At 61.3% G+C, this 114,021-nt stretch carries 109 protein-coding genes, 3 tRNA genes and 1 riboswitch (2 of these 113 cut by a window edge); of the genes, 43 read left to right on the forward strand and 69 right to left on the reverse strand.

All coding sequences use genetic code 11. From position 1 onward, the window contains the following. The 4 genes in view from tilS to cysS are tightly spaced (at most 30 nt apart) and all read right to left on the reverse strand, a layout consistent with a single transcriptional unit that may run on beyond the window. Positions 1-604, reverse strand: partial view of a tRNA lysidine(34) synthetase TilS gene (tilS, locus tag AC097A_RS00805; protein WP_479619400.1) — the 5' portion only. The gene continues 362 nt to the left of window position 1, outside the view; 604 of the gene's 966 nt are visible here — the first part of the coding sequence; it begins with the start codon at positions 602-604; its stop codon lies off the left edge, out of view. Positions 605-634: 30 nt separating this feature from the next. Then, on the reverse strand, positions 635-1,612 hold the full coding sequence (locus tag AC097A_RS00810; protein ID WP_105259504.1) for an acetyl-CoA carboxylase carboxyltransferase subunit alpha: 978 nt from the start codon (positions 1,610-1,612) through the stop codon (positions 635-637). A gap of 14 nt (positions 1,613-1,626) precedes the next feature. After that, positions 1,627-2,289, reverse strand: coding sequence for a DNA-3-methyladenine glycosylase family protein (locus AC097A_RS00815; protein WP_105259505.1), 663 nt, complete (start codon positions 2,287-2,289; stop codon positions 1,627-1,629). Beyond that, positions 2,289-3,665 (reverse strand): cysteine--tRNA ligase, encoded by a 1,377-nt coding sequence (gene cysS / locus AC097A_RS00820; RefSeq protein ID WP_479619401.1) that lies wholly within the window; start codon positions 3,663-3,665, stop codon positions 2,289-2,291. The genes AC097A_RS00815 and cysS overlap by 1 nt, the downstream gene beginning before the upstream one ends. A gap of 186 nt (positions 3,666-3,851) precedes the next feature. On the opposite strand from cysS, the gene AC097A_RS00825 reads away from it, so the two are divergent. Genes AC097A_RS00825 through AC097A_RS00845 form a run of 5 tightly spaced genes read left to right on the forward strand, consistent with a single transcriptional unit; the run spans position 3,852 to position 8,293 of the window. Further along, entirely contained in the window at positions 3,852-4,970 is a 1,119-nt protein-coding gene (locus AC097A_RS00825) for a nuclear transport factor 2 family protein (RefSeq protein WP_479619402.1), read from the forward strand. Positions 4,971-4,998: 28 nt separating this feature from the next. Next, complete coding sequence (locus tag AC097A_RS00830) at positions 4,999-6,282, forward strand: L,D-transpeptidase family protein (protein ID WP_479619403.1); 1,284 nt, start codon at positions 4,999-5,001, stop codon at positions 6,280-6,282. Continuing rightward, complete coding sequence (locus AC097A_RS00835; RefSeq protein ID WP_479619404.1) at positions 6,282-6,962, forward strand: peptidylprolyl isomerase; 681 nt, start codon at positions 6,282-6,284, stop codon at positions 6,960-6,962. Before AC097A_RS00830 ends, AC097A_RS00835 begins: the two co-directional genes overlap by 1 nt. 3 nt (positions 6,963-6,965) lie before the next feature. Beyond that, positions 6,966-7,472, forward strand: coding sequence for a peptidylprolyl isomerase (locus tag AC097A_RS00840; RefSeq protein WP_315478265.1), 507 nt, complete (start codon positions 6,966-6,968; stop codon positions 7,470-7,472). A gap of 17 nt (positions 7,473-7,489) precedes the next feature. Further along, on the forward strand, positions 7,490-8,293 hold the full coding sequence (locus tag AC097A_RS00845; protein ID WP_479619405.1) for a UDP-2,3-diacylglucosamine diphosphatase: 804 nt from the start codon (positions 7,490-7,492) through the stop codon (positions 8,291-8,293). On the opposite strand, the gene AC097A_RS00850 is transcribed toward AC097A_RS00845, so the two are convergent. Next, positions 8,268-9,890, reverse strand: a complete 1,623-nt coding sequence (locus tag AC097A_RS00850; RefSeq protein ID WP_479619406.1) for an HD domain-containing phosphohydrolase — start codon at positions 9,888-9,890, stop codon at positions 8,268-8,270. The genes AC097A_RS00845 and AC097A_RS00850 overlap by 26 nt on opposite strands. Positions 9,891-9,975: 85 nt before the next feature. Beyond that, entirely contained in the window at positions 9,976-12,705 is a 2,730-nt protein-coding gene (locus AC097A_RS00855) for a DUF349 domain-containing protein (RefSeq protein WP_479619407.1), read from the reverse strand. Positions 12,706-13,621: 916 nt separating this feature from the next. On the opposite strand from AC097A_RS00855, the gene AC097A_RS00860 reads away from it, so the two are divergent. The 11 genes from AC097A_RS00860 (at position 13,622) to AC097A_RS00910 (ending at position 25,441) form a co-directional block, all read left to right on the forward strand. Then, positions 13,622-14,446 (forward strand): transglycosylase SLT domain-containing protein, encoded by an 825-nt coding sequence (locus tag AC097A_RS00860; RefSeq protein WP_315496120.1) that lies wholly within the window; start codon positions 13,622-13,624, stop codon positions 14,444-14,446. A gap of 18 nt (positions 14,447-14,464) precedes the next feature. Beyond that, positions 14,465-14,593, forward strand: a riboswitch (ZMP/ZTP riboswitch). A 41-nt stretch (positions 14,594-14,634) separates the two neighbouring features. Then, a complete protein-coding gene (glyA, locus tag AC097A_RS00865) occupies positions 14,635-15,879 on the forward strand; it encodes a serine hydroxymethyltransferase (RefSeq protein WP_105259514.1) in 1,245 nt (414 codons plus the stop codon). A gap of 100 nt (positions 15,880-15,979) precedes the next feature. Then, a complete protein-coding gene (gene nrdR / locus AC097A_RS00870; protein ID WP_105259515.1) occupies positions 15,980-16,429 on the forward strand; it encodes a transcriptional regulator NrdR in 450 nt (149 codons plus the stop codon). Between the two features lie 128 nt (positions 16,430-16,557). Continuing rightward, a complete protein-coding gene (locus AC097A_RS00875; protein WP_479619408.1) occupies positions 16,558-17,172 on the forward strand; it encodes a GspH/FimT family pseudopilin in 615 nt (204 codons plus the stop codon). Beyond that, the gene (gene pilV, locus AC097A_RS00880) at positions 17,166-17,756 is read left to right on the forward strand and encodes a type IV pilus modification protein PilV (protein ID WP_479619409.1); all 591 of its coding nucleotides are present in this window, start codon (positions 17,166-17,168) and stop codon (positions 17,754-17,756) included. Before AC097A_RS00875 ends, pilV begins: the two co-directional genes overlap by 7 nt. Then, positions 17,753-18,712, forward strand: a complete 960-nt coding sequence (locus AC097A_RS00885; protein WP_479619410.1) for a PilW family protein — start codon at positions 17,753-17,755, stop codon at positions 18,710-18,712. The genes pilV and AC097A_RS00885 overlap by 4 nt, the downstream gene beginning before the upstream one ends. After that, a complete protein-coding gene (locus AC097A_RS00890) occupies positions 18,705-19,289 on the forward strand; it encodes a pilus assembly PilX family protein (RefSeq protein ID WP_479619411.1) in 585 nt (194 codons plus the stop codon). Before AC097A_RS00885 ends, AC097A_RS00890 begins: the two co-directional genes overlap by 8 nt. Before the next feature lie 20 nt (positions 19,290-19,309). Further along, a complete protein-coding gene (locus AC097A_RS00895) occupies positions 19,310-23,032 on the forward strand; it encodes a pilus assembly protein (protein WP_479619412.1) in 3,723 nt (1,240 codons plus the stop codon). A gap of 18 nt (positions 23,033-23,050) precedes the next feature. Continuing rightward, positions 23,051-23,557, forward strand: a complete 507-nt coding sequence (locus AC097A_RS00900; RefSeq protein WP_479619413.1) for a type IV pilin protein — start codon at positions 23,051-23,053, stop codon at positions 23,555-23,557. 81 nt (positions 23,558-23,638) lie between these two features. Continuing rightward, on the forward strand, positions 23,639-24,757 hold the full coding sequence (gene ribD, locus AC097A_RS00905; RefSeq protein WP_479619414.1) for a bifunctional diaminohydroxyphosphoribosylaminopyrimidine deaminase/5-amino-6-(5-phosphoribosylamino)uracil reductase RibD: 1,119 nt from the start codon (positions 23,639-23,641) through the stop codon (positions 24,755-24,757). A 54-nt stretch (positions 24,758-24,811) separates the two neighbouring features. Then, positions 24,812-25,441, forward strand: coding sequence for a riboflavin synthase (locus tag AC097A_RS00910; protein WP_479619415.1), 630 nt, complete (start codon positions 24,812-24,814; stop codon positions 25,439-25,441). A 40-nt stretch (positions 25,442-25,481) separates the two neighbouring features. Here AC097A_RS00910 and AC097A_RS00915 read toward each other — a convergent pair whose 3' ends face one another. Further along, positions 25,482-26,141, reverse strand: coding sequence for a trimeric intracellular cation channel family protein (locus tag AC097A_RS00915; protein ID WP_479619416.1), 660 nt, complete (start codon positions 26,139-26,141; stop codon positions 25,482-25,484). A gap of 28 nt (positions 26,142-26,169) precedes the next feature. Continuing rightward, positions 26,170-26,856, reverse strand: coding sequence for a ribose-5-phosphate isomerase RpiA (gene rpiA, locus AC097A_RS00920; RefSeq protein WP_479619417.1), 687 nt, complete (start codon positions 26,854-26,856; stop codon positions 26,170-26,172). Positions 26,857-26,901: 45 nt separating this feature from the next. On the opposite strand from rpiA, the gene AC097A_RS00925 reads away from it, so the two are divergent. Then, positions 26,902-28,011: a quinone-dependent dihydroorotate dehydrogenase gene (locus tag AC097A_RS00925; RefSeq protein WP_479619418.1), complete on the forward strand. Its 1,110-nt coding sequence runs from the start codon at positions 26,902-26,904 to the stop codon at positions 28,009-28,011. A gap of 50 nt (positions 28,012-28,061) precedes the next feature. Here the strand turns inward: AC097A_RS00925 and AC097A_RS00930 are convergent, their stop codons facing one another. From AC097A_RS00930 to AC097A_RS00940, 3 genes are read right to left on the reverse strand one after another with little or no spacing between them, the layout of a single operon-like run. Next, positions 28,062-28,931 (reverse strand): DUF4394 domain-containing protein, encoded by an 870-nt coding sequence (locus AC097A_RS00930; RefSeq protein WP_479619419.1) that lies wholly within the window; start codon positions 28,929-28,931, stop codon positions 28,062-28,064. A gap of 33 nt (positions 28,932-28,964) precedes the next feature. Beyond that, entirely contained in the window at positions 28,965-30,065 is a 1,101-nt protein-coding gene (locus AC097A_RS00935; RefSeq protein WP_479619420.1) for an NAD(P)/FAD-dependent oxidoreductase, read from the reverse strand. Between the two features lie 8 nt (positions 30,066-30,073). Then, a complete protein-coding gene (locus tag AC097A_RS00940) occupies positions 30,074-30,520 on the reverse strand; it encodes a hypothetical protein (protein ID WP_105259525.1) in 447 nt (148 codons plus the stop codon). Between the two features lie 146 nt (positions 30,521-30,666). Between AC097A_RS00940 and AC097A_RS00945 the strand changes: the two genes are divergently transcribed. Beyond that, on the forward strand, positions 30,667-31,698 hold the full coding sequence (locus AC097A_RS00945; RefSeq protein ID WP_479619421.1) for an alpha/beta hydrolase: 1,032 nt from the start codon (positions 30,667-30,669) through the stop codon (positions 31,696-31,698). A 15-nt stretch (positions 31,699-31,713) separates the two neighbouring features. Further along, on the forward strand, positions 31,714-32,382 hold the full coding sequence (locus AC097A_RS00950) for a PilZ domain-containing protein (RefSeq protein ID WP_105259527.1): 669 nt from the start codon (positions 31,714-31,716) through the stop codon (positions 32,380-32,382). Between the two features lie 53 nt (positions 32,383-32,435). Here AC097A_RS00950 and AC097A_RS00955 read toward each other — a convergent pair. The 10 genes from AC097A_RS00955 to uvrB form a co-directional block, all read right to left on the reverse strand. Continuing rightward, positions 32,436-32,510: transfer RNA gene (locus tag AC097A_RS00955), tRNA-Val, on the reverse strand. 41 nt (positions 32,511-32,551) lie between these two features. Continuing rightward, positions 32,552-33,262, reverse strand: a complete 711-nt coding sequence (dnaQ, locus tag AC097A_RS00960) for a DNA polymerase III subunit epsilon (protein ID WP_315478285.1) — start codon at positions 33,260-33,262, stop codon at positions 32,552-32,554. A gap of 98 nt (positions 33,263-33,360) precedes the next feature. After that, positions 33,361-33,699: an ISC system 2Fe-2S type ferredoxin gene (gene fdx / locus AC097A_RS00965; RefSeq protein ID WP_094478765.1), complete on the reverse strand. Its 339-nt coding sequence runs from the start codon at positions 33,697-33,699 to the stop codon at positions 33,361-33,363. 21 nt (positions 33,700-33,720) lie between these two features. Beyond that, a complete protein-coding gene (hscA, locus tag AC097A_RS00970; protein ID WP_479619422.1) occupies positions 33,721-35,577 on the reverse strand; it encodes a Fe-S protein assembly chaperone HscA in 1,857 nt (618 codons plus the stop codon). Positions 35,578-35,585: 8 nt separating this feature from the next. Beyond that, on the reverse strand, positions 35,586-36,101 hold the full coding sequence (gene hscB / locus AC097A_RS00975; RefSeq protein WP_315478286.1) for a Fe-S protein assembly co-chaperone HscB: 516 nt from the start codon (positions 36,099-36,101) through the stop codon (positions 35,586-35,588). Continuing rightward, positions 36,098-36,421 (reverse strand): iron-sulfur cluster assembly protein IscA, encoded by a 324-nt coding sequence (iscA, locus tag AC097A_RS00980; protein WP_105259531.1) that lies wholly within the window; start codon positions 36,419-36,421, stop codon positions 36,098-36,100. The genes hscB and iscA overlap by 4 nt, the downstream gene beginning before the upstream one ends. Positions 36,422-36,468: 47 nt before the next feature. Continuing rightward, positions 36,469-36,855: a Fe-S cluster assembly scaffold IscU gene (gene iscU / locus AC097A_RS00985; protein WP_105259532.1), complete on the reverse strand. Its 387-nt coding sequence runs from the start codon at positions 36,853-36,855 to the stop codon at positions 36,469-36,471. A 30-nt stretch (positions 36,856-36,885) separates the two neighbouring features. Then, the gene (locus AC097A_RS00990; RefSeq protein ID WP_479619423.1) at positions 36,886-38,106 is read right to left on the reverse strand and encodes an IscS subfamily cysteine desulfurase; all 1,221 of its coding nucleotides are present in this window, start codon (positions 38,104-38,106) and stop codon (positions 36,886-36,888) included. A gap of 66 nt (positions 38,107-38,172) precedes the next feature. Continuing rightward, on the reverse strand, positions 38,173-38,709 hold the full coding sequence (gene iscR / locus AC097A_RS00995) for a Fe-S cluster assembly transcriptional regulator IscR (RefSeq protein ID WP_105259534.1): 537 nt from the start codon (positions 38,707-38,709) through the stop codon (positions 38,173-38,175). Between the two features lie 118 nt (positions 38,710-38,827). Next, on the reverse strand, positions 38,828-40,939 hold the full coding sequence (gene uvrB, locus AC097A_RS01000; protein WP_315848348.1) for an excinuclease ABC subunit UvrB: 2,112 nt from the start codon (positions 40,937-40,939) through the stop codon (positions 38,828-38,830). Positions 40,940-41,005: 66 nt separating this feature from the next. Between uvrB and AC097A_RS01005 the strand changes: the two genes are divergently transcribed. The 5 genes from AC097A_RS01005 (at position 41,006) to rsxB (ending at position 46,929) form a co-directional block, all read left to right on the forward strand. Continuing rightward, positions 41,006-42,049, forward strand: a complete 1,044-nt coding sequence (locus AC097A_RS01005) for an NAD(P)H-dependent flavin oxidoreductase (protein WP_479619424.1) — start codon at positions 41,006-41,008, stop codon at positions 42,047-42,049. A gap of 105 nt (positions 42,050-42,154) precedes the next feature. Continuing rightward, positions 42,155-43,363 (forward strand): amino acid aminotransferase, encoded by a 1,209-nt coding sequence (locus tag AC097A_RS01010; protein ID WP_479619425.1) that lies wholly within the window; start codon positions 42,155-42,157, stop codon positions 43,361-43,363. A gap of 53 nt (positions 43,364-43,416) precedes the next feature. Then, entirely contained in the window at positions 43,417-44,772 is a 1,356-nt protein-coding gene (locus AC097A_RS01015) for a hypothetical protein (protein ID WP_479619426.1), read from the forward strand. Between the two features lie 46 nt (positions 44,773-44,818). After that, a complete protein-coding gene (phaZ, locus tag AC097A_RS01020; RefSeq protein WP_479619427.1) occupies positions 44,819-46,246 on the forward strand; it encodes a polyhydroxyalkanoate depolymerase in 1,428 nt (475 codons plus the stop codon). Further along, positions 46,243-46,929 (forward strand): electron transport complex subunit RsxB, encoded by a 687-nt coding sequence (gene rsxB / locus AC097A_RS01025; RefSeq protein WP_479619428.1) that lies wholly within the window; start codon positions 46,243-46,245, stop codon positions 46,927-46,929. Before phaZ ends, rsxB begins: the two co-directional genes overlap by 4 nt. A 33-nt stretch (positions 46,930-46,962) precedes the next feature. Here the strand turns inward: rsxB and AC097A_RS01030 are convergent, their stop codons facing one another. The 6 genes from AC097A_RS01030 to scpA form a co-directional block, all read right to left on the reverse strand. Continuing rightward, a complete protein-coding gene (locus AC097A_RS01030; protein WP_315478294.1) occupies positions 46,963-49,290 on the reverse strand; it encodes a methyl-accepting chemotaxis protein in 2,328 nt (775 codons plus the stop codon). 171 nt (positions 49,291-49,461) lie between these two features. Beyond that, positions 49,462-49,938, reverse strand: a complete 477-nt coding sequence (locus AC097A_RS01035; RefSeq protein ID WP_479619429.1) for a VOC family protein — start codon at positions 49,936-49,938, stop codon at positions 49,462-49,464. Next, positions 49,935-51,983, reverse strand: coding sequence for an acetyl-CoA carboxylase biotin carboxylase subunit (locus AC097A_RS01040; protein WP_479619430.1), 2,049 nt, complete (start codon positions 51,981-51,983; stop codon positions 49,935-49,937). Before AC097A_RS01040 ends, AC097A_RS01035 begins: the two co-directional genes overlap by 4 nt. Positions 51,984-52,016: 33 nt before the next feature. Beyond that, complete coding sequence (locus AC097A_RS01045) at positions 52,017-53,549, reverse strand: acyl-CoA carboxylase subunit beta (protein ID WP_479619431.1); 1,533 nt, start codon at positions 53,547-53,549, stop codon at positions 52,017-52,019. Positions 53,550-53,586: 37 nt separating this feature from the next. After that, a complete protein-coding gene (meaB, locus tag AC097A_RS01050; RefSeq protein WP_479619432.1) occupies positions 53,587-54,612 on the reverse strand; it encodes a methylmalonyl Co-A mutase-associated GTPase MeaB in 1,026 nt (341 codons plus the stop codon). Continuing rightward, positions 54,609-56,780, reverse strand: a complete 2,172-nt coding sequence (gene scpA / locus AC097A_RS01055; RefSeq protein ID WP_479619433.1) for a methylmalonyl-CoA mutase — start codon at positions 56,778-56,780, stop codon at positions 54,609-54,611. The genes meaB and scpA overlap by 4 nt, the downstream gene beginning before the upstream one ends. A gap of 166 nt (positions 56,781-56,946) precedes the next feature. Between scpA and AC097A_RS01060 the strand changes: the two genes are divergently transcribed. Continuing rightward, positions 56,947-57,618, forward strand: a complete 672-nt coding sequence (locus AC097A_RS01060; RefSeq protein ID WP_479619434.1) for a GntR family transcriptional regulator — start codon at positions 56,947-56,949, stop codon at positions 57,616-57,618. Positions 57,619-57,832: 214 nt separating this feature from the next. Continuing rightward, positions 57,833-58,165, forward strand: a complete 333-nt coding sequence (locus AC097A_RS01065; protein ID WP_479619435.1) for a hypothetical protein — start codon at positions 57,833-57,835, stop codon at positions 58,163-58,165. A gap of 54 nt (positions 58,166-58,219) precedes the next feature. Here the strand turns inward: AC097A_RS01065 and AC097A_RS01070 are convergent, their stop codons facing one another. From AC097A_RS01070 to AC097A_RS01085, 4 genes are all read right to left on the reverse strand, one after another. After that, entirely contained in the window at positions 58,220-58,744 is a 525-nt protein-coding gene (locus AC097A_RS01070) for a hypothetical protein (RefSeq protein ID WP_479619436.1), read from the reverse strand. Beyond that, on the reverse strand, positions 58,741-58,977 hold the full coding sequence (locus AC097A_RS01075) for a hypothetical protein (RefSeq protein ID WP_479619437.1): 237 nt from the start codon (positions 58,975-58,977) through the stop codon (positions 58,741-58,743). The genes AC097A_RS01070 and AC097A_RS01075 overlap by 4 nt, the downstream gene beginning before the upstream one ends. A 291-nt stretch (positions 58,978-59,268) precedes the next feature. Continuing rightward, positions 59,269-59,604, reverse strand: a complete 336-nt coding sequence (locus AC097A_RS01080) for a hypothetical protein (protein ID WP_479619438.1) — start codon at positions 59,602-59,604, stop codon at positions 59,269-59,271. A gap of 46 nt (positions 59,605-59,650) precedes the next feature. Further along, a complete protein-coding gene (locus AC097A_RS01085) occupies positions 59,651-60,217 on the reverse strand; it encodes a TetR/AcrR family transcriptional regulator (RefSeq protein ID WP_479619439.1) in 567 nt (188 codons plus the stop codon). A 135-nt stretch (positions 60,218-60,352) separates the two neighbouring features. On the opposite strand from AC097A_RS01085, the gene AC097A_RS01090 reads away from it, so the two are divergent. Both AC097A_RS01090 and AC097A_RS01095 read left to right on the forward strand, forming a co-directional pair. Continuing rightward, complete coding sequence (locus tag AC097A_RS01090; protein WP_479619440.1) at positions 60,353-61,246, forward strand: SDR family NAD(P)-dependent oxidoreductase; 894 nt, start codon at positions 60,353-60,355, stop codon at positions 61,244-61,246. 112 nt (positions 61,247-61,358) lie between these two features. Next, entirely contained in the window at positions 61,359-61,979 is a 621-nt protein-coding gene (locus AC097A_RS01095; RefSeq protein ID WP_479619441.1) for an outer membrane beta-barrel protein, read from the forward strand. 27 nt (positions 61,980-62,006) lie between these two features. Here the strand turns inward: AC097A_RS01095 and AC097A_RS01100 are convergent, their stop codons facing one another. The 8 genes from AC097A_RS01100 to hemN all read right to left on the reverse strand — a co-directional run bounded on the left by AC097A_RS01100 (position 62,007) and on the right by hemN (position 69,237). Continuing rightward, a complete protein-coding gene (locus tag AC097A_RS01100) occupies positions 62,007-62,834 on the reverse strand; it encodes a thioesterase family protein (protein WP_479619442.1) in 828 nt (275 codons plus the stop codon). Positions 62,835-62,932: 98 nt separating this feature from the next. After that, entirely contained in the window at positions 62,933-63,652 is a 720-nt protein-coding gene (locus AC097A_RS01105) for a hypothetical protein (protein ID WP_479619443.1), read from the reverse strand. A 108-nt stretch (positions 63,653-63,760) separates the two neighbouring features. After that, on the reverse strand, positions 63,761-64,087 hold the full coding sequence (locus AC097A_RS01110) for a hypothetical protein (RefSeq protein ID WP_479619444.1): 327 nt from the start codon (positions 64,085-64,087) through the stop codon (positions 63,761-63,763). Between the two features lie 27 nt (positions 64,088-64,114). Continuing rightward, positions 64,115-65,005 carry a DMT family transporter gene (locus AC097A_RS01115; RefSeq protein ID WP_236635172.1) on the reverse strand — a complete coding sequence of 297 codons (891 nt, stop codon included), beginning with the start codon at positions 65,003-65,005 and terminating at the stop codon, positions 64,115-64,117. Then, a complete protein-coding gene (gene dusA / locus AC097A_RS01120) occupies positions 64,992-66,008 on the reverse strand; it encodes a tRNA dihydrouridine(20/20a) synthase DusA (RefSeq protein ID WP_479619445.1) in 1,017 nt (338 codons plus the stop codon). The genes AC097A_RS01115 and dusA overlap by 14 nt, the downstream gene beginning before the upstream one ends. 25 nt (positions 66,009-66,033) lie before the next feature. After that, complete coding sequence (locus AC097A_RS01125) at positions 66,034-67,104, reverse strand: GGDEF domain-containing protein (RefSeq protein ID WP_479619446.1); 1,071 nt, start codon at positions 67,102-67,104, stop codon at positions 66,034-66,036. Between the two features lie 39 nt (positions 67,105-67,143). Beyond that, positions 67,144-67,827 carry a sulfite exporter TauE/SafE family protein gene (locus AC097A_RS01130; RefSeq protein ID WP_479619447.1) on the reverse strand — a complete coding sequence of 228 codons (684 nt, stop codon included), beginning with the start codon at positions 67,825-67,827 and terminating at the stop codon, positions 67,144-67,146. Positions 67,828-67,836: 9 nt separating this feature from the next. Next, positions 67,837-69,237, reverse strand: coding sequence for an oxygen-independent coproporphyrinogen III oxidase (hemN, locus tag AC097A_RS01135; protein ID WP_479619448.1), 1,401 nt, complete (start codon positions 69,235-69,237; stop codon positions 67,837-67,839). 190 nt (positions 69,238-69,427) lie between these two features. On the opposite strand from hemN, the gene fnr reads away from it, so the two are divergent. Next, entirely contained in the window at positions 69,428-70,147 is a 720-nt protein-coding gene (gene fnr / locus AC097A_RS01140) for a fumarate/nitrate reduction transcriptional regulator Fnr (protein ID WP_479620182.1), read from the forward strand. Between the two features lie 15 nt (positions 70,148-70,162). Here the strand turns inward: fnr and AC097A_RS01145 are convergent, their stop codons facing one another. The 8 genes from AC097A_RS01145 to AC097A_RS01180 all read right to left on the reverse strand — a co-directional run bounded on the left by AC097A_RS01145 (position 70,163) and on the right by AC097A_RS01180 (position 77,668). Further along, the gene (locus AC097A_RS01145; protein ID WP_479619449.1) at positions 70,163-70,441 is read right to left on the reverse strand and encodes a FixH family protein; all 279 of its coding nucleotides are present in this window, start codon (positions 70,439-70,441) and stop codon (positions 70,163-70,165) included. 8 nt (positions 70,442-70,449) lie between these two features. Beyond that, positions 70,450-71,919 (reverse strand): cytochrome c oxidase accessory protein CcoG, encoded by a 1,470-nt coding sequence (gene ccoG / locus AC097A_RS01150; RefSeq protein ID WP_479619450.1) that lies wholly within the window; start codon positions 71,917-71,919, stop codon positions 70,450-70,452. 24 nt (positions 71,920-71,943) lie between these two features. Next, positions 71,944-72,858, reverse strand: coding sequence for a cytochrome-c oxidase, cbb3-type subunit III (gene ccoP / locus AC097A_RS01155; RefSeq protein ID WP_479619451.1), 915 nt, complete (start codon positions 72,856-72,858; stop codon positions 71,944-71,946). 19 nt (positions 72,859-72,877) lie between these two features. Further along, positions 72,878-73,015: a cbb3-type cytochrome oxidase subunit 3 gene (locus AC097A_RS01160; protein ID WP_105259607.1), complete on the reverse strand. Its 138-nt coding sequence runs from the start codon at positions 73,013-73,015 to the stop codon at positions 72,878-72,880. Positions 73,016-73,033: 18 nt separating this feature from the next. Then, the gene (ccoO, locus tag AC097A_RS01165) at positions 73,034-73,660 is read right to left on the reverse strand and encodes a cytochrome-c oxidase, cbb3-type subunit II (protein WP_105260361.1); all 627 of its coding nucleotides are present in this window, start codon (positions 73,658-73,660) and stop codon (positions 73,034-73,036) included. A 13-nt stretch (positions 73,661-73,673) separates the two neighbouring features. Further along, positions 73,674-75,110 carry a cytochrome-c oxidase, cbb3-type subunit I gene (gene ccoN, locus AC097A_RS01170; RefSeq protein ID WP_105259608.1) on the reverse strand — a complete coding sequence of 479 codons (1,437 nt, stop codon included), beginning with the start codon at positions 75,108-75,110 and terminating at the stop codon, positions 73,674-73,676. 96 nt (positions 75,111-75,206) lie between these two features. Further along, positions 75,207-75,344: a cbb3-type cytochrome oxidase assembly protein CcoS gene (gene ccoS, locus AC097A_RS01175; RefSeq protein WP_094478692.1), complete on the reverse strand. Its 138-nt coding sequence runs from the start codon at positions 75,342-75,344 to the stop codon at positions 75,207-75,209. Beyond that, complete coding sequence (locus tag AC097A_RS01180) at positions 75,344-77,668, reverse strand: heavy metal translocating P-type ATPase (RefSeq protein ID WP_479619452.1); 2,325 nt, start codon at positions 77,666-77,668, stop codon at positions 75,344-75,346. The genes ccoS and AC097A_RS01180 overlap by 1 nt, the downstream gene beginning before the upstream one ends. 104 nt (positions 77,669-77,772) lie before the next feature. On the opposite strand from AC097A_RS01180, the gene AC097A_RS01185 reads away from it, so the two are divergent. Then, positions 77,773-78,216 (forward strand): universal stress protein, encoded by a 444-nt coding sequence (locus AC097A_RS01185; RefSeq protein ID WP_105259611.1) that lies wholly within the window; start codon positions 77,773-77,775, stop codon positions 78,214-78,216. Positions 78,217-78,252: 36 nt separating this feature from the next. On the opposite strand, the gene AC097A_RS01190 is transcribed toward AC097A_RS01185, so the two are convergent. The 8 genes from AC097A_RS01190 to AC097A_RS01225 all read right to left on the reverse strand — a co-directional run bounded on the left by AC097A_RS01190 (position 78,253) and on the right by AC097A_RS01225 (position 86,869). Beyond that, positions 78,253-79,317: an HD domain-containing phosphohydrolase gene (locus AC097A_RS01190; RefSeq protein WP_315478317.1), complete on the reverse strand. Its 1,065-nt coding sequence runs from the start codon at positions 79,315-79,317 to the stop codon at positions 78,253-78,255. Between the two features lie 54 nt (positions 79,318-79,371). Continuing rightward, positions 79,372-80,904, reverse strand: a complete 1,533-nt coding sequence (locus AC097A_RS01195; protein WP_479619453.1) for a malonate--CoA ligase — start codon at positions 80,902-80,904, stop codon at positions 79,372-79,374. Positions 80,905-80,926: 22 nt separating this feature from the next. Further along, entirely contained in the window at positions 80,927-81,748 is an 822-nt protein-coding gene (locus tag AC097A_RS01200) for an enoyl-CoA hydratase/isomerase family protein (protein ID WP_479619454.1), read from the reverse strand. Between the two features lie 33 nt (positions 81,749-81,781). Continuing rightward, positions 81,782-82,789, reverse strand: coding sequence for a Bug family tripartite tricarboxylate transporter substrate binding protein (locus AC097A_RS01205; protein ID WP_479619455.1), 1,008 nt, complete (start codon positions 82,787-82,789; stop codon positions 81,782-81,784). A 56-nt stretch (positions 82,790-82,845) separates the two neighbouring features. Further along, positions 82,846-84,345, reverse strand: a complete 1,500-nt coding sequence (locus tag AC097A_RS01210) for a malonyl-CoA decarboxylase domain-containing protein (protein ID WP_479619456.1) — start codon at positions 84,343-84,345, stop codon at positions 82,846-82,848. Further along, positions 84,342-85,010 (reverse strand): GntR family transcriptional regulator, encoded by a 669-nt coding sequence (locus AC097A_RS01215; protein WP_479619457.1) that lies wholly within the window; start codon positions 85,008-85,010, stop codon positions 84,342-84,344. Before AC097A_RS01215 ends, AC097A_RS01210 begins: the two co-directional genes overlap by 4 nt. A 115-nt stretch (positions 85,011-85,125) precedes the next feature. Continuing rightward, positions 85,126-85,938 carry a prolipoprotein diacylglyceryl transferase gene (gene lgt, locus AC097A_RS01220; protein WP_479619458.1) on the reverse strand — a complete coding sequence of 271 codons (813 nt, stop codon included), beginning with the start codon at positions 85,936-85,938 and terminating at the stop codon, positions 85,126-85,128. Further along, positions 85,916-86,869, reverse strand: coding sequence for a LysR family transcriptional regulator (locus AC097A_RS01225; RefSeq protein WP_479619459.1), 954 nt, complete (start codon positions 86,867-86,869; stop codon positions 85,916-85,918). Before AC097A_RS01225 ends, lgt begins: the two co-directional genes overlap by 23 nt. A gap of 113 nt (positions 86,870-86,982) precedes the next feature. Here AC097A_RS01225 and ilvD point away from each other — a divergent pair, with 113 nt between their 5' ends. Continuing rightward, the gene (ilvD, locus tag AC097A_RS01230; RefSeq protein WP_315494840.1) at positions 86,983-88,677 is read left to right on the forward strand and encodes a dihydroxy-acid dehydratase; all 1,695 of its coding nucleotides are present in this window, start codon (positions 86,983-86,985) and stop codon (positions 88,675-88,677) included. Positions 88,678-88,761: 84 nt separating this feature from the next. On the opposite strand, the gene AC097A_RS01235 is transcribed toward ilvD, so the two are convergent. Further along, the gene (locus AC097A_RS01235) at positions 88,762-89,007 is read right to left on the reverse strand and encodes a TIGR04438 family Trp-rich protein (RefSeq protein WP_105259619.1); all 246 of its coding nucleotides are present in this window, start codon (positions 89,005-89,007) and stop codon (positions 88,762-88,764) included. 96 nt (positions 89,008-89,103) lie between these two features. Here AC097A_RS01235 and AC097A_RS01240 point away from each other — a divergent pair, with 96 nt between their 5' ends. Next, positions 89,104-89,418: a c-type cytochrome gene (locus AC097A_RS01240; protein WP_105259620.1), complete on the forward strand. Its 315-nt coding sequence runs from the start codon at positions 89,104-89,106 to the stop codon at positions 89,416-89,418. Positions 89,419-89,532: 114 nt separating this feature from the next. Here the strand turns inward: AC097A_RS01240 and acs are convergent, their stop codons facing one another. Together acs and fumC are read right to left on the reverse strand one after the other, a co-directional pair. After that, on the reverse strand, positions 89,533-91,530 hold the full coding sequence (acs, locus tag AC097A_RS01245) for an acetate--CoA ligase (RefSeq protein ID WP_479619460.1): 1,998 nt from the start codon (positions 91,528-91,530) through the stop codon (positions 89,533-89,535). A 201-nt stretch (positions 91,531-91,731) separates the two neighbouring features. Continuing rightward, positions 91,732-93,129, reverse strand: coding sequence for a class II fumarate hydratase (gene fumC, locus AC097A_RS01250; RefSeq protein WP_479619461.1), 1,398 nt, complete (start codon positions 93,127-93,129; stop codon positions 91,732-91,734). A gap of 111 nt (positions 93,130-93,240) precedes the next feature. Between fumC and AC097A_RS01255 the strand changes: the two genes are divergently transcribed. Together AC097A_RS01255 and murI are read left to right on the forward strand one after the other, a co-directional pair. After that, positions 93,241-94,794, forward strand: a complete 1,554-nt coding sequence (locus AC097A_RS01255) for a fumarate hydratase (protein WP_479619462.1) — start codon at positions 93,241-93,243, stop codon at positions 94,792-94,794. Positions 94,795-94,828: 34 nt separating this feature from the next. Then, a complete protein-coding gene (gene murI, locus AC097A_RS01260; protein ID WP_479619463.1) occupies positions 94,829-95,650 on the forward strand; it encodes a glutamate racemase in 822 nt (273 codons plus the stop codon). Positions 95,651-95,696: 46 nt separating this feature from the next. Here the strand turns inward: murI and AC097A_RS01265 are convergent. Together AC097A_RS01265 and AC097A_RS01270 are read right to left on the reverse strand one after the other, a co-directional pair. Then, a tRNA-Arg gene (locus tag AC097A_RS01265) sits at positions 95,697-95,773 on the reverse strand. A gap of 53 nt (positions 95,774-95,826) precedes the next feature. After that, positions 95,827-95,903: transfer RNA gene (locus AC097A_RS01270), tRNA-Pro, on the reverse strand. Between the two features lie 71 nt (positions 95,904-95,974). Here AC097A_RS01270 and aat point away from each other — a divergent pair. The 3 genes from aat to AC097A_RS01285 are packed head-to-tail and all read left to right on the forward strand — an operon-like array spanning position 95,975 to position 98,349. Beyond that, positions 95,975-96,724 carry a leucyl/phenylalanyl-tRNA--protein transferase gene (aat, locus tag AC097A_RS01275; RefSeq protein ID WP_479619464.1) on the forward strand — a complete coding sequence of 250 codons (750 nt, stop codon included), beginning with the start codon at positions 95,975-95,977 and terminating at the stop codon, positions 96,722-96,724. 12 nt (positions 96,725-96,736) lie between these two features. Continuing rightward, on the forward strand, positions 96,737-97,543 hold the full coding sequence (locus AC097A_RS01280; RefSeq protein WP_479619465.1) for an arginyltransferase: 807 nt from the start codon (positions 96,737-96,739) through the stop codon (positions 97,541-97,543). Between the two features lie 20 nt (positions 97,544-97,563). Next, positions 97,564-98,349, forward strand: a complete 786-nt coding sequence (locus AC097A_RS01285; RefSeq protein ID WP_105259627.1) for an IclR family transcriptional regulator — start codon at positions 97,564-97,566, stop codon at positions 98,347-98,349. Between the two features lie 38 nt (positions 98,350-98,387). Here the strand turns inward: AC097A_RS01285 and pbpG are convergent, their stop codons facing one another. From pbpG to AC097A_RS01315, 6 genes are all read right to left on the reverse strand, one after another. Beyond that, positions 98,388-99,413, reverse strand: a complete 1,026-nt coding sequence (pbpG, locus tag AC097A_RS01290) for a D-alanyl-D-alanine endopeptidase (RefSeq protein WP_370446696.1) — start codon at positions 99,411-99,413, stop codon at positions 98,388-98,390. A gap of 150 nt (positions 99,414-99,563) precedes the next feature. Next, on the reverse strand, positions 99,564-101,102 hold the full coding sequence (locus AC097A_RS01295; RefSeq protein ID WP_315494833.1) for a 2-isopropylmalate synthase: 1,539 nt from the start codon (positions 101,100-101,102) through the stop codon (positions 99,564-99,566). A gap of 23 nt (positions 101,103-101,125) precedes the next feature. Further along, on the reverse strand, positions 101,126-101,971 hold the full coding sequence (gene pssA / locus AC097A_RS01300) for a CDP-diacylglycerol--serine O-phosphatidyltransferase (protein ID WP_105259630.1): 846 nt from the start codon (positions 101,969-101,971) through the stop codon (positions 101,126-101,128). A gap of 163 nt (positions 101,972-102,134) precedes the next feature. Next, on the reverse strand, positions 102,135-103,151 hold the full coding sequence (gene ilvC / locus AC097A_RS01305; protein ID WP_310345922.1) for a ketol-acid reductoisomerase: 1,017 nt from the start codon (positions 103,149-103,151) through the stop codon (positions 102,135-102,137). 135 nt (positions 103,152-103,286) lie between these two features. Continuing rightward, entirely contained in the window at positions 103,287-103,778 is a 492-nt protein-coding gene (gene ilvN / locus AC097A_RS01310; protein ID WP_105259632.1) for an acetolactate synthase small subunit, read from the reverse strand. 140 nt (positions 103,779-103,918) lie between these two features. Then, on the reverse strand, positions 103,919-105,712 hold the full coding sequence (locus AC097A_RS01315; protein ID WP_105259633.1) for an acetolactate synthase 3 catalytic subunit: 1,794 nt from the start codon (positions 105,710-105,712) through the stop codon (positions 103,919-103,921). 271 nt (positions 105,713-105,983) lie between these two features. On the opposite strand from AC097A_RS01315, the gene AC097A_RS01320 reads away from it, so the two are divergent. Genes AC097A_RS01320 through AC097A_RS01340 form a run of 5 tightly spaced genes read left to right on the forward strand, consistent with a single transcriptional unit; the run spans position 105,984 to position 108,644 of the window. Continuing rightward, entirely contained in the window at positions 105,984-106,550 is a 567-nt protein-coding gene (locus AC097A_RS01320; protein WP_105259634.1) for an RNA polymerase sigma factor, read from the forward strand. Beyond that, positions 106,547-106,981, forward strand: a complete 435-nt coding sequence (locus AC097A_RS01325; RefSeq protein ID WP_105259635.1) for a DUF3619 family protein — start codon at positions 106,547-106,549, stop codon at positions 106,979-106,981. The genes AC097A_RS01320 and AC097A_RS01325 overlap by 4 nt, the downstream gene beginning before the upstream one ends. A gap of 39 nt (positions 106,982-107,020) precedes the next feature. After that, positions 107,021-107,650: a DUF3106 domain-containing protein gene (locus tag AC097A_RS01330; protein WP_479619466.1), complete on the forward strand. Its 630-nt coding sequence runs from the start codon at positions 107,021-107,023 to the stop codon at positions 107,648-107,650. 49 nt (positions 107,651-107,699) lie between these two features. After that, entirely contained in the window at positions 107,700-108,227 is a 528-nt protein-coding gene (locus tag AC097A_RS01335; protein WP_479619467.1) for an RDD family protein, read from the forward strand. A gap of 12 nt (positions 108,228-108,239) precedes the next feature. Beyond that, on the forward strand, positions 108,240-108,644 hold the full coding sequence (locus tag AC097A_RS01340; protein ID WP_479619468.1) for a diacylglycerol kinase: 405 nt from the start codon (positions 108,240-108,242) through the stop codon (positions 108,642-108,644). 88 nt (positions 108,645-108,732) lie between these two features. Here the strand turns inward: AC097A_RS01340 and AC097A_RS01345 are convergent, their stop codons facing one another. Together AC097A_RS01345 and AC097A_RS01350 are read right to left on the reverse strand one after the other, a co-directional pair. After that, entirely contained in the window at positions 108,733-109,071 is a 339-nt protein-coding gene (locus AC097A_RS01345) for a P-II family nitrogen regulator (protein WP_094478505.1), read from the reverse strand. 42 nt (positions 109,072-109,113) lie between these two features. Continuing rightward, positions 109,114-110,790: an NAD+ synthase gene (locus AC097A_RS01350; RefSeq protein ID WP_479619469.1), complete on the reverse strand. Its 1,677-nt coding sequence runs from the start codon at positions 110,788-110,790 to the stop codon at positions 109,114-109,116. Between the two features lie 62 nt (positions 110,791-110,852). Here AC097A_RS01350 and AC097A_RS01355 point away from each other — a divergent pair, with 62 nt between their 5' ends. Continuing rightward, positions 110,853-112,049, forward strand: a complete 1,197-nt coding sequence (locus AC097A_RS01355) for a GNAT family N-acetyltransferase (protein ID WP_479619470.1) — start codon at positions 110,853-110,855, stop codon at positions 112,047-112,049. 16 nt (positions 112,050-112,065) lie between these two features. On the opposite strand, the gene AC097A_RS01360 is transcribed toward AC097A_RS01355, so the two are convergent. Continuing rightward, positions 112,066-114,021, reverse strand: the 3' portion of a protein-coding gene (locus tag AC097A_RS01360) for a methyl-accepting chemotaxis protein (protein WP_315494826.1). 132 nt of this gene lie beyond the right edge of the window; 1,956 of the gene's 2,088 nt are visible here — the last part of the coding sequence; its start codon lies off the right edge, out of view; it ends in the stop codon at positions 112,066-112,068.

Below are 114,021 nucleotides of genomic sequence, written 5' to 3' on the forward strand. Positions count from 1 at the left end.
GCAACAGATGGGCGCGAATGCGGTTGCGGGTGAAACGCTGGTCGGTGTTGGTCGGGTCTTCTACGAACCCCACACCCCGCGCGACCAACCACGCCCTAATGTCCGCGGCCGACACTTGCAGCAGAGGCCGGTAAAAGGTCAGGCCATCCCGCTGCCACTGTGCAGGCATGGCGCTCAGGCCACGCAGACCCGCACCGCGACTCAGCGCCAGCAATAAGGTCTCCACCTGGTCATCCGCATGCTGGGCAAGCGCTATGGATTTAATAGCTGCTTGCGCAGACTCCATATGGGCTAGAGCACTAAAAGCCTTATATCTGGCAATACGGGCGGCATCCTCGGGGCTTTGGCCGGGTGTATGCCCAGCATCCACCTTGAGCACCCGCAAGGGCACATTCAGCTGACCGCACAGCGCAACACAGTGGGCTTCGAAGTCGGCCGCCGCGGCCTGCAGGCCGTGGTTCACATGGAGGGCGACCACCTGCCCCGGCCAGCGCTCGGCACAGGCGATCAGCAAAGCGGTAGAGTCCGCGCCCCCACTGAAAGCCACCCCTAAAGGCAAAGCGGGCTGAAAAGCCCGCAGGGCCGCATCCAGTGACTGGGTCATGGCGTGCGGCAGGTCGCCGGCGTACCCGGCTTATTTGCCGGTGGCCTTGGTGTCGGTAAAGCGGCCGTAGCTTTGCAGGCGCTCGTAGCGGCGGTCCAGCAGCTCCTTGACCTTGAGGTCGCTGATCTGGCGGTAGGCATCGGCCAGCGCGCGCTTGAGGAAAGCCGCGGCCTGCTTGGTGTCGCGGTGCGCGCCACCCACAGGTTCATTCACGATCTTGTCTACCAGGCCCAGGGCCTTCAAGCGGTGGGCGGTGATGCCCAGAGCGTCGGCCGCGTCCTGCGCCTTGTCGGAGGTTTTCCACAAAATCGATGCGCAGCCTTCAGGGCTGATGACCGAGTAGATGGAGTACTGCAGCATGATGACCTGGTCGGCCACCGAAATAGCCAAGGCGCCGCCGGAGCCACCTTCACCAATGATGGTGGTGATGATGGGCACTTCGAGTTGCGCCATCTCGAAAATGTTGCGGCCAATGGCTTCGGATTGGCCGCGCTCTTCGGCGTCAATGCCGGGGTACGCGCCTGGCGTGTCCACAAAGGTGAACACCGGCAGCTTGAACTTCTCCGCCAGCTTCATCAGGCGCAGGGCCTTGCGGTAACCCTCGGGCTTGCTCATGCCGAAGTTGCGCAAACCACGCTCCTTGGTGTCGCGCCCTTTTTGCTGGCCCAGCACCATGCAAGGTGTACCGTTGAACCGGGCCAAGCCGCCCACAATGCTCAGGTCGTCGGCAAAGTGGCGGTCGCCATGCAGCTCCACAAAATGCGTGAAGATGTCATTGACATAGTCCAGCGTGTAGGGACGCTCGGCATGGCGCGCGATCTTGGTGATTTGCCAAGGGGTCAAATCACTGTAAATGTCTTTGGTGAGCTGCTGGCTCTTCTTGCTCAGCTGGTCGATCTCGGCGGAAATGTCCACCGCGGACTCGTTTTGCACATAACGCAACTCTTCGATCTTGCCTTCGAGCTCGGCAATAGGCTGCTCAAAATCGAGAAATGTCTTTTTAGCCAACGCTGTTTCTCCTTCTAGTACGCGACCGGTAGGGGGTCGAGAGAGCGCCAAATATACCAAGTTGCCACGCTGCAGTACGGCGCCCAGGCGGCAGCCACCTCGCGCGCGTCGCTGCGGCTCACCACATCGCCTGAAAAATAGTTTTGGCTGATGCCCTGGATCAGGCCATCGTCATCCAGCGGCAGCACATTGGGCCGCATCAGGTGAAAGATCAGGAACATCTCGGCCGTCCAGCGGCCGATGCCGCGGATCGCCACCAGTTCCGCGATGATTTCCTCATCGCCCATGCCGTCCCAGTCCTTGACGTGCAGGGCGCCGTTATCAAAGTGCAGGGCCAGGTCCACCAGGTATTCCACCTTGCGCGCACTCAGGCCAGCAGCGCGCATGTCATCCACCTTGAGCTTGAGCACATTGGCGGGTGTCATCTTGCGCGGTAGCAACACAAAGCGGTCCCACACGGTCTGGGCCGACTTAACCGAAATTTGCTGGCCCACAATGCTGCGCGCCAGGGTCACAAAAGCGTCGCCCCGGGTTTGCAGGCAGGCATCGCCAAACTGGGGGATCAGGCGCTTCATCACCCGGTCTTTTTTCACCAGATGCTTGCAAGCCTCCTCCCAAAAATAAGGGGTCGCGAGGACTGGGGCCTGCTCTTCGGCCTTTTTCGCGGAGGTAGCCATTACTGCACAGCTTCCCAGGTCGTGCCCGCTGGCGAATCCTTGAGCACAATGCCTTGGGCCAGCAAGTCCTTGCGGATGCTGTCGGCCAACGCAAAGTCCTTACCAGCCTTGGCGGCGGCGCGTTGGGAGATCCGGGACTGAATGGCGGCCTCGTCCAGACCGGCACCGGCCTGCAAAAAGGCTTTGGGGTCGCCTTGCAACAGCCCCAGACATGCCGCCAGGGCCTTGAGCAGACCGGCCAGGGCTGGCGATTTGCTGCGATTCACCTCAGAAGCCAGGTCGAACAACACGGCCACCGCCTCGGGGGTGCCAAAGTCTTCGTCCATGGCCGCCTTGAAGCGCATCGCGTAAGGGTTGGCCCAGTCCACGGTAGTCTCTGGTGGCGCAACCTGGTCCAGCGCGGTGTAAAGGCGCTTGAGGGACTGGCGTGCGTCGTCCAGGTGCGCATCGCTGTAGTTCAGGGCGCTGCGGTAGTGGGCGCGCACGATGAAAAAGCGCACGGTTTCTGCGTCGTACTGTTTCAGCACATCGCGGATGGTGAAGAAGTTGCCGAGCGACTTGCTCATCTTCTCGTTGTCCACACGCACAAAACCGTTGTGCACCCAGAAATGGGCCAGCGGCTTGCCCGTGGCGCCTTCGCTCTGGGCGATTTCGTTTTCGTGGTGGGGAAACTGCAGGTCGGCCCCGCCGCCGTGGATGTCAAAGGTTTCGCCCAGCGTGGAGCAGCTCATGGCCGAGCATTCAATGTGCCAGCCCGGACGGCCGGAGCCAAATTCACTGGCCCACTTGGCATCGGCCGGCTCTTCGGGCTTGGCCGATTTCCACAGCACAAAGTCCAGCGGGTCTTCCTTGCCATCCAGCACCGCCACACGCTCACCGGCACGCAGCTCGTCCAGCGACTTGCCCGACAACTTGCCGTAGCCGGCAAACTTGCGCACCGAGTAGTTCACATCGCCATTGCTGGCGCGGTAGGCCAGGCCCTTGCTTTCAAGCTGGCCAATCAGGGACAACATTTGCGGCACATATTCAGTGGCACGCGGCTCCAGCGAAGGTGGTTCAATGCCCAGCGCGCCGATGTCGGTATGCATCGCCGTGATCATTTCATCGGTGAGCTGGCGTATGGTGATGCCCCGCTCCAGCGCACGTTTGATGATCTTGTCGTCAATGTCGGTAATGTTGCGCACATAGGTCACGCGCAGGCCACTGGCCTTGAGCCAGCGCTGCACCACATCAAACGCCATCATCATCCGGGCGTGGCCAATGTGGCACAGGTCGTAAATGGTCATGCCGCACACATACATGCGCACGTGTCCGGGCTCTGCGGGTGAAAAGGGTTGCAACGAACGCGACAGCGTGTTGTAGATGCGCAAACTCATGGGTATCTCGAAACCAACTCACAAAAGCAGCGAGCCCATGGCAACCGAAGACTCGGTTACGGGGCTCGCTTGGTGTCCAATCAGGGTTTTGCCAAGGGGTTGGCAGGCACACCCCTCAGCTACAATGCAACGCAGTATAAGCCCCCTGAAGAGGGGTCCTCCGACGCGCTAGATTCCAAAGGCACTATGAAGCACGCCCCCTCATTTGTAAGCATGTCACTGCGTTTGGTGGCACTTGCGGCCGCCCTCGTCTTTTCTACCGCCCATGCGGATGACTACTCCGACGTTTCCCAGTTGGCACGCAACGGTAAATTCAATGAGGCACTCGCCAAGGCCGACCAGTACCTGGCGGGCAAACCCCGCGACCCGCAAATGCGTTTCATCAAAGGCGTGGTCCAGCGCGACTCCGGCAAAACCTCCGAGGCCATCGCCACCTTCAGCCGACTGACCGAAGACTACCCTGAGCTGCCTGAGCCCTATAACAACCTGGCTGTGCTTTACGCCGGTCAAAGCCAGTTTGACAAGGCCCGCACCGCGCTGGAAATGGCGATCCGCACCAACCCCAGCTACACCACCGCCCACGAAAACCTGGGCGATGTGTATGCCAAGCTGGCCAGCCAAGCCTATGGCAAGGCTTTGCAATTGGACGCGTCCAACACGGCGGTAGCACCCAAACTGGCCCTGATTCGCGAACTGTTCAACCCGGCACTGGCCAAGGGCCAGCGTCCGTCCAGTACGCCGGCCGTCACTGCACCGCCACAAGTGGTCGCCGCTGCAACGCCCCCCGCCAAGGCACCGCCAACGCTGACGCCACCCGCCGCCGTCAAACCCCCGCCCAACCTGCCCGCCGCAGCGCCCGCCCCTGCGGCAGCGCCTGCCGTAGCCGCCGCGACGGCTGCAGCCGCGCCAGCTGCAACGCCAACGCCGCCCAGTACGCCAGAACCGGCAGCCCCCAGCCAATCCGCCCAAGCCAGCAAAGACGCCGAAGCGGCCGTACGCGCATGGGCCCGTGCCTGGGCTGCCAAAGATGTGAAAGGCTATCTGGCTGCATATGGCAAAGAATTTGACCCACCCGGTAATGCCAGCCGCAGCGCCTGGGAAACGGAACGCCGCCAACGCATCGGTGGCAAGTCCAAAATTACCGTCAAACTCGACAACCTCAGCGTGAGCGTGAATGGCGACAAGGCCGTCGCCAAATTCCGCCAAGACTACAAGGCAGACGCACTCGCGGTCTCCAGCCGCAAGACCCTGGATCTGGCCAGATCCGGCGACCGCTGGTTGATTGTTCGCGAGTCGGTGAACTAACAGGCCCTTGCGGCCTCTACTGTTGCCAATGACCCGCCTTCGCGAGCCGGTGCGTCCCGGCCCCTTCCTGCGACGCTTTTGCAGCGTGCCTCTGTACCTGCTGGTACTGTGGGCGGGTGTCGCATCCGCACAAACCAACGCCAGCAAACGCCTGGACAAGGCCAACATCCAGCGCACCAGCGCAGCACCCAGCGCCTTGGCAGCCCAGGGCGTAGCCGAGGCACGCCTGATCGAGGTTTACAGCCTGATCGGCAAGGGTCAGAGCCGCGAAGCCCTGGGCAAAGCAGAACAGCTGGCACAAGAGCTGCCTCACTTTCAGCTCGCCCAGCTGGTCTATGGCGACTTGCTGGCAGCGCGCACACGCCCCCTGGCCAAGCTGGGCGACGTACCCGACACCATGGCCAAGGCCGCCCCCGCGGTGCTGAACGAGTTGCGCGAAGAGTCGCTGCGGCGCGTACGCGCCCTGCGTGAGCGCCCACCGGCAGACATGGTGCCCGCACAGTTTTTGCAACTGTCCCAGCGCACACGGCACGCCATTGCCGTGGATGCCTCCCGCTCGCGCCTGTACCTGTTTGCCAATACGCCAGCGGGATTGAGCCTGGTAGCGGACTACTACATATCTGTCGGCAAGGCTGGCACGGCCAAAGACGTGGAAGGTGACCAGCGCACGCCGCTGGGGGTGTACTACATCACCAGCAACCTGGACCCCAAGTCGCTCAAAGACTTTTATGGCTCCGGCGCCCTGCCCATCAACTACCCCAATGTGCTGGATGCCAAGCGCGGCAAAACTGGTAGCGGCATCTGGCTGCACGGCACGCCGCCCAACCAGTTCTCGCGCCCACCCCAGGCCACCGACGGCTGTGTGGTGCTGGCCAACCCGGACCTGGAACACATCATCCGCACGGTAGAAGTGCGTGCCACGCCCGTGCTGATTGCGCCGCAGCTGCGTTGGGTCAGCCCCAGCGCCTCGCGCACCGAAGCCAAACCTTTTGAGGACGCCCTGCTGGCCTGGCGCAATGCCAAGACTGCCGGTGATGTCAGTCAGGTGCTGTCTTTCTACACCGCAGACTTCAACAGCAATGGCAAAACCCTGGCGCAGTGGACCCCGACCCTGCGTTCTGAAATGCAAAAAACACAAGGCCGCACGATTCAACTCAAGGACGTGTCCTATCTGCGCTGGACCGACAGCGCCGACACCATGGTGGCCACCTTTGGCGAAGTGGCGGATGGGGTGCGCACCGGCCTGACCAAGCGGCAGTACTGGATACGCCAGGACAACCAATGGAAAATTTTCTACGAAGGAATTTTGTAATGCGACCCTGGATGGGAAAGCCGCTGCGCGGCCTGTGGTTGGTTTGCACATTGGCCTCGTTGAGCTGGACAGCGGCCGCACAAAACCCACACGTCAAGTTTCAAACAAGTGCGGGTGAATTCACGGTGGAACTGTATGCAGACAAGGCCCCCAAAACGGTGGAAAACTTCCTGCAGTACGTGAAAGACAAACACTACAACGGCACGATTTTTCACCGCGTCATTCCCAACTTTATGGTGCAGGGGGGCGGTTATGACAGCAAGTATGTGGAAAAACCCACACGGGCACCGGTGCCGCACGAAGGCCGGGAAGCCCTCTCCCGCGGTGGCCCGCGCAACACCGTGGGCACCCTGGCTATGGCCCGTACCAACGACCCGCAGTCCGCCAGCGCACAGTTTTTCATCAATGTGCAGGACAATGCGTTCCTCGACCCGGTGCTGATTCCGCCGGGTGACCCGGTGCCCAAGTTTGAATACCAGGGCCAGGTCTACAAGGACACGCCGCGTGCGGCGCTCCTGAATTCACCACAGCTGTTTGGCTACACCGTATTCGGCAAAGTCATCAGCGGTCTGGACGTGGTTACCAAAATCAAATCCACCCCCACCGGCGCAGGCGGCCCGTTCCGCAGCGACGTTCCCCAAACCCCTATCACCATCAACTCCGCCATAGTGGCGAAATAAACCATGAGCAATCCCCAAGTCGAACTCCACATTACCGGCTACGGCGTCATCACGCTGGAACTGGACGCAGACAAAGCACCCAAGTCCACCGCCAACTTCCTGGCCTATGTGAACAAGGGCCACTACAACGGCACTATCTTCCACCGTGTCATCCCCGGCTTCATGGTGCAAGGCGGCGGCATGGAACCCGGCATGGGCCAAAAATCCACCGATGCGCCCATTGAAAACGAAGCCAACAACGGCCTGAAAAACAATGTGTACACCGTGGCCATGGCGCGCACCGGCGACCCGCACTCTGCCACCGCCCAGTTCTTCATCAACATCGCCGACAACGGCTTCCTGAACCACACCGCGCCCTCCACCCAGGGTTGGGGCTACGCCGTGTTTGGCAAAGTGATTTCGGGCACTGAGGTGGTGGACAAGATCAAGGCCGTGAAAACGGGCCGCAAGGGCTTCCATGACGACGTGCCGAAAGAAGACGTCATCATCGAAAAAGCCGTCGCACTGTAAACCGCAAGGGCCGGGGGATGGAACTACACGCGCCATCCCACTGGCAACGCATCGACGTCATTTCTGACCTGCACCTGCAGGCCAGTGAACCGCAGACCTTCGAGGCTTGGCGCCAGTATCTGGGCCAGACCACGGCGGATGCGGTTTTTATTTTGGGCGACCTGTTTGAGGTGTGGGTGGGTGACGATGTGCTGACCCAAGCCTCCAGCTTCGAAGCCGAATGCAGCCGTGTACTGCAGCAAACGGCGCAACGCCTGCCGGTCTACCTCATGCACGGCAACCGCGACTTCCTGATGGGCGATGCCCTGATGCAGGCCTGCGGCGCCACCCTGCTCCCAGACCCCACTGTTTTACAAATGGGCGCGGAGCGCTGGTTGCTGAGCCATGGTGATGCCTTGTGTCTGGACGACACCGAGTACCAGGTTTTTCGCACCCAGGTGCGCAGCCCGGAATGGCAACGCACATTCCTGAGCCAAGCCCTGGCCACTCGGCAAGACATTGCCCGCAATCTACGCAGCCAGAGCGAAGCCAAAAAGCAGGTGGGAACCGAATACGCCGATGTCGACACTCCGGCTGCGCTGCAATGGCTGGGAGCTGGAAATACCCTGCACCTGCTGCACGGCCATACACACAAACCTGGTTTTCACACGCTCGATGCGACGCATGACCGAACCGTGCTCAGCGATTGGGATGTAGGTGCAACGCCGCCACGGGCGGAGGTGCTGCGCTTGTCGTGGCGCTCAGATGCAAAGTCAGGTGTGCAGGTCAGCCGCCTACGGCCGGACAGCCCCGAGATCAGTTCACCCAGGCTTGCGGATTAACGTCGTCAATCTGCCAGGGGTCCAGAAACTGCTCGGCGTAACGCAGGTAGACCTGCTCCTGCACAAAAATGTCGAACAGGTCAGGGTCGATATGGCCACCGGTGCGGAACTTGTGCATGATGCCCATGGCTTGGGATAACTTCATGCCCTGTTTGTAGGGGCGGTCGCGCGCGGTCAGCGCCTCAAAAATATCGGCAATACCCATCACCCGCGCCTGTACCGACATCTGCTCGCGTGTCAGCCCCTTGGGGTAACCCTTGCCGTCCATGCGTTCATGGTGCCCACCTGCGTACTCGGGCACATTCTTCAGGTGCTTGGGCCAGGGCAACTGCTCCAGCATCTTGATAGTGGCGACGATGTGGTAATTAATGGTGTCACGCTCACCTGCGGTCAGTGTGCCGGCGCGGATGGTCAGGTTTTCAATCTCGTCCGCCGTCAGAAAGTCGGACTCCACCCCATCGGTATTGCGCCACAACGTGCCGGTGCCTATCTGGCGCACCCGCTCGGTGTCAGCGTCTTTCATAAATTCACCACCCTGGTTGGCCTTGCGCAAGAATTCGCGGTCTGCGTCCAAGGCGTCAATCGCGGTACGCGCCCCTGCCATGATGTCCGCCTCGGCATCGGCTTCGCGCACTTCACGCAGCGCCAGCTGTTCGCGCAATGCCGCAATTTCCAGGTCGCGCTTGAGCACTTCAAAACGCGTGTCCACCAGTTGCATGCGGTCAAACAGGGTTTGGAGCTTGGTGGCCTTATCCACCACATGCACGGGTGTGGTGACCTTGCCGCAGTCGTGCAGCAGGCCGGCAATCTTGAGCTCGTAACGGTCGCGGTCGTCCATGGTGAAGTCCGCCAGCGGCCCGCCCTGCGTGGCATTCACGGCCTCGGCCAGCATCATGGTCAGCGCTGGCACGCGCTGGCAGTGGCCCCCGGTGTAGTGCGATTTTTCGTCGATAGCCAAGTTGATGAGGCTGATGAAAGACTCAAACAAGGCCTCCAACTGCGTCATCAGGTTGCGGTTGGTGATGGCAATGGCCGCTTGCGAGGCCAGGGACTCGGCCAGGCTTTGGTCGGCACTGGAGAAGGACACCACGGCACCAGTGTCCGGATGCTTGGCGTTGATCAACTGCAGCACCCCGATCACATCGCCCTCGTGGTCCTTCATGGGCACCGCCAGGAAAGACTGCGAGCGATAACCCGTGCGTTCATCAAACTGGCGGGTGCCCGAGAAATCGAAGTTGGGCTCGGTATAGGCGTCCGCGATGTTGACCGTCTGGTTGTGCAGCGCTGCGTAGGCGGCCACCAGCGAGTCGTTGGGCTGCCCCTGCGCATCATGCAGGGGCAGGTTGGGAAAATTAATCGGTTTGCCCGAAGTGCCGCCCATGGCGATATGCAGCGAATCGGTGCGCAGGATCTCGAAACGCAGCTCCTGCTGGTCATCGGTCACGCGGTAGAGCGTGCCGCCATCGGCATGGGTGATGGTCTTGGCAGCCACCAGAATGCTTTCCAGCAAGCGTGTGATGTCACGCTCTTTGGAAAGTGCCGAGCCAATCGCATTGAGTTGCTCCAGCCTGCGCAGCAGATCGTCCACTGAGTCCACGGTTTCCCCCTTGGTCAAAGCACCCGCCTGGGCACGGCCCATTGTTCCACAGGCCCCCCATTGCGCCTATACGGCGCCCGCCGTTTTAACGCTTGAGCAACACTTTGAGCACCGTCTGCAAGCGGCGTGCATCGGCCGCGTTGAACTCGCCCGACAACACGGCTGCAGCGTCCTGGCCCCAGGTCTGTGCGGGGGCGGGGTCGTTGCGGCGCGTGAGCAATTGCAGCTGCAGGCCACGGCGCGCATCCAGATGCTCGGCAGGCGTAGGCACTTCGGCCGCCATTTCCAGGCGCAACAAGGATTGCACCGCTTGTGGCTTGGCAGTGCCCTCCACGGCCTTCACCCAGACAGTGCGGTTTTGGGCTGCGGCACGGCTGCCCAGCTCCTGAGCAGAGGGCACCAGGGAGGCGTCGCGCTTTTCCCACGCGGCGAGCAGTTGGGTCAGTGCTTCGCCATGGGCCTGGGCGGCCAGTTTCTTCAAGGCCAGTTGGGCGTGTTCCAGCGCATCGCGCTGGGCGCGGAAGGCGGTATCTCCCAGGCGCGGCGCAGCAGGTGCGTAGCTGCGGTCCCCACGATCACCCCGGTCGTCGCGACGCGGGCCGCGGTCACCCCAGGGAGCTGCGGCGCCATCACGACCACCGCGTCCGGCACCGCCGTCTTTGCGGTCGCCAAATTTGCCACCACGACCGGGAGCGGCGGGTGCTTCTTTTTTCATGCCGGGGCGGTCGTCGCCACGCACGGCCACCACGGGTTTGGGTGCTGGCTTGGCAGGGGCGGCAGGCGCCACCGGGGCTTCCGACACAAGGGCGTCGGTCGACGTGTCGGCTTCTGCATCGCCATCCGCTATCGATTCAGTAGCTGCTTGCGCAGACTCGACGGGGGCTGGAGCCATATTCGGTGCCTCAGCAGCTGCAGACTGGGCTGCCTGCTCTTGCGCACCGGCAGCTGTCACTTCGGCCTGCGCCTGGGCTTGGCCTTGCAAAGCGGCTTCCAGTGCGGCCATGGCGGCGCGAATCGCCTGGGCATCGCCCGAGGCGTTGGCGGCTTCCAGTGCCTTGGCGGCATCCAGCACACTGCGGTCACGCGCGCCCAAGGCGGTTTCGGCCTTTTCACGCTCGGTGGTCTTGCGGTTGAAGGCGTCGTCGATAGGCTTGCGGAAGGCGTCCCACAGCTTTTGCTCCTGGCGGCGGTCAATCGGCACTGCATGGGCTTGTGCCTGCCAGCGCTGCTGCAGCGCCTTGACGGCGTCGATGCGCAGCACCGGCGCGGCGCCCAGCACCTTGGCTTCTTCGATCATGGCGTGGCGGGCGGCCAGGCTTTGGGCCTGCAGGGCTTCCAGCGGTGCCGCGGCGTTGGCGATGGCGGCTTTCCACAGCGGCTGCAGCTCGCCAAACACCTTTTCGCCCACGTGTCCACCTTCGCGCCAGCGGTCGCCAAACTGGTGCAGGATGCGGTTGAAACCCTTCCAGTCATCGTCCAGCGCGGTGCGGTTGGCCTCGGCCCAGGCGTTGACCTCGGCAATCAGCGCCAGGCGCTGGGCCTTGTGCTCGGCGGATTCTGCCTTGACCTTCTCCAGCCAGCCCTCGACCACCTTGTAGGCCTCGTTGCAGGCTTCGTCAAAACGCTTCCACAGCGCGTGGTTGGGCACGCCGCCTTGGTCGGTTTGTTTCCACTGGTCGCGCAGGGTGCGCAGGGTTTCCTGCATCTTGCGTCCGCCAATGGCTTGGCCTTCGGGGCGCTTAAGCAGGCCTTCGGCTTTGGCAACCAGCTCCTCGCGGATCTGGTCGGCGCGCCAGCGCTGCCAGCCTTCCAGTTCACCGGCGGCCGCCAGCGCGGCATGGGCCTGGTTTTCCAGCTTGCCGTCAATCACTTTGCCAAATTCCTTGAGCGCATTGCGCAGCGCATTGGCCGCACCAGTACTGGCTTTGCCGTGGCCCTCGGCCACTTCCTGTTCCAGCGTGGTCAGCGCGGCGCGCACGGCAGTGCTCGCCTGGGCGCGCACTTCGGGGTCCACCTTGGGTTTGGCCTGTTTAGCCGGTGCCTCGGCGGGCACGCCGCGCGCGGCGCGCAGTTCGTCCGCCCACACGGGCACGGGCGGCAAGGGTGCGCTGGCGTCGGCCGCAGCGGCCACGGCCAAGTTCAGGGCCGCCTGAAAAGCATCCCACACCACCAGCAGCTGGCCGCGCGAGGCGTCCAGCAATGGTGGGAATTTGAGGTCCACACTGGCCCAGCTGGCATGCGCCACCAGGGCGGTGGCCTGGGTTTGCCAGTGGTCCACGTCAACCCGCAGGGCATCCAGCGCGGCCTGGGCATCGCCCCAGGGTTTGGTGGACAGCACTTCAATCCGCTGGGCCAACAACACCGCGGCCTCACGCTGCACTTGCACCTGGTGCTGCAAGTCTTCAATGCCACGTACACGTTCGGCCAACTGGGTCTTCAGGGTGGCCAGGGGCTCTTTGCTCAGGGGCGCGCCGGCTTTGGCGGCGTCACGCTGCCAGGCCAGGGCGTCGGCAATATTGAGTTTGGCGGTGTCGATGAGGGCCTGGGCACGAGCCGCCCACTCCGCGGCCAGCAGCTCTTGCCCCTTGGAGCGCTTGGCTTCGTCCAGACGCTCGCGCACCAGCTTGGCGGCGCCCTTGTCTTTGACGCTGAGCTCGCGGAACACCTCGGCCAGCAGATCGGCGCCGGGGTTGCCCTGCAGCCACTCCCGGATGCGGGAGGCCCGGTCGCCTGCGGTCGCGGCGGTGAATGCGCCGCCGGTCAGGCTGTCCAGTTGGGCAATGTCGAGGTGTTTGGCGGAGTTGGACGAGGTCACAGTGGGTAGCAATCAGGGTTGGTAAACAAAAATACAGCCGGGTATTTTCGCCTCGAAATGCCCTGCCCCTTCCGTTTTTTACTGCACCACGGTTACCAACACCAAATTGTGCGGCTGCTGCACACCCAGATTTATAAGAAAATCAGCCATAACGCTCATGGAATATGCGCAAGCAGCTCCTTTATTGATAGCAAACAAAGGTGCCGAACTGGCTCCATGTCTTTGGCGACAAACCCTGACTTTCCCTAGAGAGACGCATATGCCTCTATATATAGAGACGCGTTCGCTTGGCGGAGCGTGTTCTGGGCAAAAGGCAAGGGCAAAAGAAAGCCCGACAGAAGTCTGAACAGACCGCTGCCGGGCTCGATGGCTGACCGAAGGTCCATGCCATCACGGGTTGTCGCAGGGGAGCGTACTGTCCCACCACGAACATGAAGCAATAGATTGCCTCCTTGGGGTTACCGGGGCCGCTTTATCACGGTGCCTGAAGCACGGACTGGCTACTGCCGGTAAAACGCCTGAATGTTCAGGCCCACGCAGTCTAGGCACGAGGCTCGGCAGTTTCAAATCAAAGTTTCAATGGCCTACCGTCTGTCGATTGGCGGCTTAAGGCCAATGCTCTAAATGCGCAAAACTGCCAATTTTTTGGCAAAAACAGCCCAAAAACAAACCAATAAATATATCAAATCAATTTGATATGGTTGACTGTGCATATAAAAGCCACCTAGAATCCGCCCATCCCAAGTTTTGACTAGGGATTACCCGCCCCGCTGCCGAACCCGGCATATTCAAATCGCTGCACATGTCGAGACGACGCCGCAGGATATTGATAGCGTACCAACCCAAACGAGGTGTCCGAACCGCCCCGCTGTATTGCAGCGCCAAGGTCCTGGCCCCCGCCAAAGAAGGAAGAGCTATGACAGCGACTCAACAATTCACCCAGGGCCTTCGCATCGTTGCGAAAGACATCGCCCAGGGTTTCTTCGAAATTACCCACAACGGCTTCGCCCTCCTCGGCTTGGCTGTCATGTTTGCCGCCATCACCCTGACGGCACGCCCCGAAATCCGCCAAGCCGGCGAACTCCAGCTCATGGGCTGGCTGCAAAACCGCCACGTGGTAGCCACCGGCATTGCCACAGAACCTGACGCCGTGGAGCGCGCCACCGCAGCCAACCCGCAGGCCCTGCCCAAGCAGCAAGCGGCTGTGGCGTTTTGGCTGAGCAAAAAGTACAGCGTGGCCCCCGAGCCACTGAGCGCACTGGTGGCCGAGGCGTATGAGATTGGCCAACGTACCAAGCTGGACCCCACCCTCATTCTGGCCATCATGGCTATTGAGTCGGGTTTCAACCCCTTTGCTCAGAGCCACGTGGGTGCCCAGGGCCTGATGCAGGTCATGACCAAGGTGCACAGCGACAAGTACGAAGGTTTTGGCGGCAAACATGCCGCGTTTGACCCCGTGTCCAACTTGCGTGTGGGTGTGAAGGTGCTGCAGGAATGTATTGCCCGCGCCGGCTCCATCGAGGGTGGCCTCAAGTACTACGTGGGTGCCGCCAACCTGGAAGACGACGGTGGTTATGCTGCCAAGGTAATGGCAGAACACGCCCGCCTGCAGTCTGTCGCCACAGGCAAACCCATGCCCTTGGCCGCGCCGCCAGTCACCTCAGTGCCTGTCAAGCTGCCTGCGCCCGAAACAGCACAGCCGGTTGGCGTGGAAAACGTCGCCCACCTGGCCAACTCCTGAGCGCGCTCGGTTAAACTCCTGCCTGCACGCAACTGGCGATAGGCGCCGGGCCCTTCAAGGCCCATTGGCGCTGACGTGGGACACCACTGGGAAGCGTGCCGCAAGCCTTTTCGGGCTTGCGATCAGCCGTTCGCCTGGGCAGCCCTGTGTCTTTCAGACCCACAGGCCCTTTGTCTTTTAGGACTGCCATGTACGACCGCAACATCCTTGTTGAACAAGCCGACCCCGAATTGTGGGCTGCCATCTTGGCCGAGAACGCGCGCCAGGAGCACCACATTGAGCTGATCGCCAGCGAAAACTACGCCTCCCCCGCCGTCATGGCCGCCCAGGGCAGCCAACTGACCAACAAATACGCCGAAGGCTACCCCGGCCGCCGCTACTACGGTGGCTGCGAACATGTGGACGTGGCCGAGCAACTAGCGATTGACCGCATCAAGCAAATTTTTGGCGCCGAAGCCGCCAACGTGCAGCCCCATTGCGGTGCATCGGCCAACGAAGCCGTTTTCCTGGCTTTCCTGAAACCCGGCGACACCATCATGGGCATGAGCCTTGCCGAAGGCGGTCACCTGACCCACGGCATGGCCTTGAACATGAGCGGCAAGTGGTTCAACGTGGTGAGCTATGGCCTGGATGCCAACGAAGCCATCGACTACGAAGCGATGGAACGCAAAGCACGTGAGACCAAGCCCAAACTCATCATTGCAGGTGCATCCGCCTACTCCCTGGCCATCGACTTTGAGCGTTTTGCCAAGATTGCCAAGGAAATCGGCGCCATCTTCATGGTGGACATGGCCCACTACGCCGGCCTGATTGCGGCTGGCGTGTACCCCAACCCCGTGCCCCACGCCGACGTGGTGACCTCCACCACCCACAAGAGCCTGCGCGGCCCCCGTGGCGGCATCATCCTGATGAAGGCCGAACACGAAAAAGCCATCAACAGCGCCATCTTCCCCGGCCTGCAAGGCGGCCCGCTGATGCACGTGATCGCCGCCAAGGCTGTTGCGTTCAAAGAAGCCATGGCGCCTGAGTTCAAGACTTACCAGCAACAAGTGGCCCGCAACGCCAAGATCGTGGCCGAAACGCTGACCGCGCGCGGTCTGCGCATCGTCAGCGGTGGCACCGACAGCCACGTGATGCTGGTGGACCTGCGCTCCAAGGGCATTACCGGCAAGGAAGCTGAGGCCGTGTTGGGCGCTGCCCACATGACCATCAACAAAAACGCCATCCCCAACGACCCCGAGAAACCCATGGTCACCAGCGGCGTGCGTATCGGCACCCCCGCCATGACCACCCGCGGCTTCAAGGATGAGGAAGCCCGCGCCACGGCCAACCTGATTGCCGATGTGCTGGACAACCCGCGCGACGAGGCCAATATTGCCGCTGTGCGTGCCAAGGTGCATGCCCTGACATCGCGCTTCCCGGTCTACAAGTAAGCCTTATGGCAAGCGCAGGCACTACTATTTTGATAGCTGCTTGCGCTTGTTTTATAAGGGCCAGAGCCCTATTTGGCACTTAATTGAGCACCCCTGCGCCATGAAATGCCCCTTCTGCAGCCATTCTGAAACCCAGGTGGTAGAGACTCGAATTTCGGAAGACGGGGACTTCATTCGCCGCCGCCGCCAGTGCGGATCGTGCGAAAAACGCTTCACCACTTATGAACGCCCGGACGTCAACTTCCCGGCCATCGTCAAAAAAGACGGTCGCCGCATCGAGTTTGAACGCGCCAAACTGCTCGCCTCCATGAACCTGGCCCTGCGCAAGCGGCCCGTGAGCACCGAGCAAATCGACAGCGCCATCGAGCGCATCGAAGAAAAACTCCTCAACCTGGGCCTGCGCGAAGTCCAGAGCACCCGCATCGGCGAACTCGTCATGCGCGAACTCAAAAAGCTCGACAAAGTCGCTTACGTGCGCTTTGCCAGCGTTTACCGGAATTTTGAGGACATTGATGAGTTCAAGACTTTGGTGGACGAGGTGAGTCGGTAGCCCTCACCACAGGTGCCGTTCATCACATGGGCCCGCCCGAATGTCGATTTTCAATGCAAGGATTGAAACACCCCGACTAATATATCCAAATGCCGAATGACAGACTCAAATTTTTCCGAAAGCGCTCCATGCTCCCAGCTCGAGGGAGAGCTTGTCGTTTGGGCCTGCATGGCTTCAGCCTCATCGAACTCATGGTCGTCATTGCCATCGTAGGTATTCTGATTACCTTGGCAGTTCCTTCTTTCACAGCACTCATCGCACGATCGTCTGTTACCAAGGCAGTGAATAACTTTATCTCCGATACGCGATACGCGCGCGGTGAAGCTATGCGCAGAGGCAAAAGCGTTGCGATTTGCAGGAGTAATAACCCTGCTGCTGCAGCGCCTGTGTGTGGAGTGGGTGACGGGCTAGCGGTCCTAGGCTGGGCCTCTGGTTGGGTTGTCTTCGTTGATGAAAACGGTAACGGCACTTTCAACAATGCCGGGGGAGACAGTGTTTTGCGTGTGCAGGAGCCTTTGACAGGGTTATCCGATTTTTTTGCAGTAGGTGCAGCACCACTTACATCGGCTGTCAGCACAGGTAACAACGTTGTCTACGATGGAACAGGCAGAGCAGTTGGACAACAAGGAAGATGGTTAGTCCATCCTTCAGGAGCGGCCGCCACAGACATCAGCTTTGCCAGAACTCTTTGCATGAATTCCGTTGGAAGAGTTCGGCTCGTCACGGGAGAAGCGGCATGCTGAAGCGCCCCTCTCATGCTTTACGAGCACCCCAAAAAGGCGCGACTTTAATAGAGATATTAATTTCCATTTTGCTTCTGTCATTGGGAATGATGGCCGTGGCGGGCATGCAGGCGTATTCCATTGCGGCACAAAACAATGCCATCTACAGGTCGGTCGCCAGTACGATGGCTAACGAATTGGCAGAACTCATCCGCTTAAATCCTGCCGGTTTGAATGCAGGAAATTACAACATTGCCTTCATGTCTCAGCAGCTCCCCGGGGCACCTAATTTAACGGCCTGCCCTGGAGTTGCAGATGCGGATACAGCACCTGCAGAGTATCCGTTTTGCAACAGTGCAGCCAATCTGGCTGCGTATGACATCACCAGCATACAACGCCGTGTTCGCAACAATTTGCCCGTTGGTGGGGTTCAAGTGGTTGCAAACGTGGCCGTAGCACCTGCCCGTTCCACGGCTGACATCTGGATTACATGGCAAGAGCCGGGCATCTTAGTCGCTGCAGAAGGCAATGCAGACAATTGCTCCGCGGCCTCAAAAGCGCTAGCAACATTGCCACGTTGCTTTTACATGCGGGTGCAATTATGAGCCGGAGTAAACACCACGTCCCGGTAAACAACGCCCGCACCAATTTGCGTCAGACTGGTTTTACTCTCATTGAGTTACTGATATCCATCACGCTGGGAATTGTGGTCATTGGGGCTATGTTGGTCATGTACACCACGGGCGCCTCAGCCACCCGCTACGCGGCAGCCCAAGGGCAAATGAACGAGGATGCCCAAATGGCGCTATCTGTCATAACCCAAGAATTGCGCAAAGCTGGCTACAACCCACGTCGCCCCACCGGGCCCACTGCAACCGCCGTGAACGATTTAGGCCAGGCGGGCTGGGGCTTATTTGCCTGCCCCAACGGATTTACGGACAACACGCCCATTTTGGTCAGTGGACTAACCTGCAATGCAGGAGGGAGTGGCGGGGCACTTGCTGTGGTGTCCGAGTCAGATTTGGTAAGCGGTAGAAACACTGCCGGCAATCTCCCCATGGATTGCATTGGCAACGGCATTGCTTCGCAGGGGATCTCCATTGCCGGTGGCAATTACTACACAACGCAATCTCGCCTCTATATCGCCAACAATGCGTTGAACTGCCTTGGTAGTGGTGGCGCCTTACCACGCCTTACCCTCAATCAGGTACCGCAAGTGCTCGCAGAAAATATTGAAAGCATGACGTTTATGTTTGGCATCGGCAGCCCGGCTGATAGCAAGATAGTTCAGGGCTACTACTCTGCTGCCGACATCAATGGCGTACCAGCAGATGCTGCTTTTGCAGCGCTTCCATCGGCGCTAGACCGCTGGAAAAAGGTTGTCGCCGCACGTGTATGCGTGGTTGTGAGAAGCGAAACCCCCATACTCCAAGATATCGAAACTGCTCCCTCCTATTTAGACTGCAATGACGATGTAGTAGCCATTGCGGACGGTAGGTCACGTCGCGCTTACCGCACGACCGTACTACTGCGTAACCATGGGGTAGGTTTTAATGACTAAACATGCCTCCCTGCAGCGCAGGCGCACTCAGCAAAGCGGCGTCGTTTTGGTTGTAGCCTTGTTGCTACTGATGGTGTTGACTATTCTTGCAAGCGTCTCGATTAGAGGCGCGTCATCTTCCGAGCAAATTGCGAACCAAGACCGTCTAAAAACCCTGGGACAACAGTCAGCAGAAGCAGCGCTGCGATATTGCGAAGCGCTGGTGCAGGCCTACGCAATGGACAATGCCAAAAGTGCCCCAAACCTTGGGGGACTGATTCCCAATGCGGCGCCAGGGGCTGGGGTTTTTAATTGGGAAATCAACGCGGCACAAAACTTCTGGGATAACGCGCCGGGTGCGAACTCACCGCTCATCGCGCCATTTGCTGCTGCCGGTGATGGCGTGGGCGGTAACGGCGCTTATTTCCAACGCCCTCCGGAGTGCATGTCTCAGTACACATCTGCAGGGAATACTAAAGTATTTGTTACCACAGCAAGAGGATTTGGACCCGAGGTTCCTGTAGCACCCAATCCGAAAAACGGAACACTGCCTGTAGGCACCGAGGTTTGGCTGCAATCTGTCATCACCATGAACTAACGCTCTCAGGAGAAAACATCATGAAACACTCCGCTCTACGCAGCATCGCAGTTGCTTTAGTTTTGGCACTGAGTAGTTCTTTGGCACTCTCTGTCGTCGCACAAGCGCCTTTACTGAACAGTACCGCAGCTGTGCGGCCCAATATTGCCCTCGTGTTTGACACCTCGGGATCCATGGATTGGGAGTGCGTTTACGCCAAACACGTTACCGACGTTTTCATCTCCGAAAATGCCACGTTGTCTGGGCTGACGGACAACTGTCTTGCCACTAATGACATTCGCCACGCAGCCCCGGTTAACAATTATTTGTTCTATAACCCCAAAATCAGGTATGCGCGCAGTTACACCGCCACAGGTACTTTGCAGGCGAATGCGGCCGTAGGTGCAACCTCTGTGGTCACCCTGTACCAGCCCAAATCTGGGCAAGATCCCACGACCTACACCTCATCGGCACAGTTGACCAACGCCGCCAATTATGACAGTTACCAAGTAGTTACTACAGGTTTCAAGTTAAACGGTGGAACAACAACAACAACCAATATTTTTGGCCCCCACGGCGGCAGTCGTACGGATTGCGCTGGTGCTACCTGTACGTTGGCCGAAGAGCGACAAAACATTGCTAACTGGCGTGCCTACAACTTTGACCGGATGGCAGCTGCCAAAACTGGAATTGGTGGTGCCTTTGCAAGCCAGACCGACAACTTCCGATTGGCCTATGGCACGATCTACGGATCTCCCAACACCATTCAAGACTTCGGACTTGCTAAAACTGCGTTTTACTCTTGGCTGAACGCGCGCAACTCAGGGGAAGGAAGTGGAACTCCTTTGCGCGCAGCCCTCAACCGGGCGGGCATTTATTACAGCAGTACGTCAAACACCGGCCCCTGGGGTGCAAACCCATCTTCCCCTCCCAGTGGGGAGACTGCCGCCAGCCACCTCTCTTGCAGGCGCTCCTTTACGTTGATGATCACTGATGGCTTCTATAACGATGGCATTAGCGGAGTAGAGTCCAGGCCCAATGTGGGCGATGTAGATGGTCAGGCTGGCCCCATTCACACCCACGCCACCGCCACACCTACACAAACCTACAAATACACTCCGGGAAACACCTCCGACGCAAGGAATACCGGGAAGTCTGACAAAACCAATGGGGGCACCGGCACCAGCCACACCTTGTCGGATGTAGCGCTGAAATATTGGGTCACGGATTTGCGCTCAGATTTGTTGAATGACTATGGCTCTGGAGGACCTAGCGCCCCCCCCTTCTGGCAAAACATGACATCCTATATGGTCAGCTTTGGGGCTGCAGGCAACATGACGGAGACTGCTGTAGCCAACGCCAAACAAGGCGCCTTGAACTGGGCAGTTCCCGTGGCGAATCAGCCGACAACCATTGACGACATGCGGCATGCCGCGCACAACGGAGGCGGAGAGTTTCTGAAGGTCAACAATGCGGTGCAATTTGCCACGGATTTGGGTAACGTCATTGGTAGTATTGCAGGGCAGGAGTTTTCGCAGGCGGGCGTAGCCGCCTCTGCGGTCACGCTGACTACAGGTACCCAGAAGTTTGTACCGTATTTCACCAGCGGCTCCTGGTGGGGCAACCTGGAAATGGTGAACGTGGCAACCCAAGCCAGGGTCTGGCAAGTCATTGCAACCGATAGCAATGGTCAGCCCACAGGGGTCACGACATTCCCAACGGCATATACCAGCCGCAACATACTAGTGTGGGTAAACGCAGCAACCCAAGCAGTTGCTTTTAATCCAACCAACGTCAACAACGCCACCTACAGCCTCAAAGGTACCAATACCAATATGCAGATGGCCACTGCGGTCACTAATGACGTTATTAACTTCCTGCGTGGTGATCGCGCTAACGAAGGAACCACCTTGCGCAAGCGCCAGGCTATTTTGGGTGACATCGTTAACTCAACCCCTGCATTCATCAAAAACAACACTTACCCAGAATACAACCTTCTACCGAGTGGAACACCGGGGCAAGGCGATTTCTCAGCCTATATGGCAACCAAAGCAGCTCGCACGGAAGGCGCACTATTTGTAGGCGCAAACGATGGCATGCTCCACGCGTTTGCCGAAGGCTACGCCGCGAATACACCAGGGCGCGAAATTGTAGCTTTTATGCCGCGTTCGGTGCTGGGCAAGCTGGAGTCCCTGAGTACATCAGGCTATTCTTACGCGCACACTTTTACCGTGGATGGTCCCATCACGGAGGTCGATGCTTACGTCACCACGCCCAATTTGACCTCCAGTGGATCATCACTGGGATGGAAGAACCTGATTGTGGGAACCACAGGCGCAGGTGCCAAAGCGGTTTACGCCTTGAATGTCAGTGATCTGACCAATATGAATAGCAAATCGGTTTTGTGGGAGATCAACGCCGACCCAGCGTTTCCCCTCATGCCCGGTAACTCCACCACCTCTTTTTCTGAATTGGGGCATGTCCTCTCCCCCGTTCAAAGCGGTACCACCACCGGCGGAGAGTGGATCTCTGTTTTTGGCAATGGCTATGACAGTGCTTCAGGGAAAGCCAGTCTTTTCATCGTAGAAACAGCCACCGGCAAATTGTTAAGGCGCTTGGATACAGATGCCACCACAGGCAATGGTCTTGGTGGTGTGCGTTTGGTACTCAATGCCAAGAAGCAAATTATTGGTGCCTACGCGGGAGACCTGAAGGGTCGTTTGTGGAAATTTGACCTAAGTAACAGCAGTCCTGCAAGCTGGGGATTGGGCAATGGTGGCGTAGCTCTGTTTACTGCCATGAATGGAGCCATCCCCCTGCCCATTACGGCCCAACCCGCTGTAATGGAGCGGACGGATCAACCAGCCTACACCCCAAGCTATCTAGTGACAGTGGCAACGGGCAAATTGTTCGAGTCAGGCGACACCGCAGTACCGAGTGCCGCCCAAGCTGCCTACGGCCTGTGGGATCGCCAGCCATTCGGCTCCAGCGGAGCAGATACGATCAGCGACTCCACTCTGGAGCCTGTGACACAGACTTTACAGACACCCTCAGCCAGTTTTTCGTATGTAGTGCCGAGTTATGCCAACGCCGGGGTTACCGCTATCGACTGGACAACGCGGCGTGGTTGGAAAATCGTATTCAATATGGCGGAGCGCCCCGGGCAGCGCGTGATTGACGCGGTGGAACAAATCCTGCAAGTCGTCAAGATTGATACGGTCACGCCTGATGCCAGTGCATCCAGTTGCAAAGCATCCAAAAGTAATGGCTTGAACTTGGTCATTGATCCCTTGACCGGCATTTGCCGGGTTGGAGGAACCCTGGACACCAACAACGATGGGCAGATTGATACTGCTGATGCACAAAACATATGTGGATACACCACTCTGTCGGATGGTCGAGACGTGATATTGATGCTGCTCGATAGCTCCAATTTGGATACGGGACTGCGAAATGCGCAAAGCTCTTCAGGCGGTACGAATTTCCGTGCCGGAGATGGGCCAAGCCAAAACTGTCAAAACAGCGCTACATACGCGGCTGCACATCCGTCTGAATGCTCTCCGACCTGCCAGAACAATCCAAGCTACGCGAGCGCGCATCCCGAAATTTGTGGCACCTGCATGACCAGCACAAGTTATGCTACTGCCCACAAAGCGGAGTGTTGTGCTCTTCCCGAATATCGCACGGCGAACCCTTCAGTCATATGCGAAGGAACCACACTCAACAGGTCTTGGCGTCAACTCTTTCTCCGTACCAACAATTAAAACCAAGGTTCAACTGAAATGACACCAGCACTTCCAATGGCGGCCACTGCAAAGCCACGTGCCACAGCCGGTTTCACTCTGATAGAACTAATGATCGTGGTGGCAATCATTGGCATCTTGGTATCCATCGCATTACCTTCCTATCAAAGCTATATTCAGCGCGGCCATCGCGCTGCTGCGCGTGCGCAGCTCATGCAGGCAGCGCAATATATGCAACGCTTCTATGCCGCCAACGACAATTACAGTGTTGATCGAGCCAATGCAAATACAGTTTGGGCGGTGATGCCCGCTGCACTCCGCCGCGCGCCCGCGGATGGGGCACAGGTGTATGACATGGCCGATACGGGAACCAACCCAAGCGCAGCCACTGCTACGACGTTCACCCTGATCATGCGCCCCATGGCAGGTCGAGCCATGGCGACAGACCTCTGCGGGGGTCTTTCAATCACACAAGCAGGTGTTCGTGGCGTAACGGGGTACGCTGGAGCAGCAACTGCAGCGCAAATAGCAGAATGCTGGCGTTAGCTCAAATCAAAGCCGTCATTCAACGATGCTCCCTTCCAATGCCCTCACGTGTGACAAGCTTTCACGAGAGGTAATGTCCATTTGATTTCCACCGCTCTGCGTAGCGCAACTGCGGCTCTCTATATCTCGAACCCGAATCCGCGTGTAGGCTGCCTCATCACCAAGCCAGATGGCATACCCCTCGGCCAAGGTCACACCCAGCGCGCCGGCGGCCCCCACGCCGAAGTCATGGCCTTGCGTGACGCAGCAGCCCAAGGCCACTCAGTGGTTGGCGCTACGGCCTACGTCACCCTGGAGCCCTGCTCGCACCATGGCCGCACCGGCCCCTGCTGTGATGCGCTGGTCCAAGCAGGCATCAAGAAGGTAGTCGCCACCAACCTGGACCCCAACCCTCTGGTCAGTGGCCAAGGCTTTGCACGGCTTCGCGCCGCAGGGGTTGAAGTGGAGGTCTTGGACCCCACCGATCCGCTGGCCATCGCCTCGCGGGAGCTCAATATCGGTTTCTTCAGCCGCATGGTCCGCAAGACGCCATGGGTGCGCATGAAGGTGGCTGCCTCCTTGGATGGCACCACGGCGCTGGACAACGGTGCCAGCCAGTGGATTACCTCCGCTGAGGCGCGTGCCGATGGCCATGCTTGGCGCGCGCGGTCCTGTGCCATCTTGACTGGCATAGGTACTGTGTTGGCGGACAAGCCGCGGCTGGATGTGCGCCTGGTGGAAACACCGCGCCAGCCCCATCTGGTGGTGGTGGACAGCGACTTGCAGACGCCGCTGGACGCTCCTTTTTTTATAGCTGGTCGCGCAGTATTCATCTATGCTGCAACCCCAAATGATGCCAAACAAGCGGCTCTGGAAGCGTTGGGGGCCAAAGTGATTTACCTGCCCGGCCACAACGCCCAAGGCCAGCCTACGGGTAAGGTGGACTTGGCCGCCATGATGAAAGACCTGGGCCAGCGCGAAATCAATGAGCTGCATGTGGAAGCGGGCTTCAAACTCAACGGATCGCTGGTGCGCGAAAGTTTGGTGGACGAGTTCGTGGTCTACCTGGCGCCCAAGCTGCTGGGCCAAGGCGCGGGCATGTTCAACATCGGCCCGCTGACCGAGCTGGCACAGGGCGTGACGCTGGATTTCAAGTCCACCGAGATGGTGGGGCCCGACTTGCGCATCGTCGCGCGCGTGCAAGGGCGTGACGCCTTCTAGGGTTTTGCCACGGTGGGGACCTGTACCCTGCCCTTTCCCTGCGAAAATGCCACTATGTTTACAGGCATCATCACCGGCGTAGGCCGCATTTCCGCCGTCCAGGCTCTGGGCGAATCTGCAACCCATGGCAAGCGCCTCACGATTGAGACGCCCACCGGTTATCTGGACGATGTGGGTTTGGGCGACAGCATTGCGCTCAACGGCGCCTGCATGACGGTCACCACCTTCGATGTGGCCCAAAAACAGTTCACCATCGACATCTCCGCCGAATCGCTGGACAAGACGGCCGGGCTGGACGCGCTGGGCCCCATTAACCTGGAAAAAGCCCTGCGGGCGCACGACCGCCTGGGCGGCCACTTGGTATCGGGCCACGTGGATGGCATAGGCACCGTGAGCCACTTTGCCCAAGTGGGCGAAAGCTGGGAATTGCGCGTGCTGGCGCCTGTGGCGCTGGGCAAGTACCTGGCCTACAAGGGTTCCATCACCATCAACGGTGTGAGCCTAACCGTGAACCGTATTGCCGATGTAGCGGGTGGCTGCGAGGTGAGCATTAACCTGATTCCTCACACGGTGGAAAACACGGCGCTGCACACGCTGGCTATGGGCAAAAAAGTGAACCTGGAAATTGACCTGATTGCGCGTTATGTGGAACGCATGATGACAGCGCCCGCCGCGCAAAGCTAAAGCCCAGAAAAACCTACCCGAGGCAGACCTGGCACTTGCCTCAATGGGCTCCTGAGCGCCATTCCGGCAAACTCCAACCACGTAACAAAGCTAGCACACGCAAAGCCGTGGCAGTGCCTGCCGCGGCCACCGTGGCCAACCACAGCGGCCAGGTCAAAGCGTAGGCCCCCACCATCACCCAGCCGCCGACAAACGAGCACACCGCATAGGGCTGGTGATCTCGAAATGCACGCGGGATTTCGTTACAGACCACGTCACGCATCACCCCGCCAAACACCGCGGTCACCATGCCCATGAGCACGGCCACGATGGCGGGCATGCCCATCTCCAGCGCGATATGGGTGCCCCCGGCGGTGAACAAGCCCAAGCCCAAGGCATCGGGCCACTGCATGGCGCGCTCGGTGGGCTCAAAGTGTTGGGCACGCAAGAACAACATGGCCCCCACGCACAAGGCCAGCAGCGCCCATAGCCAGGTGGCGTGTTCCACCCAGAAGAAGGGGCGCCGGTCCAGCAGCACATCACGCAGCGTGCCGCCACCAAAGGCAGTGAGTCCGGCCACCATGCACACGCCCACGGCGTCCAGCCGCTTGCGCGCCGCTTCCATAAGGCCAGACAAGGCAAAGGCCACCGTGGCAGCGGCCTCGATCGCGATGTGGGTGTTGGAGAGCGTGAGCACCTCGGCCAAATGGTTTACCGCCATGCCCTGCCCTCCGTGTTGAGAGAAAAGATTAGAACGTCAGCGTCTTCACGCCGCCGGCCGTGCCCAGCAGGCAGACCTGCGCACGCTGGAAGGCAAACACACCCACCGTCACCACGCCGGGCCACTGGCTCACTTCGGCTTCAAAAGCCAGCGGATCGGTGATCTGCAGACCGGTCACATCCACAATCCATTGGCCGTTGTCAGTTACCAGCGGCTTGCCGTCTTTCTGGCGCACCTTGCCTGCGCCACCCTTGGCAGCAAACTGGGCGATCACACGCTGCGTAGCCATGGGGATGACTTCCACGGGCAGCGGGAAGGCGCCCAGCGTTTTCACTAGTTTGGATTCATCGGCAATGCAAACAAACTTGGCGCTCTGAGCCGCCACGATCTTTTCGCGCGTCAGGGCCGCGCCACCGCCCTTGACCATGTTGCCGCCGCCGTCGATCTCGTCGGCACCGTCGATATAGACCGAGAGCTTGTCCACCTCATTGCTGTCGAACACTTGGATGCCCAGCGCCTGCAGGCGCTCGGTGCTGGCCACGGAGCTGGACACGGCGCCCTTGATCTGGTCCTTGATAGTGGCCAGTGCGTCGATGAACTTGTTGACCGTGGAGCCGGTGCCCACACCCACAATCTCGCCAGGCACCACGTACTGCAGCGCGGCTTGGCCCACCAGGGTTTTGAGTTCGTCTTGGGTCAATGCGGGTGTGCTCATAAGGGACAATCGAAGGAGTTGAAATCTGAAAGCAGGAATTATCCGATGTCTCTGGTGCCCTACGCCCTCGCCCGCCGCGTTTTGTTCAATCTGGACCCCGAAGTCGCCCACGACATCACCATGGCCGGCCTGGCGGCCAGCCAGGGCAACCCACTCAAGCTGGCCTATTGCAACGGCCGGGTGGACGACCCCGTTACCCTGGCAGGCCTGAAGTTCCCCAATCGCGTGGGCATGGCCGCCGGCCTGGACAAAAATGCCCGCTGCATCGACGGCCTGGGCGCCATGGGCTTTGGTTTTGTGGAGGTGGGCACCGTCACGCCCCTGGCCCAGCCTGGCAACCCCAAGCCGCGCATGTTCCGCCTGCCCGCAGCCAACGCGCTCATCAACCGCCTGGGCTTCAACAACGGCGGACTGGACGCCTTCGTTGCCAATGTGCAACGCTCGGCCCTGCGCCAAAGCAAGAACCCATCGCTGCTGCTGGGCCTGAACATCGGCAAGAACGCCGCCACACCCATCGAGAAGGCCACGGACGACTACCTGATCTGCCTGGACGGCGTCTACCCGCACGCGGACTACATCACGGTCAACATCTCCAGCCCCAACACCAAGAACCTGCGCAGCCTGCAGAGCGACGAGGCACTGGATGCACTCCTGGGCGCGATCGCCGAGCGCCGCGAGCAGCTGGCGCAGAAGCACGGCCAGCCAGACGGCAAAGGCGGCATGTCACCACGCCGCGTGCCCATCTTCCTGAAAATCGCCCCCGACTTGGAGGCGGACCAGGTCGCCGTCATCGCCGCCACGCTCAAGCGCTACGGCACCGACAGCAGCGGCCGGGTCAACAACGCCTGGGGCGTGATCGGCACCAACACCACGCTGTCACGCGATGCGGTGAAAGGCTTACCGAATGCAGAGGAAACCGGTGGCCTGTCAGGCGCGCCCGTGCTGGAGAAAAGCAATGCGGTGATTGCCCAGCTGCGCGCAGCGCTGGGCCGTGACTTCCCCATCATCGGCGTGGGCGGCATCATGTCTGCGGCCGATGCGGTCAGCAAAATCAAGGCCGGAGCCGATGTGGTGCAGATCTACACCGGGCTGATCTACCAAGGCCCTGCGCTGGTAAGGGACGCGGCCCTGGCGATCAAAAATATGAAGAAATAGGGCTCTAGCGCTCGCAGCTACTGCGCGAGCAGCTCCTTATTTCATAGCAATCAGGGCTCGACGGCGATACCAATCACCTTGGTGCCGTCGCCCACTGTACCCAGCAGCGTGGCCTTGCCGGTTTTCAGGTCCAGCGTGTAGAGGCGCGAAGCGGTTTGCGTTTGGGTGGTGACGGTGACAAAGGCCGCCCCTGTGACATCGGCGATGTCCAGGTTCGCATCCGTGATGTCGGCAATGCCCAACGCGCCCACGCTAAAAAGCAAACCGGTGTTAAAGGACACCACGGGCTGCACGCCCTCCAGCGAACCCTGCGTCACCAGGTAGCCACCATTGCGGTCGATGGCGTAGTTGGTGGTGAGTTTTTCGTCGGTCTTGTTGTAGGTGTAACCCGCCGCCACCAGCTCGGGCTTGATGCCGGCGCGCTTGTCACCTGCGGCGTAGGCAGGCGCAGGGTCGGTGGCGGCCAATGCGCCCGTTTCCGGGTGCAGGCGCAGGTTCTGGCCGCTGTTGCTGGCCACACGCACCCGGTCAGCCACCGGGTTGAAGTCCATGCCAAACACCTCTCCCTGCAGGGCCACGGCCGCCGCACTGCCCACAGGTTTGAGCGCGCCCGTAGGCACGTCCAGCGTGTACAGGCGCCCGGCACGGCTCAGGGTAAACAACACCCCTTTGGCAATGCGGTAGTCCATGCCCACCAGGGTCTCCCCCGCGGGCAAGCCAGTAACCGCGGTGCGCTGCAGCACCTTGCCTGGCTGGCCCGCATTCACCGTCAACAGCTCCATTTTTTGCGTGAGTACATGCAGGGTTTCCTTGCGCAGGGGCCCCTGCGCCTCGGGCGGGCTGGCGCAGCCTGCCAGAGCCGCCAAGGTTGCAGCCGCCAAGGTCCATTTACATCCGGTTTTTTCCAACGAATACATCATGATTGCCTCCAAAAGAAAAGTATCACCCCGCCCCTATGGCGCCAGCATGGCCTGTACATATTCTGCAATGGCCAGCGCACTGGTCAAGCCCGGCGACTCGATGCCAAACAAATTGACCAGCCCCGGCACTCCGTGCACCAAGGGGCCTTGAATCACAAAGTCTGATGCGACACTGCCCGGGCCGTGGATCTTGGGGCGCATGCCCGCATAGGCGGGCAGCAGCGCACCATCGGGCAGAGCGGGCCAGTATTTGCGCACTTCGGCATAAAACGCATCACCACGCGCCGGGTCCACCGCCAGGTCCTGCGGGTCGTCCACCCACTGCACATCCGGCCCAAAACGAGCCTGCCCGCCCAGATCGATGGTCAGGTGCACACCCAGGCCTGCAGCCTCGGGCACCGGGTAAATCAAGCGCGAGAACGGGCTGCGCCCGGCCAGCGTGAAGTAGTTGCCCTTGGCAAAGTGGGCCTGCGGCACATGCTGCGGGGCCAGCCCGGCAAAACGTGCGGCCAGCGCCGGAGCATGCAGCCCCGCCGCGTTGACCACGGTACGCGCGCGCAATTGCGTGCCATCTTCCGCTATCAAATCAATAGCTGTTTGCGCAATATTGGCATGGGCCAGGGGCGAATTGAGTGCCAAAACACCGCCTGCACGCTCCAAGTCGCCCAGCAAGGACAGCATAAGAGCATGGCTGTCCACAATACCGGTGGACGGTGAATGCAAGGCCGCCAGGCACTGCAGCTGTGGTTCGGCAGCACGGGCCTGGGCGGCGTCCAGCAGCACCAGGTCGCTCACGCCATTGGCGGCTGCCTTCGCCTGGATACCCTGCAGCTGCGCTACCTGCGCAGCATCGGTGGCCACGATGAATTTGCCGCAGCGCTGGTGCGGCAAGCCACGCTCGGCACAGTAGTCATACAGCAGCTGCTTGCCCCGCACACACAGCTGCGCCTTCAGCGAACCCGCGGGGTAATAAATGCCTGCATGGATGACTTCGCTGTTGCGCGCGCTGGTCTGGGTGCCAAAGGCATCGCAGGCTTCCAGCACCAGCACCTCGCGCCCCGCCAATGCCAGCGCGCGGGCCACCGCCAGACCCACCACCCCGGCGCCCACCACCACACAGTCCACCTGCTCCATGCCGACGCTCAACGGGCTGTGTCCGCACTGCCCGCCTGGGCAGGCAAATAGGCGGGGGCCTCGTCATCCCACATGCCAAAGGTCAGGGCCACCGGCCCCTTGTTACCGGCCCCGTAGGCATAACCTTTCACAGCGGTGAGCATGCTGAACTGCAGGGCGGCGGCGGTGCCGTCGTTACACCGCAGGTCCACCTCCCCCTGGGTGGTGGAGGTAAAACGTAGCTGCCCCATGCAGATGCTGGGCTCGCCCTGGCTGGCCGTCACATTCAAGGTACCGGTGCGGTCGGGGCTCAGGGTCACCGTGCCGTCCAGGCGCTGGCCTTGTACTTGCAGAATGGCCGCTGGCCTGCTGGAGCCCAACTGGACCATCAGGTTATTGAGATCGGCACATGCGCTGAGCCCCAGCACCAAGGGGATCGCCAGAACGCGTCCGTAAAGGGGCTTGCGAGAGTTCATTGCGCTGCTTCCATAGGTTGCAAAAGAGGACACCGGGCGGTGTACCATCTTATCGAGAAACCGCGGCGCCAAGCCCGGAAATACCGCTGTGCCGAGGGTCAAATCCGACGACTTGGCGCGGCCTTATTCGATGTAGGGAGACCCTTGTGACGACAACAACACCCACCACTGGTACCAGCCACCTGTTGCAGAAAACCTGGTTCCGCATCGTGGCCGTACTGGCCGCCTTGGTACTGGTCGCCGTTCTCGTGTTCCTGGCCGGACCGCGCAATGCCTTTGGCCCCAACACCCCCAGCGCACGGGCGCAAGCCCCCCAAGAAATTGCCCAGCTGGACGACTGGGTACGCAAGAGCGAAGCAGCCTTTCCCGACATCAAGCCCAACAACGAAAAACACATTGTCTGGGCCGGTGCTGCCGGCCAGCGCACCCCCTGGGCCGTGGTCTACATCCACGGCTTCTCCGCCAGCCGGCTGGAGACTGCCCCCATGACCGACCTGGTAGCCAAAGCACTGGGGGCCAACACCTTCTACACCCGCCTCACCGGCCACGGCCGCCCGGGCCCCGCCATGGGTGAGGCCACGGTGCAAGACTGGCTGGCCGACGCCCAGGAGGCCCTGCGCATTGGCCAAACGCTGGGGGACAAAGTTCTGGTCATCAGCTGTTCCACCGGGGCCACACTGGCCACTTGGCTGGGCGCCAATGGGCAGAGCGCCCAGGTGGCAGGCCATGTGTTTGTGTCGCCCAACTTTGGACCCAAAGACAAACGGGCAGAAATCATCAATGGCCCCTGGGGCCAGCAGATCGCCTTTGCCCTGCAGGGCGACAACCGCGGCGGCCCGGCCGAAAGCCCCGCAGAAGACGGCGCCTGGACCAACGCCTACCCCACACGCGCCCTTTTCCCGATGATGGCGCTGGTCAAAGGCGTACGCGAGAGTGAGCTCAGCGCCTTCCGCACGCCATTGCTGGTGCTGTACAGCGAGAAAGACCAGACCGTGGAGCCTGAACAGACCAAGACCGCGTTTGCCCGCATAGGCTCTGCCACCAAACAGATGCAGGCGGTGGACTACAGCGAATCCAAGGGGCAACACGTACTGGTCGGCGACATCAAGGCCCCCAAAGCCACTACCCCCATGGCGGAGACCATCATCCGCTGGGCCCAGGCCTTGCCCGCCCCCTGACCGGGAACAACACCCATGAGCACCGACAACGACGCCATTCTTCGTATGCCGCTCAAGGCCTTGGGGCTGCGCTCCGGCATGGCCCTGCAAACCCGGCGCCTGGTCGAAGGCACCAGCAAAAAAGAAGCGCAATTTTTTGGCGCTATCGAAGGCAAAGGGGTCATGGTGGGGCCGCAAAGTGCGGATGCCACGCAAACAGGCATGGAAGAAGGCGAAGTGTGTGTGGTGCGCGGATTCACCGGGCAGTACGAGTTTTCTTTCCTCAGCAAGGTGCTGCAAACCTTCGAAAAACCCTTTGCCTACGCACTCTTGGCCTACCCGGCCCAGGTAGACGCCAGACGCGTGCGCCAGTCCATGCGCACCAAAGTGTCCTGGCCCACCACGGCCCGGCCAGCGACCGCACCGCCTGAGGTCAGCGCGCGCTTGGTGGACCTGGTCGACATCAGCACAGACGGTGCGATGGTCAGCACGACCGACCCACTGGGGGCGATTGGGGAGCTGGTGGAACTGTCGATGGATGTGACTGTGGATGGCAACCCGGTCCAGCTGCATCTGAGCGGCAAGATATGCCACCACAGCCGGCCCATGGGGCAAGACCATTTTTTTGCCGGCCTGGCGTTCCAGGGCACCCGCCAAAATGACAAGCTGGTGCTCAACTACCTGACGCAAAACGCGCCCAACTGAATATTCGGCCCCACAACGAAAAAGGCCAGCGCAATGCGCTGGCCTTTTGTGTTTGGTGGGCGATGCAAGTTTCGAACTTGCGACCCCTGCAGTGTGAATGCAGTGCTCTACCCCTGAGCTAATCGCCCTGAATACTGATCAGGTAAGCCTCAGATTATATACCAAGATTTCAGGCCATTTGGCGCCATAGCGTTTTTCCACCACTGGATTTGTCGAGTTGGGTCAGCACCTCGTCGTGGGCGGCCAGCTCCTGCGCATTAGCCTGCAATGTGGGCAAGGCAATGCCGTGCAGATCCACACGTTCCACCACAGGGCCTGCGGTGTCCACCACCGCCGTTTCCATCAGCAGGGCATCCTGCCCCCGCGTCATGTTGATGTAGACATCGGCCAGCAGCTCGGCATCCAGCAAGGCGCCGTGCAGCGTACGCCCCGAGTTGTCCACTTCCAGGCGGCTGCACAAGGCATCCAGGCTGTTGCGCTTGCCAGGGAACATTTCCTTGGCCATCACCAGGGTGTCCAGCACACCCGCCACGTACTCTTTGAAAGGCTGGTGGCCGGTGCGCGCCAGCTCCATGTTCAGGAACGCCAGGTCGAACGGTGCGTTGTGGATGATGATTTCCGCATCGGCCACGTAATCGACCAGCTGTTGCGCGATGTCTGCAAACTTGGGCTTGTCGCTCAGAAACTGGGTGGTCAACCCGTGAACGCGCAGTGCCCCCTCGTCGCTATCGCGCCCGGGGTTCAGGTAAAAGTGCAGGTTGTTGCCCGTGAGCTTGCGGTTCACCAGCTCCACACAGCCGATTTCCACCATGCGGTCCGGGTTGTCCGGGTGGTTGGCGTAAAAACCCGTCGTTTCTGTGTCCAGAAAAATTTGGCGCATAGTTTCAATAATACTCAGTGGGTGTTTTTCCGCCGGGCCGCCCCAAGGAAAAACGCGCCCCTCGGGGGCAGCGACCCGCGCAGCGGTGGAGCGTGGGGCTAATGATTCTCTTTGGCGTGGTTCAGCGAGTACTTGGGGATTTCTACCACCAGGTCTTTTTGGGCCAAAAACGCCTGGCAGCTGAGCCGCGATTGTGGTTGCAATCCCCAGGCACGGTCCAGCAAGTCCTCTTCGGTTTCTTCCAGTTCATTAAGCGAGGCAAAACCTTCGCGCACCACCACGTGGCAGGTGGTGCAGGCGCAGCTCATGTCACACGCGTGTTCAATCTTGATGCCGTTTTCCAGCAAGGCTTCGCAAATAGAGGTACCCGCGGGTGCAGAGACTTCGGCCCCCTGGGGGCAGTACTCGGCGTGGGGCAGGATTTTGATAATGGGCATGGTGCTTCTTCCCGCGCGGGGTCAGAGGGTTTCAATGTTTTTGCCAGCCAGCGCCTGCGCGATACCGCGGTTCATGCGCAGGGCGGCAAAGGCTTCGGTGGCCAGGGCCAGGGCTTTGGATTGGGCTTCCACAAACGCCGCATCTTCGCTGCTGCGGGCCACGTCCAGCGCTTGCATCGCCGTATCCACGTCGGCGCGCTCTTGCGTACTGAGCAAGTCCCCATCGACAGCCAGCGCACTGTGGGTGGCCAGCAGCAAGCGGTCCGCATCGACCCGGGCCTCCACCAGCGCACGGGCACGCATGTCGGCCTCCGCCGTGGTGAAACTCTCTTTGAGCATCTGCGCAATCTGGTCGTCGCTCAAACCATAGGATGGCTTCACATCAATACGCGCCTCGACACCACTCACCTGCTCCTTGGCAGACACGTTGAGCAGCCCATCGGCATCCACGGTAAAGGTCACGCGAATGCGCGCTGCGCCGGCCGCCATGGGCGGAATGCCGCGCAGCTCAAAACGCGCCAGGCTGCGGCAATCAGCGACCAAGTCGCGCTCACCCTGCACCACGTGCAAGGCCAGGGCGGTCTGACCATCCTTGTAGGTGGTGAAATCCTGCGCCATGGCGGTGGGAATGGTCTGGTTGCGCGGCACGATGCGCTCCACCAAGCCGCCCATGGTCTCAATGCCCAAGGACAAAGGGATCACGTCCAGCAGCAACAAATCGCCCGTGGGGTTGTTGCCCGCCAACTGGTTGGCCTGGATGGAGGCGCCCAGGGCCACGACTTCATCCGGGTTCAGGTTGGTCAGGGGCTCCTGGCCAAAAAACTCCGCCACCAGGCGGCGCACCTGCGGCATGCGGGTGGAGCCACCCACCATAACCACGCCCTTGATATCTTCTTTTTGCAGGGTCGCATCGCGCAAAGCTTTGCGCACAGCCTGCAGGGTTCGGGCCGTCAGCGGTGCCGTCAGTTGTTCAAACTGGTCGCGGTTCAGCGACAGGTCCAGACTGCCGGACGACAGGTCCACTTCGGCTGTCACGATGTCCTCTGACGACAACGCTTCCTTGGCACTGCGGGCCTCGGCCATCAGCAAGGCCTGGTCTTCCGGCGTGTTTGCACTCAGACCGGCCTCCTGCAGGAGCCAATCCGCCAGGGCTCGGTCATAGTCATCACCGCCCAATGCCGAGTCGCCCCCCGTGGCCAGCACCTCGAACACACCAGCCGACAAACGCAGAATGGAAATATCGAAAGTGCCACCGCCCAAGTCGTACACGGCATAAACACCTTCGGACGCGTTATCCAGGCCATAGGCAATGGCCGCGGCCGTGGGTTCATTGATCAGGCGCAACACATTGAGGCCGGCCAGCTGCGCCGCATCCTTGGTGGCCTGACGCTGCGCATCGTCAAAGTACGCGGGCACGGTGACCACGGCACCGTAGATGTCGTCGTTGAAGGTGTCTTCGGCACGAAAGCGCAGTGTCGCCAAAATCTCGGCACTCACTTCGACCGGGCTTTTGTCCCCTGCAATGGTGCGCACCTTGACCATGCCCGGTGTTTCCAGCAGCGCGTAGGGCAGCTTCTCCGGGTGGGCTATGTCCTGGATACCACGGCCCATCAGACGTTTGACCGAGGCAATCGTGTTGCCAGGATCGCTGGCCTGATGCTCCAGTGCGGCATAGCCAATCTGGCGGCGCTGGGCATCCACATAACGCACCACGCTAGGCAAGATCACTTTGCCGTCCGCATCGGGCAGGCACTCAGCAGTTCCGTTGCGCACCGCGGCTACCAGCGAATGGGTGGTGCCCAGGTCAATGCCTACAGCAATGCGGCGCTCGTGTGGGTTGGGCGATTGCCCAGGTTCAGAAATTTGTAGAAGCGCCATGGCGGTAATTATTCAAACTGGTCGAAGCGCTGGTTCAGGTCTTGGGTGAATTTTTCGATGAACATCAGGGCCCGCACAGGCCCCACGGCCGCAACCGCATCGTGCTGTTGGTCCAGCAGGCTGGCACATTGTTGCAGCAATTGCGCGCGCGAGGCATCGACCTCGGCCTGCAACGCCTCCAGTGCGGGCACCGCTTCCGCATCGTCCAGCGCCTCGCGCCATTCCATCTGCTGCATCAGAAATGCAGCAGGCATGGCCGTGTTGCTGTGGGCATTCACGGGAGCACCTCCCAGTTCACACAGGTAGGCCGCGCGCTTGAGCGGGTCCTTCAGACGCTGGTAGGCCTCGTTGATGCGCACCGACCATTGCATGGCCACGCGTTGCGCGGCTGCGCCTTGGGCGGCAAATTTGTCAGGGTGGGCTTCGCGTTGCAGCGCCTTCCAGCGGGCGTCGAGTGCGGAGCGGTCTTGCGCGAACTGCCGGGTCAGACCAAACAGCTCGAAATCATCGGCCTGCAGGTTCACACGCGGAAGGATTCGCCGCAACCGCACTTGTCGCGCTCGTTGGGGTTGTTGAAGCGAAAACCTTCGTTCAACCCTTCACGTACAAAGTCCAGCTGCGTACCGTCGATGTAGGCCAGGCTTTTGGGATCCACCAACACCTTCACACCAAAACCTTCAAACACGATGTCTTCGGGCGACAACTCGTCCACGTACTCCAACTGGTACGCCAGGCCGGAGCAGCCGGTGGTCTTGACGCCCAGACGCACGCCCACACCCTTGCCGCGCTTGGTCAGGTAACGGGTCACGTGCCGTGCGGCGGCCTCGGTCAGAGAAACTGTCATGTTGTGATCAGTTGGGGACAGAGCTAAAGGTCTGTCCCGCAAACTTATTAGTTAAGGTGTTTTTTCTTGTAGTCATCCACGGCTGCCTTGATGGCGTCTTCGGCCAGGATGGAGCAGTGAATCTTCACGGGCGGCAAGGCCAGTTCTTCGGCGATCTGGCTATTCTTCAGTGCTGCTGCTTCGTCGAGCGTCTTGCCCTTGACCCATTCAGTCACCAACGAGCTGGAGGCAATGGCCGAACCGCAGCCATAGGTTTTGAAGCGTGCGTCTTCAATCACACCCGTGAGTGGGTTGACCTTGATCTGCAGTTTCATCACGTCGCCGCACGCAGGCGCGCCCACCATGCCGGTGCCTACACTGTCATCGCCTTTTTCAAAGCTGCCCACGTTGCGGGGATTTTCGTAGTGATCAACGACTTTATCTGAATATGCCATTTGGATTACCTCTTCACTCTTCAATAACTTTTAGTGCGCAGCCCACTGGATGGTGCTGATGTCGATGCCTTCTTTGTACATGTCCCACAGCGGGCTCAGGTCACGCAGCTTGGCCACGTTTTTCTTGATGGTATCCACGGCGTAGTCGATGTCGGCCTCGGTGGTCCAGCGGCCAATGGTCATGCGCAGGCTGCTGTGCGCCAGCTCATCGCTGCGGCCCAGGGCGCGCAGCACATAGCTGGGTTCGAGCGATGCCGAAGTACAAGCAGAACCCGACGACACGGCCAAGCCCTTGATACCCATGATCAGCGATTCACCTTCCACATAGTTGAAGCTCATGTTCAGGTTGTGAGGCACACGCTTGGATTCGTGGCCGTTGATGAACACCTGCTCCACATCCTTCAAGCCTGCCAGCATGCGGTCGTGCAGGGCCTGGATGCGGATGTTCTCGGCATGCATTTCTTCTTTGGCAATGCGGTAGGCCTCGCCCATACCGACGATTTGGTGCGTGGGCAAGGTGCCGCTGCGCATGCCACGCTCGTGGCCACCACCGTGCATTTGTGCTTCCAGGCGGATACGGGGCTTGCGGCGCACAAACAACGCGCCAATGCCCTTGGGGCCATAGGTCTTGTGCGAGGTCAGGCTCATCAGGTCGACCGGCAGCGTGGCCATGTCGATGTCTACACGGCCCGTAGCCTGGGCAGCGTCCACATGGAAGATCACGCCTTTTTCACGGCAGATGGTGCCAATGGCGGCGATCTCCTGGATCACACCAATCTCGTTGTTCACGAACATCACGCTGGCCAGGATGGTGTCGGGGCGAATCGCGGCCTTGAAGGCGTCCAGATCCACCAAACCGTCGTCCTGCACGTCGAGGTAGGTCACCTCAAAGCCTTGGCGCTCCAATTCACGGCAGGTATCCAGCACGGCTTTGTGCTCGGTCTTCACCGTGATCAGGTGTTTGCCCTTGGACTGGTAAAAATGCGCAGCGCCCTTGAGGGCCAAGTTGTTGGACTCGGTCGCGCCCGATGTCCAGACGATTTCGCGCGGGTCAGCGCCAATCAGCGCAGCCACTTGCTCGCGGGCCTTTTCGACCGCGGCTTCGGCTTCCCAACCCCAGGCATGGCTGCGCGATGCCGGATTGCCAAAGTGGTTGCGCAACCAGGGCACCATGGCATCCACCACCCGCTCATCGCAAGGGTTGGTGGCGCTGTAGTCCATGTAAATGGGGAAGTGGGGAGTGGTATCCATGGCTGGCTCGGTACTGGCTAAAAAATAAAAACGGGGAAATCAGGAATTGGAGAACGCGTTGCAGTCTTAGGACTTGGCAAACGTGTTGCCAAGAGCAAACACCGAATTCGGTGCATTCACACGGATGGGTTTGACCACGGGCATGGCCGAGATGGCGCGTTTGATGGTGGGTTTGTCTTCGACTTGCAGGCCTTTGGCCAACTGGTCATCCACCAACTTTTGCAGCGTGACGGAATCCAAAAACTCCACCATGCGGGTATTCAGGGAGGCCCACAAATCATGGGTCATGCAGCGGGTGCCCTCACCCAGGCAGTTTTCCTTGCCACCACACTGGGTGGCGTCAATGGGCTCGTCCACGGACACAATAATTTCAGCGACGGTGATGTCGCTGGCTTTGCGAGCAAGGGTATACCCGCCCCCAGGCCCACGGGTGGACTCCACCAGCTCATGGCGGCGCAACTTGCCGAACAACTGCTCCAGATAAGACAGGGAGATTTGCTGGCGCTGGCTGATGGCCGCCAATGTCACGGGACCCGAGCTTTGGCGCAAGCCCAAATCGATCATCGCGGTGACCGCAAAACGGCCTTTGGTGGTGAGACGCATCGCTTGCTCCTTCAGTCGTGGGGTTGTTGACTAACGGACTCAAGTATACCACGCGACCCTTCAACTTGCTCGGGTAAGCAGACTGGCCAGTCTATTAACCCGATAGATTTAATCAACTTTACAAAATCACAACGTTGTCGGCCCCGGGCGCACCAAAGGCCTGCTCCTTGAGGATGTGCAATTGGTCGCGCACCCGCGCCGCTTTTTCGAACTCCAGGTTGCGCGCGTGCTCCATCATCAGCTTCTCCAAGCGTTTGATTTCGCGGGAAATATCCTTCTCGCTCATGTCCTCCACCTGCGCACGTTGTTGGGCGTCGCGCTCCAGGCGATCGGCTTCCTTGCCAGCCTTCTCGCTGTAAACACCGTCGATCAGATCGCGCACCTTTTTCACAATGGCACGCGGGGTGATGCCCCGTTCCAGGTTGTGGGCAATCTGTTTTTTGCGGCGGCGCTCGGTCTCGCCAATCGCGCGCTCCATCGAATCCGTGATCTTGTCCGCATACAAGATGGCCCGGCCTTCCAGATTTCGGGCGGCCCGGCCGATGGTCTGGATCAGCGAGCGCTCGGAACGCAAAAAGCCCTCCTTGTCGGCGTCCAGAATCGCCACGAGCGACACCTCGGGAATGTCCAAGCCCTCGCGCAGCAGGTTGATACCGACCAGCACGTCGAAGGTGCCCAAGCGCAGGTCGCGCAGGATTTCCACGCGTTCCACCGTGTCCACATCACTGTGCAGGTAGCGCACCTTCACGCCGTTGTCGGTCAGGTAGTCGGTCAGTTGCTCGGCCATGCGCTTGGTCAGCGTGGTGATCAACACACGCTCATTTTTCTCCACGCGGATGCGGATTTCCTGCAGCACGTCATCCACCTGGCTGGTGGCCGGGCGCACCTCCACCTCGGGGTCCACCAGGCCCGTGGGTCGCACCAACTGCTCCACCACCTTGCCCGCATGGTCTTTTTCCCACTGGGCCGGTGTGGCGGAAACAAAGATGGCCTGGCGCATCTTGGTCTCGAACTCTTCAAACTTGAGTGGTCGGTTGTCCAGCGCGCTGGGCAGGCGGAACCCGTATTCCACCAGCGTGGTCTTGCGCGCCCGGTCGCCGTTGTACATGCCGCCAAACTGCCCGATCAGCACATGGCTTTCGTCCAAAAACATCACCGCGTCCTTGGGCAGGTAATCGGTCAGCGTAGAAGGTGGCTCACCCGGCTCCGTACCGCTCAGGTGGCGCGAGTAATTTTCGATACCCTTGCAGTGCCCTACTTCGCTCAGCATTTCCAGGTCGAAGCGCGTGCGCTGCTCCAGCCGCTGGGCTTCCACCAGCTTGCCCATGCTGACAAACTCCTTGAGCCGGTCTGACAGCTCCGTCTTGATGGTCTCCACCGCCATTAGCACCTGCTCGCGCGGGGTCACATAGTGGCTGCTGGGGTACACGGTGAAGCGCGGGATCTTCTGGCGGATGCGGCCGGTCAGAGGATCGAACAGCTGCAGGCTCTCGATCTCGTCGTCAAACAGCTCCACGCGGATCGCCATCTCGGAATGCTCGGCAGGGAAGATGTCGATGGTGTCGCCCCGCACACGGAAGGCCCCGCGGCTGAAATCCATGTCGTTGCGCTGGTACTGCATGCGCACCAGCTGGGCAATCATGTCGCGCTGACCCAGTTTGTCACCGGTGCGCAGCGTCATCACCATCTGGTGGTAACTCTCGGGCTTGCCGATACCGTAAATGGCCGACACCGTGGCCACGATCACCACATCGCGTCGTTCCAGCAGGCTCTTGGTGCAGCTCAGGCGCATCTGCTCAATGTGCTCGTTGATGGCGCTGTCCTTCTCGATGAACAGATCACGCTGCGGCACATAGGCCTCGGGCTGGTAGTAGTCGTAGTAGCTGACGAAGTACTCCACGGCGTTCTTGGGGAAGAACTCGCGAAACTCGCTGTACAGCTGCGCGGCCAGTGTCTTGTTGGGCGCAAACACAATGGCCGGGCGCCCCAGCCGGGCAATCACGTTGGCCATGGTGAAGGTCTTGCCCGAGCCGGTTACGCCCAGCAGTGTCTGGAACACTTCACCGTCTGTCACCCCCTCCACCAGCTGGTCAATCGCCTCAGGTTGGTCACCTGCCGGGGGGTAGGGCTGGTAGAGCTCGTAGGGCGAATCCGGGTAGCGCACAAAAGTACCGGTGCGCACCTGCTCGGCGTCGTCGGTCACTGCGGGGGTGGGCTGGGGGGAAGGCATGGCGGCGTGCTTAAAAGGGGCAAAGGTGGAACTGTAGACTAGACCGCGAATCTGCAGGAACCCACCATGCCAAACCCCTCTTTCCTGGGCACCGCCCTCCCCCTGATTCAGGCTCCCATGGCGGGCGTGCAAGGCCATGCCTTGGCCGCCGCCGTCTGCAATGCCGGTGGCCTGGGGTCCATTCCCGCCGCCATGCTGAGTCTGGATGGGCTGCGTGCCGAACTCACACAACTGACTGCGCTGACTGACAAACCCTACAACGTCAACTTCTTTTGCCACACGCCCCCTGCGCCCGACCCCGCGCGCGATGAAATCTGGCGGCAGGCCTTGCGGCCTTATTACACCGAGCTTGGGCTATCGCTGGCGGACATCGTCCCTGGCCCGGGCCGCGCGCCCTTCAGCGACCAGGTGGCCGACGTAGTCGAAGCCTTCAAGCCTGCCGTGATGAGCTTCCACTTTGGCCTGCCCTCCGCCCCCCTGCTAGCTCGTGTCAAAAGCTGGGGCAGCCTGGTACTGGCATCCGCCACCACGGTGGACGAGGCCGTCTGGCTGCAGGATCACGGTGCCGACGCCGTCATTGCCCAGGGCTTGGAAGCGGGGGGACACCGCAGCATCTTCCTGAGTGACGACCTGAGCACCCAGGTGGGCACGATGGCGCTGCTGCCGCAGATCGTGCAGGCCGTGACCGTGCCGGTGATTGCCGCGGGTGGCATTGCCGATGCGGATGGCGTGGCTGCAGCCATGGCGTTGGGTGCATCGGCCGTGCAAATTGGCACCGCCTACATGTGCTGCCCCGAGTCCACCACCTCCGCCCTGCACCGCGCGGTGCTGCAAAGCCCGGCCGCGCGCCACACCGCGCTCACCACCCTGTTCACCGGCCGCCCGGCGCGCGGCATCATGAACCGGCTGATGCGCGAACTGGGACCGCTGAGCCCCGCTGCCCCAGCCTTTCCGCTGGCCACCAGCGCCATCGCTCCGCTGCGCGCCCGCGCCGAGAGCCAAGGCAGCACCGACTTCACCCCTTTGTGGAGCGGTCAAAACGCCTCACATTGCCGCAATGTGCCCGCCGCTGAAGTGACGCGTGCACTGGCAGAGGGCCTGGCGCGTTAAGCACCCAGAAAAGGCACCAGCGCGGTGCCCGGTAAAATAGGGATTACCCGCATCGCAGGCCGCGGAGTGGGTAATCCCCCGACATTCCAATCACAGGACTCTTCCATGTCTCTTTTCTCCGCCGTCGAAATGGCTCCCCGCGACCCCATCCTGGGTCTGAATGAACAATTCAACGCTGACACCAACCCCAACAAAGTGAACCTGGGCGTGGGCGTGTATTTCGACGACAACGGCAAGCTGCCCCTGCTGCAATGCGTGCAAGCCGCTGAGAAAACCATGATGGACAAGCCCACCGCGCGCGGCTACCTGCCCATCGACGGCATCGTGGCCTACGACAACGCCGTCAAAGGCCTGGTGTTTGGCACTGACAGCGAACCCGTCACCTCCGGCCGCGTGGCCACCGTGCAGGCCATTGGCGGCACCGGCGGCCTGAAGATTGGCGCTGACTTTTTGAAGAAACTGAACCCCGCCGCCAAGGTGCTGATCTCTGACCCCAGCTGGGAAAACCACCGTGCGCTGTTCACCAACGCCGGCTTTGAAGTGGGCACCTATGCGTACTTTGACGCCGCAGCCAATGGCGGCAAGGGTGGCGTGAACTTTGAAGGCTACCTGGCCAGCCTGAACGCTGCTGCCGCTGGCACCGTGGTGGTGTTGCACGCCTGCTGCCACAACCCCACCGGCTATGACATCACCCCCGAGCAATGGGACCAGGTGATTGCCGTGGTGAAGGCCAAGAACCTCACACCTTTCCTGGACATGGCCTACCAGGGCTTTGGCTACGGTATCTCTGAAGACGGCGCCGTGATCGCCAAGTTTGTCGCCGCTGGCCTGAACTTCTTTGTGTCCACCTCGTTCTCCAAGAGCTTCAGCCTGTACGGCGAACGCGTCGGCGGCCTGTCCGTGCTCTGCAAGGACAAGGAAGAAGCCGGCCGCGTGCTCTCGCAGCTCAAGATCGTCATTCGCACCAACTACTCCAACCCACCCACCCACGGTGGTGCCGTGGTGGCTGCGGTGTTGAACAACCCCGAGCTGCGCGCGCTGTGGGAAAAAGAACTGGGCGAGATGCGCGTGCGTATCAAGGCCATGCGCCAGAAACTGGTCGACGGCCTGAAGGCTGCCGGTGTGAAGCAGGACATGTCCTTCATCACCACCCAGATCGGCATGTTCAGCTACTCCGGTCTCTCCAAGGACCAGATGGTGCGCCTGCGCAGCGAGTTTGGTGTCTACGGCACCGACACCGGCCGCATGTGTGTTGCCGCGCTGAACAGCAAAAACATCGACTACGTGTGCGCGGCCATCGCCAAGGTCATTTGATCCAAGCCCAATATGCTGCTAGCCCGCATGCAATATGCGCAAGCAGCTATTAAATGCATAGCAAACAGCGTTTGACCCGGCTGCGCACCCTTTGCCTGACGCTGGTTTGGTGCGTGGTTGGCACGTCGGCCTGGGCCGGTGGCAACCACACGCAGGCCAGCTACCGGGCATTGGAAGGTATGCCAGAACTCAGCCAGGCCCCGCGGGCCGTGGTCGAGTCGCTGGACACGTTCTTGCGCGCCCAGGAGCAGACACTGGAAGCACTGCTGGCCAGCCAGGAGGCCTGGGCTATGGCCGCCGTGGAGTATTACCCCGCGCTCCCCGATGCCCTGGCCTTTGTGGCCAACCCCCAACGCAGCGACGAGGCCCGTCGACAGGCCTTTTTGGCCGCCTTGCGCATCGCCCCCAACAGCAAGCTCAGCCTATTCTTGGAGCCGGACGCCAAAGGCAGCGATGGCTTGCAGGCCGGCTACGCCACGTTAAGCCTGGCCGACGTAAGCAGCCTGCCCCCGCCCCATGCCGCCCATGCCGAGAAGCGCTTTGTCGCCCTCAAGCCGGGTGATCTGGTCAGCCCCTTGGCCGTGCTGGCCACCGCCACCGATGAGCCCGACTACGGGTTGGACAGCTTTTTGTGGGAAGACAGCCCCACCGGCTGGGGCAAATTATGGGGACTGGGCAAACAGCCGTTTGGCAACCTGGGCTCAGCCGCCGCATCACAGCGGCCATTTGACGTGGGGTTTTTCCACGAAGACCGCATGTTGTACAGCGTCGCCCCCTGGGCCAAACGCTCCATGGTGCAGGCGCGGTATTACCAGTACTCCAGCCTGTCCGCCCTGGCGCTGCGCACCGGGCACGACTACTGGGGTTGGCGGTTTGCCGGCCTGGCCCTGCACTACCTGCAAAGCCTGACCCACCCCTACCACGCCCGCCTGGCGCCCGGGGAGTCCAGCGCCAAGCTGCTGGCCTACAACACCCTGGCCCGCATGGGGCTGCCCGGCCCGCGCAATGCGCGCATCCGCGCCATCACCAACCAGCGGCTGGTGCTGGACGCCCTGCAGGCCCAGCTACTGCCCCAGAGCACCAAAGCCCTGCAAACACAGGACAAAGACAGCAGCTACCCCGAGTGGAATGACCGCTACCTGCGCACCGTGGTGGCCGCCCAGACCGCCGCCCTGGCCGACAACGCCCAGCGCACGCTACTGGAAACCCTGCCGCCCGAGTGGGTGGCAGAAGCCCTGATTGACTTGCAGCCCCAAGATGCGACCATGCGTTTGCTGCCAGACCTGCTGGCACAAGACCCTACGCGACGTGCACGGTTGCAGGCCTTGGTGGCCGAATTAATGGGCAATTTTGGTGCACACAGCCGCAATGCCCTGCGTGCCATTGTCAAATCCGGCAACCGTTATTAAGACCATTGCTGTTATATTGCACTGCAACATTTCCTGAGGTTCCCCCATGCTGTACCAGCTTTACGAAACCCAACGCTCCCTGATGGAGCCGTTTTCTGACCTGGCACTGGCCGCTGCCAAGCTCTACAACAACCCGCTGTCGGTGGTGGGGCAAAACCCCTTTGCCCAGCGCCTGTCGGCGGGTTACGACCTGATGCACCGCCTGGGCAAGGACTACGAAAAACCCGAGTTCGGCCTGCGCACCATCGATGTGGACGGCGTCGACGTGGCCATCCACGAACGCGTGGAATTGAACAAACCCTTTTGTGAACTGCGCCGCTTCAAGCGCTTTACCGACGACACGACCACCCTGGGAAAGATCAAGGGCCAGCCCGTCGTGTTGATCGTCGCGCCGCTGTCGGGCCACTACGCCACGCTGCTGCGGGACACGGTCAAGACCATGCTAAAGGACCACAAGGTCTATATCACCGACTGGAAAAACGCCCGTCTGGTGCCGCTGGCAGACGGCGAATTCCACCTTGACGACTACGTGAACTATGTGCAGGAGTTCATCCGCCACGTGCAGGGCAAGTACGGCAACTGCCATGTGATGAGCGTGTGCCAGCCTACCGTGCCAGTGCTGGCCGCCGTGTCGCTGATGGCCAGCCGCGGCGAGACCACGCCGCTGACCATGACCATGATGGGCGGCCCGATTGACGCCCGCAAGTCGCCCACCGCGGTGAACAACCTGGCCATGAACAAGAGCCACAGCTGGTTTGAGAACAACGTGATCTACCGCGTGCCCAGCAACTTCCCCGGTGCGGGCCGCCGCGTCTACCCCGGCTTTTTGCAGCACACCGGTTTTGTGGCCATGAACCCCGACCACCACGCCAAGAGCCACTACGACTACTTCAAAGACCTGATCAAGGGTGACGACGCCAGCACCGAAGCCCACCGCAAGTTCTACGACGAGTACAACGCCGTGCTGGACATGGACGCAGACTATTACCTGGAGACCATCCAGGTGGTGTTCCAGGAGTTCAGCCTGGTCAATGGCACCTGGGATGTGAAGAACCCCCAAGGCAAGCTGGAACGTGTGAAGCCGGCTGACATCAAGACCACCGCGCTGATGTCGGTGGAAGGTGAGCTCGACGACATCTCCGGCGCCGGCCAGACCGAAGCCGTGCACGACATCTGCAGCGGCGTGCCCAAGAGCCAGCAGCGCCACTTTGAGGCCAAGGGTGCAGGCCACTACGGCATTTTCTCCGGCCGCCGCTGGCGCGAGCATGTGTACCCGCAGGTCAAGGCCTTTATCAAGGCGCACCCGCTACCTGTTGCCAAGGCCGAACCGACCGCCAAACCAGCGCCAGCACCAACAGTTTCCAAGCCTGCCGCCAAACCCGTTTCGGCTAAAAAAGTGGCCGCAGCCCCCGTAAAACCTGCGCCAACAGCTCCTAAAAAGGTAGCAACCAAGCGCAGCGTCAAGAGCAAGTGACCGCGGGCACGACAGCTGCACCGCCCCTGGTGCAGCGCCTGCTGGACGCTCTGCCCCAAACGCAGTGCACCCGCTGCGGCTACCCCGACTGCGCCGCCTACGCACACGCCATGGCAGTGGGCGAAGCCGGCATCAACCAGTGTCCGCCCGGCGGGGCCGAAGGCATCACGCGTCTGGCGGCCATCACCGGCCAGCCCGTGTTGCCGCTAGACCCCGCCTTTGGGGTGGAAGCGCCGCGCAGCGTGGCCTTCATCGACGAGAACTGGTGCATCGGCTGCACCCTGTGCATAGATGCCTGCCCCACCGACGCCATCATGGGCAGCAACAAACGTATGCACACGGTGCTGGAGCAACACTGCACGGGCTGCGAGCTGTGCTTGCCGGTTTGCCCGGTGGACTGCATCCTGCTGGAGAACGTGAGCGGCAACCAGACCGGCTGGAGCGCCTGGCCCCAGCCGCTGGCTGACGAGGCCCGCACCCGCTACAGCGCGCGCCAAAGCCGCCGCAGCCGCGAGGAGGCAGAACATTCCCAGCGGCTACAGGACAAAGCAGAAATGAAGCTGGCCGACCTGCCCGCCCACTCCCAACACACCGACCCGGCCGTGCTGGACCAAAAGCGTGCCGTGATTGAGGCGGCCTTGGCGCGCGCCCGGGCCCGTGCAAAGCCCGGTGGCAGCAGCTAAACGACCGCAGCCGCAGCCAGTGCCGACGCAGCTTTACAGCGCGGCCATCAGGTTTTTGTAGACGCCGCAGCCAACGAACACATCGTCCACCTGCACCACATACGACATCTTGGTCTGCACCTTGCCGTTGAGCGGGTTGACGATGTCGTATTCCACCCAGCCTGGGGCCACCGAGGCCTGGCCGATGATGGAGGCCATCAGGGCGTTGCCGTCGATACCGGCTACGTCCTGCACGCGGGTGCCCACCTTGGCCGGGTTGCCACCAAAGGCCAGGTACTGGCCACTGCGGTCCAGTACAAACACATACATATCGCGATCAAACAAAGCGCTTTCCTTGGGCGTAACCTCGCGCACAAAGGCATCGCGGCTACCCGCCCCGCGGCGCAGTGACAGAGCCCGCTCCACCAGGGCACGGGCCTCATCAGCCGAACCCTGCTGCAGCTTGAACACCGACACCGCATCCGACAGCACACTCGCGCGCTCCTGCAGGGCGGTGGCCTGGCTCACAGCCTGCTCCACCATGGCGGCGTTCTGCTGGGTAATCTCGTCGAGCTGGCGAATCGCTGTCGTGATTTCCGCCAGGCTGTTGCTCTGCTCGGCGCTGGAGGCCGAGATGTGCGACATATTGGCCGCCACATCGCGCACACCATCCACAATGCGTGTGATGTTGGCGCCGGCCGCACGGATTTGGGCCACCCCGGTCGCCACCTGGGCACTGGAAGCGCCAATGAGTTGGCGAATCTCCTTGGCTGACGCTGCGGACCGCTGCGCCAGCGAACGGACCTCAGTCGCCACCACGGCAAAGCCACGACCCGACTCACCGGCACGGGCGGCCTCCACCGCTGCATTCAGCGCCAGGATGTTGGTCTGGAACGCCAAGCCATCGATCACACCCACGATTTCGTCCATGCGTTTGGTGCTGGCCTCAATCGCCTCCACCGAAGCAATCGCCTCCACCATGCCCTGCGCGCCCTGCTCCGCCACGCCGCGCACCGCTTGCGCGGCTTGGTCGGACTTTTGGGCGGTGTGGGCGTTGTCCTTCACGGTGGAAGACAGCTCCTGCACGCTGGCCGAGGTTTCTTCCAGGTTGGCGGCCTGTTGCTCGGTACGGCCCGACAAAGCCTCATTGCCCGTCACCAGCACATCCCCGGAATTGGCCACCAGCGCCGAGTTGCTGCGCACACTGGCCACCATGACGGAAATGTTGTTCACCATCACATCCATGGCATGGGACATTTCCGACAGCTCGTCTTTGCCACGAATTTTGACCGTGTGGCGCAAATTTCCACTGGCAGTCTCCTCCATGAATCGCAGCACCTGGCGCAAGTCCTGCAAGAAACTGAAGTTAAACGACAACATGAAATACAGCAGCGCCAACACGGTGAGTACGCTCACCCCAGCGGTAACCCACAGCATCGTGACCGTGCGGTCCAGGCGCTGCTGCAGCAGGCGGTGAACACCTTGTACCGCCGAGCTTTGGTACGCAGCGATCGCCTCAATGGTCTGCGTTCCAGCGTTGAAATAGGTTTGCGATTCGCCCGTGGCAGCCCCGGCAGCGAAACGCTCACGCGCCAGTTTGGAAAAACTGCTGCTGGCTTCCAACGCTTTTTCGCCCAAGGGCTCTTTCACCCCCATGGCCTGCATCAGCGTCTGGGCGTACTTCACATCCTGCGCCCAAGCGTCCAGCGCGTCGAGCTGGGTGCGCACCCGGGTGGCGCCGTTCTCATCCAGGGTGGGCTGGCTCAGCAAACCTGCCCCCTGCCCGCGCAGGCGCCCGACCTGTTCGGTCCAAGGAATCAGGCGCGACACGGCCATGTCCATCAGCGTATAGGTCACCGGGTCAGGATCGAACAAGAGACTGGATTCGTTGGCAATGCCGTAGACAAAACGCGCCAAGTCTTCAATCAAAGCGGTGTGCAGCGCAAAGCTTGCAGGCGCAGCCTTGCCCTCCAGCGCCGGAATGAGGGCATCCACGCGCTCCCGCAGCGCCTTCCACTCGGCACTGCTCACGGTGCCGGCCTGGCGGTTGACGTTGGCATCCAGCTGGTCACGCGCTGTCTTCAGGGATTCGCGGGTTTTGTCGCGGGCGCCTTGCACGGCGGTGTTGCCAGACAAAAGCATATTGGTCTGCCCACGGTGGGTTTGCAGTTGGCGGACCAGCGCACTGGCATCCTCCACCATGGCAATGCCCACCAGCTCAGCGCGGGTCATGGCGATTTCACTGCGCTCCCGGCCAATCAGCTCGGCAGCGATGAAAAACAGGGGCACGAGCACCACCACCGTCACCAAACCCAGCTTCACGCCAAAGCGCATGCGGCGCATCAGCCAAATACCGGCGGAAAAAACCTTACCCAGCTTCATTCTTGTCTCCTCGTCTGCGCTACAGCGCGGGCCCGCAAAACCAGTGAACCCCTGTCCAAACTGCCAAAGGTATGTGTTTATTCAAGCACTTTTGGCTGACTGTAACCCTACCGATAGCGGAGCAAACGCCAAGAAACCCGTAAAAGCCCGGCCAAATGCCATGCAAACCGCCTAGTGCGCAGACAAAGCCTGGATCACATCGGGCGGTGCCTGCACCAGCTCAATCAACACGCCCTCGCCCGCAATCGGAAATTCATCGTTGCTTTTGGGGTGCAAAAAGGTGATGTCGTACCCCGCTGCCCCCTTGCGGATGCCGCCGGGCGCAAAACGCACGCCCTTGGCGGTGAGCCACTCCACGGCCACCGGCAGGTTGTCGATCCACAGGCCCACATGGTTCAGCGGCGTGGTATGCACCGCTGGCTTTTTGTCCGGGTCCAGCGGCTGCATCAGGTCTACTTCCACCTTGTAAGGCCCGATTCCCATGGCGCAGATGTCCTCGTCCACGTTCTCTTTCTCGCTTTGGAAGGTACCGGTGACCTGCAGGCCCAGCATGTCCACCCACAGGGTTTGCAGGCGCTTTTTGTCAGGGCCACCAATGGCGATTTGCTGGATGCCCAGCACCTTGAAGGGCCTGGTGTTCTGGCTCATACAAACTCCACAATCGCCTGGTCCACGCTCAGGCTTTCGCCCTTGGACGCCAACACCTTGCCCACCACACCATCGGCAGCGGCAAACAGCACGTTTTCCATCTTCATCGCCTCGATCACAGCCACACGTTCACCGGCCTGCACCTTCTGGCCGGGCACTACGGCCACGTCCACCAACAAGCCCGGCATGGGCGAGAGCACGTAGCGGCTCATGTCAGGCGGCGCCTTGTGCGGCATCAGCGCATGCAGCTCGGCCATGCGCGGGGACATGACCAGCGCGTCGATGCGGGTGCCGTTGTGCTGCACCCGCAGGGCCAGCGGGTTCTTGGGCGTGCCGCGTTCAATTTGCGCGGTGAAGGTTTTTCCGTTGACCGTGCCGGTGATGGCAATATCGTTGAGGCGCGATTTGCTACGAATAACATAGCTGCTAGCGCTCACGGTGACTCGCGCAGAGCCGGTTTCGCCTTCAAACTCATCCACATGCACCGGCGCGTAGCGGTGGTTGCCCGCCGCATCCAGCGTCACCACCACATAGTCCTTGCCGGCGTCCACCGCGTAGCCGGGCAGTTGGCCCGACAGGCCCGCCGCACGCTCACGCGACTTGCGGCGCACAAAGGCGGCCAACGCGGTGAGAAAGGACGCATCGTCGTGCGGCACGTCTTCCGCAAAAAAGCCCTTGCCGTAGTTCTCGGCAATAAACCCAGTGTTGAAATCCCCCGCCACAAACTTGGGATGTGCCAGCAACGCGGCCTGGAACGGAATGTTGCTGGATACCCCGCGGATCACAAAGCCGTTCAGCGCTTCGCGCATCTTGGCAATCGCGTCCAACCGGTCTTTGCCATGCACGATGAGTTTGGCAATCATCGAGTCGTAAAACATCGGAATCTCGCCGCCGTCCTGCACACCGGTGTCCACCCGCACACCCAGCAGGTCGGCCGTATTTCCTTGCCACATGGTCTGCTCGGGTGGCGCAAAACGCACCAGGCGGCCGGTGCTGGGCAGGAAATTGCGGAACGGGTCTTCGGCGTTGATGCGGCACTCAATAGCCCAGCCGTTACGCTGCACATCTTGCTGTTCCAGCGGCAGCTTTTCACCCGCGGCCACGCGAATCATCAGCTCCACCAAGTCCAGGCCGGTGATGGCCTCGGTGACCGGGTGCTCCACCTGCAAGCGCGTGTTCATTTCCAGAAAGTAAAAGCTCTGGTCCTTGCCGACCACAAACTCCACCGTGCCTGCGCTTTGGTACTTCACCGCTTTGGCCAGTGCCACCGCCTGCTCGCCCATGGCCTTGCGCGTCGCGTCGCTGATGAAGGGGCTTGGCGCCTCTTCAATCACTTTCTGGTGGCGGCGCTGGATCGAGCATTCGCGCTCGTTGAGGTAAATCACATTGCCATGGCTGTCGCCAATGAGCTGGATTTCGATATGGCGGGGTTCCTCGACAAACTTCTCGATGAACACACGGTCATCGCCAAAGCTGTTGCGCGCCTCGTTGCGGCACGACGTGAAACCCTCCAGCGCTTCCTTGTCGTTGAAAGCCACGCGCAGGCCCTTGCCACCGCCGCCCGCCGACGCCTTGATCATCACGGGGTAACCAATGCCCTTGGCAATCTCGACGGCCTTCTCGGCGGTTTCAATCGCATCGTTGACACCGGGAATGCAGTTCACACCCGCCTTGCCCGCCAGCTTCTTCGATTCGATCTTGTCGCCCATGGCGCCAATCGAATAGTGCTTGGGGCCGATGAAGATGATGCCCTCTTCTTCCACGCGTTTGGAGAACTCGGCGTTCTCGCTCAGGAAGCCGTAGCCGGGGTGCACCGCTTGTGCGCCGGTCTGCTTGCAGGCGGCAATGATCTTGTCGGCCAGCAAATAACTCTCGCGGCTGGGCGCGGGGCCGATGTTGACGGCCTCATCAGCCAACGCCACGTGGCGGGCTTCCTTGTCGGCATCCGAGTAGACGGCAACCGTCTTGATACCCATTTTCTTGGCGGTAGCAATCACGCGGCAGGCGATTTCGCCACGGTTGGCGATCAGAATTTTGGTGAACATGGTGCTTGTCCTTTTTTTGTTCTCAGGCGGCGATCAGAGGGGGATGTTCCCGTGCTTGCGCCACGGGTTTTCCAGCTTCTTGTCCTTGAGCATCACCAGGCTGCGGCAAATGCGCTTGCGGGTTTCATGCGGCAGGATCACGTCGTCGATAAAGCCGCGCGCGCCAGCGACAAACGGGTTTGCAAAGCGGGCCTTGTATTCGGCCTCCTTCGCGGCCAGCTTGGCGGGGTCGCCCTTGTCTTCGCGGAAGATGATTTCCACAGCGCCCTTGGCGCCCATCACCGCGATCTCGGCGTTGGGCCATGCGAAGTTGACGTCGCCGCGCAAATGTTTGGAACTCATCACGTCATACGCGCCGCCATAGGCCTTGCGGGTGATCACGGTGATCTTGGGCACGGTGCATTCGGCATACGCATAGAGCAGCTTCGCGCCGTGCTTGATGATGCCGCCGTATTCTTGCGAAGTGCCGGGCATGAAGCCGGGCACGTCCACAAATGTGATCACCGGGATGTTGAACGCATCACAGAAGCGTACAAAGCGCGCGGCCTTGATACTGCTCTTGATGTCCAGGCAACCGGCCAAAACCAGCGGCTGGTTGGCCACGATGCCAATCGTCTGGCCGTCCATGCGGGCGAAGCCAATGATGATGTTTTTGGCGTACTCGGGCTGGATCTCGAAAAAGTCGCCATCGTCCACGGTCTTGACGATGAGCTCCTTCATGTCATAGGCCTTGTTGGCGTTCTCAGGCACCAGCGTGTCCAGGCTCAAGTCCTTGCGATCGCTGGGGTCGCCGCTCTTTCGCACCGGGGCTTTCTCGCGGTTGTTCAGCGGCAGGTAGTTGTAGAGGCGGCGCAGCATCAGCAGCGCTTCCACGTCGTTCTCAAACGCCAGATCGGCCACTCCGCTCTTGGTGGTGTGGGTGATGGCGCCGCCCAGCTCTTCGGCGGTCACTTCTTCGTGCGTCACCGTCTTCACCACCTCGGGGCCGGTGACGAACATGTAGCTGGAGTCTTTCACCATGAAGATGAAATCGGTCATGGCCGGGCTGTACACCGCGCCGCCAGCGCTGGGGCCCATGATCATGCTGATCTGCGGAATCACGCCGCTGGCCATCACGTTGCGCTGGAACACATCGGCATAACCGCCCAAGCTGGCAACGCCTTCCTGAATGCGCGCGCCGCCCGAATCGTTGAGGCCAATCACCGGCGCGCCGACCTTCATCGCCTGGTCCATCACCTTGCAAATCTTCTCTGCATGCGCCTCGCTCAATGCGCCGCCAAACACCGTGAAGTCTTGGCTAAACACAAACACCAGGCGCCCGTTGATCATGCCGTAGCCGGTGACCACGCCGTCGCCAGGAATCTTCTGGTCCTGCATGCCGAAGTCCACGCAGCGGTGTTCGACAAACATGTCCCACTCTTCAAACGTGCCTTCGTCCAACAGGATCTCCAGCCGCTCGCGCGCGGTGAGTTTGCCCTTTTTGTGTTGGGCGGCGATGCGTTTTTCGCCGCCGCCCTGGCGCGCGAGTTCGCGCTTGGCTTCGAGTTGTTCAAGAATGGCTTGCATGGAAAATCCTTCTCGTCTGAAACGTTCTAATTGCTATCTATTTAGGAGCTGCTGGCGCAATGGATTCGGAGGCTGAGAGCAGATTTCGTGCTGCAGTGCTGGCTGCCAGCTCGCCCGCCTGCACCGCTGCGGTCAACCGCGGCAAGGCTTCGCGCACCGCCGGGTTGTGCTTGAACGCGTGCTTGAGCCCCGCGTCAATACGCTCCCACATCCATGCCAGCGACTGGTTTTGGCGGCGGGTGTGGAACAGGCCATTGGCGTTCTGCAAGGTTTGGAATTCGCTCACCGCCGCCCAGAAGGTGTCCACACCGGTGCCATGCAAGGCACTGAGCGACATCACTCTGGGCTGCCAGTGTTTGTCACTGTGCGGGTCATTCGGATTTCCATGCATGCCCAGCAGCCGCAGGCTGGAGGTGATCATGGCTTGTGCACGTGTGGCCGCATCGGCGTCAATATCCGCCTTGTTGATGACCACCAGGTCCGCCAACTCCATCACGCCCTTCTTGATGGCCTGCAAATCGTCGCCCGCGTTGGGCAGTTGCATCAGCACAAACATGTCCGTCATGCCCTGCACCGCCGTCTCGCTCTGGCCCACGCCCACGGTTTCCACAATCACGATGTCATAGCCCGCAGCCTCGCAGACCAGCATGGCCTCGCGCGTCTTCTCGGCCACGCCACCCAGCGTGCCGCTGCTCGGGCTGGGGCGGATAAAGGCCTTCTCATGCATGGAGAGTTTTTCCATGCGCGTCTTGTCACCCAAGATGGAGCCACCGGACACGGAGGAAGACGGATCGATGGTGAGCACCGCCACGCGGTGGCCCTGCTCAATCAGGTACAGGCCCAGCGCTTCGATGAAGGTGGACTTGCCTACACCCGGCACGCCGCTGATGCCGATACGCAAGGACTTGCCGGTGTGCGGCAGCAGCGCAGTTAACAGTGCATCGCCCTGCGCGCGGTGGTCCACCCGCGTGGACTCCAGCAGCGTGATGGCTTTGGCGATGGCGCGGCGCTGCTCGGGCGACTCGCCGCCCAGCAAACCGGCCTGAACCGATTCAGGGGTCACCCGAGGGCCTTTTCAATCTGACTCAGCACGTCGCGCGCGCTCACCGGGATCGGCGTGCCCGGGCCGTAGATGCCCTTGACGCCTGCGGCGTACAAGAAGTCGTAGTCTTGCCGCGGGATCACGCCGCCGACGAAGACGATGATGTCGTCCGCGCCCTGCTTTTTCAGCTCGGCAATGATGGCGGGCACCAAGGTCTTGTGGCCTGCGGCGAGCGTGGATACACCGACCGCGTGCACGTCGTTTTCAATCGCCTGGCGGGCGCATTCTTCGGGGGTCTGGAACAGCGGTCCCATGTCCACGTCAAAGCCCAGGTCGGCAAACGCGGTGGCTACCACTTTGGCGCCGCGGTCGTGGCCGTCCTGGCCCAGCTTGCTGATCATCACGCGCGGGCGGCGGCCTTGCTTGTCGGCAAAGGCGGCAATGTCAGCTTTCAGCGTGTTCCAGTACTCCATGGTGTCTCCATTGGCGCTGTCGTAAGCCGCAGCGTACACGCCGCTGACCTTGTTGGTATCCGCACGGTGGCGGCCAAAGGCTTTTTCCAGCGCGTCGCTCACCTCGCCCACCGTGGCGCGCAGGCGCACGGCCTGGATGGACAAGTCCAGCAGGTTGCCCGTGCCACTTTCTGCTGCAAAAGTGATAGCTGCTAGCGCAGCATCCACGAGGGCTACATCGCGTTTTGACCTGATTTCTTTCAAGCGAGCCACCTGCGACTCGCGCACTGCCACGTTGTCAATGTCGCGCGCTTCCACCACGTCTTCGTTCTTCAGCTTGTATTTGTTGACGCCCACGATCACGTCTTGCCCGCTGTCGATGCGCGCCTGCTTTTCGGCCGCGGCGGCTTCAATCTTCAGCTTGGCCCAGCCGCTGTCCACAGCCTTGGTCATGCCGCCCATGGCTTCCACTTCTTCAATGATCTTCCACGCCGCGTCCGCCATGTCCTGCGTCAGCTTCTCCATCATGTAGCTGCCGGCCCAGGGGTCGATCACATTGGTGATGTGGGTTTCTTCCTGGATGATGAGCTGCGTGTTGCGCGCAATGCGGCTGGAGAACTCGGTCGGCAGCGCAATGGCTTCATCCAGCGCATTAGTGTGCAGGCTTTGCGTGCCGCCAAACACGGCAGCCATCGCCTCGATGGTAGTGCGCACCACGTTGTTGTACGGGTCTTGCTCGGTCAGGCTCCAGCCGCTGGTTTGGCAATGCGTGCGCAGCATCAGACTCTTCGGGTTCTTCGCGTCAAAGCCCTTCATGATGCGGCACCACAGCAGGCGCGCCGCGCGCATCTTGGCGACCTCCAAATAGAAGTTCATGCCAATCGCCCAGAAGAACGACAGGCGCCCGGCAAAGTCGTCCACATCCAGCCCGGTGGCAATGGCGGTCTTCACATACTCTTTGCCGTCGGCCAGCGTGAAGGCCAGCTCCAGCGCCTGGTTCGCGCCCGCCTCCTGCATGTGGTAACCCGAGATGCTGATCGAGTTGAACTTGGGCATGTTCTTGGCCGTGTAGCCAATGATGTCGCCGATGATGCGCATGCTGGGCGCGGGCGGGTAGATGTAGGTGTTGCGCACCATGAACTCTTTCAGAATGTCGTTCTGAATCGTTCCGCTCAACTGGTCTTGCGCCACGCCCTGCTCTTCGGCCGCAACCACATAGCCCGCCAACACCGGCAACACCGCGCCATTCATCGTCATCGAGACCGACACCTTGTCCAGCGGAATCTGGTCGAACAGGATCTTCATGTCCTCGACCGAATCAATCGCCACACCCGCCTTGCCCACATCGCCCGTTACGCGCGGATGGTCCGAGTCGTAACCGCGGTGGGTAGCCAAGTCAAACGCGACCGACACGCCCTGCCCGCCTGCGGCCAGCGCCTTGCGGTAGAACGCGTTGGATTCTTCGGCGGTGGAGAAGCCCGCGTACTGGCGGATCGTCCAGGGGCGCACCGCGTACATCGTGGCCTGCGGGCCGCGCAGGTAGGGCTCAAAGCCGGGCAGCGTGTCGGCGTGTTGCAGGCTGGCTGTGTCCGCCGCCGTGTACAGCGGCTTGACCGCGATGCCGTCGGGCGTGATCCAGTTCAGCGCGTCCACATTGCCGCCGGGCGCAGACTTGGCAGCCGCTTTGGCCCACTGCTCCAGCGTGGCGGTTTTGAATTCAGGGTTCTGGTCAGTCATGGCGTGGTCCGCGGGTCATTCATGGGCTCCCCCAAGGTGGAACCGGGAGGGTAATCCCGGCAGCGTTGGGGTGGAAGCGAGTTTACATTATTCATAATTATTGATTCAGAATATTGGTTGCAGCTTACAATCTCCCAACTTTTTTGAACTGGCCGCCCCACACCGCATGCCCACCACGATGCCTGAAACCCGCCCCGCTGTCTCGCTGGCCCCCCGCCCTCTGTATGAGGAAGTGGCCGAACTGCTGCGCCAGCGCATCTTCAAGCGCGAACTGGAGCCCGGCAGCTGGATTGACGAACTCAAGATTGCCGAAGAATTTGGCATCAGCCGCACGCCGCTGCGCGAGGCGCTGAAGGTGCTGGCCACCGAAGGCCTGGTGACCATGAAGGTGCGCCGCGGCGCTTATGTGACCGAGGTGTCGCAGCAAGACCTGTCCGACGTGTACCACCTGCTCAGCCTGCTGGAGAGCGACGCCGCTGGCGTGGTGGCCACCAAAGCCACCGATGCGGAACTGAAAGAACTGCAGAGCCTGCACAGAGCGCTGGAGACGGCCGCCAAGCCCGGCAAGGCCAACACCGACCAGTTCTTCGCGTTGAACGAACAGTTCCACATGCGCCTGCTGGCCATCGCCAACAATCGCTGGCGCGACCAGATGGTGGCCGACCTGCGCAAGGTGATGAAGCTGAACCGCCACAATTCCCTGCTCAAGACCGGGCGCATTGAAGAATCACTGGCCGAACACCGCGCCATCATGGAAGCGCTGGCCGCGCGCGATGCCGCGCTGACCGTGCAGCGGGTGCGGGAGCATTTTGCGAATGGGTTGGAGGCGGCGGAGTAGATTGGCAGTGAATGCACTCGCCGCCACCGCTTGAAACTGGTTGTATCGAATTGCGGATATGGGCCAGGAGGAGTCCTCCGCCAACGTCCGCTATAGGCTCTATAGTCTTGGTCAAATGAAACGTCCACTGCCACCAAGTACCGCCGGTCTAGCCAAGAGCGTTGTTGACTATTCAAAAAAGAAAACTCGCTCCAAGAATTCGAGGAAGAGACCCGTGGAGGTCGATCCTGATGCGGAGCGAGTCCGCGAATTGTTGAATCACAAATTGAAGCGCATTGAAATGTTCGGCATATGGTTCCCTAGGGTTGTGGTTTTTCCCTTTGCCCTTATGTCAATTTTGATTGTTTTTATTACTATCAAAGGCATCTGGATTGGTGCGATCCCGGCTGTTTCCAGAGGCTCGTCGATGTCAACTGTGTTTCAAATTTCCAATCCGATCTACTTTTGGTTTTCCACTACTGTTTATGCAGGAGTGTCGGTGATTGGTATATATATGACGATCATGCTGCTGAAATGGGCGCGCTGGTTTCCTTCATCAAAGACTTAACTCGTTGCTCGCCAACGACAATCTTGGGGGCTATCTGTGACCGTCATGTCTCAGTTAGAGGCGCCCCATTTCCCTTTCATTTTCTTTGTAAACCTTCGCGTCGAGTTTCTGAATATCAGCCATCAACTGGCGAGCATGGTCTCCACACGCTGATTCGAGCTTCTGCAGACGCTCTCTATTTTTTCTATAGAAGTTGTCACCTGGTCGAGGTTGGGACGAATAAAGCATTGCCAACTCTGCTGCCACACGACGAAGGTGTAGGAGTGTTTGCATCTTCCCGAGGAGCGCGATTCGTTCAATCGGCAATTTCTCCAAAAGTGATGAAATCGCAGTGAATTCCACCGAAATATCAGAGTAAATAACTTCATTCCCTGGAGCATCAATTTGGTATCCCGCCAGCACATTCATCCGCCGCAGTTCACTCGCAAGGTTCTGCAGACTTAGGAGCGTTGCAACGTCTGCGTGCCTCTCTCGCCTAAGCGTTAAGCGTGTTTGATGAAAGTGGGTTCCAAGAGAAACCACGACAGCGAGCAGTACCCCTGCAGCACTGACGACTTGTGCCCAGTCAACTAGAGTCATCCGAACACCTCTTTGATGAAGTCGTCTGCAAGGGCTCTTGCTTCATCAGCCTTACGCTCCAGTGCTTCAGTTGCGTTGAGGTCGGCGAGAGTTGGTCCCGAACCACCTTTTTCGGAGCCCGCAATGAATGCTGCAGTTACTTGGCTCCGCGCCTTTCGTGCTTCTTGGTTAGCGAAGACCCAATCCATATGGAGTTTTTCCCACCGGGTTCTGTTTTCAGCAACTGTAGCCATCGTCATCCTCCGATGAAAGAAACGAGCATATCCAATTTTGCTAGCTGAATTCGATTAGACCCCTCGACGGTGATAGCGCGGGTGTTACGAATTCACGGGTATGGGGGATAGCAGCCCAAGACCAGATGGTCTTTTTGTAGGCCCGCTTCCGCCGCATATCGGCTGTCCATCGTACCTGCCCTGGCGTGCCAGTCCTGAATGTCTGCTATCGAGCAACGAGTCTGAGCTTGTCGACTTCCGCTTTGGGTCGACATCAGCTATTCATTAGCACGAGGTAGGCCGCCTCGCCAGTCACACAGCCGACCACCAAACGCCTGCGACCACGGCAAGAAGGACAAGCACCAACACCCAGGCGGGCATGCGCTCCTCGTCCCGCTCAAACTCAAACAGGCCGTTTATGACCACGCCGATGAGCGTGCCGACGAATGGTCCAAATAGCAGGCCAACGGCGCCAAAGCCGATGGCACTCCATGCGACCCAGTGACCGAAATCTACCGGCATGCGGGAAGGCCCCATCGTGTTGGAATAGACGCCAAAGACCCAAGCCAGCGCGAAGCCAACCAGGCCCCCAAATAAGGTTCCAAGCGCTGCAGCAGTAAGGCGATCGCCTAGGGTGAGTTTTGTCATCTGTGTGCCCGCCTTGGGATAGAGGAGAACCTGACTTGTCCGGGTTTTATATCTGATCTCCCGCCCGTTCCAGATAACTCTGCGCCATCAAGCCCAGCTGCGTCTTGATCGCCTCCCGCTGCGCAACGGGGGGCAGCGTGGTCACTAGCACTTGGGCGGGGCCAATAAGGGAGGTGGTGAGCACAAAGCTCACCAGGCTGGGGTCCTGAAAGCGCCTGTCGGTGCAACTGGCCAGCAGGTCGCAGATGGCGAGCTGGGCGCGTTGCGTCATGGTGGCGGTCACCGCATCACGACCCTGGTCAGACGGGATGGCGTACAGGGCCTGCGACACGTCAGAGCGCGCCAGCTTGGCGTCGATAAATGCATTCACCAGGGCATGCGCCATCTCGGCCGCGGTGCGGGCCCGGTAGCTGCGGCACACGGCCTCCATCTGCCCAATGACGTCCTCCAAATGCTGCTGCAGCACAGCTGCCAGCATCGCCTGTTTGTTGGGGTAGTACTGGTAGACCGAGCCCACCGATACGCCGGCCCGCTCCGCCACGCGGGTGGTGGTCAGACCATGGATGCCGTGCGACAGCAAAACCTGAATACTTGCTTCGTGAATGACCTTCAAAGTCTCTTGGGAACGCCGTTGGACTGGCGGTTTCCTTGGAGAAAGGCTGGGCTTGAGTGGCATGGTGGAATGCGAATATCAAAACTGAATTATTGTTCATATTATTCCGTCTTCACTGCATTTTTGAGGACTCTCATGCACAAAACCATTCTGATCACTGGTGCCACCTCCGGCCTGGGCCTGGCCCTGGCGCAGCGCCTGTCCACCCAACCCGGCCTGCATCTGGTGCTGCCGGTGCGCAACGCCCAGCGCGCGGAACAGCTGCGTGCCGCCCTGCCCCACGCCAACCTGAGCACCCCGGTGTTGGATCTGGCACGCCTGGACAGCGTGCGCAGCTTCGCGCCGCAACTGTCCGCACCGTTGGACGCGGTCATGTTCAATGCTGGCGTGCAATCGGCCGACGCGGTGATCCGCACCGCCGACGATCTGGAGCAGAGCTTTGCGGTCAACCATCTGTCTCACCACGTGCTGCTGCGTGCGCTAGAACCCCTGCTCCAGCCCGATGCCATCGTGGGCTGGACGGCCAGCGGTACGCATGATCCGAAAGACCGCGTTGCCAAGAACTTTGGCTTTCTGGGCGCGCACTACCTCGCACCCGAGGCGCTGGCCCAGGGCCAATACGCCAGTGCGCCCAACGCCGCCCAGATCAACCGCGATGCCTACGCCAGCTCCAAGGGGCTCAACGTGCTGTCGGCACGCCACTTTGCGGCCCGCGAGCCTGGCCAGCGCCGCTACTTCTCCTACGACCCTGGCCTGATGGCCGGCACGGGCCTGGCGCGCGAGCAAGGGGCGCTGCTCAATCTGGTGTGGAAATACGTGATGCCCGTGGTGAGCAAGATGCTCAAGGGCACGAGCACGCCGCAAGGCTCTGCGCAGTTGCTCGCCCGCATTTTGCTGGGGCAGCACGCACTGCCCAATGGCGCGTATGTGGAGTTCAGCGGCACACAGAACCAGCCCTACCTACCGGCCCAGGAGTCGATCTATACCGGGCAGCTGATGGCCTTCAGCGACCGCTATATCTTTGCGTAAACCGGCGCGCACACACCCGCGCTGGGGTGTGCGCGCTAGCGTACAGATCACAAAGCGGGAATGGCCGACATTGGGCTTGTTCTTCTGTCCCCCCTCCGAAAGGCCCATGACCATGCACACCTCCCCGCTTTCATTTCATTCCATCTTTTGGGCACACCTCACCATCGCCGCGTCTTTGGGTATTGCCGCCGGTGCGGCACAGGCCCAGAACACCACGGCACCCATGCCCTTGGCGGGTCAAAGTCCTACCTACATCGGGCTGAGTGTGGGTTCCTCAGACTTCTCCAAGCCCAGCAATGGTTTCGGCATTTTTGGCAACGACCAGCGCGCCACGGCCTATAGCATCAACATGGGCAACTATTTCAACAACCAGAACTTCGGTTTTGAAATTGGCTACACGGACTTTGGTTCCGTCAACCGCGCGGGCGGCACCACCAAGGTGGACGGCATCAACCTGAGCCTGATTGGCCGTGCCCCGCTGAACCCGACGTTCAACCTGCTGGGAAAAATTGGCACCACCTACGGCCGCACCGATGTTTCCAGTGCCCCCACCTCGGGTGTCACGGCGGGCAGTGAACGCGGGTTCGACTGGTCCTACGGCATTGGCGCAGAAATGTTGCTGAGCACCCAATGGTCGGGCGTGCTGCAGTACGACGAGCACTACGTGAAATTCCCCGGTGGTGGCAGCGACCGTGTCAGCGCCACTTCGCTAGGGCTGCGTTACCGCTACTGACCTCGGGCCATTCGGCGGCGCCGCGCCTCAGTCACGCTTGCGCACAAACAGGCTTTGCGTCGCCCGCCCGATCAGCCCCAGCTCGTCATACAACGCCGACTCCGCCAGCCCACCGCCGTGGCTGGACAAATGGGTGCGCGCGTCCAGGCAAATCCACTCACCTACCGGGCGGCGCAGCAGGTTGATGCTGAGGTCGGAGTTGACGAAGACGTGGGTGGACAGGTCGAGGATGGCGCTGATGCCGTTGCCCGAATCGGCCGCCACCGCCACGCGCTGGTAGGGACTGGGCTTTTGGCCCTGCACCAGCGGGTAGCTCAGACGGAACCACACGGCACTGGGGCCCGCAAACATGCGCCCGGCGGCAATGCGGCTTTCCACCAGATCGGGGTAGCCAATTTCGCCGCGCGCAAACGGAAAGCGCTGCACGGGTGAATCGGCCGGCGTCTTGGGCGCCTTGGGTAAGGGGTGGCCGGGCAGGCCGGGGGGAATGTCCACCTCGCCTTCGCGCTGAAACAGGGCGGTGGCACGGATCAGCTCCTTGCCATCGGCCAGCGCCACGGCCGAGAAGTGGCCGGCGTTGCGGCCCACATAGTCTTCTTGCACGCGCACCTCGATGTCGGCAATCGGCACCGGGCGCAGCAGGTTGGCCGTGAGCCGCGCCATGTGCAGCAGGCCGTGGGCCTGCGCAGCAGCCTCCAGCGCGTGGCTCACCAACGCGATGGGCGGGCCCGCATGCTGCTGCTGCGGGTGCCAGGGACCACGCGTGAGCGGGCTGGCGCGGAACACGTGGGCATCCAGCGGAGAAAACGCCGCAGCGGGCGCACGGCCTGGGGTGGGTTCCTGCGAATTTGGCATGTCAATGGCTCCTAATTTGATAGCTGCTTGCGCATCTTCCACGAGGGCTAGACGCCAATTTCATTCAAAATCAGCTCATAAGCCCTTGCTGGCGACCACTATCTCAGCTTGGCAGACGCTGGGGGTGTCGCCAAAGTGGCGGTGTGCTGTTTGCATTCGGCGCTGGTGGAGGCCATAGCGGCCTTGTTTCGGCAAATACGTTGCAGCTCGGTTTGGGCTCCGTTGTGACCTAGGTGTGCTGCACGGGCCAGCAGCTCCACGGCATGCCAGGGTATCTGCGATGCAGGTTTGAGGGTGGGCAGCTTGGGGGCTTTGGTGGCAGGCTGGGCCACGGGCTGCACCGGGCGCCCCAAAGCCGCCTTGCCATCCAGCAGGCGCGCATAGTCACGCACCATGAGGTCTGCGTCCAGACGGCTCTGTTGCCGCGCAGGTGTGGACAACCAGGTGTGCGTTCCCAGATCCGGGACATCAGCCAAGTTTTTCCCGGGTGAGTAAGCCATGGCGGCAATCTCGTCTGGAATGGCTTTGCCCAAGCCGCTAGCGCGCGCCAGGTCATCGGCCGACTGGCTGGCCAGCACTCCAGCCCGCGCCGCATGTGCGCCTTCCGCGGCGAGTTCAGCCCCGGCTACGGCGGCACCACCGGTAGCGGCCCCCTTGCCTGCCACCCCAACCGCTCCTTTGCTGGCAGCCCCCGCGGCCTTGCCGGCTCCCGCACCCAGCTTGCCCAGCAAACCCCAGATGGCATGGGCAGGCGGCACCAACACCAGACTGCAGCACAAGGCCAGAAAGAAACCCAACCCGTAACTACGCAATCGCATACTGCCTCCCTATGGCGGTTGATGTACGGCCTACACCGCTATATTTTGGATAGCTTCTCACGCATATTTGGCGAGGGCTAGAGGCCAATTTCACTCAAAAATGGCGCCCTAGGCCTGCCACACCCCAAAACCGGCCTCACGCAGAAGAATACCCAACTCCACCTCCATGCCACGCGCCGCCTCGTACTGCATGGGGTTGTAGGCCTCGTACAGGTCGGGCAGCAGGCGCAGGCCAAACTCCAGCACGTAACGGTTCGCCTGAATACCTGCCTTGTGTTTGTCAAACCGAATATCCGGGTCCAGCCCGGTCATGCCCACGTACACACAGGGCTTGCCGGTGATGTAGCCGGGGTTGGCGCGCATGAACTTGGCCTGCTCCAGCACCTGGGCGGACAACTCCACAACATACACATGGTGATGGGCGCGCTTGGCCATGGCTGTCTCCTGCGCGTCTGGCGCGTGTTAGCGCCGTGACACCCAGTACACGCCGGGCAAAATCAGCGCCGCGCCCACCAGGTGGTGCACGCCCAGCGGCTCGCCCAACACGCCCCAAGCGGCCAGGGCCGCATACAAGGGCCCCAGGTACAGCGTGACCGCCACGCGACTGGCGCCCAGCACCTTTTGTGCGGCGCCATAAATCCAGTAGGCGGCCAGGCCGGGAAACAGCGCCGCGGCCACCACCAGGCCGGTGGCGGCCCAAGACCAGGCAGGCGTCTCGGGCAACTGGGCCTCCCACACAGCGCAGGGAATCAGCGTCAGCACCCCCCCGGCGCAAATGGCAGCCAGCCGCGCGGTGGAACCCAGCGGGCTGGGCCACAGCTTTTGCAGCAACGCATAGGCCGCCCAAGCCACCATGGCCGCCACGATCCACGCGTCGCCCACCACCCACTGCACCTGGCCCAGCGCCAGCCACTGGCCTTGCACCACCACATGCACCACACCGGCCAGTGCCACCACCACGCCCGCCACCTGCGTCCAACGGAAACGTTCCCCCAGCCATAGCACCGCGCCCAAGGCAATCAACACGGGGGACGCGGCGTAAATCAGGGAGATGTTCATGGCGCCCGTGGTGCGCGCGCCCAGATAAACCCAAGCACCGCAGACCAACATGCCGCAAAAACCCAACACCACATACTGGTGCCACACGGCCAGAATGGCGCGGCGCTGCGCCCACAGCTCTTGGCGCGCCACCGCACCCAGCAGCACGCCGGCGATGGCCCAGCGCCCCAGCGCCAGCGCATAAGGCGCCACAACGCCAGGCGCCCAGCGCGCGACGATGAAGTTCACCGCCCACAGTGCGGGAATGAGCCACAGCCCCAGCAGGGCCCAGCGCTCCTGCTCAGGCCGCTGCAAGCGCAGTACCCCGTGCAATCGCCATCACGTCGCGGGCGGGCAAGGTTTTGTAGCGGTGGTCGCTCCACACCTGGCGCCACTTGCGCGCGCCGGGCAGGCCGTGGCGCAGGCCCAGCATGTGGCGGGCAATGCTGTACCACGAGGTGCCGTGCTCCGCCGCCTCACGCTCCATGTACTCCACCATAGCCAACTCGACGCTATCCCGCGTCAGCTCTGCGGGAGAAGCTCCGAAAAACGTAGCATCCCACTCGGCCAGCCACCAGGGGTTGTGATACGCCTCGCGGCCCAGCATCACGCCGTCCACATGCTCCAACTGCTCGGCCAGCTGGGCGCTGGTGGTCAAGCCGCCGTTGATGGCGATGGTGAGGTGGGGAAAGTCTTGTTTCAGTTGGTGCACCAGCTCGTAACGCAGCGGCGGGATCTCGCGGTTTTCCTTCGGGCTCAGGCCTTTGAGCCAGGCATTGCGCGCATGGGCAATGAACACGGTGCAGCCTGCATCGGCCACGGTGCCCACAAAGTCGCGCACAAAGCCGTAGCCCTCTTCCTTGTCGATGCCAATGCGGTGTTTCACGGTGACCGGAATGTCCACCACGTCCACCATGGCCTTCACGCAGTCGGCCACCAGCGAGGCCTCGTTCATCAGGCAGGCGCCAAACGCGCCGCGCTGCACACGTTCACTCGGGCAGCCGCAGTTGATGTTGATTTCGTCGTAGCCCCAGTCCTGGCCCAGCTTGGCGCACTGCGCCAGATCAGCCGGCTCGCTACCGCCCAGTTGCAGGGCCACGGGGTGTTCTTCGGTGTTAAAGCGCAGGTGGCGCGGCACGTCACCATGGATGAGCGCGCCGGTGGTCACCATTTCGGTGTACAGCAGCGCGTGGCGGCTCAGCAGGCGGTGGAAATAGCGGCAATGGCGGTCAGTCCAATCCATCATGGGGGCGACGGACAGACGCCAAGGATTGGGAGCAGACGCGGGGGTGCCAGAGAGTGGCAAGACAGAAGACATGGGCAGGATTATCCCAGCCCGGGCATCACAGCAGCGTGTGCACCCGGTTTCGCCCTGCCTGCTTGGCCTGGTAAAGCGCCTGGTCGGCGCGGTTCACCAGGTCGGCGGGGTCGGTCTTGGCCTCGGCCATGGCGGCGCCCACGCTCACGGTCACTGGCCGATGCAAGCCCTGCAGGGCTTGCACCGCCTGGCGGATGCGTTCGGCCACCGCACGCGTGTCGGCCACTTGGGTGTCGGGCAGGATGACGGCAAACTCTTCGCCGCCGTAGCGGGCCACATGGTCGTAGGCCCGGGCCTGCGATTTGATGGCCGCGGCCACGGCCTGTAGGGCCTGGTCGCCGGCTAGGTGGCCATACTGGTCGTTATAGGCCTTGAAGTGGTCCACATCCACCATCAGCAATGCCAGCGGCGAGCGGGTGCGCAAGGCGCGGGCATATTCATTGGCCAGCAGCCGGTCGAAGGCGCGGCGGTTCTTCAGGTTGGTCAGCGCGTCGGTCAGGCTTTGCTCGGACAACTCGTCGTTGAGCTCCTGCAGCTGTTTTTGCGCGTCTTCCAGTTCGCGCTGGCGCAGGCTCTGCGCGCGCGACAGCAGCTCCAGCTCGGCATTGGCGCGGCGCAGGGCCAGCAGTTGCACCACTTGGCGCGACAGGGCCTTGAGCGCTTCGGCCTGCGCCTCGGTCAACTTGCGGGGAACTTGATCAATCACACACACGGTGCCCAGCGCAGCGCCCGAGGCGGTCAGCAGCGGTGCCCCGGCATAAAAGCGGATACCCAGGTCGCCAGTGACCAGGGGGTTGGTAGCAAAACGGCTGTCGTCCAGCGCATTGGGCACTTCCATCAGGGCGTCGGGTTCGGTAATGGCGTGCGCACAAAACGCAATGCCACGCGGCGTTTCCATCGCGTTCAGGCCCACCCGGGCCTTGAACCACTGGCGATCCTCGTCAATCAGGGAAATCAGCGCGATCGGGGTGTTGCAAATGAAGGCGGCGAGCTTGACAACGTCGTCATAGGCTTGCTCGGCCGCGGTATCCAGCACCCCCAGACTGCGCAGCTCTGCCAGTCGCAAGGCCTCGGCAGCGTAGGCGGTTTGGTCCATGGGGGGCGCCCTCCAACAGGGGGTGGTTCTTGATGTGCATCAAGGTGTGATGCACCATGGAGCCTGATTGTGCACCAATCCCATCCACAAAGCCCACGCCGAACTGGCCGCCAACGCCGCCCCCGCCAAGCGCACGCCCCATTGCCCATCACCCATCTGGCCGCCCTGCAGGCGCAGCCACAACCAGGGCCCCAGCAGCATGGTGACCGAGGTGCCCAGGGCAAACAGGGCCATGACGGCGGCCCCACTCACCACGTCACCCGCCAATGCCGCCACCAGCAGCGCCGAATACAACAAACCGCAGGGCAACAGCGCCCACAACATGCCCAGCCCCAGCGGTGCCCCACGGCCCCAGCGCAAACCCAGGCTGCGGGTATAGCCCCACACCGTGCGGGCACCGGCCTGCAACCACAGCGGCTGGCGCCCCTGCCAGAACAGCAGCAGCCCCAGCACCAGCGCCGCCACATGCACCATGGACCACACGGGCCGCAGTGCAGCGCTCTGCACCGTAAGCCAGCCCAGGCCCTGCATGGACGCGGCCGCCAGCCCACCCAGCGCCGCATAACCGATCACACGGCCGACTTGAAAGGTGAGGAGTGCCGAGGTTTGGCGCGGGCCCGCCGCCTGCCCTATACCCGCGCAGGCAGCGCCACACATGGCCACACAGTGCGGCCCGCCCACCAGACCCATCACCAGGGCCGTGAGTGCCAGAGAAGATTGCATCAGGCCATGCTAAATGATCTTGGAGAAGCGGGCACGGGTGCGGTCGGACTGCAGGTACCTGTCAAACACCATGGCCACTGCGCGCACAAAAAACCAGCCCTGCGCAGTGACCTGGATGCCGCTGTCGTCCAGCACCACCAGGCCCTGCCCGGCCAGCGTTTGCAGCGCCTCCATCTCAGTGGCAAAGTAGTTTTTAAAGTCCACCAAGTAGGCCAGGTTGATGGACTCGAACTGCAACTGGCCCTGGCACATGAGCGCCATGATGACGGCGCGGCGCACCAGGTCGTCGCGTGTGACGGCCAGGCCGCGCACCACTGGAAAACGGCCCTGGTCCAGGTAGTCGTAGTACTCGTCCAACGTCTTGGCGTTCTGGCTGTAGGTCGCACCAATGCGGCCGATGGCCGACACGCCCAAGGCGATCAAATCGCAATCGGGCTGGGTGCTGTAACCCTGGAAGTTGCGGTGCAGCCGCCCCTGGCGCTTGGCCACGGCCAGCGAGTCTTCGGGCAGGGCAAAGTGGTCCATGCCCACATACACATAACCCGCCCCCATAAAGGCAGCGAGCGAACGCGACAACATCGACACCTTGGAACCCGCGCTGGGCAACTCCACCGTGGCAATGCGACGCTGGGGTTTGAAGCGCTCGGGCAGGTGGGCGTAGGCATACAGCGCAATTCGGTCGGGTCGCAGCTGGTTGACCTGGGCCAGCGTGCGGTCAAACGACTCCGGGGTTTGCTGCGGCAGGCCATAGATCAGGTCTACATTGATAGACTCAAAACCCCGGGCGCGCGCCGCCGCAACCAGCGCAAACACCTGCTCGGCCGGCTGCACCCGGTGCACCGCCTTCTGCACCGCGGGGTCAAAGTCTTGTACGCCAAAACTCAGGCGGTTAAAACCCAGTTCGGCCAGGGTGTCCAGCCGGGTCGCGTCCACCGTGCGCGGGTCCACCTCAATGGAATATTCGCCACCCGGCGCAAAGTTGAAGTTGCGCCGCAGCATGCCCATCAGCTCGCGCAGCTCGGTGTCGCTCAAAAACGTGGGGCTGCCACCGCCCAGGTGCAGCTGGCTCACGGTCTGGCCAGTGCCCATACGTTCGGTGTGCAGGTCCACCTCGCGGCTCAGGTAGCGCAGGTAGGTGGCGGCCTTGTCGTGGTGTTTGGTAATAATCTTGTTGCAAGCGCAGTAGTAACACAGCGACTCGCAAAACGGAATGTGTACATACAGTGACAGCGGCAATGCCAAGGCCGCCGCACCACTGCGGCGCTGGGCCAGGGCTTGGGCGTAGTCGTCGGCGGTAAAGGCCTCGACAAAGCGGTCTGCCGTGGGGTAGGAGGTGTACCGCGGCCCTGCAACGTCGAAACGGGTCAGCAAATTTTCCGAGATGGGGGTGGTGTCTACGACGGCGTTCATGAATACTCCAAGCTACCGCACAGACTGTGACGCAAGCCCTGCACAAACTGCTTGATCTACATCAAGGAGCCAGCGCATGACCAGGAACATAATTGACTTGCATCAGGGGAACCATATGTTTGAGCCAATCGCACCCACCACCAAAGCCGCCGAGGCACACGCCACCATTGCCATTGCGCCGGCCACGCCCCTGACGCCCCACACCATCAAGGTGGCCTGCTCCAACTGCAACCTGCGCGAACTCTGCATGCCGCTGGGCCTGAGCGCCAGCGAGCTGGACAAGATTGACGACGTGGTGGCCAGCCGCCGCAAGATCAAACGCGGCGGGGCCCTGTTCCGCAACGGCGAAAAGTTCACCAGCCTGTATGCCATTCGCACCGGCTTCTTCAAGACCTGCGTGGCCTCGGAGGACGGGCGCGACCAGGTCACCGGTTTTCAGATGGCGGGCGAGGTGATGGGGCTGGACGGCATCGTCAACGACCACCACACCTGTGACGCCGTGGCGCTGGAAGATGCCGAGGTGTGTGTCATGCCGTTTGACCGTATTGAAGAACTGTCACGCGAAGTGAATGCGCTGCAGCGCCATGTGCACAAGATCATGAGCCGGGAAATTGTGCGGGAGAACGGCGTGATGCTGCTCTTGGGCAGCATGCGGGCCGAGGAGCGCCTGGCGGCCTTTTTGCTGAACCTGGTCCAGCGTCTGCATGCACGCGGCTTCTCGCAGTCTGAGCTGGTGTTGCGCATGACGCGCGAAGAAATTGGCAGCTACCTGGGCCTCAAGCTCGAAACCGTGAGCCGCACCTTCTCCAAATTTGTGGAAGACGGCATTGTGGAAGTCAAACAGCGCCATGTGCGCATCCTCAATACCGAGGCCCTCAAGGACATCGTCAATCCCAAGGTCTGCAACTAAACAGCCTGAGATGGCTTAGGGGGTCGCCGGAGCGACCTGCGGCTTGACCCCGGTGGCCGCGTGGTTACGCGCCTGCACAGCTGGGGCCAGGCTCTCCGGTGTCGCAGCCAGCGTGCGGTTGATCTCTATGCCCTTTTGGTAATAGTTCTGGTCCACCACCGGGTCGGCCCCCGACACAGCCAAATACAGCGTAACAAACCCAGCCACCACCACAATGGCCGGGCCAGACAGTACCAGCCAGACGTAACCAAAATGCCACCAGGGCTGCTGCGAAGAAGGGTCTTGGGTGTCCATAACAATCCTTAACGGGGAACAATAAATACCGACTTCTCGGTCACGGTGCTGCTGTGGGCCCCGTTGGTTACTTCAAAGTGGATGGGGTGGGAGCCTGCCGGTGCAGCCTCATAAGGAATCTGCACCCGCACCGCCACCCAGCGCGCCTGCGTGGCACCAATGGCCACGGTCGGCCTGTCCATCTGGGTGCTCATGCCCTCAATCCCGCTGGCGCTAACGCTGAAGTCCTGGTCCTGCTCGGTCGCGTTCATGATCTGCAGGCGGTACACGTTTTCGATCTTGCCACCCTGCACGATGCGGGCCAGCGTACCCCGGTCGCGCTCCACATCCACCCGAAACGGTGAGCGCAGCGCCAAGCTCACCAGCATGGCCACCACCACGGCCACCAGAATGCCGGTGTACACCAGCACCCGCGGGCGCAACACATGGCGCAGGGTCTGGGCGCGGGTCCAGTGTTGGTTGACGGCGTTTTGGGTGGAGTACTTCACCAAGCCGCGGGCGTAGCCCATCTTGTCCATCACGGTGTCGCACACATCGGCGCAGGCGCCGCAGCCTATGCATTCGTACTGCAGGCCATCGCGGATATCAATGCCCGTGGGGCACACCTGCACACACAGGCTGCAGTTCACACAGGCACCCAGGTTCAAGGACAGGGGGTCGGCCTTGCGCGAGCGCGCACCACGTGGCTCACCACGCTCCTCGTCGTAGGTAACAACCAGGGTGTCGCGGTCGAACATGGCGCTCTGGAAGCGCGCATAGGGGCACATGTATTTGCAGACCTGCTCACGCAAGTAACCTGCATTGCCATAGGTGGCAAACCCGTAAAACAGCACCCAAAAGGTTTCCCACGGGCCCAAGCCCCAGCCCAACACCGCGCTGGCCAGGCTGTGGATGGGCGTGAAATACCCCACAAAGGTGAAACCCGTCCACAGCGACACGGCCAGCCACATACCCTGCTTGGCCAGCTTGCGGCCCAGCTTGTCCCAGCCCCAGGGGCCTGCATCCCGGCGCATGCGGGCCGATCGGTCGCCTTCGGCCAACTTCTCCAGCCAGAGAAAAATCTCGGTGTACACCGTTTGGGGGCAGGCGTAACCACACCACAGGCGCCCGGCCACCGCGGTGAACAGGAACAGTGACAGTGCCGAAATCACCAGCAAGCCCGTGAGGTAGACAAAATCTTGCGGGTACAGCACCAACGAGAAGATGTAGAACCGTTTTGCCACCAGGTCGAACAGCACCGCTTGGCGGTCGCCCCAGGGCAGCCAAGGCAGGCCGTAAAACACCAACTGCGTGAGGAACACCAGCGCCCAGCGCCACCGGGTGAAATACCCCGACACGCTGCGCGGGTAGATCTTCTTGTGGGCCTCGTACAAAGCCACCATCTCGGCGTCGGCTCCGGGCGGTGGCTCTATCGGGCCACGGTCCGGGGACGGCGCAATCGGGATGACTTTGCGGGACGAGTCGGAAGCGGTGTTCAACACAAAGTCCTGAATGCAGCCTGCTTACTTGGCGGGCGCGCCGTTGTTGGACATGCCCCAGACGTAGGCCGCCAGCACCTGGATTTGTGCCGCGGTGAGTTTGTCAGCCTGTGCTGGCATTTGGTTGACCTTGCCATTGTTGATCATGGCAACGATGGCATTCTCTCCATAGCCATGCAACCAGATGTCGTCTGCGAGGTTGGGGGCACCCAAGGCCACATTGCCTTTGCCATCACCACCGTGGCAAGCGGCACAGGCGGCAAACTTGGGCTTGCCCAGTGCAGCACGCACCGAGTCGTGCGGGCTACCGGACAGGCTCAACACATAGTGCGCCACGTTTTTCACATCGTCCCCAGTACCTACAGCAGCAGCCATGGGCGGCATCTGTCCTACACGGCCCAAGGTTAGTGTTTCGGCAATTTTTTCAGGGGCGCCGCCGTGCAGCCAGTCGCCATCGGTCAGGTTGGGGAAACTCTTGGAGCCGCGCGCGTCCGAGCCGTGGCACTGGGAGCAGTTGTTCATGAACAGGCGCTCACCAATCGCATGGGCCTGCGGGTCCTTGGCCACCTCTTCGGGCTTCATGGACGCAAACCTGGCGTACAGCGGGGCTACTTCCTGGTTACCCTTGGCCACCTCGGCCCGGTACTGGCCTTCCTGGGTCCAGCCCAGCGTGCCAGCCGCAGTGCCCAGGCCGGGGTAAAGCGCCAGGTAAACACCGGCAAACACGATGGTGATGATGAACAGCCACACCCACCAGCGTGGCAGGGGGTTGTTCATCTCGCGCAGGTCACCGTCCCACACGTGGCCGGTGGTGTTGTCATTGGCGGTCATGGCCTTGGCTTTGCCGCTGAACCACAGCAGCAGCAGGCAGGCCACGATCCCAATGATCGTGATGGCCGCCACATAGACGGACCAGAAACTACTTGTAAAGTCGCTCATTTTTATTCCTTATGCGGGTTCAATCCTGCTCAAAAGGCAGGTTGGCGGCTTGCGCAAAATCACCCGAACGGCGCTTGGACCAGGCCCACCAGACAATGCCGACAAACACCAGCAAGCTCACCACCGTAGTCACGGAACGCAGGGTATTGATGTCCATGGAAATCTCTCTTTCGCGTTACTTGAGTGCCAAGCCCAGAACCTGCAGGTAGGCAATGGTGGCCTCCAGCTCGGTCTTGCCCTTCACCTCTTCCGGTGCCTTGGCAATCTGCTCGTCGGTGTAGGGCACACCCACGGTGCGCAGGGCCTTCATGCGGGCGGGCATCTCGGCAGCGGCCACCGGGGTTTTCTCCAGCCAGGGGTAGGCGGGCATGTTGGACTCGGGCACCACGTCGCGCGGGTTCACCAGGTGGATGCGGTGCCATTCGTCGCTGTACTTGCCGCCTACGCGGGCCAGGTCGGGCCCGGTGCGTTTGCTGCCCCATTGGAAGGGATGGTCGTACACCGACTCGCCCGCCACCGAGTAGTGGCCGTAGCGCAGTGTCTCGGCACGGAAGGGGCGGATCATTTGCGAGTGGCAGTTGTAGCAGCCCTCACGGATGTACACATCGCGTCCAGCCAGTTGCAGCGCGGTGTAGGGCTGGATGCCCTTGATCGGCTCAGTGGTGGACTTCTGGAAAAACAACGGAACAATTTCCACCATACCGCCCACCAGCAAGACCAGCAGGATCAACACAATCATCAGAAAGTTATTGGTCTCGATTTTCTCGTGCGACACACCAGAGCTTTTGGTTTCGTTAGCCATGTTCTTGTTCTCCTTAGGCGTGCGCAACGGCAGCAGGAATGGTCACGGTGCTGGCGCGCCCTGCAGTGGCCGTCTTGAGGGTGTTCCACAGCATGATCAGCATGCCGCTGAGGTACAGCAGGCCGCCAAGCAAGCGCAATACATAGAAGGGATAGGTGGCTTTCACCGACTCCACAAAGGTGTAGGTCAGCGTACCGTCGGGGTTGATGGCGCGCCACATCAGGCCCTGCATCACACCGGCAATCCACATGGCGGCGATGTAAATCACGATGCCGATGGTGGCCACCCAGAAATGCAGCTCGATGGCTTTGACACTGAACATTTGCTTTTGGCCAAACAGGCGCGGAATCAGGTAGTACATGGAGCCCATGGTTACCAAGCCCACCCAGCCCAAAGCGCCGGAGTGCACGTGGCCCACGGTCCAGTCGGTGTAGTGGCTCAAGGCGTTCACGGTCTTGATGGACATCATGGGACCTTCGAAGGTGGACATGCCGTAGAAGGACAAGGACACGATCAGGAAACGCAAGATGGGGTCGTCCCGCAGCTTGTGCCAGGCACCCGACAGGGTCATGATGCCGTTGATCATGCCGCCCCAGCTGGGCGCCAGCAGGATGAGGGAGAACACCATGCCCACCGATTGCGTCCAGTCGGGCAACGCGGTGTAGTGCAGGTGGTGGGGGCCGGCCCACATGTAGGTGAAGATCAGCGCCCAGAAGTGGACGATGGACAGGCGGTAGCTATAGACCGGGCGGCCTGCCTGCTTGGGGATGAAGTAATACATCATGCCCAGGAAACCCGCAGTCAGGAAAAAGCCCACCGCGTTGTGGCCATACCACCACTGGACCATGGCATCCTGCACGCCAGCGTAGGCGGAGTAACTTTTCATCCAGCCTGCGGGAATGGCCGCACCGTTAACCAGGTGCAGGATGGCCACGGCCAGGATGAAGGCACCAAAGAACCAGTTCGCCACGTAGATGTGTTTAACCTTGCGTGTGCCCACGGTGCCAAAAAACACCACCGCAAACGACACCCACACCAGCGTGATCAGAATATCGATGGGCCACTCCAGCTCCGCATATTCCTTGCCTTGGGTGTAGCCCAGCGGCAGTGACACAGCGGCGGCCAAAATCACCAGTTGCCAGCCCCAAAACGTGAAGGCGGCCAGCTTGTCGCCAAACAGGCGCACCTGGCAGGTGCGCTGCACCACGTAATAGGCCGATGCAAACAGGCCACAGCCACCAAAGGCAAAAATGACTGCATTGGTATGCAAGGGACGCAGGCGCCCATACGACAGCCACGGGATGCCGAAGTTGAGCTCGGGCCAGGCCAACTGGGCGGCGATGATCACGCCCACCAGCATGCCGACCACGCCCCAGACCACGGTCATGATGGCGAACTGGCGCACAACGGTATCGTTGTAAACCGTCGCCTGTTGATTTGAAAATGCCATAGTTACCTCTTCTTGGATTACTGCTACTGAGTGTCTTCCCGCCCTCTCCCCTCCGGGTTGACCCATGTCAACTGCGGACCAGAAAACCTGTGTGTTTTAAGGGTCACGCAAGATGCGCTCACCCTCGGACTCGATGTCCTCGAACTGCCCGCGGTCGATGGCCCACCACAACCCGCCCAGGATGAAGAAGACCAACACCACGGACAAAGGAATCAGTAAATACAGAATGTCCATCAGACCTCCAAAGGCTGCAGCGGCGCAGTGCGCGGTGTACGGGCCAGGCGCAAGGCGTTGAGGACCACCAGCAAGGAGCTGCAAGCCATGCCCAAACCCGCCAGCCACGCTGGCAGGTAGCCCGCCACCGCCAGCGGCACACAGGCCGCGTTGTAGGCCAATGCCCACCACAGGTTTTGCCGCACGATGCGCTGGGTCTTGCGCGCCAGTTGCACCGCCAGCACCACCGCATCCAGGCTGCCGCCCAGCACCACCAGGTCCGACTGCGCCTGGGCCAGCGGCACGGCCTGGCCAAACGCAAACGACACATGGGCCCCGGCCAGCACCGGGCCGTCGTTGAGCCCGTCACCCACCATGGCCACTGTGTGGCCCTGGGCTTGCAGGCGCTGTAAGTAGGCCAGCTTGTCGGCTGGCGAACAGCCGCCCAGCGCCTCAGAGATACCGGCCTGGGCAGCCACCTGCAGCACAGCTTCGGGCCGGTCGCCAGAGAGCAAGTGCACCTGCACCCCCTGCGCCTGCAGGGCCGCCACCACAGCAGGCACTTCGGGCCGCATGTCTTCTTGCAACACAAAGGTGGCCAACCAGCCCTGGGCGTCGGCTAGGTGCACACACAACCCGTCTGGCAACGCGTGGTTGGCGGCCAGCTGGCAAAAACGGGCTGAGCCCAGACGCATGGCGCCCCCCAGCAGCCCCGCCCCCCCGGCGCTCTGCACCTGCCCCGCCACGCCCTGCCCGGCGGACTCTTGCACGGCGGTGCAGGCCCAGGCCACCCGCCCCTCTTCTTGGCTGGCCGCACGCACCAAGGCTTTGGAAGCGGGGTGCAAAGAATGCTGGGCCAGCGCGGCAGCCATGGCCAGGGCATCACTGCGCGTCACACCCGCGCGGGTCTGCACTGCCTGCAAGGCCATGGCGTCGCGGGTCAGCGTGCCGGTCTTGTCAAACACCACCGTATCTACGGCAGCCAGCGCCTCCAGGCTGGGCAGGTTGCGCACCAAGAGCCCCGCGCGTGCCAGGCTGCCCGCAGCCGCCAGCATGGCCGCCGGTGTGGCCAGTGACAGGGCGCAGGGGCATGTCACCACCAGCACAGCCACGGCCACCATGAGTGCGTGGCCCGGGTTCTGCGGCCACCACCAGGCACAGGCCAGCGCCGCACTCACCAGCACGGCCAGCAAAAAGGGTTTGGCCAGGCGGTCGGCCAGCAAGGCGCTGCGCGGTTTGGTGGTGGACGCACTCTCCATCAGCGCCACGATCTGGGCAAAACGCGTGGCGGCCCCCACCTGGGTGAGCCGCACCAGCACGGTGGCCAACAGGTTGTGGCTGCCTGCCACCACAGCGGCGCCCACCGCGCGTGGGAGCGGGTGCGATTCACCGCTGAGCAGCGCCTCGTCCACCAGGGTACTGCCCTGCTCCACCACCCCATCAGCCGCAAAGGCTTCGCCGGGCTGCACGCGCACCAGGTCGCCCGCCTGCAAGCGGCGCACGGCCACGCGCTCAAAGTCGCCCTGTGCCGTGCGGCGCTCCACGCTGTCGGGCAGGCGGTTCATCAGCGCCTCCAATGCACCGGCGGTGCGGTCGCGCAGGCGCAGCTCCAGCCAGCGGCCGGTGAGCAAAAAGAATACGAACATGGTGAGCGAGTCGAAATACACTTCGCGCCCAAAAATGCCCTGGGGGTCAAAGGTGCCCGCGGTGCTGACCACAAAGGTGATCACCATGCCCAGGGCCACCGGCAGGTCCATGCTGATGCGCAGTTGCGCCACATCGCGCAGCGCATTTTTGAAAAACGGGCCGCAAGAAAACAGGATCACCGGCAGCGTAAGCACCCAGGACGCCCAGCGCAGCAGTTGCTCCATCTCGCCGGTCAAATCGCCGGGCTGGGCCACGTAGGCCGGCCATGCGTACATCATCACCTGCATCATGCACAGGCCCGCCACCAGCCAGCGCCACAACGCCTGGCGTGCGGCTTTGCGGCGGCGTTCGCTGGCAAACACATCGTTGGCGGGCACCGCGCGGTAACCGGCCTGTTGGACCGCTTGCATCCAGCGCGAAGGCTGCACCACCGCCGATGACCAGACCACACGGGCACGCTGGCTGGCGGCGCTGACCTGGGCGCTGAGGACACCTGGCACCTGGCGCAAGGCGTCTTCTACCGTCAGGGAGCAGGCGGCGCAGTGCATGCCTTCAATCACCACGCTGGACTCCCACTGGGCGGGGTCGTGGCGGTCCGCATGGCTGAAGCTGCTCCACTCCTGCGGGTCGTCCAGCAAGGCCAATGCCGCCACCGGGTGGGGCATGGGCGCAGTGGAAGCCAGCGTTGCAGCAATCATGGTAGGGAGTGTGCCCAGTCTGATGCGTGGAAAGCTTGATGCAGATCAAGCCATGCGGTGGCGGAGAGCGTAATCTGAAAGCTTCCAAGTCACAAGGAGTCCTTATGTACCAACGCATTCTTGTTCCCACCGATGGCAGCGCCCTCTCCAAAAAAGCCGTGAACAGCGCCATTGCCTTGGCCAAACTGTGCAATGCCGAGCTGGTGGCGCTGAAGGTGGTGCCACGCTACCCGCAGTCCTACTTTGAAGGCGGTATTGCGCTGGCGCCCGCAGAGGTCAAGCAGGTCGAAAAGACCTGGGGCGACGCCGGGCAGGCCGTGGTTGATGCGGTGAAAAAAGCCGCGGCCGCCAAAGGCATTGAGGCCAAGGCCGTGGTGGTGCGTTCCGATGTGGTGTCCGATGCCATCTTGGCCGCCGCCAAGAAGCACCAATGTGACCTGGTGGTCATGGCCTCGCACGGGCGCAAGGGCATCAAACGCCTGCTGCTGGGCAGCGAGACACAGCACGTGTTGACGCACGCCCCGATTCCCGTGCTGATTTTGAAGTAAATCGGGCTCTAGCCCCCGTAGATGCTGCGCAAGCAGCTACAAAATAGAGAGCAGCTTTGATTCACCTGCATCCGCGTGCAGGTCGCGCACCGCCAACACATCGTCCCAGGCGTTGAGAAAGCTCTGCACACAGCGGGGGTCGAAGTGGGTGCCGGAGCCAGCGGTGAGAAAGTCCACTGCCTCCTCCAGCGTCCAGGCTTTTTTGTAAGGCCGCTCGGAGGTCAGTGCGTCAAACACATCAGCAACCGCCACGATGCGGCTGAACAGCGGGATGGCCTCGCCCTTGAGCCCTTGGGGGTAACCGCTACCGTCAAACTTCTCATGGTGGCCCAGTGCGATCTCGGCACCGGTCTGCAACACGCGGGACGCACTGCCCTGCAAAAGCTCGTAGCCATACATCGCATGCTGCTTCATGATGATGAATTCGGCCTCCGTCAGGCGGCCGGGCTTGAGCAGGATGTTGTCGGCAATACCCACCTTGCCCAGGTCGTGCATGGGCGCTGCTTCCAGCAGCAGGTCTTGTTCGGCCTCGGTCAGGCCCAGCCCTTTGGCAATCAATCGGGAGTAATGCGCCATGCGTGAGATGTGGGCGCCGGTTTCAGGGTCGCGGAACTCGGCAGCGCGCGACAGGCGCATGACGGTGTCGCGTTCGCGCGCCAAAATCTCGGCCGTGGCTTTCTGCACCTCGTCTGCCAGCCAGGCGGCGCGGTCGGCCAGCTTGGTACGCGCGTCACTCAGAATCAGCAGGTTCTTGGCACGCGCCAGAAACTCCACCTTGTCCACCGGTTTGGCCATGAAGTCATTGGCCCCGGCATCCAGCGCACGGTAGCGCACCGGCTTCTGGTCGTTGGCAGTGACCATCATGATGGGGGCAATGTCGCAGCCCGGAATTCGGCGGAACCGGCGGATGAACTCCAGCCCATCCATGCCTGCCATGGTGTAGTCCACGATCACCAGATCGACAGCTTTGCGCTCGCCCCAGGCCAATGCCTCATCCGGGCTGGCAAACGGGATGGCCCGGCAGTCCCCCAGTTTTTCCACCAGCTCGCTCAACAGAGCCAGGGTGGCGGGGGTATCGTCAACGATGAGTACGTGCTGCATGACCAAAATATGACAAAGACCGGTCTACTGTAGCCGAGACATGTCAAGCAACGGTTAAGCGGGCCGGTATTGCTCCCGCAACAGGTTTTTCTGCACTTTGCCCATGGCATTGCGCGGCAGCTCGGCCACCACCACGCAGCGCTTGGGCACCTTGAAGTTGGCCAACATGGATTTCAAGGTGGCAATCACCTGCGCAGGGTCCACCGTGGCACCAGCCAGCGGCACAATGACGGCCACGCCCACCTCGCCAAAATCTGCATCGGGCACGCCCACCACCGCGCTCTCGGCCACGCCGGGCAGGTTGTTGATGTAGCCCTCGATCTCGGCCGGGTAGACGTTGTAGCCGCCGCTGATGATGAGGTCCTTGCTGCGGCCAACGATGGTCACGTAGCCCTTGGCGTCCACCTGGCCCACATCACCGGTTTTGAAAAAGCCATCCGCCGTGAACTCTTGTGCGGTTTTCTCGGGCATCTGCCAGTAGCCCAGAAACACATTGGGGCCACGTACCTCGATGCCACCGGTTTCGCCTTGGGGCAAGTCTTTGCCCGCGTCATCACGCACGCGCAGCTGCACACCCGGCAGGGGTTTGCCCACACTGCCCACCACACGTTGGCCATCCGAAGCACGGCCGGGGTTGGAGGTCAGCATCACGGTCTCGGACATGCCGTAACGCTCCAGAATCGTGTGGCCGGTGCGGGCCTGCCACTGGTGGTGGGTGTCCACCAGCATGGGCGCCGAACCGGAGACAAACAGCCGCATGTTTTTCGTCACCTGGGCCGTGAGCCCGGCCTCCGCCAGCAGGCGCACATACAGCGTGGGCACGCCCATGAATACGGTGGCGCGCGGCAGGTGCTGCAACACCACCTTGGGGTCAAACTTGGCGCACCAGACCATCTTGCTGCCGTTGATCAGCGCGCCGTGGATGGCCACGAACAGGCCATGCACATGGAAGATGGGCAGCGCGTGGATCAGCACGTCGCCGGGCTTCCAGTCCCAGTAGGTTTGCAGCACACGGGCATTGCTCAGCAGGTTGCCGTGGCTCAGCATCGCGCCCTTGCTGCGGCCGGTGGTGCCACTGGTGTAGATGATGGCGGCCAGGTCATCGGGCTTGCGCTGCGCGATGGTGTGGGTGGCAGGGAACTGGGTGGCGCGGTCCAGCAGCGAACCGGTGCGGTCGTCGTTGAGTGTGAACACATGGCTGGTACCCGCCAGGAAGGCCATCTTGCTGAGCCAGCCAAAGTTGCGCCCGCTGCACACCACCACGGCGGGCTTGGCGTCTTCGATGAAGTAGGCCATCTCGGCGCTTTGGTAGGCGGTGTTGAGCGGCAGGTAGACCAGGCCGGCGCGCAGCGTGGCCAAGTACAGCACCAGCGCCTCCACCGACTTTTCCACCTGCACGGCAATACGCGCGCCCTTGGGCAGCTCCAGAAATTCAAACAGGTTGGCCACCATGGCGGTGGCCTGGTCCAGGTCTTGCCAGCTGTACTGCAGGCCGGCGTCGGTCTCGACCGCGCAGGCGCTGAGGTCTTTCGGAAAAGCGGCGCGCAGTGCGGCGAACAGGTTGGCGTTCTCGGTTTTGGTGGCCATGGTCGGATCTCGGATGTCTGGGTTAAAACTGCGGCTGGCGCTTGGCCAGAAAGGCGGAGATGCCTTCGCGGTGTTCGGCACTGTCGGCGTAGGCGTAAGCCGTGGTGGTTAGATATGCTATCAAATCAGGAGCTGTTTGCGCATTATCTATATGGGCTAGAGGCCTATTTGATGTTTGAAGTGCGCGCAGGGTTTGTTTGTTCAAACGTGCGGCCTGCGGGGCCAGGCTGGCCACACGTTGCGCCAGGGCCTGGCTGTGTGTGGCCACCTCGGCATCATTCAATACCTGCAGGAGGAAGCCGCGCGCCAGCATGGCCGGGGCCTCGAACACTTCGGCCGCCAGCAACATGGCACGCGCTACCGTGCCGCCCGCAGCCTGCGCCACCAGAGCGGCTTCACGTGGCGCCATGGGAAAACCCAGCCGCGCAATCGGCGCGCCAAAGCGGGCCGACTGGCCGGCCACGCGCAGGTCGCAGCAGCTGGCAATCTCCACGCCTGCGCCCATGCAGTTGCCTTCAATCAGCGCAACAATGGGCACATCGCAGTCCAGCATCGCCTGCAGGCCGCCCCACACCTCGTCCTCGTGGAACTGGCGCAGCGCGGCCTCGTTGAAACGGAAGCTGGGGTACTCGGCAATGTCGCCACCGGCGCAGAAGTGGCCGCTCTCCCCACGCAGCAGCACGCAGCGCGCCTCGGGGTCAGTCTGCAGGGCGATGAACACGGCCTTCAGCTCGCGCCACATGGCACGCGACATGGCGTTGAACTTGCCAGGGTGGGACAGCGTGATGCTGACCACGCCCTGCCCTTCACCCGTGCCATGCGTAACCTGGATGCTTCCTGCCATGCTTGCCTTGTCCTGCCTGCTGGTGTTGCGATCTCAGTCCAGCTTGGCGCCAGACGTTTTCACCACGGCGGCCCAGCGCTTCACTTCGGCGGCCACAAACGCGCCAAACTGCGCCGGCGTGAGCTTGCCAAACTCGGCGCCGTTGTTAGCCCAGCTGGTTTTGATTTCGTCCGCTTGGGACAGGCGGGTCACCTCTTCCACAATGCGCGCCTGCACATCGGCCGGTGTGCCCTTGGGTGCCCACAGGCCGTACCAGGTGGTGACCGTGTAGTCGGGCAGGCCCAGCTCGGCAGCGCAGGGCACGTCCGGGAACGCCGGGCTGCGCTTGTTGCCCGACACCATGAGCGCCTTAATGCGCCCACCCTTGATGTGGGCTGCGGATGAACCCAGGCCATCGAACATCATGTCCACGCTGCCGGCCATCAGGTCTTGCAGCGCGGGGCCTGCACCGCGGTAGGGAATGTGGGTGATGAAGGTGCTGGTCTGCTGCTTGAACAGCTCGCCTGCCAGGTGGTGCGAGGTGCCGCCACCGGCCGAGCCGTAGTTCATCTTGCCGGGGTTGGCTTTGACTTGCGCCAGAAACGCCTTGAAGTCGCCGGGCACGTTTTTCGGGTTCACCACCAACACCTGGGGCACGTTGGCCACCAGCGCCAGGGGAATGAAGTCTTTCTGGATGTCGTAGTCCAGCTTGGGGTACATGCTGGGGGCGATGGCGTGGTGCACGGCGCCCATGAACAGGGTGTACCCATCGGGCGCGGCCTTGGACGCAATGCTGGCGCCCAGTGTGCCGCCGGCGCCGCCGCGGTTGTCAATCACCAGCTGGGTGCCGGTGAGTTTGGCGAACTGGGCCGCCATGGGGCGCGCAAATGCGTCGGTGCCCCCACCGGCCGGGAACGGCACCACCAGGCCCACGGGCTTGGCAGGCCACTTGGCCTGGGCCAGCGCGGCCAGGGGCGACAGCGCCCAGGCGGCGGCCGCGGCGGCACCGGTGGTGAGAAGGCTGCGGCGGCTTGTGCCGCCAGGGGTGGGGAATCGGGTCATGTTTGTCTCCTGTTTGTTATCTGTAAAACACTGAATCACACTGAAAAAACAGCTCGCTAAAAAAACAACTCACTGATGGCCGGTGCCACCGGAATCTTGCCCTGGGACAACGACTCGCGGTGCTTGTCCAAACGTTTGAGATCGTAGAGGTAATTGACCATCAGGCCATACGATTGCTTGAGCCCTTTGGCCGAGGGGTCGCTGGCCCAGTTGAGGCGCTCCACACGGGCGCCATTGCCCAGGTGAAAACGCGCCACCGCATCGAGCGGGCGGCCCTGCACGGTCTCTTGCCCCAGGTACTGGGCCGCACAACGCAGCAGCATCTGGGGCACGGTCGATCCGGGCTTGAGAGTCAGCGGAGACTCGGCCGCGGCCAGAAAATGCGCTGCCGTGACCGGCTCAAACCCGACGGCCCGGCCCAGCTCCTCGCGACTTTTGGCATCCAGCCGCTCCAGCAAACCGGTCGCGTTTTTGCCCAACCAGGAGCGGAAACCCGGAATCGGCGACAGCGTGGCAAAGGTCCTGAGTTTGGGGAATTCGGCTTTGAGTGTTTCCACCACCCGTTTGATCAACGAGTCGCCAAAACTCACGCCACGCAACCCCTCCTGCGTGTTGCTGATGGAGTAAAAAATGGCCGTGGTGGCCGCACCCAGGTCCGAGGCATCGGCCGACTCATCGAGCAGCGGCGTGATGCTGTCGGCCAGCGCATCGACCAGCGCCACCTCCACAAAAATCAGCGGCTCATCGGGCAAGCGCGGGTGGAAGAAGCCGTAACAACGGCGGTCCGAATCCAGCCGGTTCTTCACATCGGCCCAGCTCTTGATGTCGTGCACCGCCTCGTAACGGATGAGCTTTTCCACCAGCGAGGCCGGTGAGTCCCAGCTGATGCGGCGTAGCTCCAGAAAGCCCACGTCAAACCAGGTGGAGAACATGTACTCCATCTCCACATCCAGCGCCTGCAGGCGTTTGTCGCCCTTGAGCGCAGGCTGCATCTCAGCCCGCAGATTCACCAGAAAACGAATGCCTGTGGCGTCCGCGCTGAAGCGCTGCAGCACGCGCCGGCGCGGCGACACGGTGGCGCGGCGGTAGTGCACCTCGGCCGCGGCTTCGTCCGGGGTGCCCAGCGCGGCGGCAAACTTGGCCTGCGCGGCTTTCACCTTTTCGGCATCGGCGACAAACATTTCGCTCATCAGCAGCCACATGTCCTGGCGGCGGGGCGGCGTGGCCCCTTCGTACCAGGCCATCAGCGCGGCGGCGCGGCGCCCACCCTCCACCTCGCTCACGCGGTCGTCAATCACGGCCTGCAGCTCTTGCAGCGTGCGGCGCAACATGCGTGGCGACAGCGCCTCGCCGGTGTGGCGCAAGGTGGCCTGCAGGCGCGCCCGGGTGCTGCGCTGGCCCCCGGGGGCTTTGGCATTTGCGGCACCTGTCGCGCCATTTGCTACGTTTTTAGGAGCTGCTTGCGCAGAATCCGCGGGCGCTACAGCCTCTTTTGGCTTGGAACTCTTGGGCATGAGCCGTGCCACATTGCGGTTGATCCACGAGTCTTGGTTCATGCGAGCAGCCTGCTTTTTTGGGTACGGGAGAGTTCACGCAGCGCTTCGCGCTGGCGCAGCAAATGGGTGCGCATGGCGGCGTCGGCGGCTTCGCCGTCGCGCGCCTTGATGGCGGCAAACACCGCCAGATGTTCACTCAGGCTTTGCTCCAGCCGGCCCGGAGCGTGCAGCTGCTGCAGGCGGGCCAGCTTCAAAATCTTGCGCAGATCGGCAATGCTTTGCGCCAGCCAGCGGTTATTCGCCAGTGTGATGATGGCTTCGTGGATTTGAAAGTTGACCGCGTAGTAGTCGGTGATGCGTTTGGCCGCAGCGTGCTGCTGCAGGCTGGTGTGCAGCGTTTCCAGTGCGGCAATGTCGGCATCCGTCGCGTTGCGCGTGGCCTCCAGCGCGCAACGGCCTTCCAACAACGCAATCACTGGAAAGATGTCGTCCAGGTCCTGCTCGGTCACCTGGTTCACAAAGCTGCCGCGGCGCGGCTCGTGGCGCACCAAGCCCTCGGCCGCCAGCACCTTGAGCGCCTCGCGCAACGGGGTGCGGGAGATGGCCAGCTCGGTGCACAACGCTGCTTCGTCAATAAAACTGCCCGGCGCCAGCAGCCCCTCAAAGATCCGCGCACGCAGGCCATCGGCGACTTCATCGTGCAGGGAGTTGTGGACCAGGCGCATGGTGGATGGGTGAGGGAATCAATTGACCATAATTTTGCATAATTATGGGTAATTACCTGAACGCCGTAAAGAGCCCAGACGTGGTCCGGGCATGGGGACTTACCCTAGCGTGTGATCAGGATGCTGCGGTGCGGCGGCCGGCCCAGCGCCACAACAAAGCACCGGCCACGATCATCGGCACGCAGAGCCACTGGCCCATGCTCATGCCCAAGCTCAGCAGGCCCAGGTGGGCATCGGGTTCACGGAAAAATTCGGCAATAAAGCGGAACACGCCGTAGCCGAACAGGAAGGCCGCCGCCACCTGCCCCTGCTTGCGTGGTGTGCTGGCGTACCACCAGAGCAGCACAAACAACAACAGCCCTTCCAGGAGGAACTGGTAGACCTGCGAGGGGTGGCGTGGCAAATCGCCCGCGCCGCGGAACACCATGCCCCAGGGCAAAGTGGGGTCTGCCACGCGGCCCCACAGCTCGCCATTCATGAAGTTACCCAAACGCCCGGCTGCCAGCCCGGTGGGCACACACGGCGCCACAAAGTCCGCCACTTGCCAAAACGACCGGCCGCGAGACCGTGCAAACCAGACCATGGAGGCAATCACGCCCAACATGCCACCATGGAAACTCATGCCGCCCTGCCAGACGTACAACACTTCCAGCGGATGCGTGGCGTAGTAGCCCGGTTTGTAAAACAGGCAGTACCCAATACGCCCGCCCAGCACCACACCCATAACGCCGAGGAACAGGATGTCCTCCACGTCCTTGAACGACCAGGCCTGCGAGCCGGTCAATTTGTTGAACGGCGCGTGGCGCAGCCGGCGGCTGCCCAGAAACATGAACAGCGCAAAGGCTGCTAGGTAGGTCAGGCCATACCAATGCACGGCCACAGGGCCGAGTTGCAGGGCAACGGGGTCAATTTGGGGATGGATCAGCATGGGCCGCATTGTGCCCGTTGGAGGCATGGGCAATATCGTGAAAGGCCATGAACCGCTCCAGGGCCGGACTGCTGCGCTGCCAGACCAGGCTGGTCTCGCAACCCGGGACTGCGCCCACTACGCTGCGGTAGACCACGCCCGGCCGCTGGAACTGTTGCACGCTAGCCGGCACCCAAGCCACACCCAGCCCTGCAGATACCAGATTCACAATGGTCTGCATCTGGATTGCCTCTTGCGCCACCACGGGCAACTTGCCCGCGTCGTGGTACATGCCGAAGATGGCATCAAACAACGAGGGCACGATGCGCCTCGGAAAGGTCACCAGCGGCTGGGCCCAGACGTCCTGCAGACGCAGCGTCTTGCGCTTCGCCAACGGGTGCGATTCGGGCAAAGCCAGCACCAGCGGCTCCTGCGCGACGGTCAGCCGCTGCAGGCCTTCGGTGGCAAAACCGCTGGCGTGCAGCACAAAACCGGCGTCCACTTCGTCCGACTTGAGCAGTTGCAGCTGCACATCACCCGTGGCCTCCACAAGATCCAGCTGCACCCCCGGGAACTGCTGCCTGAACGCCATGACCCACTGCGGCAACAACGAGAAGCCGACCGTGGACACAAAGGCCAGTCGCAGCCGCCCGGACTCACCCACTGCCAGCGCCCTCGCCTGCACCACCAGGCCCTGAGCGCGCTGCAGCAGCTCCTGCGCCTGGGGCAGCAGTGCCAGGCCCTGGGGCGTGAGCTGCACGCTGCGCTTGGTGCGGGCGAACAGCGGCAGGCCCAGGCTGCGCTCCAGCTGGGCAATCGCCTGCGTGAGTGGCGGCTGCGTCATGTGCAGGCGCAGGGCCGCACGGCCAAAGTGCAGCTCTTCGGCCACGGTGACGAACTGGCGCCACAAGCGCAGTTCTATCCAGGGCAGTTGCGGGATCGGCTCATGCATATGTAAAAGATATTAATACAGCTTGAAAAATGGATTGGAACGAATCACCGACAGCGGGCATACTGCGGCCAGCTTTTTGAACAACGCCAGCCTGGCATCCCGAGAGAGACACCATGACCACCAAACCCATCGTTCTGAACCCCCGCAGCAAGAACATCACCGAAGGCAAGAGCCGCGCGCCGAATCGCTCCATGTACTACGCCATGGGTTACGAAGAAGGCGACTTCAAGAAACCGATGGTCGGCGTGGCCAACGGACACAGCACCATCACGCCTTGCAACAGCGGCCTGCAAAAGCTGGCGGATGCGGCCATTGCCGGCATTGAAGAAGCCGGTGGCAACGCGCAAGTGTTTGGTACACCCACCATCTCCGACGGTATGGCCATGGGCACCGAAGGCATGAAGTACAGCCTGGTGAGCCGCGAAGTGATCTCTGACTGTATTGAGACCTGCGTGCAGGGCCAGTGGATGGACGGTGTGGTCGTGGTCGGCGGCTGCGACAAGAACATGCCAGGCGGCCTGATGGGCATGCTGCGCGCCAACGTACCCGCCATCTATGTCTACGGTGGCACCATCCTGCCCGGCAGCTACAAAGGCAAAGACTTGAACATCGTCAGCGTGTTTGAAGCCGTGGGCGAAAACGCCGCCGGCCGCATGAGCGACGAAGACCTGCTGCAGATCGAACGCCGCGCCATCCCTGGCACCGGCTCCTGCGGCGGCATGTACACGGCCAACACGATGTCGTCGGCCTTCGAGGCGCTGGGCATTTCGCTGATCTACTCCAGCACCATGGCCAACCCGCACGACGAGAAAATGAACTCGGCCAAGGAATCTGCCAAGGTGCTGGTCGAAGCCATCAAGAAGGACCTGAAGCCCCGCGACATCGTCACCAAAAAGTCCATCGAAAACGCCGTGGCCGTGATCATGGCCACTGGTGGCTCTACTAACGCGGTGCTGCACTTTTTGGCCATCGCCCACGCGGCCGGCGTGGACTGGACCATTGACGACTTTGAACGTGTGCGCGTGAAGACACCCGTGTTGTGCGACCTGAAACCGTCCGGCAAATACCTGGCCGTGGACCTGCACCGCGCCGGTGGTATTCCGCAAGTGATGAAGACACTCTTGGCCGCAGGCCTGCTGCACGGTGACTGCATCACCATCACCGGCCAGACCGTGGCCGAAGTGCTGAAGGACATTCCCGATGTGCCACGCGCCGACCAGGATGTGATTCGCCCCATCGACAACCCCATGTACAAACAAGGCCACTTGGCCATTTTGAAGGGCAACCTGAGCCCCGAAGGCGCGGTTGCCAAGATCACCGGCCTGAAGAACCCGGTGATGACCGGCCCGGCCCGGGTGTTTGAAGACGAACAGTCCGCACTCAAGGCCATCCTGGACAACAAGATTGTTCCCGGCGATGTGATGGTGCTGCGCTACCTGGGCCCCAAGGGCGGCCCTGGCATGCCCGAAATGCTGGCACCCACCGGCGCCTTGATTGGTCAAGGCCTGGGCGAAAGCGTAGGCCTGATCACCGACGGCCGCTTCTCCGGCGGCACCTGGGGCATGGTGGTCGGCCACGTGGCGCCGGAAGCCGCAGCCGGTGGCGTGATTGCGCTGGTGCAAGAGGGTGACTCCATCACCATCGATTCCCGCCAGCTGATTCTGGAACTGAATGTGCCCGAGGCCGAAATTGCCAAGCGCCGTGCGGCGTGGACGGCCCCTACGCCGCGTTACAACCGCGGTGTGCAGGCCAAGTTTGCGTTTAATGCCTCCAGCGCCAGCAAGGGTGCCGTGTTGGACAATTACTGATCCGTTGCAGGGCTTACGCCCTGCCACCAACAAAAAAGCGCCGCAATGCGGCGCTTTTTTGTTGGTGGTGCATTCACCCGTCCATCAACGGCGCTTTTTGCTTCCCAGCGTGCCAATGGCCTTGCGGTTGTTGTCAATGCGCGCCTGCTTGCGTGCGTTTTCACGTTCCATGGCCTTGCGTTTGGTGTACCCCGAGCTATCGGCCCAGGACCACCAGGCCACGGCCAGACCAAACGGCGTGAGCACCAGCCACCACGACCAGGCGGCCACGGGGTCCACTTCCAGGTATTTCAGCGCCAAGAGCACCAAACCGATTCCCAAAAAATACATGACTCTCTCCTGCTGGGTTGCGCCAGCGCAAGGGTGGCGTCAACCGCTGTTACTACAATGGCGTTGAAGCACTGTAAACCAACCCACGAGGTCTCGATGAAAAAATCCCTGATCACCTTGGCACTGGGCGCAAGCGCCCTCTTGTCCGCTGCACCCGCCTTTGCAGACCTGGCGCTGGCCACTTCCAAAAACTGCATGGCCTGCCATGCCGTGGACAAGAAACTGGTGGGCCCCGCCTACAAAGACGTAGCCGCCAAGTACAAGGGCGACAAGACCGCCGTGGACAAACTGGCCACCAAAATCATCAAGGGTGGCAGTGGTGTGTGGGGCGCGGTGCCCATGCCCGCCAACGCCCAGGTGAACGAAGCCGATGCTAAAAAGCTGGCGACCTGGATACTGGCCACCAAATAAGTCCCGAGGAGACAACGGCCCGCTTGCAAAAGCCGGCCGCCAACGGAAAAAGCCGCAACACGCAAGTGCTGCGGCTTTTTGTTTGGGGCGAGAAGCATCGCCCCAAACAGCCTTTTAATAGGCCTGGCCTAATTGATCCAAGATGGCGGGGTTTTCCAACGTAGACGTGTCTTGTGTCACGGCTTCACCCTTGGCCAACGAGCGCAGCAGGCGGCGCATGATCTTGCCAGAGCGGGTCTTGGGCAGGTTTTCACCAAAACGGATGTCCTTCGGTTTGGCGATCGGGCCGATCTCCTTGGCCACCCAATCCCGCAGTTCCTTAGCAATCGCTTTCGCCTCGTCGCCTTTGGGCATGGGACGCTTGAGCACGACGAACGCGCAGATGGCTTCGCCCGTCAGATCGTCAGGGCGGCCCACCACAGCAGCTTCGGCCACCAGGTCGGTTTTGGAGACCAGCGCAGATTCAATTTCCATCGTGCCCATGCGGTGGCCCGACACGTTCAGCACATCGTCAATACGCCCGGTGATGCGAAAGTAACCCCGGTCGGCACTGCGCACCGCGCCGTCACCGGCCAGGTACAACTTGCCGCCCATCTCTTCAGGGAAGTAGGCTTTCTTGAAACGCTCGGGGTCGTTCCAGATGGTGCGGATCATCGACGGCCAGGGGCGCTTGACCACCAGAATGCCGCCGGTGCCATTGGCAATGTCGTTGCCCACCTCGTCCACGATGGCGGCCATGATGCCGGGCAGTGGCAGCGTGCAACTACCGGGTACTAGCGGCGTAGCGCCAGGCAACGGCGTCATCATGTGACCGCCGGTCTCCGTCTGCCAAAAGGTGTCCACGATGGGGCAGTTCTCATGGCCCACGTTTTTGTAGTACCACATCCAGGCCTCGGGGTTGATGGGCTCGCCCACCGAACCGAGGATGCGCAGGCTGCTCAGATCGCTGCGGTCAGGATGGACTGCAGCATCGCTCTCGGCGGCCTTGATCAGTGAACGGATGGCGGTAGGCGCGGTGTAGAAGATGCTGCACTTGTGGCGTTCGATCATCTGCCAGAAGCGGCCAGCGTTCGGGAATGTGGGGATGCCTTCAAAGATGATTTGCGTGGCACCGGCGGCCAGCGGGCCATAGGCCACATAGGTGTGGCCAGTGATCCAGCCAATGTCGGCGGTGCACCAGAACACATCAGCGGGCTTCAAATCAAACGTCCAGTCCATGGTCAGCTTGGCCCACAGCAGGTAGCCGCCTGTGGAATGCTGCACGCCCTTGGGCTTGCCGGTAGAACCCGAGGTGTAAAGGATGAAGAGCGGGTGCTCGGCGCCCACGGGCACCGGTGCACATTCGGTGCTTTTGCCGGCCAGTGCTTCGGTGAAAGTCTTGTCACGGCCTGGCACCATGTTGCAGGCAGTTTGGGTGCGCTGGTACACGTACACGGTCTTGATGGACTCGCAGCCACCCATGGCCAGACCTTCGTCGACGATGGCCTTCAATGGCAGTTCTTTACCGCCACGCATCTGGTAATTGCTGGTGATCACAGCCACAGCACCGGCGTCGATGATGCGTTCTTGCAGTGCCTTGGCCGAAAAGCCGCCAAACACCACACTGTGCGTCGCGCCAATGCGTGCACAGGCTTGCATGGCAATCACGCCTTCCAGCGTCATGGGCATGTAGACCAGCACGCGGTCACCCTTTTTCACACCATCGGCCTTCAGTGCATTGGCAAACTGGCTCACACGGGCCAGTAGCTCTTTGTAAGTGGTCTTGGTCACCGTGCCGTCGTCGGCTTCAAAGATCACTGCCACCTTGTTTTCGGTCGGTGTGCCGATGTGTTTGTCCAGGCAGTTGGCGGAAGCGTTGAGTTCACCGTCGTCAAACCACTGGTAAAACGGCGCGTTGGATTCGTCCAGCGTGCGGGTGAAGGGCTTGTTCCAGACCACGTTTTCACGCGCCAGGCGGGCCCAGAAGCCTTCAAAGTCTTTGTCCGCCTCGGCACACAGGGCGTTGTAGCCCTCCATGCCGGACACGCGGGCGGCCTTGACCATGGCCTCGCTGGGGGGGAAAACGCGGTTTTCAACCAGCAGAGATTCCATAGCCGATGTCGATGTACTCATATTTTTGTCTCCTCGAACGTATCAAAACTGCCCGGACTGTCGTAGTCTGCACTTACAAGCCACTGACTGGCTCAAAGCTTACAAATTTGCGCCGAGACCCGGGCAACGGCCTCAGGTCACCAAATACAAGCCAAATCGACCTCTAACCCCCGTGGATATTGCGCAAACAGCTATTGATTCAATAGCAATTAACGCACCCACTCAACGCCCCGTCATGTCCGCGGGCACCACCCACTGGTCAAACTGCTCTGCCGTCAGGTAACCGCTGGCCACGGCCGCGTCGCGCAGGCTGCTGCCCTCCTTGTGGGCCTTTTTGGCAATGGCTGCTGCCTTGTCATAGCCAATGTGCGGGTTCAGCGCGGTGACCAGCATTAGCGAACGGCCCACCAGTTCGGCGATGCGTTCGCGGTTGGGCGCAATGCCCACAGCGCAGTGGTCGTTGAAGCTGACCATGCCATCGCTCAGCAGGCGCACGCTTTGCAAAAAGTTGTGCGCCACCAGCGGGCGGAACACATTGAGCTCGAAGTTACCCGACGCCCCCCCAAAATTGATCGCCACGTCATTGCCAAACACCTGCGCCGCCAGCATGGTCAGGGCCTCACTCTGCGTGGGGTTGACCTTGCCCGGCATGATGCTGGAGCCCGGTTCGTTCTCGGGAATGCTCAGCTCACCGATTCCGCTGCGCGGACCACTGGCCAGCCAGCGCACGTCATTGGCGATCTTCATGAGGCTGGCGGCCAACGTCTTGAGTGCGCCATGCGCATGCACCAGTGCGTCCACGCTGGCCAGCGCTTCAAACTTGTTGGGCGCGGTGACAAAGGGCAAGCCGGTGAGAGTGGCGAGCTCGGCGGCCACCTGCTCCGCATAACCTTTGGGTGCGTTCAGGCCCGTGCCCACGGCCGTGCCACCCAGCGCCAGTTCGCACAGGTGCGGCAGTGCGGCGCGCACATGGGCCTCACCGTGGGTGAGCTGCGCCACATAGCCCGAGAACTCTTGGCCCAGCGTGAGCGGTGTGGCGTCCTGCAAATGGGTGCGGCCGATCTTCACGATGCTGTCAAACTCGGCTGACTTCTGCGCCAACGTCGCACGCAGCTTCACAATCGCGGGCAACAGTTTGTGCGTGATCGCATCCACCGCCGCCACATGCATGGCTGTGGGGTACACGTCGTTGCTGGACTGGCTGCGGTTCACGTCGTCATTCGGGTGCACCAGCCGCCCTTCCCCGCGCGCGCCGCCCAGCAGTTCGCTGGCGCGGTTGGCAAGCACCTCGTTCACATTCATATTGGTTTGTGTGCCCGAACCGGTTTGCCAGACCACCAGCGGAAATTCATGCGGGTGTTGGCCGGCAATCACCTCATCCGCAGCGGCCACGATGGCCAGGGTCTTGGCCGCATCCTGCAGGCCCAGCGCATGGTTGACCCGGGCCGCGCTGCGTTTGGCCTGGGCCAGCGCACGGATGATCTCCACCGGCTGGCGCTCACCCGAAATGTCAAAGTTCTGCAGCGAGCGCTGGGTTTGTGCGCCCCACAGCCGGTCGGCGGGCACCTCAATGGGGCCAAAGGTGTCGCGTTCGGTACGGGAAGGGCTTGTAAGACGCATGGAAGGCTTGGCAGGGCTGACCTGTCAAAATAGCGGTTGGAAGATTTTCAGCATAGCCCTCAATCAAAGCAATACCCCGCACCAGGGAGATTGCCATCAACGCCCACCGCCATGACGACCTCCATCCGCCAAGCCGACCTGATCGAATCCGTCTCTGCCGCGCTGCAGTACATCAGCTACTACCACCCCGCCGACTACATCGCCCACCTGGCCCGCGCCTACGACCGCGAGCAAAGCCCCGCTGCCAAGGACGCCATCGCGCAGATCCTGACCAACAGCAAGATGAGCGCCACCGGCCACCGCCCGATCTGCCAGGACACCGGCATCGTCAACGTGTTCCTCAAAGTCGGCATGGACGTGCGCTGGGAAGGCTTCACGGGCTCTTTGGACGACGCGATCAACGAAGGCGTGCGCCAGGGCTACAACCACCCGGACAACACCTTGCGCGCGTCCGTCGTGGCAGACCCCGAGTTCCTGCGCAAGAACACCAAAGACAACACGCCCGCAGTCATCTTCACCGAGCTCGTACCCGGCAGCACCTTGGAAGTGACGGTCGCCGCCAAAGGCGGTGGTTCCGAGAACAAAAGCAAGATGTACATGCTCAACCCCGGCGACTCGGTGGTGGACTGGGTGCTGAAGACCGTGCCCACCATGGGCGCGGGCTGGTGTCCGCCCGGCATGTTGGGTATTGGCATCGGTGGCACCGCCGAAAAAGCCGTGCTGATGGCCAAGGAAAGTCTGATGGACGACCTGGACATGTACGAGTTGCAAGCCAAGCAGGCCTCCGGTGCAGCACTGGATAACGTCGAAAAACTGCGCCTGGAGTTGTTCGAGAAGGTCAACGCCTTGGGCATTGGCGCGCAGGGCCTGGGCGGCCTGACCACGGTGCTAGACGTGAAAATCAAGATGTACCCGACCCACGCGGCCAGCAAACCCATTGCCATGATCCCGAACTGCGCAGCCACGCGCCACGCCCACTTTGTGATGGACGGTAGCGGCCCGGTCTACCTGACCCCACCGTCGCTGGATCTGTGGCCCAACGTGAACTGGACGCCCGACTACCAGCAAAGCAAAAAGGTCGACCTGAACACACTGACGCCCGCCGAAGTGGCGAGCTGGAAGCCCGGCCAGACCCTGCTCCTGAACGGCAAGATGCTGACCGGCCGCGACGCTGCCCACAAGCGCATCAAGGACATGCTGGCCAAGGGCGAGAAGCTGCCAGTGGACTTCACCAACCGCGTCATCTACTACGTGGGCCCTGTGGACCCGATCAAGGGTGAAGCCGTCGGCCCCGCCGGCCCCACCACCGCCACCCGCATGGATGGCTTTACCGAGATGATGCTGGCCCAAACCGGCCTGATCTCCATGGTCGGCAAGGCTGAGCGCGGCCCGGTCGCTATTGAAGCCATCAAGAAACACAAGAGCGCGTACCTGATGGCGGTGGGCGGTGCCGCTTATCTTGTGTCCAAAGCGATCAAACACGCCGAAGTGGTGGGTTTTGCCGACCTGGGCATGGAAGCGATTTACGAGTTTGACGTGGTGGACATGCCCGTCACCGTGGCGGTAGATTCGGGTGGCACGAGCGCACACATCACCGGCCCGGCCGAATGGCAAAAGAAGATTGCCACGGGCGAGTTCAAGAGCATTCCCGTCACCTCCCACTAAACACCGCGTTAGGCCCTTGGTGCTCACCACGGCAATGCCCGCTGCCACCCGCCCCATCGGGGTGTTTGACAGCGGCGTGGGCGGCCTGAGTGTGCTGCGAGCGTTGCGCGCAGAGTTGCCGCACGAGCGCTTCGTCTACGTGGCCGACAGCGGCCACGCGCCCTATGGCGAGCGGGACGATGGCCACGTCACCACCCGCTCGCACGCCATAACCGACTACTTGCTGGGGCAACACCAGATCAAGGTACTGGTGGTGGCCTGCAACACGGCCACGGCAGCGGCCATCAAAACCCTGCGTGCGGCATACCCTGGCATTCCGCTGGTGGGTATTGAGCCCGCGCTCAAGCCCGCAGCAGCCGCCAGCCAGACCAAGACCGTGGGTGTGATGGCGACGCGGGGCACTCTGCAAAGCGAGAAATTCCAGGCCCTGCTGGCCTCGCTGCACGGGCAAGCCACCTTTGTACTGCAGCCCTGCGATGGATTGGCGATTGCCATCGAACGCAACGACGCTACAAAAATAGAAGCACTCTGCGCAGAGTACACGGGGGCTATGGGCCTGTTTGGCTTGAATTCTGAGGCCATGGACACGCTCGTGCTCGGCTGCACGCACTACCCATTTGTCGAATCCGTACTGCGGCGCTCCATTGGCACCCAGGTGGCCCTGCTGGAAGGTGGGGCGCCAGTGGCCCGCCAAACCCGGCGCTTGCTGGAGGCCACGGGGCTGCTATCGCCCGCAATCGCAGAGCGGCCGGCGGCTACCACCCAGTTCTTCACCACCGGCCAAGTCGAAGACCTGCGCAGCGCGGCGATGCGCTGGCTGCAGCTGGACGCCAGCGTCAGCGCCTTGGCAATCTGAAAACCGGGGAATAAGAAGAGCAGGCGGAAGGGAGCAGAAAGCCAGGTGGCCTGTCCGACAGGAATCGAACCTGTGACCTACAGCTTAGAAGGCTGTTGCTCTATCCAACTGAGCTACGGACAGAAAAAACAAAGGCCCCGAAGTATGACTACCCTGGGGCCTTTGTTATTGAATAATGGTCGGCGTACAAGGATTCGAACCTTGGACCCCCTGCTCCCAAAGCAGGTGCGCTACCAGGCTGCGCTACACGCCGACAGCTGGTATTCTAACCGCTGATAAAACCCTCTTCAGCGGGGTACCCCAATTAATTTTTTGCGCCCATCCATGGCCTCATCCCTTCCCCCACTCACGTGGCTAGACCCCGGAGAAGCTTTCCCTGAGGTCACTGTTGCATGGGGCAGCGAGAGCGATGCGCCGGGCCTGTTGTGCGCAGGCGCTGACCTGCTGCCCCAGACCCTGCAAGCGGCCTACGCGCAAGGGATCTTCCCCTGGTTCAGCGACGGGCAGCCCATTTTGTGGTGGAGCCCGAACCCGCGCATGGTGCTGCGCGTGCAAGACTTTCGGCTGCACCGCTCCCTACGCAAAACCTTGCACGCGTTTGCAGATACGGCGGGCTGCGAGGTGCGCATGGACACAGCGTTCGCCCAGGTCATCCAGGCCTGTGCCGAATCCTCCCGCCGTGGACAGTCCGGCACCTGGATCGTGGACGACATGGTGGCCGCTTACACCCGGCTGCACACGCTAGGCCTGGCCCACAGTGTGGAAACCTGGTGTGATGGTGCATTGGTGGGGGGGCTGTACTGCATTGGCATCGGCCAGGCAGTGTTTGGCGAGTCGATGTTCATGCGCCAAACCGACGCCTCCAAGATTGCCCTGGCCGCGCTCGTCGCGTTCTGTCGACACTCGGGTATCCAGATGGTGGACTGCCAGCAAAATACCCAGCACCTGGCGTCTCTGGGCGCGCGTGAAATGCCACGTGCCGATTTTGTGCAACATGTCCACCAGGCCCGAGAGGCGCCAGCGCCCCACTGGGAGTTCAGCCCTCTATACTGGAATCAACTTTTGTCTGCCTGATGCCGCGCCTCCATGACAGACCTGACTGACCTCCCACTCCAGGCCCTGCAGTTCTACGCCACAGCGCCGTACGACTGCAGCTACCTGCCCGATCGCCAGGCGCGGTCGCAGGTGGCCACGCCCAGCCACCTGATCGACAACAACGCCTACTCCGGGCTAGTGGCCAAGGGATTCCGGCGCAGCGGCATGTTCACCTACCGCCCCTATTGCGATGGCTGCCAGGCGTGCACCCCGTTGCGCGTCAATGCAGAGGGTTTTGTAGCCAACCGCAGCCAGCGTCGCGCCTGGAAGCAACATGCGCAGCTGGAGGTGCGGGTGTTGAAGCTGGGTTATGTGGCCGAGCATTACGCGCTGTACTTGCGCTACCAAACCAGCCGCCATGCCGGTGGCGGCATGGACGAGGACAGCGTGGACCAGTACATCCAGTTTTTGCTGCAGAGTCGGGTGAATTCACGCCTGGTGGAGTTCCGCGAACCCTCGGCCACGGGGGCCTTGGGCGAGTTGAAGATGGTGTCCATCCTCGACGTGCTCGACGATGGGATCTCCGCGGTCTACACCTTCTTCTCGCCCGACCTGCAGGCCAGCTACGGGACGTTCAACGTACTGTGGCAGCTGGCGCAAGCCAAGCGTCTCGGTCTGCGTTATGTCTACCTGGGGTACTGGATCGAACAAAGCCCCAAGATGCGCTACAAGTCGCTGTTCCGGCCCTACGAACTGCTGCAGAACGGGCAATGGGTTGGGGGCACTGCAGACACCGCAAGCGCAAATACGTCTGACGAACACCACACGCCGACCGCCATGGGGCCAGCACAGGGTTAACATCGGACGACTGACCGACTATGACCAAAAAAGACCTCGACCCGCCCAACACCCCCACGGTGCAAGTGATTGAACGCATGTTCACCCTGATTGATGTGCTGGCCTCGCGCGAGGAAGCCATTCCCCTGAAGGAAATCAGCGAGAAGGCGGGCCTGCACCCCTCTACCACCCACCGCATCCTGAATGACTTGGTGGCGGGGCGTTATGTGGATCGGCCGCAATCGGGCAGCTACCGCCTGGGCATGCGCCTGCTGGAGCTCGGCAATTTGGTCAAAGCACGTTTGAACGTGCGCGACGCAGCGCTGATTCCCATGCGCGAGCTGCACAAGCTGACACAACAGCCAGTCAACCTGAGCATGCGCCAGGGGGACGAAATCATTTATGTGGAACGGGCCTACAGCGAACGCTCCGGCATGCAAGTGGTGCGTGCCATTGGTGGCAGGGCCCCCTTGCACCTGACCTCGGTAGGCAAGCTTTTTTTGGCTGCCGACGACCCCCAGCGCACACGGGCCTATGCCACACGCACGGGTTTGCAGGGCCACACCAAAAACAGCATCACCGACCTGGAAACCCTGGAGCGAGAGCTGTCCAAGGTGCGCCAGTATGGCCAAGCCAGCGACAACGAAGAACTGGAGTTGGGTGTGCGCTGCATGGCAGCAGGCATTTACGACGACCAGGCCAAGCTCGTTGCAGGCCTGTCGATTTCGGCGCCCTCAGGGCGGCTGGAAGATGATTGGTTGCCCAAGCTGCAGGAAACTGCCAAGCAGATCTCGGAAACCTTGGGGTACCGGGGCCACAGAAAATAACACCTAGCGCCAGACGGCGCTAGGTGTTGCATCTCACATCACCCGCGGCGGGCATGTTCCCTGCTTGCCAAAGGTGCTGGGCGCACCCCAGGCGTGTGGTTGGTTTCCACCCATTTGCGCACACGCTCTGCATCACCAATGCGGCTGAGTTTGCCCGCCGAATCCAGAAACACCATGATGAGCTTGCGGCCGGCCACTTTGGCCTGCATCACCAAACATTGGCCCGCTTCGGTGATGTAGCCGGTTTTCTGCAAACCGATATCCCACGATGGATTTTTGACCAAGCGGTTGGTGTTGTTGTACTGCAAGGTGCGGTTGCCAACAGCCACTTGGTAGCCGGTGGAGGTCGACAGCTCCCGCAGAACAGGGTCACTGTGGGCATAGTTGACCAGCGTGGCCAAATCCTTGGCGCTGGACTGATTTTTGCTCGACAGGCCGGTTGGCTCTACGTAACGGGTGTCCTGCATGCCCATCAGCTTGGCCTTGATGTTCATTTGGGTCACAAAAACCTGCAAACCACCTGGGAATGTGCGCCCCAGGGCATGCGCCGCGCGGTTCTCACTGGCCATCAGGGCCAGATGCAACAACTCACCGCGACTCAGTTCAGTGCCTACGCGCAAACGGGAGGAGCTGCCTTTTTCGGTGTCCACGTCAGCCTGGGTGATCGTGATGATTTCGTCCATGGGCAGTTGGGCTTCGCTGACCAGTACACCCGTCATGAGCTTGGTGATGGAGGCGATAGGCAACACCGCCGATTCATTTTTGCTGAACAAGACTTCATTGGTGTCCTGGTCGACGACCAGCGCCACGCTGGACTTCAGATCCAGCTCGTCTTGCATACCGTGCAATCCCGCCAACTGCCCATACGAAGGCCTGGGGGGTGCCACAGCGACCACTTTGCGAACCAGCTTGGGGCGGGCGGTCTTTTTAACTACCGCTTTCTTCGCCAAAGCTTGTTTGGCTACCGGCTGAACGGTACGCGGCTTCTTACGCTGCGCGGCGGCTGCCCCTTCTTGGGGCAAAAACATGAAGGCTGCTACCAAGCCGCCAACACAGAGTTGCATAAGTCCGCGTTTCAACATAAGTCCTTCCAGAAGTAAGAAAACCGTAATTTCCTTACACACCCAATAGTCGTGAACTACAGTTTAAACAGAAAACCTATGCTAGATCAACAACTTGCAGGCCAAACCTCAAGAATATTTGTATGTCTGGCCTTAACCTTGGGCCGCCACCCGGTCGGATTTGCTTTGTAACTTGTTCAAAGCGCTCAAATAGGCCTTGGCCGAGGCCACCACAATGTCGGGATCGGCTCCCACACCGTTCACCACGCGCCCGCTGTTTTGCAGGCGCACAGTGACTTCACCCTGGCTCTCGGTCGATCCGCTGATGGCGTTGACCGAATACAAGACCATCTCGGCCCCGCTCTTCACATGGGCCTCAATCGCCTTCAGGGACGCATCGACGGGGCCATTGCCATCCGAGTCACTCTTCACCTCTTTGCCAGCCACCGTGAACACCACCGCCGCATGGGGGCGCTCACCGGTTTCGCTGTGCTGCGACAGGGACACAAAACTGTATTGCTCCTTCTCCAGCGTGACGCTGTCATCGCTGACCAGCGCCAGAATGTCTTCGTCGAAGATGTCGCTTTTGCGATCAGCCAGCTCCTTGAAACGCGCAAAGGCAGCATTGATTTCGGCCTCACTCTCCAGTTGCACCCCCAGCTCCTGCAGGCGCTGCTTGAACGCATTGCGGCCACTGAGCTTGCCCAGCACAATTTTGTTGGCGGTCCAGCCCACGTCTTCGGCACGCATGATCTCGTAGGTGTCACGCGCCTTCAACACACCATCCTGGTGAATACCAGAGGCGTGGGCGAAAGCGTTGGCCCCCACCACGGCCTTGTTGGGTTGCACCACAAACCCCGTGGTCTGGCTGACCATACGGCTGGCGGCCAAGATGTGCTTGGCATCAATGCCCAACTCCAATCCGAAATAGTCCTTGCGGGTTTTGACCGCCATGACAATCTCTTCCAGACTGCAATTGCCGGCCCGCTCACCCAGACCATTGATGGTGCACTCCACCTGGCGCGCGCCACCGATCTTCACACCGGCCAACGAGTTGGCCACCGCCATGCCCAGGTCGTTGTGGCAATGCACGGACCAGATGGCTTTATCCGAATTCGGAATACGCTCGCGCAAAGTCTTGATGAACTCGCCATACAACTCTGGGATGGCATAACCCACGGTGTCGGGCACATTGATGGTGGTTGCGCCCTCGGCGATGACAGCTTCCAGCACGCGACACAAAAAATCCACATCGCTGCGATAGCCGTCTTCGGGGCTGAATTCCACATCCGCCACCAAGTTGCGGGCAAAACGCACGGATTGTTTGGCCTGCTCAAACACCTGGTCTGGTGTCATGCGCAGCTTCTTCTCCATGTGCAAAGGAGACGTGGCAATGAAGGTGTGGATACGCGCGCTGTTGGCACCTTTAAGGGCTTCCGCCGCGCGGGAGATATCACGGTCATTGGCACGCGACAACGAACAAATGGTGGAGTCTTTGATGGTGTTGGCAATCAGCTGCACAGCCTCAAAATCTCCATTAGAACTGGCTGCAAAACCGGCTTCGATCACATCCACCTTCAGACGCTCCAGTTGGCGTGCAATGCGCAGCTTCTCGTCACGGGTCATGGACGCGCCGGGCGATTGCTCGCCGTCGCGCAAGGTGGTGTCAAAAATAATCAGTTTGTCTGCCATACCCGTTCTCCTCATTCTTCCATTCACATGTGCAAGCCGCGTTCTTCGGGCTCGTCGGTTGACGTGCTGATCACGCTGGTGCGCACCCCCCGGGCCCGGCGCACGCCGTACACCACATAACCGCTCACGCCGTACACCACAAACACACCGAACATCACGGTGGGCGGGTCAATATTGATCACCGCAATGCCCAGGGCGATCAGCACGATCACGGCAAACGGTACGCTGCGTTTCATGCTCACGTCTTTGAAGCTATAAAACGGCACATTGGTCACCATGGTCAACCCTGCGTACAGGGCCAAAGTAAACATGATCCACGGCACGGGCAGCGCGAACGCCCCCAGTTCCAACGCGTCAGTCCCCTTCAGGCCACTCTCCGTCAACAACCAGATGAAACCCGCCACCAGGGCGGCAGCAGCGGGTGAGGGCAAGCCTTGAAAATAACGCTTGTCCACCACCGTCGTATTCACATTGAAGCGCGCCAAACGCAAGGCTGCACAGGCACAGTACACAAAGGCCGCAATCCAGCCCCAACGGCCCAAGCCTTGCAAAGCCCATACGTACGAAATCAAGGCGGGTGCCGCACCAAAGGACACCATGTCCGACAAGGAGTCCATCTGCTCACCAAAGGCGCTCTGGGTGTTGGTCATGCGGGCCACGCGCCCGTCCAGACTGTCCAGCACCATGGCACAAAAAACGCCCACGGCGGCTTGGTCAAAGCGACCATTGATGGCCATCACGATTGCGTAAAACCCGCCGAACAAAGCAGCCAGCGTGAACAAATTGGGCAACACGTAGATGCCCTTGCGCCGCTTGGAAATCACAACACCTTCTGTGCCGTTGTCTTTTAAATCAGAACCGTCATGCATGTAGTTTCTCCTCGATCGCAGCAAGACACTCCGGATCCCGTTGACCCAGGACGGCCTCGCGCCACCAACACACACCAGTGTAAGCCAGCCCAAGCCCCCAAAAGCACAAGCCCCACAAAAGGAAAAGGCCACCAAGGTGGCCTTTTCACAGGTCGCGCAAGAATCAGTTGCGGGTTTGGTCAACCAGCTTGTTCTTGGCAATCCAAGGCATCATGGCGCGCAGCTTGGCACCCACAACTTCAATGGAGTGCTCGGACGTCAGGCGGCGGCGAGCGGTCATGCTGGGGTAGCCAGTGCGGCCTTCCAGAATGAACATCTTGGCGTATTCGCCAGTCTGGATGCGCTTCAGCGCATTGCGCATGGCGACGCGGGATTCGGCGTTGATCACTTCAGGACCGGTCACGTACTCACCGTACTCCGCATTGTTGGAGATCGAGTAGTTCATGTTGGCAATGCCGCCTTCGTAGATCAGGTCCACGATGAGCTTGAGCTCGTGCAGGCATTCGAAGTAAGCCATTTCAGGGGCGTAGCCGGCTTCGGTCAGGGTCTCGTAACCCATCTTGATCAGCTCGACCGCACCGCCGCACAACACGGCCTGTTCGCCGAACAAGTCGGTTTCGGTTTCTTCCTTGAAGTTGGTTTCAATGATGCCGGCCTTGCCGCCACCGTTGGCCATCGCGTACGACAGAGCCAAGTCACGGGCCTTGCCGGTCTTGTCCTGGTGCACAGCCACGAGGTGGGGCACGCCGCCACCCTGGGTGTAGGTGTTACGCACGGTGTGGCCTGGGGCCTTGGGAGCAACCATCCACACGTCCAAGTCAGCACGGGGCACGACCTGGTTGTAGTGCACGTTGAAACCGTGGGCAAAGGCCAGCGAAGCGCCTTGCTTGATGTTGGGTTCCACGTTGTTCTTGTACACGCCAGCGATGTCTTCATCGGGCAACAAGATCATGACCACGTCAGCGGCCTTGACGGCATCGTTGACTTCCATCACGGTCAGGCCGGCCTTGCCAACCTTGTCCCAGGAAGCGCCACCCTTGCGCAGACCAACCACGACCTTGACGCCGCTGTCGTTCAGGTTTTGTGCGTGGGCGTGGCCCTGGCTGCCGTAACCGATGATGGCAACAGTCTTGCCCTTGATCAGGCTCAGGTCACAATCCTTGTCGTAAAAAACTTTCATTTTTCTCTCCGAAATAAATATTGGCGAAAAGCGCCCAGTTGCAAAAACTACCCAAGCTCAGGGCGAACGGTAAACACTGTCGCCAAACAATCCCTGCGTGGTGAGCCAGCCGAAGCACACACAGGAAAACCGAAATCAAACCCGCAGAATGCGCTCACCACGGCCAATACCGCTGGAGCCCGTACGCACCGTCTCCAAAATCGCCGCACGCTCGATGGCTTCGAGGAATGCATCGTTCTTGGATTGGTCGCCCGTGAGTTCAATCGTGTAACTTTTTTCAGTGACATCGATGATGCGACCGCGGAAGATATCCGCCATACGCTTCATCTCTTCACGCTCCTTGCCCACCGCACGCACCTTGACCATCATGAGCTCGCGCTCGATGTAGGCGCCTTCGGTCAGGTCCACCACCTTCACGACTTCAATCAACCGGTTCAGATGCTTGGTGATTTGTTCAATCACGTCATCCGACCCGGACGTCTGAATTGTCATGCGGGACAACGTGGGGTCTTCGGTGGGAGCCACCGTCAGGGATTCAATGTTGTAACCACGGGCCGAGAACAGGCCCACTACGCGGGAAAGAGCGCCAGGCTCGTTTTCCAGCAAAACTGCAATGATGTGTTTCATAAATACCGATTCCTCTTTTCGTTGCCCTCCCCGTGCGGCGGTAACCGCACAGCTTGGCAGACAATAGATTCATTCAAAAATGATAGCGATCCGCGCATACTCCATGCGGGCTAGACCCCTATTTCGCTTGTAATCCGGGCTTACAGATCCTCCGAACCCAGCAGCATTTCGGTAATGCCCTTGCCGGCCTGCACCATGGGGAACACGTTCTCCGTGGGGTCCGTGCGGAAGTCCATGAACACCGTGCGGTCCTTGAGCTTGCGGGCTTCGCGCAGCGCGGGCTCTACATCACCCGGCTTTTCGATCAGCATGCCAACGTGGCCATAGGCCTCGGCCAGCTTGACGAAGTTGGGCAGCGCATCCATGTAGCTGTGGCTGTAGCGGCCCTCGTACTCCACCTCTTGCCACTGGCGCACCATGCCCAGGTAGCGGTTGTTCAAGGAGCAGATCTTGATCGGCGTGTTGTACTGCAGGCAGGTCGACAGCTCCTGGATGTTCATCTGCACCGAGCCCTCGCCGGTGATACAGAACACTTCGCTGTCGGGCTTGGCCAGCTTGATACCCATGGCGTAGGGAATGCCCACACCCATGGTGCCCAGACCGCCGGAGTTGATCCAGCGGCGTGGTTCGTCAAACTTGTAGTACTGCGCGGCCCACATCTGGTGCTGGCCCACGTCGGACGTGATGTAGGTGTCCACGTCCTTGGTCATGTTCCACAACGTCTCGACCACGTACTGGGGCTTGATAACGTCGCCATTGCCCAAGCTGTATTTCATGCAATCGCGCTTGCGCCAGCCTTCGATGGTGTCCCACCAGGCGCCCAGTGCGTTCGCATCGGGCTTGGTGCTGCCCTCGCGGATCATGGCGATCATTTCGTTAAGCACGTCTTTCACGTCGCCCACAATCGGAATGTCCACCTTGACGCGCTTGGAAATACTCGACGGATCAATGTCGATATGGATGATCTTGCGTTCGTTCTGCGCAAAGTGTTTGGGGTTACCAATCACGCGGTCGTCAAAACGGGCGCCCACGGCCAGCAGCACGTCGCAGTTCTGCATGGCGTTGTTGGCTTCCACTGTGCCGTGCATGCCCAACATGCCCAGGAACTTGCGGTCGCTGGCGGGGTATGCGCCCAGGCCCATCAAGGTGTTGGTGCAGGGGTAACCCAGCATGTCCACCAGGGTGCGCAGCTCTGCCGAGGCATTGCTCAGCAACACGCCGCCACCGGTGTAAATATAGGGACGCTTGGCCGCCAGCAGCAATTGCAGCGCCTTGCGGATTTGTCCGCCATGGCCCTTGCGCACCGGGTTGTAAGAGCGCATTTCCACCGTTTCGGGGTAGCCGTGGTAAGGGACCTTTTTGAAGGACACGTCCTTCGGGATATCCACCACCACGGGGCCGGGGCGGCCGCTGCGTGCGATGTGGAAGGCCTTTTTCATCACATCAGCCATGTCCTTGGCGTCTTTGACCAGGAAGTTGTGCTTCACGATGGGGCGCGTGATGCCGACCGTGTCGCATTCCTGGAATGCATCCAAGCCAATGGCGTGTGTAGGGACCTGCCCACTGATGATCACCATGGGGATGCTGTCCATGTACGCCGTGGCGATGCCGGTCACGGCATTCGTCAGGCCAGGGCCGGAGGTAACCAGGGCCACACCCACGTCACCGGTGGCGCGCGCATAGCCGTCGGCAGCGTGCACAGCCGCCTGTTCGTGGCGTACCAGCACGTGCTGAATCGTGTCTTGTTTGTAAAACGCGTCGTAAATGTGCAAAACCGCGCCGCCGGGGTAACCCCAGATGTATTTGACGTTTTCGGCTTGCAGGGATTTGATCAGCACCTCCGCACCACGCAGCTCGGGAACGGCGGGGGTAGCAGCAGTGGGAGACTTGGACGCAGAGGATGCCGAAGCGATTTCAGCTTTAGTAATTTCCATGATGAACCTTTGTGAATTTCTCTAACGAAAAACCTTGGGTGCCCCTACGCAAACTCTTGTGGAGTCGTGTCGGGACTTGAGATCCAAGCCATGGGCGCACTGAATATTGCGCCGAACCAGGATCCGTTTGCCTTTTAATTTGCATCCGCATTATCGCACTGGTTTTGCTAGGCCCCTGCGCTCCCTGTGGATCGGGCCGACGCGGTGCCATAATCCGGGCGCGCTCAGCCCTGTTGGCGGCGGCAAACCCGTACTCAAAGGCCCCTACCGCTTGGCTACCGAACAAGAGCTGTCCGATTTTCTGAAAAGCGTCGAAGGGCGGGCCTTCAAGCGCTCGGTCTACCACGTGCGCAACGAGCAGGCGGCACTGGATATCGTGCAAGACAGCATGATGAAATTGGCCGAGCACTACGGGCACAAGCCCGTCAATGAACTACCCATGCTGTTCCAGCGCATTCTGTCGAACTGCACCCTGGACTGGTTCCGTCGGCAAAAAACCTACAACGCCCTGTTTTCGACCATGGGTGACTTCGAGTCATCCAACGAAGACGGGGATTTTGACCTGCTGGAAACCCTGCATTCCGAGAGTGTTCCGGAACAAAACGAAAGTTCCGAGACCCAACTGGAACGGGCACAAACCTTGCGGGCGATAGAAACTGAGATTTTGGAGCTACCGACACGTCAACGCGAAGCCTTTTTGATGCGTTATTGGGAAGACATGGACGTCGCGGAGACGGCCGCCGCCATGGGATGCTCCCAAGGAAGTGTTAAAACACACTGCTCTCGAGCGGTACATGCCTTGGGCGCCGCCCTCAAGGCCAAGGGAATTCGACTATGACAGCCAAACAACACGCCAACCACCGTATCGCCAGCCAGGATGATCTGGGCCGCGCCATCACGTCGCGCCTCCATGAGGCATCCCAGCAACTGCCCCATGACGTGAGCGAACGCCTCAAGGCCGCCCGCATGTTGGCGCTGGAAAAGCGCCGTCAGGCGCAGGTGCGGCTTGCGTCGGCTGTCGTGGCATCGGGCGGCTCTGCAGCCCTGCAGCTGGGTGATGGCTTGCGCGGCAAATGGCGCTTGCTGGGCGCTTGGCTGCCTTTGCTGGCCTTGGTGGCCGGTCTGGTGACCATCGATTTTGTGCAAGACGACTTCCGTGCCCAGGAAATTGCCGATGTGGATGTGGAACTGCTGACCGACGACCTGCCGCCAGACGCCTTTACTGACCCCGGTTTTGCCCAGTACCTGCGACTGAACCGCACTGAGTAAAGATCAACCGCCTCCACCCCAAGACCCATTGCCCCCGCTATGCGCCCGACTGACCTGCGACCCAAGACCTCCCTGCCACTGGCAAGCTGGGGCGTCGTGTGCCTGTTTGCAGCCGTTGCGCCTCTCTCCGTGTTGGCACAAGCCACCGCGACGCCAGCCCCTAAACCCCTCAGCACTCCGCTGATGGCACTGGCCTGGAAAGACCTGAGCGCCGTACAACGCCAGTCCCTCAAACCTCTTGAAAGTACCTGGGACACGCTCAACGACGGCCACAAACGCAAGTGGATTGCGCTGGCGCACAACTACCCCCAACTGGCCCAAGCCGAACAAACCAAAATGCACGGCCGCATGGCGGAGTGGGCAGCCCTCAAGCCACGTGCCCGAGAAATGGCGCGCTTGAACTTTGCGGAAACCAAAAAAGTGACACCCGCCGAGCGTGCCGCCAACTGGGAGGCCTACCAGGCCCTGAGCCCCGAAGAGAAAAAACGCTTGGCCAAAAAGACGCCTGCCAAACCTGCTGGTGCCGCCGTCTCCACCAAACCCCTGCCCCCCAGCAAACTCACCCCAGTGCCTGTAACCCGCCTGTCGCCCGAAACCGACCGGGCCAAGTTCACCGCACAACAGGCGATTGACCCCAACACCCTGTTGCCTTTGACGCCGCCTAAATAACAGGCTGCCAGCCTCAGAGGCCCACAAGCGCCTCTCTACAATCGGGGACATGTCATCCCCCGAATCTTTGCAAGCCGCCGCCTCCCTGTCCCTGGACGCCCCCAGCCTGCGCCGGCGTATGGCCTGCTGGCTTTATGAAGGCATGTTGTTGTTTGCTGTGGCTTTCCTCGCAACCTGGTTATTCAGCACATTGGGCCAAATGCGCAGTGGCATTGATCCGCGACGCCCGCTCCTCATAGCTTTCCTTTTCGTGATCTTTGGGATTTATTTCGTCTGGTTCTGGGCCCATGGTCAAACACTGCCCATGAAGACTTGGAATATCCGCTTGGTGGACCGCCAGGGACGTGCCGTCACCCAGCTGCGCGCCCTGGGACGCTACGCTTTAAGTTGGATCTGGTTTGTGCCGCCAGTCTTGGCCATTGCCTATTTCCACCTCAACGCCGGAGAAATGGTTGTCATCACCTTTGGCTGGATTGCGGTCTGGGCTCTGCTGAGCCGCTTCCATCCACAACGCCAGTTTTGGCACGATGTACTGGCCGGTACCCGACTGGTCACCTCCCTACCCCTGAGCCGCTGAAGCTCTTTTCCCATGGAACCTACTGTGCCAACTGTTGATATGCCGGTGAACCCGCAAAAAGAACGCACCGGGCTGAACCGTGTGTGGCATGCCTTCGGTTATTCACTAGCGGGGCTGCGGGCGGGCTGGGGCGAGACCGCCTTTCGCCAGGAATGCATTGCCGCTTTTGTGCTGGTGCCACTGAGTTTTTGGCTGGGCCAAACCTGGGTGGAAGTCGCCCTGCTGGCGGGCAGCGTGCTGCTGCTGATGGTGGTGGAGCTGCTCAACACCGCCATTGAGACCGCCATCGACCGTGTGGGGCCCGAGTGGCATGGCCTGTCCAAGCGCGCCAAGGATATGGGCAGTGCGGCGGTGCTGCTGAGCCTGCTGGTGTGTGCAGGCATTTGGCTGGCCGCGTTGGGCCAGCGCTTTCTGTAAACGGAGCGTTCAGCGCCGGGCCGCCCCAAGCTGAACACGCCCCCTCGGGGGGCAGCGACCCGCGCAGCGGTGGAGCGTGGGGGCCTTACTAGACTGCCGATTCGTCCTGTTCGCCAGTGCGGATGCGGATCACGCGTTCCACGCTGGTGACAAAGATCTTGCCATCACCGATCTTGCCGGTGTGGGCCGCCTTGACGATGGCGTCCACGCAGCGGTCCACATCTTCGGTCTTCACGACCACTTCCACCTTCACCTTGGGCAAAAAGTCGACCACGTACTCGGCGCCGCGGTAGAGCTCGGTATGGCCCTTTTGGCGGCCAAAACCTTTCACTTCGGTCACGGTCAAACCGGTCACACCGCAGTCGGCCAAGGCTTCGCGCACTTCTTCGAGTTTGAAAGGTTTAACAACTGCGGTGATTTGTTTCATGGTCTTGTCTCTGTAGAGGAATGAACGGGTGGGCAGCGCGGCTCACGCCCGGAACTTACTGGTAATAGGATAACGCCAATCCTTGCCAAAGCTGCGGTGCGTGACACGAATGCCCACGGGCGCCTGGCGGCGTTTGTACTCGTTGATCTTGATGAGGCGCGTCACCTTTTCCACATCGGCCCGCGCGAAGCCGGCAGCGATGATGGATTCGATGCTCTCGTCGTTCTCCATGTAGCGCTCCAGAATGCCGTCCAGCACCTCGTAGGGCGGCAGGCTGTCCTGGTCGGTCTGGTCGGGGCGCAGTTCGGCGCTGGGCGGGCGCGTGATGATTCGCTCGGGGATGGGGCTGGCGCCCGTGCCATACGGGTCGTGCAGATTGCGCCAGCGGCAGAGCTTGAAGACGGTGGTCTTGGCCAGATCCTTGATGACGGCAAAGCCGCCGGCCATGTCGCCATACAACGTGCAGTAGCCCGTGGCCATCTCGCTCTTGTTACCCGTAGTCAGCACAATGCTGCCGAACTTGTTGGACAGCGCCATCAGCAGCGTGCCGCGGATACGGGCCTGGATGTTCTCTTCGGTGGTGTCTTCGGCGCGGCCCGCAAACTCCTTCGCCAGCGAGGCCTTGAAGGCTTCGAACTCGGGCACGATGGAAATCTCGTCGTAGCGCACGCCCATGCGGGCGGCCATGTCGCGGGCGTCGATCCAGCTGATGTCGGCCGTGTAGGGCGAGGGCATCATCACCGCGCGCACCTTGTCGGCACCCAGCGCATCCACCGCCACCGCCAGCACCAACGCGGAGTCGATACCACCCGACAGGCCCAACAGCGCACCGGGGAAGCCGTTTTTGCCAATGTAGTCGCGTACACCAAGCACCAGTGCATCCCACAAATCCGCCTCAGGGCTGCGTTCTGGCTCCACAGATGCTACGATTTTCATAGCATCTTGCGCACGCTCCACGTGGGCTAGAAACAGATTTTCCTTGAAACTGGGCGCGCGACCGGCCACGGCACCGTCGGCGTTCAGCGCAAACGAGTGGCCTTCAAACACCACTTCGTCCTGCCCGCCCACCAGATGGGCATAGACCAGCGGCAGGCCCGTGGCCTGGCAGCGCTCAGCCATCTTGGCCTCACGCTCATAACCCTTGCCCACGTGGAAGGGGGATGCGTTGATAACGGCCAGCAGCTCGGCGCCAGCCTCTTGGGCCAGGCGTGCGGGCTCTTCAAACCACGCGTCTTCACAGATCAGCAGGCCGACCTTGACAGCGTCAGCGCCCTCACCGGCCGTAAACACGCAGACCCCTTTGCCGGGCGTGAAGTAGCGGCGCTCGTCGAACACCTGGTAGTTGGGCAGCTCGCGCTTGGCGTAGGTGGCGATCACCTGGCCCTCGCGCAGCACGCTGGCGGCGTTGTGGCGCTGCTGCACCGCGGTGGAGCGCGTGCGGCTGTCACCGCCCTGGGGGTGGCCCACCACTACGCAGAGGCCTTTTAACCCGGCTAGCTGCCGGGCCACGGCTTTCACGGCATCATCGCAGGCGGCGATAAAGGCGGGGCGCAGAAACAGGTCTTCGGCCGCGTAGCCGCAGATGGAGAGTTCGGGGGTGAGCAGCAGGCGCGCGCCGTCGGCATAGGCCCGGGTCGCCGCATCCACGATTTTTTTGACGTTACCGTCCAAGTCGCCAACGATGAAATTGAGTTGTGCAACGCACAGTGAAAGAGTCATGAACCAGCCAATAGTTGTTCGGGGCGGCGCGATGGGCGCCGCCATGGCGCAGGGTGCGCTCCATGGGTGAAGTCAATTATGTCATCGGGGTCCATGCCTCGGTGCTGGAGGTGGACGCAGCCGCTTGGGACGGCCTGCTGGCCGCACAGGCGCAGCCCAGCCCCTTTATGCGCCACGCCTACCTGGCCGCGATGGAAGAAAGCGGCAGCGCCACCGCCGACACCGGCTGGGCGCCGCACTGCATCACCCTGCACGCGGGCGGCGTGCTGCAGGCGGCCTGCATGGTCTATCTGAAGCACCATTCCTATGGCGAATACGTGTTCGACTGGGCCTGGGCCAGCGCATACCAGCAGCATGGCGTGCCCTACTACCCCAAGGCAGTGATTGCCGTGCCCTTCACACCCGTACCGGGTGCCCGGCTGCTGGCGCGGGATGCCAAAGCACGGGCCGCACTGCTGCGGGCCGTGGTGGACTGGTGCGAAGAGGTTGGCGCGTCGTCACTGCACACGCTGTTTGCGAGCGACGACGATGTACAAGCGAGTGATAACGCAGGCTTGATGCTGCGTCACACAGTCCAATTCCATTGGCAGAACACCGCCCCCGGCTACACCGACTTCGACGCCTTCCTAGCCAGCCTGGCGCAGGACAAGCGCAAGAAAATTCGCCAGGAGCGGCGCAAGGTGGCCGAGGCTGGCGTGACGTTTCGCCATGCGCAGGGCGCCGAGATTTCAGAAGCCGACTGGGACTTTTTCTACCGCTGCTACGAGCGCACCTACCTGGAGCACGGCAACCCGCCCTACCTGAACCGCGACTTCTTTGCGCGCATGGCCCACACCATGCCGGAGAACTGGCTGCTCTTTGTGGCGGAGCGCAACGGCCGTGCGGTTGCTAGCAGTTTGATAGCTATTGACGCATACTCCACCGGTGCTAGCGGTCTAAATGGCACTCAAACCACGCGTGTCGCCTATGGCCGCTACTGGGGCGCGCTGGAGCCGGTGGACTGCCTGCACTTTGAGGCTTGTTACTACCAGCCGCTGCAGTGGTGCATTGCCAACGGCTACCAGCGATTTGAGGGCGGTGCCCAGGGCGAGCACAAGATGGCGCGGGCCCTGCTGCCGGTTAAAACCACCAGCACGCACTGGCTGGCGCACCCCGCCTTTTCGGACGCCGTGGCCCGCTTTCTGGAGCGCGAGGGCCAGGGCATCGGTAACTACCTAGACGACCTAGGCCAGCGCTCGCCGTTCAAGCGGCCGGCCTGACCTGCTGCCACGCAGCTTAGAAGGTTTCCCAGTCGTCGTCCCCGCCGGCTGGGGTGACCTTGGTGCTGGTCTTGGGTACTACCGTGGTGGGGGCATGGGCCGCTGCAGCGGGCTGCACCTTGGGTTTGGCAGCAGGCGCCTTACCGGCGGGTGCATGGGCTGCGACGGGTTTGGCTGCAACTGGCTTGGTATCGCCACGGCGCTCGGGCCCCTTGAAGGCAGGCACCTTGGGCGCGTTGGATCGTACCTGGGCTTTGGGCAGATGCGCTACAGCATGGTGGCCAGCAGGCTCGTTGCCCAGCTTGAACACCGCCACCACCTGCACCAGGTCGTTGGCCTGGCTCTTCAGGCTGCTGGCGGCCGCTGCCATCTCTTCCACCAGCGCCGCGTTCTGCTGCGTGGCCTGGTCCATCTGCGTCACGGCTTCACCCACTTGGGCAACCCCGCTGCTTTGTTCAGAGCTGGCCGCTGAGATTTCTCCCATGATGTCGGTCACACGGCGGATGCTGCTGACAACTTCGGTCATGGTGGTGCCGGCTTTGTCCACCAGGGCCGTGCCTTGCTCCACCCGCTCCACGCTGGTGCCAATGAGGGTTTTGATTTCTTTGGCGGCTTCGGCGGAGCGTCCGGCCAGAGATCGGACTTCGGAGGCGACGACGGCAAAGCCGCGGCCCTGTTCTCCCGCCCGGGCGGCTTCTACGGCGGCGTTCAGGGCCAGGATATTGGTCTGGAAGGCAATGCCGTCGATGACGCTGATGATGTCGGCGATCTTGCGGGAGGATTCGTTGATGCCTTTCATGGTTTCCACGACTTGGCCGACGACTTCTCCACCCTGCACAGCCACCGTCGACGCGCTCATGGCGAGCTGGTTGGCTTCGCGGGCAGAGTCGGCGTTTTGCTTCACGGTGGAGCCGAGCTCCTCCATGCTGGCGGCCGTCTCTTCCAGCGCACTGGCCTGTTGTTCGGTGCGGGCACTCAGGTCGTTATTGCCCTGGGCGATCTCGGAACTGGCGTTGGCCACGCTGTCGGCGCTGGAGCGCACCTGGCGCAGCACGCCTTGGGTTTTCTCCACAAACTGGTTGAAGCCGGCGGCAATGGCGGCCAGCTCGTCATTGCCCGCCGTGGGTATGCGCTGGGTCAGGTCACCCTCGCCCGAGCCAATGTCCTGCATGGCGTTGCGCAGCACCACCAGCCGGCCCAGCAGCTGGGTCAGGAGGGCGCCAATTACCAGCACCGCAATCACAGCAATCGCCACGCTCCAAGCCGCGGCCGACCAGACCAGGGCCGTGACGCCCTGCATGGCTTCTGCGCGGTTCAGGGCCACCAGCAGGGTCCAGCTGGTACCGGAAATCGGCTGGGCATACACAAGGCGGGGTTCACCGCGCATCGTCACCTCGCGCAGGGTGCCGGCCTGGACCAGGGCGTCCAGACCGCCGCCGCCCAGCTCGGGGGCGATCTCGGTGATGGGTTTCATCGCCAGTGCCGTGTCCTCGTGCACCACAATCTTGCCGTCCTTGCCGACGATGAGGCCGTAGGTGCCTGGCGTGGGCCGGATGGAGGCCACATTACGCACCACGCCGTCCATGAACACGTCCAGTGCCGTGACCGCACTCACCTGCGCACCGTCCTTCACCGCCGAGGCAAAGGTAATTACCAGTTTTTTGGTGCCCGCATCCAGGTAAGGGTCGGTCACCACCGGGCCCGACTCCTTGGCCGCCAGTTGGTACCAGGGGCGCGAGGTGGGGTCGTAATCTGGCGGCAGCTCTTGCGGGCTGGAAAAGGCCGTGCGCTTGTCTGCAAAGCCGATGTAGGCGGTGTCCACATCCCCCGCAATCTTGGCCTGCTGGAGAAATTTGATGGGGTCCGCCTCGGGAATGGCGCCCGCAAACGAGATCACCACCTGCTTGCGCGAGGTGACCCAGTCCGCCACGCCCGCCGCGTGCGCGCGGGAGAGGGCCTTGGTCTGCTCCTC

The organism is Rhodoferax sp. XS2R6 (genome assembly GCF_056521365.1).

Coding starts and splice junctions, on each gene's coding strand:
- AC097A_RS00815 (WP_105259505.1), bottom strand. CDS start 2,289: ATGGCTACCTCCGCGAAAAAGGCCGAAGAGCAGGCCCCAGTCCTCGCG.
- cysS (WP_479619401.1), bottom strand. CDS start 3,665: ATGAGTTTGCGCATCTACAACACGCTGTCGCGTTCGTTGCAACCCTTT.
- AC097A_RS00825 (WP_479619402.1), top strand. CDS start 3,852: ATGAAGCACGCCCCCTCATTTGTAAGCATGTCACTGCGTTTGGTGGCA.
- AC097A_RS00830 (WP_479619403.1), top strand. CDS start 4,999: ATGACCCGCCTTCGCGAGCCGGTGCGTCCCGGCCCCTTCCTGCGACGC.
- AC097A_RS00835 (WP_479619404.1), top strand. CDS start 6,282: ATGCGACCCTGGATGGGAAAGCCGCTGCGCGGCCTGTGGTTGGTTTGC.
- AC097A_RS00840 (WP_315478265.1), top strand. CDS start 6,966: ATGAGCAATCCCCAAGTCGAACTCCACATTACCGGCTACGGCGTCATC.
- AC097A_RS00845 (WP_479619405.1), top strand. CDS start 7,490: ATGGAACTACACGCGCCATCCCACTGGCAACGCATCGACGTCATTTCT.
- AC097A_RS00860 (WP_315496120.1), top strand. CDS start 13,622: ATGACAGCGACTCAACAATTCACCCAGGGCCTTCGCATCGTTGCGAAA.
- glyA (WP_105259514.1), top strand. CDS start 14,635: ATGTACGACCGCAACATCCTTGTTGAACAAGCCGACCCCGAATTGTGG.
- nrdR (WP_105259515.1), top strand. CDS start 15,980: ATGAAATGCCCCTTCTGCAGCCATTCTGAAACCCAGGTGGTAGAGACT.
- AC097A_RS00875 (WP_479619408.1), top strand. CDS start 16,558: ATGCTCCCAGCTCGAGGGAGAGCTTGTCGTTTGGGCCTGCATGGCTTC.
- pilV (WP_479619409.1), top strand. CDS start 17,166: ATGCTGAAGCGCCCCTCTCATGCTTTACGAGCACCCCAAAAAGGCGCG.
- AC097A_RS00885 (WP_479619410.1), top strand. CDS start 17,753: ATGAGCCGGAGTAAACACCACGTCCCGGTAAACAACGCCCGCACCAAT.
- AC097A_RS00890 (WP_479619411.1), top strand. CDS start 18,705: ATGACTAAACATGCCTCCCTGCAGCGCAGGCGCACTCAGCAAAGCGGC.
- AC097A_RS00895 (WP_479619412.1), top strand. CDS start 19,310: ATGAAACACTCCGCTCTACGCAGCATCGCAGTTGCTTTAGTTTTGGCA.
- AC097A_RS00900 (WP_479619413.1), top strand. CDS start 23,051: ATGACACCAGCACTTCCAATGGCGGCCACTGCAAAGCCACGTGCCACA.
- AC097A_RS00910 (WP_479619415.1), top strand. CDS start 24,812: ATGTTTACAGGCATCATCACCGGCGTAGGCCGCATTTCCGCCGTCCAG.
- AC097A_RS00915 (WP_479619416.1), bottom strand. CDS start 26,141: ATGGCGGTAAACCATTTGGCCGAGGTGCTCACGCTCTCCAACACCCAC.
- rpiA (WP_479619417.1), bottom strand. CDS start 26,856: ATGAGCACACCCGCATTGACCCAAGACGAACTCAAAACCCTGGTGGGC.
- AC097A_RS00925 (WP_479619418.1), top strand. CDS start 26,902: ATGTCTCTGGTGCCCTACGCCCTCGCCCGCCGCGTTTTGTTCAATCTG.
- AC097A_RS00930 (WP_479619419.1), bottom strand. CDS start 28,931: ATGATGTATTCGTTGGAAAAAACCGGATGTAAATGGACCTTGGCGGCT.
- AC097A_RS00935 (WP_479619420.1), bottom strand. CDS start 30,065: ATGGAGCAGGTGGACTGTGTGGTGGTGGGCGCCGGGGTGGTGGGTCTG.
- AC097A_RS00940 (WP_105259525.1), bottom strand. CDS start 30,520: ATGAACTCTCGCAAGCCCCTTTACGGACGCGTTCTGGCGATCCCCTTG.
- AC097A_RS00950 (WP_105259527.1), top strand. CDS start 31,714: ATGAGCACCGACAACGACGCCATTCTTCGTATGCCGCTCAAGGCCTTG.
- dnaQ (WP_315478285.1), bottom strand. CDS start 33,262: ATGCGCCAAATTTTTCTGGACACAGAAACGACGGGTTTTTACGCCAAC.
- fdx (WP_094478765.1), bottom strand. CDS start 33,699: ATGCCCATTATCAAAATCCTGCCCCACGCCGAGTACTGCCCCCAGGGG.
- hscA (WP_479619422.1), bottom strand. CDS start 35,577: ATGGCGCTTCTACAAATTTCTGAACCTGGGCAATCGCCCAACCCACAC.
- iscA (WP_105259531.1), bottom strand. CDS start 36,421: ATGACAGTTTCTCTGACCGAGGCCGCCGCACGGCACGTGACCCGTTAC.
- iscU (WP_105259532.1), bottom strand. CDS start 36,855: ATGGCATATTCAGATAAAGTCGTTGATCACTACGAAAATCCCCGCAAC.
- AC097A_RS00990 (WP_479619423.1), bottom strand. CDS start 38,106: ATGGATACCACTCCCCACTTCCCCATTTACATGGACTACAGCGCCACC.
- iscR (WP_105259534.1), bottom strand. CDS start 38,709: ATGCGTCTCACCACCAAAGGCCGTTTTGCGGTCACCGCGATGATCGAT.
- uvrB (WP_315848348.1), bottom strand. CDS start 40,939: ATGCCTTCCCCCCAGCCCACCCCCGCAGTGACCGACGACGCCGAGCAG.
- AC097A_RS01005 (WP_479619424.1), top strand. CDS start 41,006: ATGCCAAACCCCTCTTTCCTGGGCACCGCCCTCCCCCTGATTCAGGCT.
- AC097A_RS01010 (WP_479619425.1), top strand. CDS start 42,155: ATGTCTCTTTTCTCCGCCGTCGAAATGGCTCCCCGCGACCCCATCCTG.
- AC097A_RS01015 (WP_479619426.1), top strand. CDS start 43,417: ATGCATAGCAAACAGCGTTTGACCCGGCTGCGCACCCTTTGCCTGACG.
- phaZ (WP_479619427.1), top strand. CDS start 44,819: ATGCTGTACCAGCTTTACGAAACCCAACGCTCCCTGATGGAGCCGTTT.
- AC097A_RS01030 (WP_315478294.1), bottom strand. CDS start 49,290: ATGAAGCTGGGTAAGGTTTTTTCCGCCGGTATTTGGCTGATGCGCCGC.
- AC097A_RS01035 (WP_479619429.1), bottom strand. CDS start 49,938: ATGAGCCAGAACACCAGGCCCTTCAAGGTGCTGGGCATCCAGCAAATC.
- AC097A_RS01040 (WP_479619430.1), bottom strand. CDS start 51,983: ATGTTCACCAAAATTCTGATCGCCAACCGTGGCGAAATCGCCTGCCGC.
- AC097A_RS01045 (WP_479619431.1), bottom strand. CDS start 53,549: ATGCAAGCCATTCTTGAACAACTCGAAGCCAAGCGCGAACTCGCGCGC.
- scpA (WP_479619433.1), bottom strand. CDS start 56,780: ATGACTGACCAGAACCCTGAATTCAAAACCGCCACGCTGGAGCAGTGG.
- AC097A_RS01060 (WP_479619434.1), top strand. CDS start 56,947: ATGCCCACCACGATGCCTGAAACCCGCCCCGCTGTCTCGCTGGCCCCC.
- AC097A_RS01070 (WP_479619436.1), bottom strand. CDS start 58,744: ATGACTCTAGTTGACTGGGCACAAGTCGTCAGTGCTGCAGGGGTACTG.
- AC097A_RS01075 (WP_479619437.1), bottom strand. CDS start 58,977: ATGGCTACAGTTGCTGAAAACAGAACCCGGTGGGAAAAACTCCATATG.
- AC097A_RS01080 (WP_479619438.1), bottom strand. CDS start 59,604: ATGACAAAACTCACCCTAGGCGATCGCCTTACTGCTGCAGCGCTTGGA.
- AC097A_RS01090 (WP_479619440.1), top strand. CDS start 60,353: ATGCACAAAACCATTCTGATCACTGGTGCCACCTCCGGCCTGGGCCTG.
- AC097A_RS01095 (WP_479619441.1), top strand. CDS start 61,359: ATGCACACCTCCCCGCTTTCATTTCATTCCATCTTTTGGGCACACCTC.
- AC097A_RS01100 (WP_479619442.1), bottom strand. CDS start 62,834: ATGCCAAATTCGCAGGAACCCACCCCAGGCCGTGCGCCCGCTGCGGCG.
- AC097A_RS01105 (WP_479619443.1), bottom strand. CDS start 63,652: ATGCGATTGCGTAGTTACGGGTTGGGTTTCTTTCTGGCCTTGTGCTGC.
- AC097A_RS01110 (WP_479619444.1), bottom strand. CDS start 64,087: ATGGCCAAGCGCGCCCATCACCATGTGTATGTTGTGGAGTTGTCCGCC.
- dusA (WP_479619445.1), bottom strand. CDS start 66,008: ATGTCTTCTGTCTTGCCACTCTCTGGCACCCCCGCGTCTGCTCCCAAT.
- AC097A_RS01125 (WP_479619446.1), bottom strand. CDS start 67,104: ATGGACCAAACCGCCTACGCTGCCGAGGCCTTGCGACTGGCAGAGCTG.
- AC097A_RS01130 (WP_479619447.1), bottom strand. CDS start 67,827: ATGCAATCTTCTCTGGCACTCACGGCCCTGGTGATGGGTCTGGTGGGC.
- hemN (WP_479619448.1), bottom strand. CDS start 69,237: ATGAACGCCGTCGTAGACACCACCCCCATCTCGGAAAATTTGCTGACC.
- AC097A_RS01145 (WP_479619449.1), bottom strand. CDS start 70,441: ATGGACACCCAAGACCCTTCTTCGCAGCAGCCCTGGTGGCATTTTGGT.
- ccoP (WP_479619451.1), bottom strand. CDS start 72,858: ATGAGCGACTTTACAAGTAGTTTCTGGTCCGTCTATGTGGCGGCCATC.
- AC097A_RS01160 (WP_105259607.1), bottom strand. CDS start 73,015: ATGGACATCAATACCCTGCGTTCCGTGACTACGGTGGTGAGCTTGCTG.
- ccoO (WP_105260361.1), bottom strand. CDS start 73,660: ATGGCTAACGAAACCAAAAGCTCTGGTGTGTCGCACGAGAAAATCGAG.
- ccoN (WP_105259608.1), bottom strand. CDS start 75,110: ATGGCATTTTCAAATCAACAGGCGACGGTTTACAACGATACCGTTGTG.
- ccoS (WP_094478692.1), bottom strand. CDS start 75,344: ATGGACATTCTGTATTTACTGATTCCTTTGTCCGTGGTGTTGGTCTTC.
- AC097A_RS01180 (WP_479619452.1), bottom strand. CDS start 77,668: ATGATTGCTGCAACGCTGGCTTCCACTGCGCCCATGCCCCACCCGGTG.
- AC097A_RS01185 (WP_105259611.1), top strand. CDS start 77,773: ATGTACCAACGCATTCTTGTTCCCACCGATGGCAGCGCCCTCTCCAAA.
- AC097A_RS01190 (WP_315478317.1), bottom strand. CDS start 79,317: ATGCAGCACGTACTCATCGTTGACGATACCCCCGCCACCCTGGCTCTG.
- AC097A_RS01195 (WP_479619453.1), bottom strand. CDS start 80,904: ATGGCCACCAAAACCGAGAACGCCAACCTGTTCGCCGCACTGCGCGCC.
- AC097A_RS01200 (WP_479619454.1), bottom strand. CDS start 81,748: ATGGCAGGAAGCATCCAGGTTACGCATGGCACGGGTGAAGGGCAGGGC.
- AC097A_RS01205 (WP_479619455.1), bottom strand. CDS start 82,789: ATGACCCGATTCCCCACCCCTGGCGGCACAAGCCGCCGCAGCCTTCTC.
- AC097A_RS01210 (WP_479619456.1), bottom strand. CDS start 84,345: ATGAACCAAGACTCGTGGATCAACCGCAATGTGGCACGGCTCATGCCC.
- AC097A_RS01215 (WP_479619457.1), bottom strand. CDS start 85,010: ATGCGCCTGGTCCACAACTCCCTGCACGATGAAGTCGCCGATGGCCTG.
- lgt (WP_479619458.1), bottom strand. CDS start 85,938: ATGCTGATCCATCCCCAAATTGACCCCGTTGCCCTGCAACTCGGCCCT.
- AC097A_RS01225 (WP_479619459.1), bottom strand. CDS start 86,869: ATGCATGAGCCGATCCCGCAACTGCCCTGGATAGAACTGCGCTTGTGG.
- ilvD (WP_315494840.1), top strand. CDS start 86,983: ATGACCACCAAACCCATCGTTCTGAACCCCCGCAGCAAGAACATCACC.
- AC097A_RS01235 (WP_105259619.1), bottom strand. CDS start 89,007: ATGTATTTTTTGGGAATCGGTTTGGTGCTCTTGGCGCTGAAATACCTG.
- AC097A_RS01240 (WP_105259620.1), top strand. CDS start 89,104: ATGAAAAAATCCCTGATCACCTTGGCACTGGGCGCAAGCGCCCTCTTG.
- acs (WP_479619460.1), bottom strand. CDS start 91,530: ATGAGTACATCGACATCGGCTATGGAATCTCTGCTGGTTGAAAACCGC.
- fumC (WP_479619461.1), bottom strand. CDS start 93,129: ATGCGTCTTACAAGCCCTTCCCGTACCGAACGCGACACCTTTGGCCCC.
- AC097A_RS01255 (WP_479619462.1), top strand. CDS start 93,241: ATGACGACCTCCATCCGCCAAGCCGACCTGATCGAATCCGTCTCTGCC.
- murI (WP_479619463.1), top strand. CDS start 94,829: ATGCCCGCTGCCACCCGCCCCATCGGGGTGTTTGACAGCGGCGTGGGC.
- aat (WP_479619464.1), top strand. CDS start 95,975: ATGGCCTCATCCCTTCCCCCACTCACGTGGCTAGACCCCGGAGAAGCT.
- AC097A_RS01280 (WP_479619465.1), top strand. CDS start 96,737: ATGACAGACCTGACTGACCTCCCACTCCAGGCCCTGCAGTTCTACGCC.
- AC097A_RS01285 (WP_105259627.1), top strand. CDS start 97,564: ATGACCAAAAAAGACCTCGACCCGCCCAACACCCCCACGGTGCAAGTG.
- pbpG (WP_370446696.1), bottom strand. CDS start 99,413: ATGCAACTCTGTGTTGGCGGCTTGGTAGCAGCCTTCATGTTTTTGCCC.
- AC097A_RS01295 (WP_315494833.1), bottom strand. CDS start 101,102: ATGGCAGACAAACTGATTATTTTTGACACCACCTTGCGCGACGGCGAG.
- pssA (WP_105259630.1), bottom strand. CDS start 101,971: ATGCATGACGGTTCTGATTTAAAAGACAACGGCACAGAAGGTGTTGTG.
- ilvC (WP_310345922.1), bottom strand. CDS start 103,151: ATGAAAGTTTTTTACGACAAGGATTGTGACCTGAGCCTGATCAAGGGC.
- ilvN (WP_105259632.1), bottom strand. CDS start 103,778: ATGAAACACATCATTGCAGTTTTGCTGGAAAACGAGCCTGGCGCTCTT.
- AC097A_RS01315 (WP_105259633.1), bottom strand. CDS start 105,712: ATGGAAATTACTAAAGCTGAAATCGCTTCGGCATCCTCTGCGTCCAAG.
- AC097A_RS01325 (WP_105259635.1), top strand. CDS start 106,547: ATGACAGCCAAACAACACGCCAACCACCGTATCGCCAGCCAGGATGAT.
- AC097A_RS01330 (WP_479619466.1), top strand. CDS start 107,021: ATGCGCCCGACTGACCTGCGACCCAAGACCTCCCTGCCACTGGCAAGC.
- AC097A_RS01335 (WP_479619467.1), top strand. CDS start 107,700: ATGTCATCCCCCGAATCTTTGCAAGCCGCCGCCTCCCTGTCCCTGGAC.
- AC097A_RS01340 (WP_479619468.1), top strand. CDS start 108,240: ATGGAACCTACTGTGCCAACTGTTGATATGCCGGTGAACCCGCAAAAA.
- AC097A_RS01345 (WP_094478505.1), bottom strand. CDS start 109,071: ATGAAACAAATCACCGCAGTTGTTAAACCTTTCAAACTCGAAGAAGTG.
- AC097A_RS01350 (WP_479619469.1), bottom strand. CDS start 110,790: ATGACTCTTTCACTGTGCGTTGCACAACTCAATTTCATCGTTGGCGAC.
- AC097A_RS01355 (WP_479619470.1), top strand. CDS start 110,853: ATGGGTGAAGTCAATTATGTCATCGGGGTCCATGCCTCGGTGCTGGAG.